Origin of the sequence: Bradyrhizobium sp. CCBAU 21365, assembly GCF_015291305.1 — a bacterium.
Classification (GTDB): domain Bacteria; phylum Pseudomonadota; class Alphaproteobacteria; order Rhizobiales; family Xanthobacteraceae; genus Bradyrhizobium; species Bradyrhizobium elkanii.
Genome location: NZ_CP030036.1, coordinates 8,900,306 through 9,014,538, shown reverse-complemented (window position 1 = coordinate 9,014,538; position 114,233 = coordinate 8,900,306). Strand labels below are relative to the sequence as shown.

The window sequence follows — 114,233 nt, the reverse complement described above, 5'->3', positions numbered from 1 at the left end:
AATTCGAAACCGGCGCCGAAAACTACCGCTGGCTGATGCAGCACATCTTCGTCGGCTCCGCCGCCCGCTACGCCGACCGCGTCGTGATCGACGTGCATCAGGTGCTGTAGGGGCTCCCATTCTCCCCTGGAGGGGGAGGATCGGTTCGCATGAAGCGGAGCGCAATGCGAACCGAGGTGGGGTGACAGTCTTTCCATTCAAGCGCTGCCCGTGTTGAGAGATCACCCCACCCCGTCTCACATTCCGCTACGCTTCATGTGAGCCGACCCTCCCCCTCCAGGGCAGGGTCAAGCCGTCACGCGTGTATTGACTCCTGCGATGATAGTTATAAAACATAACTATTCTGAACAGGAAGCAATAACGCCATGGGAAACGCTGCCGGCGGGGGAGACGCCTCGCTGCTCAGGATCGAGACGCGGGGGGCGGTGCTGACGGTCGGGCTGAACCGTCCCGCCAAGCGCAATGCGCTGAACGACGGCATCATCCTGGCGCTGCGGGATTGCTTCTCCGCGATACCGGATGCGGTCGGCGCCGTCGTCATCCATGGTATCGGCGATCACTTCTCGTCCGGCCTCGACCTCTCCGAACTGACCGAGCGCGACGCCACCGAGGGCCTGGTGCATTCCCAGATGTGGCACCGCGTGTTCGACCGCATCCAGTATTGCCGCGTGCCGGTCATCGCCGCGCTGAAGGGCGCGGTGATCGGCGGCGGGCTGGAGCTGGCCTGCGCCGCGCATATCCGGGTTGCCGAGCCGTCGGCCTATTTCGCGCTGCCCGAGGGCCAGCGCGGCATCTTCGTCGGCGGCGGCGGATCGGTGCGGCTGCCGCGCCTGATCGGCGTGCCCAGGATGGCGGACATGATGCTGACCGGCCGGGTCTATTCGGCGACCGAGGGCGCCGCCTACGGCTTCTCGCAATACCTCACCGAGGCAGACGGCGCGCTGTCGAAAGCGCTGGAGCTTGCCGAGCGCGTCGCCGCCAACGCGCCGCTGACCAACTTCGCCGTGTTGCAGGCGTTGCCGATGATCGCCGAGGCCAATCCGCAGACCGGCCTCTTGATGGAATCGCTGATGGCGACCGTGGCGCAGAGCGACAAGGAAGCCAAGAAACGCATCCGTGCGTTTCTTGATCGCAAGACCGCCAAGGTGAAGCCGACATGAGCGCCGCGCCGTCTGCAACCGCCAGCACCGCGCATCCGCTGCGCCCGATCTCGTTCGGCAATCCCGACGTCAGCGTCGAGCGCCGCGCCGACGGCACGATCTATCTCCGTCCGAAGCTCAGCCTCGCGGATTTTCCGGTTCGCCTCACCGATCGCCTGCACCACTGGGCGAAGGCCGAGCCGAACCGCGTGTTCATGGCCGAACGTACAGCCGGTGGCTGGCGGCAGATCACCTACGCGCAATTGCTCGAGACGGCGCGGCGCATCGCCTCCGCGTTGATCGCGCGCGGATTGTCGGCCGAGCGGCCGATCGTGATCCTGTCGGGCAATTCGATCGATCACGCGCTGATGGCGCTCGGCGCGCTCTATGCCGGCGTTCCGTTCTGCCCGGTGTCGCCGGCCTATTCGCTGGTGTCGCGCGACTACGGCAAGCTCAGCTTCGTCATCAAGCTTCTGACGCCAGGCCTCATCTTCGTCGACGATGCCGACAAATTCGCCGACGCGCTGCGTGCCAATGTCGGACCCGATGTCGAGATCGCCGCGAGCCGCGGCACCGTGCCCGGCCGTGACGTGACGCGCCTCGCCGGCCTCATGGCGACGCCGGAAGACCCGCGCCTCGATGCGACCCATGCGGCAATCGGTCCGGACACGATCGCGAAATTCCTGCTGACGTCGGGGTCGACCGGCAATCCCAAGGCCGTCATCAACACCCAGCGCATGATCTGCGCCAACCAGGTGATGCTGCGCGAGACGCTGGCGTTCCTCAAGGACGAGCCGCCGGTCATCGTCGACTGGTTGCCGTGGAATCACACCTTCGGCGGCAATCACAATGTCGGGCTGACGCTCTATAACGGCGGCTCGATGTATCTCGACGAGGGCAAGCCGATGCCCGGCGGCATCGAGGAGACCGTGAGAAACCTGCGTGAGATTTCGCCGACGGTCTATTTCAACGTGCCCAAGGGCTATGAATCGCTGCTGCCCTATCTGCGCGACGATGCCGGTCTGCGGGCAAAATTCTTCGACCGGCTGCATGCGATGTTCTTCTCGGGCGCCGCGCTGTCGCCGTTCATCTGGAATAGCCTCGATGCGCTCGCCGTGCAGGAGAAGGGCTATCGTGTGCCTGTCCTGACCGGCCTCGGCGCCACCGAGACCTCGCCGTTCTTCATGTCGGTGCGCCCCGATACCAGCCGCTCCGGCCATGTCGGGCTTCCGGTGTCCGGCAATGATGCGAAGCTCGTTCCGAACAACGGCAAGCTCGAGGTCCGCGCCAGGGGCCCGAACGTGACGCCGGGCTACTGGCGGCAGCCCGAGCTGACCGCCAAGGCGTTCGACGAGGAAGGGTTTTACAAGTTCGGCGACGCGCTGAAGCCCGCCGACGCTGGCGATCTCGATGCCGGTTTCGATTTCGACGGTCGCATCGCCGAGGATTTCAAGCTGGCGAGCGGCACCTGGGTCAGCGTCGGCCCGTTGCGGGCGCGCTTCGTCGGCACCTGCGCGCCGCTGGTGCGCGACGTCGTGATCGCGGGGCTCAACCGCGACGAGCTTGCAGCAATCGTGATCCTCGATCTCGATGGCTGCCGCCTGATCAATCCGGCGCTCGCCGGCAATGATATTGCGGCCGCGGCCAATGATCCGCTGGTGCGAGCGGCTTTCCGCGAGCGCTTCGCGCGTGTCTTGGCCGGCGCCACCGGCTCGTCGAACCGGATCGCGCGCGCGCTCCTGCTCGACACGCCACTGTCGATCGATCGCGGCGAGGTCACCGACAAGGGTTCGATCAACCAGCGCGCCGTGCTGGAGCATCGCACGGACATCATCGAAGCGCTCTATGCGCCGGTGCCGCCGGCATCGGTGATTACACTCGTCTAGTTCTCGAACAGGAGAAAGCCATGCAGTTGAAGGACCAGGCCGCCATCGTCACCGGAGGCGCATCGGGATTGGGCGCTGCGACCGCGCGCCGTCTCGCCGCGCAGGGCGCCAGGGTCGCGGTCTGCGACCTCAACGCCAAGCTCGCCGAAAGCGTCGCGGTCGAGATCGGCGGCATTCCGGTGGTCTGCGACGTCGCCGATGCGGCGGCCGCCGAGGCCGCGGTGGCGGCCGCCGCCAAGGCGCACGGCCCGGCGCGCGTGCTGGTCAACTGTGCCGGCATCGGGGTGGCAAAACGCGTGATCGGCCGCGAGGGGCCGATGGCGCTCGCCGACTTCGACAAGGTGATCAAGGTCAATCTGATCGGCTCGTTCAACATGCTGCGGCTTGCGACCGCTGACATGGCCAAGCTCGAGCCGCTCGCAACCGGCGAGCGCGGCGTCGTGATCTCGACGGCGTCGGTTGCGGCCTATGACGGCCAGATCGGGCAGGCGGCCTATTCGGCATCGAAGGGCGGCATCGTCGCGATGACGCTGCCGATCGCGCGGGAGCTCGCGCAATTCGGCATCCGCGTGCTGACCATCGCGCCCGGCCTGTTCATGACGCCCTTGCTGGCCGGCCTGCCGCAGGAAGCGCAGGATTCGCTCGCTGCCGCGATCCCGTTCCCGCGCCGGCTCGGCCAGGCCGACGAGTTCGCCTCGCTGGCGCTGCACATGATCGACAATCCCTATCTGAACGGCGAAGTGGTGCGGCTCGATGCCGCGCTCCGGATGGCGCCGCGCTGAAGCATGATCCGGAAGAGCATGAACGCCCTTCTGGATCGCTCATGCTCGATCGAGGGTAAACCATGTTCGTCAATCGGCGCGACGTGCAGATCCAGTGGGGCGATTGCGACCCCGCCAACATCGTCTACTACCCACGCTACTTCGCGATGTTCGACGACTCGACCTCGATCATGTTCGAAGCCGCCGGCTATTCGAAGCAGGACCTCGTCCACAAATACGGCCTGGTCGGCATTCCCATGGTCGACACGCGGGCGAAATTCCACATCCCGTCGACCCATGGCGACTGGATTGGCATCGAGAGCCGGGTCGAGAGCATCAAGCGCTCGAGCTTCGAGGTGGTGCATCGCGTCTTCAAGGGCGAGGCGTTGGCGATCGAGGCGTTCGAGACCAGGGTGCTGGTCGGCCGCCACCCGGACGATCCCGCCAGGCTGAAATCGGCGCCGTTTCCGCAGGAGATCATTGACCGCTTCATGAAGGGCTGACTCGCACCCCTCATGACACGACTTTCGGAGCATGATCCTCTCGGAAAACCGGTTTCCACTTTTCCGGATCATGCTCTAAAGAAGGGGCTGAATTGGCCCGCAAGACCGTTTTAAACCCAAAAAACTTAACTGCAGGGAGGAATGAATGAGGAAGGCCACTCTCGCCGCCGCGGCGCTCGCAGCAGCCATCGCGCTGCCGGGCGCGCCCGCACAGGCGCAGACCAATGAAATCACCATCGGCATCACGATCTCGACCACGGGGCCCGCCGCGGCGCTCGGCATTCCCGAGCGCAACGCGCTCGATTTCGTGCCGAAGGAGATCGGCGGGGTGCCGCTGAAGCTGATCGTGCTCGACGACGGCGGCGACCCGACGGCTGCGACCACCAATACCCGGCGCTTCGTCACGGAGTCCAAGGCCGACATCATCATGGGCTCCTGCATCACGCCGACGACGATCGCGGTGTCGACGGTCGCCAACGAGGCCGGCATCCCGCATCTCGGCCTCGCGCCGTTCCCGATCAACGACGCCCGCGCAAAGTGGTCGGTCGACCTGCCGCAGTCGATTCCGATCATGGGCAAGGTGCTCTACGAGCACATGAAGGCGCACAACATCAAGACCGTCGGCTATATCGGCTATTCGGATTCCTACGGCGACCTCTGGGTCAATGACTTCAAGGCGCAGGCCGTGCCGATGGGCTTGACCATGACCGATGAGGAGCGCTTCGCGCGTCCGGATACGTCGGTCGCGGGACAGGTGCTGAAGCTCGTCGCCGCCAATCCGGACGCCATCCTGGTCGGCGCATCCGGCACCGCCGCGGCGCTGCCGCAGACGTCGCTGCGCGAGCGCGGCTACAAGGGCCTGATCTACCAGACCCACGGTGCCGCCACCATGGACTTCATCCGCATTGCGGGCGCGTCGGCGGAAGGCGTCATCATGTCGGCCGGTCCGATCATGTCGCCGGAAACCCAGCCCGACAGCGCGCTGACCAAGAAGCCCGGTCTTGCGCTGAACGCGGCCTATGAAGCCAAATACGGCGCCAACAGCCGCAGCCAGTTCGCCGGCCATTCCTACGACGCCTTCGAGGTGCTGAAGCGCATCATCCCGACCGCGCTGAAGACCGCCAAGCCCGGCACGCCGGAATTCCGCGAGGCTATCCGCCAGGCGTTCGTCTCCGAGAAGGAGATCGTCGCGAGCCAGGGCGTCTACAACTGGACGGAGAAGGATCGCTACGGCCTCGACGACCGCTCGCGCATCCTGCTGACGGTCAAGGGCGGCAAATACGTCCCGGCGATGTGAGCCGGTCTGAATCAATGAGGTGAGAAAGCCGGCCTCGATAACGGGCCGGCTTTTTTCTTACCCTCCCCTGGAGGGGGAGGGTCGCTTCGCATCGCGTCAGCGATGCGAAGCGGGGTGGGGTGACGCTCTATCGTCGTCGGTGGTGCTTCAGTGGCACGGCTACCGCTTCGCGCGCACCGTAGATCTCGACATAGATCCGCTCCAGCACGGCGTTGAGGTCAGCCGTGATCTCCGAATTCCAGAACCGGATGACGCGGTAGCCTTCTTTCTCGAGCCAATGCTGCCGTTCGCGATCGTGTTTCGCGGTCTCGTCTTCGTTGTGGTGTCCGCCGTCGAGCTCGACGACGAGTCGTTTGGCCGGGCAGAAGAAATCGACGACGTAAGGGCCAATCGGTGCCTGTCTTCGAAAATGCGTTCCGTCCGTTGGCAGCTCTCTCAGCGCGCGCCACAGTATTCGTTCATGCGGTGTGGTATTCGCTCGCAGCTTCTTCGCAGTTGCTCTTCGGATCGATGTTGAGACCATTTGTTTGGCTTCACCCCACCCCGATTGCACCCACGATGCTGCGCATCGCGCGCGCAATCGACCCTCCCCCTCCAGGGGAGGGTAAAGTGGAACGCAATCTTCGCGCGAATGCAAGTCGATGGACGGCTCTTACCCTCCCCTGGAGGGGGAGGGTCGCTTTGCATCGCAAATAGCGATGCGAAGCGGGGTGGGGTGACGGTCTATCCGCGTCGATAGTACCTCAATCACCACTGGCAACCGACGCACAACAAGGGCAAATCTAGATCGCGCTCTCGCCTTCGTGCTGGAAGCCGAGATAGCTCGCGGCGACGCCCTTGTTGGCGGCGATCTCCGTCGCGGGGCCAGCGAGCACGAACTCGCCGAGCTCCATGACATAGGCGCGGTCGGCGATCTGCAATGCGGCCTGGGCGTTCTGCTCGACCAGCAGCACCGAGACGCCGGCGGCGCGGAGCTCGCCGACAATGCGGAAGATGTCGGCGACGATGATCGGGGCAAGGCCGAGGCTCGGCTCGTCCAGCATCAGGAGCTTCGGCGCGCCCATCAGCGCGCGGCCCATCGCCAGCATCTGCTGCTCGCCGCCGGACAGAGTGCCGGCAAGTTGCTTGCGCCGCTCCTTGAGCCGCGGGAACAGCGTGTAGACCCGCTCCAGCGAGGCCGCCGCGACGGCCTTCGCGATCCGGAAGGCGCCGAGCTCGAGATTGTCCTCGACATCCATGGTGCTGAACAATTCGCGATGCTCGGGCACCAGGCTGAGGCCGGTCGCGACGCGATCCTCGATATCGAGCGGCGCCATGTCGACGCCCGCGAACGTCGTGCGGCCCTTCAGCGGCAGCACGCCCATGATGGCGTTGAGCAGTGTGGTCTTGCCGGCGCCGTTGGCACCGATGATGGTGACGATCTCGTTCGGGGCGACGTCGAGCGAAACGCTGCGCACCGCCTCGACCTTGCCGTAGGAGATGTGGACGTCGGTCACCGATAGCAGCGCAGTCATGCGGCGGCTCCGAGATAGGCCTTGATCACGTCGGGGTTGCGCTTGATCGCGGCCGGCGTGCCCTCGGCGATCTTGGTTCCGAAATCCAGCACCACGATGCGGTCGGCGAGATCCATCACGAACCCCATGTCGTGCTCGACCAGGAGCACCGACATGCCGCCGTCGCGCAATTGCCGGAGCAGCGCGGCCAGCCGCTGCTTCTCCATGTGGCGCAGGCCGGCGGCCGGCTCGTCGAGCAGCAGCAGCATCGGATCGACGCACAGCGCGCGGGCGATCTCGACGATGCGTTGCTGCCCGAGCGACAGCGAGCCCGCGAGCTGGTCGATCTGGTCGGACAGGCCGACGCGCGCGATCTGCCGCGCGGCCTCCGCCAGCAGCTTCGCCTCATCAGTGCGGTCGAGCCGCAGCATGCTGGAGATCGCGCCGGAATTGCCGCGCAGATGCGCCCCGATCGCGACATTTTCCAGCACGGTCATGTCGGGCACCAGCTTGACGTGCTGGAAAGTCCTGGAAACGCCGAGCTTGACGACCTCCTGCGGCGGGGCGTTCTCGACTTCCTTGCCGAGCACGGAGATCTTGCCGCTGGTTGCGGTCAGAACGCCGGTGATCAAATTGAAGGTGGTGCTCTTGCCGGCGCCGTTCGGGCCGATCAGCGCGACGATCTCGCGGGCGTTGACGTCGAACGAGACGTCGTTGACTGCGAGCACGCCGCCGAACTGCTTGCGCGCCTTGTCGATGTGCAGAAGGATCGGAGAGGTTCCTGGCGCCCGTTCGCGGTGCTCCAGCTTCACGGCCGTGTCCGGGGTCTTGCGGGCGGGCTTGAACGGCAGCCGCGACATCAGCCAGGGCCAGACGCCCTGCGGCGCGAGCTGCAGCAGCAGCACCAGCATGATGCCGAACACGATGGTCTCGAGCTGGCTCTGGCCGCCGAAGATGTAGGGCAGGTAGCTCTGCAGCACCTCCTTGAGGATCACGACGATGCCGGCGCCGAGCACGCCGCCCCAGACGTAGCCCGCGCCGCCGACCACGGCGATGAACAGATACTCGATGCCGGCCTGCGCGCCGAACGGCGTCGGGTTGGCGGCGCGCTGGAAATGCGCATAGAGCCAGCCGGACAGGCCGGCCAGCACCGCGGCATAGATGAACACCAACAGCTTGGCGCGGGGCGTCTGCACGCCGAACGCCTCGGCCGCGACATGACCGCGCCGCAAGGCGCGGATCGCGCGCCCGGTGCGGGAGTCCAGGAGGTTCATGGTCAGCAGAGCGGACAGCAGCACCGCGACCCAGATCGCGTAGTAGATCGCATCCGGGCTCAGCATCTTGAACGAGCCGATCGACAGCGGCGGAATGCCGGAGATGCCGTCGTTGCGGCCGAGGAATTCGAGCTTGCTGAACAGATAGAACAGCCCGATGCCCCAGGCGATGGTGCCGAGCGGCAGATAATGGCCGGATAGCCGCACCGTGACGATGCCGAGCAGCACGGCGGCGATGCCGCTGACCAGCAGCGAAGCCGGCAGCGTCAGCCAGGGCGAGACGCCATAGGCGGTGGTCAGCACCGCCGTGGTGTAGGCGCCGAAGCCGCAGAACGCGGCCTGGCCGAACGAGGTCAGGCCGCCGACGCCGGTGAGCAGCACGAGGCCCATCGCGACCAGCGCTGCGAGGCCGATATTGTCGAGCAGCACGATCCAGAACGGGGGGATGCCCGGGACAAGCGGAATCACCGCCATCACGAGCGCGAAGATGATGAGGGGAAGGCGCTGCGTCATCGCGCTCAATCCTTCTCTTCTTCGACCTCGGGCGCCGCGAGCGAGCGCAACACGAGCACGGGGAGGATCAGCGTGAACACGATGACTTCCTTGAAATTGCTGGCGTAGAACGATGAGAAGGCCTCGACGATGCCGACCACGATGGCGGCGACCGCGGTCAGGGGATAGCTGACCAGGCCGCCGATGATGGCGGCGATGAAGCCCTTCAGGCCGATCAGGAAGCCGGTGTCGTAATAGAGCGTGGTGATCGGCACGATCAGGATGCCGGAGATCGCGCCGATGACGGAGGCGAGCAGGAACGCGATCTGGCCGGACAGCGTGGTGCGGATGCCGACCAGGCGGGCGCCGAGGCGGTTGACCGCGGTGGCGCGCAGCGCCTTGCCGGTCTTGGTGTAGCCGAAGAACAGCCACAGGGCGACGATGAAGCCGATCGTCAGGCCGTAGACCGCAAGGCTCTGCCCGGTGAAGCGCAGCGGGCCTGCGGTCACCGCGGCATTCGACAGCGCAGGCGCGCGCAGGCCTTCGGCGCCGAAGAACACCAGGCCGAGGCCCTGCAGCGCCAGATGGCAGCCGACCGAGGCGATCAGCAACACCAGCACGGAGGTGTGCGCGATCGGCTGGAACGCGATGCGGTAGAGGAATAACCCGATCGCCGCCACGATCAGGAGCGCGAGCGCGATGTTGACGGCGACCGGCGTGCCGGGGCCGACCAGCGCGTAAACCAGACCGAGCAGCGCGACGGGAAAGGCGATGTTGAGCGCGACCGATCGGATCACCAGCCGCGCATGCAGCGCGTTGCGGGCGAAGAACAGGTCGAGGGCGAAGGCGACGAGGCCCATCGCGACGGCAAGCCGCGCCGTGCCGGGCACCTGGCCGGTCGCCAGCATGGCGTAGCTCAGCGCGCCGTAGGTGACGAATTCGCCCTGCGGGATCAGGATCACCCGCGTGACCGCGAACACCAGCACCAGGGCCAGCCCGAGCAGTGCGTAGATCGCGCCATTGGTGATGCCGTCCTGCAGCAGGAACAGCATGATCGTTGTGTTCAAGGCCGAGCGCTCCCCCTCAAGCGTCGGACCGTCGCAACCGGCTGTGCCGGTCAGGTCGGCCGATATCGGCTGTTGAAAGCTGCCGATATTTGATATAGTCCATAACAATTATCGGATATAATCTCAAGGTCCCCGCGCGTCGTGCGGGGATTCTTGTACCGGGATTGCGAGCCTGGAGCGATGACTGTTTCCAAGACCGCCACCGATGCCCTCCGTTCGTCGCGCGCCCTGCGCAGGGAACCGGCCGATCCTGCCGGGGACGATGGCATGCTGCAACTGGGCGAACTGTCCGGATTGCTCGGCTATTCGTTGAAGCGCGCGCAGCTCAGGGTATTCGAGGATTTCCTGCGTTGCGTCGCGCCGCTGCAGCTGACGCCGGCGCAGTTCTCGGTGCTGCTGCTGCTCGACAAGAATCCGGGCCGCAACCAGACCGAGATCGCCAACACGCTCGGCATCCTCAGGCCGAATTTCGTCGCGATGCTCGACGCGCTGGAGAGCCGCGACCTTTGCGCGCGGATGCGCTCCACCAACGACCGCCGGTCCCACATCCTGGTCCTGACCGACAAGGGCCGCGCCGTGCTGGCGCGCGCCAAGAAGCTGGTCGCCAACAAGCACGAGGCGCGGCTGATCGAGGTGCTCGGTCCGGCCAACCACGCCGCGCTGCTGGAGATGCTGGCGAAGCTCGCGCAGGAGTTTTGAGGGGGCGTGACGGCCCGTCCGCTCGCAATGACGCGTTGGGTTGATAGATATCCGGCATGCGGGCGCCGCCAGGCGGCGAACCATCGCGGTCTAAAGCTTGTAGCCGATGTTCCGCAGCAGATCCTTCCGCCACGTAATGTCGGCGTCGGTTTCGACACCCAGCGGCGAGGCGCCATCCACCACGCCGAGCACGCCGCGCCCGAGTTCCGTCTGCGCGACGATCACCTGTGTTGGATTGGCCGTCGAGCAATAGATGCGGCAGACCTCCGGCACTGCGCGCACCGCCGGCAGCACGTTGACGGGAAAGAACCCGTCGCCGAGGAAAATCAGGAAGGTGTGACCGGCGCCGATCGCCAATGCGTTGTCGCGTGCCAGGGCGAGCGAGGCGTCGTCGTTACCGGAGCAGCGCACCAACCGCTTGCCGGAGGCCTCGCAGAAAGCCACCCCGAAGCGGATGCGCGGAACCGCGCCCACCAGCGCTTCGTGAAGGTCTTCCACGGTCTTGATGAAATGCGACTGGCCGAAGATGAAGTTGGTCTCATCCGGCTTGACGATGGGCACCACGGTGAGTTCCATGGCTCCGCTCCTGCACGTGAACTCCTCCATGGTAGGCCGTCGGAGGGCGTTTGCAAGCGGCCACAGGCGCTCAAATGTGCCGGCTGTCTGCTTCGGCCCACGCCGACCAGACCCAGCGTCCGTACTCACGACGGCTCTCAAGGGGGACCGGAAATCGCCGGGAGGTTGCGCGCCGAAGGGCGGCAATTGTGGTATCCTTCGTCAAGCGCGATGGCCCGTATGTTGCGGCCCCTCGCAAAAGGCCGCGAAGCGTACCGAGCGTCGCTAAGGATCTGAAGGGAGCGCTTTCGGGGCTCGAGGAGGATCAACGCCGTGAAGCGGGACTTCGACCTCATCGTCTATGGCGCGACGGGTTACACCGGGGGTCTCATCGCCGAATATCTGGCGACATCCTATCGCGGCGACGATGCTCCGTCCTGGGCAATTGCGGGACGCTCGACCGACAAACTCCAGAAAGTGCGTGCCGACGTCGGCGCACCGGACGATTTGCCGTTGGTGAAGGCGGATGCCGCCGAGCCGGCCAGCCTGCGTTCGATGTGCGAGCGCGCGGCCGTGGTCGTCACCACGGTCGGGCCCTATCAGCTTCACGGTTCCGAGCTAGTGGCGGCATGCGCGGCCACCGGCACGGCCTATGTTGATCTTTGCGGCGAACCGGGCTGGATGCGGGGTATGATCGACGCCCATCACGAAGAGGCAAAACGGACCGGCGCGCGCATCGTCTTCTCCTGTGGCTTCGATTCCATCCCGTTCGATCTCGGTGTGCTCACGTTGCAGGAGAAGGCGCGCGAGAAATTCGGACGCCCGGCGCGGCGGGTGAAGGCCCGTCTACGCAAGGTGAGGGGTGGCATGTCTGGCGGCACCGCGGCGAGCGCTCAGGCGACGCTGGCCGCCGCGGCGCGCGACCCGGCCCTGATCCGGCTGCTGACCGATCCCTTCGCGTTGACGCCGGGCTTCACTGGGCCGTCTCAGCCGTCGGGCCTCGTCCCCGAATATGACACGAGCATGCACGCGTGGCTCGTGCCGTTCCCGATGGCGCCGATCAACACCAAGAACGTGCACCGCACGAACTTCCTGTTGGGCCATCCCTACGGCAGGGACTTCGTTTATGACGAGATGATGGTGGCGCCGGGACTTGGCGACATCGCGAGCGTGACGACGGAGACCTTCGCCACGGTGGTGTCCTTGTTCGGGACCGGCGGTCTCAAACGCGGCGCAGGCCCGACCCGGGAAGCGCGCGAGAGGGGCTTCTACGACATCTTCTTTCTGGGCGAGGTGCCGGATGGCGGACGGGTCGAAGCCGTTGTCACCGGCGACCGCGATCCGGGCTATGGCTCGACCAGCAAGATGATCACCGAAAGCGCTCTCTGCGTCGTGCGCGACGTGCAGGGCGAGGGCGGCATCTGGACGCCGGGCGCGCTGATGGGGCCGGCCTTGCGCAACCGTCTAAAGGAGCGCGCCGGCCTCACCTTCAGTGCGCGTTGAGGTCGCGCAGTCGGCAGGTATAGCAGCCCGTTCGGTTAAAAAAGCGACTAGAGGGCGATCATACGATCTTCCGCTACGATACTTGAGCTTGGCTCCGACTCATCTGCTTGCAAGGAAGGCAGCCCTAATCCAGGGCCAAGCAATTGACGGCAGCGAAGCAGCGCCGCAGATCCGAACAGTGCGTCGAGACCGGTCCGAAGCAACATCGGTAACTCGCTCGGCTGTTTCATTGTCGCACGGGCCAGCGCGGCGAGATCAATTGTCCCGTTTGCACGCACTGCGGCCAGGGCGGCGGCAGGAAGCTGCCGACCGGCCGGATCCATGATCACGCGGACGGCAGTCATCGGGAGGCCGCGCGCTGCAGCGACACTCGCCGCCACATGGGATTCGTTATCGACCGCCAGCGCGCCTGTACTCATATGCAGCGAGCGCTTCGCTTCTGGATGCATGGCGACGGTGGCCACACCAGCAATAGGGCCATAAATCGAACCGGGGATGAGTCGAAGCAAGGCTTGCGACCAGTCCCGATCAGTGAAGAGCTGAATCGTTTCCGAAACGATCGCCGATGCTACGACGCATGCGCCTGCCGGGAGGTCGGGCGAAAGGCCGCCCGCGACGCCAAAGCTGATGAGACCGTAGCAATCCTCAGCAATTGCCGACGCGAGAGACTCCGCGAGCGTGCTGCCATCGCCACTGCAGATCGCCTGCGTATGCAGGTCTGCAGCGATCCGCGCCTCAAATGCAAGTCCCGTGACTCCAATCACCGATGCCATGAGTCCGCTCCAGGGATGCCGCGCTGGACGGTGGGTGTCCGCACATGCGGGTCGTATCAGGAGTGTCCTGCTCCAACGCCAAATCGCAAATGACTAACGAGTTAGTTTCTGACGGATATGTTAGCTGCTTTGTTTTGGCGCCGTGATAAATGCTGCCCTAGGGCCGGGATCCGTGGCGAGCGTGAGATCGTGCCGGAAGCTGCAACAGCGCACTTGACGAGCCAACTCGGCGACCTCACGGGACGCGAGCCGATGCAATGTCCGCCACATCTCCAGGTCATTGTGCGGAGCGATTTGGAGCATTGTCCGCGCTGGCAGTTCGCCTTCGCGAGCGAGCGCAAGGATCATCGATACTATGAGTTGGTCGAGGATACCCTTCATCCCGAGTTCGATTACCGGTATTTCCTCATCAAGGATGCGGTTGACCAGGTTTGTGCTGTACAGCCATTCTTCCTAATGGACCTGGATTTGCTGGCCGGTGCGAGCCCGCGGTTTGGCGTACTCATCGACGCCATTCGCCGGATGTGGCCAGGTTTGATGCGCGCCCGTGCGCTCATGGTGGGGTGCGTTGCCGGGGAAGGTCATCTTGACGGGAACGAGGCCTGCCATCGGGGCTGCGCGGAACTGCTGGCCTCTACGATTGCAATACATGCTCGCAGGCTCGGGGCGCGGCTGATCGTGCTCAAGGAGTTTCCGGCGCGATACCGACCAATCCTCGACTGCCTGATCGCTCACGGCTTCACCCGCATCCCCAGCCTGCCCATGACCAGGCTTTGCATCGATTACGCCAATTTCGATGACTATATGAATCATGCGCTCAACAGCGCAACCCGTAAGAAACTTCGCAAGAAGTTTGAGGCGACAGCGCGGGCCTCTCCATCCGTCGAGATGAACGTCGTCAACGACGCGACGCCGGTGATCGCGCAGATCTATCCATTGTATTTCCAAGTCTATCAGCGTTCGAAACTGCACTTCGAGAAGCTGACGGAACAATACTTCTGCGACTTGGGGCGGCGGATGGGGGACAAGGTCCGCTTCTTCCTCTGGCGTCAGAACGAGCGGATCGTCGCGTTTGCCGCATGCATGGTACACGGTGACGCGATTTATGCGGAGTACATAGGTCTCGACTACGATGTCGCCTTAGACCTGCACCTCTATCATTATGTGTTTCGCGACATGGTGAGCTGGGCAATCGCCAACGGGTACAAATGGTTTCGCAGCAGCGGGCTGAACTATGATCCAAAGCTGCACCTGAGGCACTTGCTTGACCCGATCGACTTATACGTCCGGCACACCTCCGCGCCGATCAACTCAGTGTTGAAGCGCATTTTGCCGGTGCTCGAGCCGACGCGATATGACGAGACGCTTGCGAAGTTTCGTAACTATCAGGAGCTTTGGGCGCAGCCCGAGACTGGCCTTGGGTCCGTCGAGGACACAGCCTAATCCACCAAAATCACCCGCACGTCATTGACGTTGGTCAGCGTCGGCCCGGTCAGGAGCAAATCCCCGGTCTGCGCGAAGAACCCCGTCGCATCGTTGTTCTCGAGATAGGCCTTCGGATCGAGGCCGATCGATTTCATCTTCGCGAATGTCGCCTGGTCGATCACGGCGCCGGCCGGATCGGTCGCGCTGCCGGCGCCGCCGTCGGCGCCGTCGGTATCGGCGGCCAGCGCCGCGACGTCGGGCGTATCCTTCAGCAGGCCGGCCAGCGCCAGCGCGTATTCCTGGTTGGGGCCGCCGCGGCCGCTGCCGCGCACCGTCACCGTGAGCTCGCCGCCGGAGATGATCGCAACCCGCTTACCTTCGCTGCGCGCCTTCAGCGCAAGCCGCGCATGCTCGGCCGCGACGTCGCGGGCCTCGCCTTCGAGATCGGCGCCGAGCGCGATGGTCTCGTAGCCGGCGTCCTGCGCGACCTTCACGGCGGCGTCGATCGAGGCCTTCGGCTTTGCCAGCAGTTCGAATGTCGCCCGCGCGAAGGCGGCATCGCCGGGCTTGCAGCTTTCGTTCGCGGGGTCGTCGAGCGCGCGACGGACCGCGTCGTCGATCGAGAGATTGTATCTGGCGACCAGCGCGCGGGCATCCGCCAGCGTGGTCGGATCCGGCACCGTCGGCCCCGAGGCGATCGCGGATGGATCGTCATGCGGCACGTCCGATATCGCCAGCGTCACGATCTCGGCGGCGTGCTGGCCGGCGCGCGCCAGCCGTCCGCCCTTGATGCGCGACAGATGCTTGCGCACGGTATTCATTTCGCCGATCGGCGCGCCGGAGCGCAGCAGCGCGCGGTTGACCTGCTGCTTCTGGGTAAAGCTCACGCCCTCGACGGGCGCGATCCAGTTCGCCGAACCGCCGCCGGTCAGCAGCACCAGCAGGAGATCGTCCGGGGTCGCTGTCGCGGCGAGCTGCAGCGTGTCGTCCGCCGCCCTGAGCCCGGCCTCGTCGGGCACGGGATGACCGGCCTCGACGACCTTGATGCGGCGGGTCGGCACGCCATGGCCATGACGGGTGGTGGCGATGCCGACCAGCCGCGACGGATCGAGCTCGAGCGCGTCGAGATAATGCCGCTCGGCCGCCGCTGCCATCGCCGCGGCGCCCTTGCCTGCGCAGAGGCAGATCACGCGGCCCTTCGGCGCCGGCCGCAGCCGCGACGCCAGCACGACATCGGGATGCGCAGCCGCCACCGCGGCATCGAAGATCGAACGCAGGAAGGCACGACGGTCGGTCATGGCTGAGCTTTCGTGAGAGGGGAGGCGCCACGATGGGATTGCATTTCCCTCTCCCGCTTGCGGGGGAGGGTTAGGGTGGGGGTGTCGCCGCGAATCGTATTGTGGGAAGAGCCCCCACCCGGATCGCATCTTTGATGCGATCCGACCTCCCCCGCAAGCGGGAGAGGTGAAATAAGAGCGCAGGGCGCGGATCGAATCAAAAAGCTGCTGCCTCTAGTTTCCGCCGACTTCGCCGCTGATGACGTCGCCGAACAATTGCCAGCGCTCGCCCTTGAACTGCATCAGCTGCAGTTGCTCGATCGGCTGGAAGTCGGCAGGCCCGGTCGACAGCGTCACGCCGGGCAGCAGGCCGCCCTGCGCGAATTGCTTCAGGCTCGCCGCCTGCTTCATCACATTGGCGCGGGTGAGGTCGTCGCCGCAGCGGCGCAGCACCTCGACCATCGTGGTCGCCATGTTGTAGCCGGTCATCGCCGAGGCATCGACGCGGTTGGTATCGGGCATGTATTTGGCGAGCAGTTCGTCGAACGCCTTCATGCCGGCATCGTCCTTCCATTGCGGATCGCTGGCGTCCTTGGCGTAGGCGGCCGAGATCACGCCCTGCGCATTGTCGAGCCCGGCCGGACGCATCACGGTCGCGGTGGAGGCCGAGACGTTGGAGACGATGGTCACCGGCTTCCAGTTCATCTCGCCGAGCTTCTTGATCGCCTGGGCGCCGAATTTCGGTGTGGTGAAGAAGACGATGACGTCGGGATTGGAGGATTTCAGCCGCACCACATGGGAATCGATCGTCGGCTCGGCGACTTCATAGCTCTCCTTGGCGACGACGCGCGCGGGGTCGCTGGCGAAGCCGTCTTCCAGGCCCTTGAGGTAGTCCTTGCCCATGTCGTCGTTCTGGTAGAGCACCGCGACCTTGGCGGCGGGCTTTTCCTTGAGCAGATATTTCGCGTAGATCCGCGACTCGCTCTGGTAGCTGGGCAGCCAGCCCATGGTCCACGGGAAGGCCTTCGGATCGTTCCACTTGGTCGCACCGGTGGCGACGAACAGCTGCGGCACCTTCTTGGCGTTGAGATATTTCTGGATCGCGGTGTTGGAGGCGGTGCCGAGGGTGCCGAACAGGAACAGCACCTCGTCGCTCTCGACCAGCTTGCGGGCCTGCTCGACGGCCTTCGGCGGCGAGTAGGCGTCGTCATAGGAGACGAAAGTGATCTTGCGCCCGTTGATGCCGCCGTCGTCGTTGACCTTCCTGAACACCGCGGCCATCGCCTTGCCGACCACGCCATAGGCCGACGCCGGGCCGCTATAGGGCACGATGTTGCCGATCTTGATCTCGGTGTCGCTCGCACCGGTGTCGTATTTCTTCTGCGCCCATGCGGCATTGCCGGTCGCGGCGGCGACGGCGAGGCCGAGCAGGGCGGTTGCGACACGGTGTCGGATCGGCATCGGCATTTCCCGAAATCTCCTTGTTGTTGCCGCCGCGCAAGGGCGCCGGTTTCTTGTCGGGGGTCTTGCCGGTTTACCTAGCGTATTGCCGGGCAAAGTGTAAGCGGGCATTGCCGGGCCGGCCTGCGAGCAGGGCCGTGGCTCTAAATTCTGGTTTCTGACGCGTTTTCTTCGCACGAACCGGTCCCCGCTTCGCCCGAGAACGCGCCAACAAAAAGCCCCCCGCGACGGTATCGCAGGGGGCCATTCCCGGTCGAGGGGCGGCAGGAAATCAGCCGCCGACGTCGGCGCTGATGACGTCGCCGAACAGTTCCCATTTTTCGCCCTTGAACTTCATCAGCTGCAGCTGGCTGATCGGCGCGAAATCGTTTGCCGCGGTGTTGATCTTGACGCCAGGCAGCAGCACCTCGGAGCGGAAGTCCTTCAGGCTTGCGGCCTGCTTCATGATGTTCTCGCGGGTCAGGTTGTCGCCGCACTGCTTCAGCACCTGGACCAGCGTCTGCGCCACGCCGAAGCCGACCACGGTGCCGCCGTCGAGCTTGTCGCCTTCGGGGAAGTCCTTGGCCATGAAGGCGTAGAACTCCTTCATGCCGGGGTCATTGTCCCATTGCTTGTCGGAAGCGTCCTTCAGGTAGGCGGCGGAGATGATGTCCTGCGCGTTCTCGAAGCCGGCCGGCTTGATCACGCTGCCGACCGAGGCCGACACGTTGTTGAGGAAGTGGGTCGGCTTCCAGCCGATCTCGGCGACCTTCTTGATCGCCTGGGCCGCGAATTTCGGCGTCGCGATGTCGATGAAGACGTCGGCGTTGCTCGCCTTCAGCTTGACGATGTTGCTGTCGATGGTCGGCTGCGAAGTCTCGAAGCTCTCTTCGGCGACGATCATGCTGGCGGCTTTCTGGCCGAGCCCGTCCTTCAGGCCCTTCAGATAGTCCTTGCCGTAATCGTCATTCTGGTAGAGCACGGCGATCTTGGCGTTCGGCATGTTCTTCAGGATGTATTTTGCGTAGATCTGGGTCTCGCTCTGGTAGTTGGGCTGCCAGCCCATGGTCCAGGGAAAGTCCTTCGGGTCGTTCCACTTGGTGGCGCCGGTGGCGACGAACAGCTGCGGCACCTTCTTGGAGTTCATGTATTTTTGGATCGCCGAGTTCGACGGTGTGCCGAGCGAGTTGAAGATCAGCAGCACCTCGTCGCTCTCGACCAGCTTGCGGGCCTGTTCGACGGCCTTCGGCGGCGAGTAGGCGTCATCGTAGGAGATGAAGTTGATCTTGCGGCCATTGATGCCGCCGGCGTCGTTGATCTTCTTGAAATAGGCGGCCTCGGTGCGGCCGATGATGCCATAGGCGGACGCGGGGCCGCTGTAGGGCATGATGTTGCCGATCTTGATCTCGGTGTCGCTGGCGCCGCTGTCGTATTTCTTCTGGGCAAGCGCAGCGCTGCCGGATGTCGCGACGAGCGCGAGCGCGGCCCCGAGGACCGCAAGTCTTTTGGTGGCGGACATCTATGTCTCTCTCCCTGTTTGTCAGACGCATGTGTCTCGGCCCCCTTGCCTGAGAGCTCTTTATTTGGCTGCAGTGATTATCATTTTGGGCGGTTCGCCTCAATGAGAAGCCCCTGCGACAATGCCGCAGGGGCGGTATCTTTGGTCGACCTTTCCGGCCTAGCCGCCGACGTCGGCGCTCAAGACCTCGCCGAAGCGCTCCCAGGTCTCGCCCTTGAAGCGGATCAATTGCAGTTGCGAGAGCGGCGCGAAATCGGTCGCCGAGGTGTTGACCTTGACGCCGGGCAGCAGGCCGCCGGGCTCGTAATCGCGAATGCTGGCCGCCTGCTTCATGATGTTCTCGCGGGTCAGATTGTCGCCGCAGGCCTTGAGCACATGGACCAGTCCCTGCGAGACGATATAGGCGTACATCACCGAGGCATCGGCCCGGTTCGCTTCCGGATAGTACTTATCGAGGAATTCGTTCCAGGCGATCATCGCCTTGTCGGTCTTCCACTGCGCGTCGGTCGGATCCTTGAAATATTGCGACGAGATGATGTCCTGGGCGTTCTCGAAGCCTGCCGGCTTGATCACGCTGCCGATCGATCCGGAGACGTTGTTGAGGAAATGCAGCGGCTTCCAGCCGACCTCGGCGTTCTTCTTGATCGCCTGCGCCGCGAATTTCGGCGTCGTGATGTTGAAGAACACGTCGGCGCCGGAGGCCTTCAGCCTCACGATGTGGGAATCGATGGTTGGCTCCGTCACCTCGTAGCTGTCCTCGGCGACGATCATTGACGCTGCCTTGGCGCCGAGCCCGTCCTTGAATCCCTTCAGATAGTCCTTGCCGTAGTCGTCGTTCTGGTAGAGCACCGCGATCTTGGCGTCCGGCTTGTTCTTCAGGATGTACTTTGCATAGATGATGGACTCGCTCTGGTAGTTGGGCTGCCAGCCCATCGTCCAGGGGAACTCCTTCGGGTCGTTCCACTTGGTGGCGCCGGTGGCGACGAACAGCTGCGGCACCTTCTTCTGGTTCATGTATTTCTGGATCGCCGAGTTCGGCGGCGTGCCGAGCGAATTGAAGATCAGCAGCACTTCGTCGCTCTCGACGAGTTTGCGCGCCTGCTCGACGGTCTTCGGCGGCGTGTACGCATCGTCGTAGCTGATGAAGTTGATCTTGCGGCCGTTGATGCCGCCCTCGGCGTTGATCTTCCGGAAATAGGCCTCCTCGGTCTTGCCGATCACGCCATAGGCGGAGGCCGCCCCGCTGTAAGGCATGATGTTGCCGATCTTGATCTCGGTATCGCTGGCGCCGGTGTCGTATTTCTTCTGGGCAAGCGCAGCGCTGCCGGATGCGGCGACGAGCGCAAGCGCAGCGGCAAATGCCGTCAATTGTCGTATTCCAGACATGCCGTTTCTCTCCCTGATTGCAGATGATGTGTCGTGGCCCCCTGTTTCGAGAGCTCATTGTTGGTCGTAAAAACTATCATCTTACCTGGGGTGTCTCAATGAAAAGCCCCTGCGGCATTGCCGCAGGGGCTGCGTCTTTAGTCGATCACCCTCAAGCGGGCCGCTGCTCAAAAATCCGCCAACGCGCGGGCTTGTGCGCCGCGCCAACCGCAGAGATTGCGGTCGGGTAAAGCGGCGCCGTTGAGTTGAGCGCGGATCGAACAGACCGGCGTGCCGATCAGTTGCTCAGATTGCTCGAAATGATGTCCCCGAACAGCTCCCACTTTTCGCCCTTGAACCGCATCAAGCGCAGTTGCTTGATCGGCGCGAAATCGGTGGCCGACGTGTTGATGCTGATACCCGGCAGCAGCGTATCGGGGACATAATCCTTCAGGCTTGCGGCCTGCTTCATGACATTGGCGCGGGTGAGGTCGTCACCGCACATCTCCAGCACCTTCACCATGGTCTGCGCGGCGGCGTAACCGAAGGCGGTGGCGCCGTCGAGCTTATTGGCGTCCGGATAATTCTTCTTGAGGAAGGCGAGGAATTTCTCCATGCCGGGATCCTTGTCCCACTGCGGATCGGCGCCGTCCTTGAGATAGGACGCCGACAGGATACCCTGCGCATTCTCGAAGCCCGCCGGCTGCATCACGCCGCCGACGGAGGCCGAGACATTGGCGACGATCTGCAATGGCGTCCACGCGATCTCGGCGGCCTTCTTGATCGCCTGTGCCGCGAATTTCGGTGTCGTGATGCTGACGAAGGTGTCGGCACCGGCGGCCTTCAGCTTGACGATGTGACTGTCGATCGTGGGCTCGGATGTCTCGTAGGCTTCCTCGGCGACGATCATCGATGCCTTGTCGCCGAAGGCGTCCTTCAGGCCCTTGAGGTAGTCCTTGCCGAAATCGTCGTTCTGGTAGAGCACGGCGACCTTAGCGTCGGGCTTGTGCTTCATGATGTATTTTGCGTAGACCCGCGCCTCGTCCTGGTAGGACGGTTGCCAGCCCATGGTCCACGGATAATCTTTCGGGTCGTTCCACTTCGAGGCGCCGGAAGCGATGAACAGCTGCGGCACCTGCTTCTCGTTCATGTATTTCCGGATCGCCGCGTTGCTCGCGGTGCCGACCGAGCCGAACAGCAGCAGCACCTCGTCGTTCTCGACCAGCTTGCGCGCCTGCTCCACCGTCTTGGGCGGCGAGTAGCCATCATCGTAGGAGATGAACTTGATCTTGCGGCCGTGGATGCCGCCGGCATCGTTGATCATCCTGAAGTAGGCCGCCTCGGTCTTGCCGATCACCCCGTAGGCCGACGCGGGACCGCTGTAGGGCATGGTGTTGCCGATCTTGATCTCGGTGTCGCTGGCCCCGGTGTCGTATCTCTTCTGCGCCTGCGCGACACTGCAGCTCGTCAGGATCAGAGCGAATGCGGACAGCAGCGCCGCCAGGGACGGGCGTACGGCAGTCATGGTTTCCCCCACCTCGGGCTCTTGGTTTCGGTTATTCAATACCATCGGCGCAGGGCGTCAACAAAAAGCCCCCGCGACGGATATCGCGGAGGCTGTGTTTTATTCCCGCAGTGCAACGTCACTCGGAGGGGACGTCGCCGGAAATGATGTCACCGAACAGTTCCCATTTCTGGCCCTTGAAACGCTGCATCTGCAGCTGGGCGATCGGGGCGAAGTCGGTGGCCGAGGTGTTGATCTTGACGCCGGGCAGCAGAGTGTCGGGCGTAAAGTCCTTCAGGCTCGCCGCCTGCTTCATGACGTTGGCGCGGGTGAGATCGTCGCCGCACATTTCGAGCACCTTGGCGAGCGTCTGTGCGGCGCCATAGCCGTACACATAGCCGCCGTCGGTCTTGTCGGCGCCCGGCATGTACTTGTCGAGAAACTCGGCCCACTTCTTCATGCCGGGGTCGTTGGCCCACTGTGTGTCGGCGCCGTCCTTGGCATAGGCCGCCGACAACACGCCCTGCGCGTTGTCGAAGCCGGCCGGCTGCATCACGCTGCCGACCGAGGCCGACACGTTGGTGATGATCTGCAGCGGCTTCCAGCCGAGCTCGGCGGTCTTCTTGATGGTCTGCGCGCCGAACTTCGGCGTGGTGTAGATCAGCAGCACGTCGGGATTGGCGGCCTTGATCTTGACGATGTGGCCGTCGATCGACGGCTCCGAAATCTCATAGCTCTCCTCCATGATGATGCTGGAGGCCGCCTTGGCGCCAAAGCCGTCCTTGGTGCCCTTGAGGTAGTCTTTGCCGAAATCGTCGTTCTGATAGAGGATCGCGATCTTGGCGTCGGGCTTCTCCTTCATCAGCCACTTGGCGTAGATCTGCGCTTCGCTCTGGTAGCTCGGCTGCCAGCCCATGGTCCACGGGAAGTTCTTCGGGTCGTTCCACTTGGTGGCGCCGGTCGCGACGAACAGCTGCGGGATCTTCTTGGAATTCAGGTATTTCTGGATCGCGGTGTTGGACGGGGTGCCGAGCGGGTTGAAGACGAGCAACACCTCGTCGCTCTCGACCAGCTTGCGCACCTGCTCGACCGCTTTCGGCGGCGAATAGGCGTCGTCATAGCTGACGAAATTGACCTTGCGGCCGTTGATGCCGCCGCGATCGTTGATCATCTTGAAGTAGGCTTCTTCGGTCTTGCCGATCACGCCGTAGGCGGAGGCCGGTCCCGAATAGGGGATGATGTTGCCGACCTTGATCTCGGTATCGCTTGCGCCGGTGTCGTATTTCTTTTGGGCGAATGCGGCAGTGGACGTCGCGGCAACAGCGACGATCGCCGCGGAAATCGCGGCGATCCGAACGGTAGAAAGCATAATATCTCCTGGTTTGCTTCTATAGGCTGTCAGTTTTTCTTGAACTTTGCGGCCAGTTGGTGGGCAACGATCGCAACCTGCCTGGCGCCGTGCGGCACGAGGAAGATGACGAGGAACAGCAGCACGCCGAACACCGCGCCCGAAAGGCCCTTCGAAATACCCTCGGCGATGTTGGGCACGAAGATGATGAAGGCGGAGCCCACGATCGAGCCGGGCAGCCAGCCGACGCCGCCGACCACCATGCCGAGGAACAGCGAGATCGCGAGCTGGATGGTGTAGCCGTCGGGCGCCACGAACTGCACCGCGATGGCGCCGAGACCGCCGGCAACGCCGGTGATGCCGGCCGAGACGCCGAATGCCAGCGTCTTGTACAGCGCGACGTCGACACCCATCGCGGAGGCCGCGATCTCGTTGTCGCGGATCGCCATGAAGGCGCGGCCGGAGCGCGAGCGCAGCAGGTTCACCGAGGCGACGTAGATCGCGATGGTGACGACCAGCGTGAAGTAATACAGCCACATGTCCTGCGACAGCGGCAGGCCGAAGGGGGCGTCCGGCTTGGTGACCACGAGGCCCTGCACGCCGCCGGTCCAGTGCTCGAAATAGCCGAGCTTGAGCAGCTGCGGCATCGCGGTGGCGAGGGCGAAGGTCGCGAGCGCCAGGTAGACGCCGGAAAGCCGCAGCGCCGGCTGGCCGAACAGGAAGCCGAAGCCGAAGCAGATGACGCCGGCGATCGGCAGCGTGAGGGCATAGTTCATGCCCGCATGCTCCATCAGGATCGCCGAGGTATAGGCGCCGACGGCATAGAACGCGCTCTGGCCGAGCGAGAACTGGCCGCTTCCGCCGGTCAGGATGTTGAGCGCCAGCACCGCAAGGCCGTAGATCAGAAGCATCGTCATCTGGAAGATGATGAAGTTCTTCACGAACAGCGGGATCAGGACCAGCGCGGCAAGCACCACAAGCGACGTGCCATAGCCGAGCGTCATGGCACGCTTCGGAACCGCCTCTACGGCCTGGCCTTCGGTGGGGACTTCGACTTCTTCAGCGGCGCTCATGATCAAACTCGCTTCACGATGGCGCGGCCGAACAGGCCTGCCGGTTTCACGACCAGGACGACGATGATCAGCGCAAGCGCGATCGGAAGTTTCAGCTCATTGCCGACGCCGGGGATGTAGGTGCCGACGAGGTTCTCGAAGACGCCGACCAGGAAGCCGCCCATGACGGCGCCGAACGGGCTCGACAGGCCGCCGAGCACGGCCGCGGCAAACCCGTAGATCAGTACGCCGAGCATCATGTTCGGCTCGAGGAACACCACCGGCGCGATCATCATGCCGGCGATCGAGCCGATCGCGGACGCCATGCCCCAGCCCAGCGCGATCATCCACGAGGTGTTGATGCCGACGAGGCGCGCCGATTCCGGCAGCGAGGCGGCGGCGCGCATCGCCAAACCCACCCGGGTGAAGCGGAAGAAGAAGAACAGCAGGAGCAGCATCAACAGCGTGATGCCGATCATGCCGGCCTGGTGGGTCGAGATCAGCTGGCTGCCGAGGAACGGCGAGGAGCCGAACGGCGTCGGATACTGCTTGATGGTGAAGTCCCAGATCAGGCCGGCGACCGAGTTGATGATCGCGTAGAGTGCGATGAAGCCGGCGACGTTGGTCAGGATCGGCGCCTTCGCCAGCGGCTTGAACAGCAGCCGCTCGATGACGATGCCGGCGAGGAACGAGAACGCGACGGTGAGCACGAAGGCGCCCCAGTACGGCACGCCCCATTGCATCAGCTGCCAGGACACGAAGGTCGAGAACATCGCCATTTCGCCCTGGGCGAAATTCAGATGGTCGATGGCCTGGTAGATCATGACCACCGCGAGCGCCATGCAGGCATAGATCGCGCCGGTGGCGATGCCGGCCAGGACCTGGTTGGCAAAAAGCTCCATTGTGCCAGCTCCCTCAGTAGCCGAGATAGGATTTGCGGACGTCTTCGTTGTTCGCGATGTCCTTGGCATTGCCCGACATCACGATCCGTCCGGTTTCGATCACATAGGCCTGGTCGGCGAGCTCGAGCGCGAGCTGCGCATTCTGCTCGACCACCAGGATGGTCACCTTTTCCTCGCGATTGATCTTGCCGAGGATGCGGAACAGGTCGCGCACGATCAGCGGCGCGAGGCCGAACGACGGCTCGTCGAGCAGCATCAGGCGCGGCCGCAGCATCAGCGCGCGCGCCACCGCGAGCATCTGCTGCTCGCCGCCGGACAGCGTGCCGGCCTGCTGGGTGTAGCGCTGCTTCAGCACCGGGAAATGCTCGTACATCCGCTCGATGTCGGCGCCGATCGCCTTCTTGTCGGCGCGGCTGATGGCGCCGAGCTGCAGGTTCTCCTCCACCGTCATGTTGGTGAAGGTGCCGCGGCCCTGCGGCACGTGGGCGATGCCGAGGCGGACCACGTTCTCGGTCGAGCGCGTGCCGATCGGCTTGCCCTCGAACTCGATCGCGCCGGTCGAGCGCACCATGTTGCAGATCGCCCGCAGCGTCGTGGTCTTGCCGGCGCCGTTGGCGCCGAGCAGGGTGGTCAGCGAGCCCTCGTTGAGCGAGAAGTTGAGGCCGTGCAGGGCCTGGACCTGGCCGTAATAGGCGCGCAGGTCCTTGACGTTGAGCATCGTGGTCATTGGTCCTTGCTCCCCAGATAGGCCTTGATGACGTCGGGGTCGGCCTGGACCTGGGCCGGCGTGCCTTCGGCAAGCTTGCGGCCGAAATTGAGCGCGACGACGTGGTCGGCGATCGACATCACGAGACCCATGTGATGCTCGACCAGCAGCACGGTGATCTTGCGGTCGTCGCGGATTTTGCGGATCAGGTCGCCGAGCACGTAGACTTCCTCGTGATTGAGGCCGCCGGCCGGCTCGTCGAGCAGCAGGATCTTCGGATCCGCGGCCAGGGCACGCGCCAGTTCGACGCGCTTCTGGGTGCCGAACGGAAGTCCCGAGACCACGGTGTGGGCGACGTCCTCGAGATCGAGATAGCCGAGGATGTCGTGCACCTTCTTGTTCATGTCGGTCTCGCCGCGGCGGACCCAGGCGAGGCGCAGCGAGTCGCTGACGATGTCGCTCGAGGTGCGCGCATGCGCGCCGACGCGCACATTGTCGATCACGGACAGGTTGGGAAACAGCGCGACGTTCTGGAAGGTGCGGCCGATGCCGATCTCGGCGATCCGGTGCGGCGGGCGCGACAGGATGCTCTTGCCTTCCATCAGGATGTCGCCGGACGACGGCTGATAGAGCCGCGACAGGCAATTGAACAGCGTCGTCTTGCCGGCGCCGTTCGGCCCGATCAGCCCGAGGATCTGCCCATGGCGCATGTCGAACGACACGCCGTTCAGTGCGATGATGCCGCCGAACACGACGCTGACGTCGCGAACCGCGAGCAGAGGATCATTCCCCTGCGCGAGCTGTGCCTGCGTCATCTCGTCTCGCCCGCCGTCGTCGAGCGGTGCGAGCGGCCCTGCGATGTGTTTCGCTGGACGTGATGGAGGCTATCTGATCCCCTCGGCCAAACGTGCAACTTTCCCTCCTACTCTGGTCTTTTTGCGTTCTTCTTTTTTGGATTGCGGCGCCATTCCACCGAGCGCCTGCTCGATGTTCCTTACCATCGCCACAAGACGAGGTCCAATGTCGTTGAGCAATCTGTCTTCCGTGAAGCGGAATGCCGGCGCGCCGCAATTGAAGGCATACGGACCGGTTCCGTCGTTCAATCTCAATGCAACGCCGACTGCGGCGACGTCGTTCTGCCAGTCGCCTGCGGACATCGTGAAGCCGTGCTTCGCGACCGTCTCGCCGGAGCGCTCGATGCCGTCGCGCATCTTGGCCCAGCGGCTGCCGTAGTGATCGCGCAGCTCGCGCAGTAAAGCCGCGCGTTCGTCGGGCGGCAATGCCCAAATATAGGCACGTCCCATCGCCGTGGTTGCGATCGGCACCCGCGAGCCGACGTCGAGTTGCACGCCGAGCGCCAGGCCGTTCCGGCTCTGGCCGAAATAGATCATGCTGTGGCGGTCGCGGCCGCCGACGGCGACCGCGCCACCGGTCGCGCGCATCACTTCTTCTCGATAGGGCTCGGACAAATGCCGAACGCCGAGATTGGCGAGCGCGGCGTAGCCGAGTGCCATCGCCGACGGCGCGAGCTGGTACTTCTCGAACTTCGGTACAGGTGTAAGGTATCCCAGCTTGGTGAGCGTGTAGGTCAGTCGGGAAATGGTTGGCTTCGGTAACTTGGTGCGGGCTGCAATCTCCTGATTGCCGAGCAGCCCGTCATTGGGCTGGAATGCGCGCAGGACGTCCAGTCCGCGGGAAAGCGCGACGACGAAATTGCGATCGGTCGCTGCTTTCTTGCTAGCGCGCTTCATTCCCTGCCCTTGTCATGCTCGTTGACAAGGCACGTGCTTCAAAATAACCCTCCATGTCAAGATGTGGAATTAAATTTCGCAGTGCGAAATTGGTCTAAACGTAGCGGCTCAACGCAAGTCGTGCAGCTACTCAACGCAAGTCCAAGAACAAGCATCCAGGGAGAGTCCCGGTGAGTGAAGTCGTCAAGCTCGAACGTCATGACAATATTGCCGTCGTCACGGTTAACAGTCCGCCTGTGAATGCGCTGAGCGCCGCGGTGCGCGGCGGCATCTTCGAATGCATCAAGAGCGCGATCGATGACGCGCAGGTTCAGGGCATCGTGCTGACCTGCGCCGGCCGCACCTTCATCGCCGGCGCCGACATCACCGAATTCGGCAAGCCGCCGAAGCCGCCCGGGCTCGCCGAAGTGCTGAGCCTGATGGAGAGTTCGCCGAAGCCGATCGTTGCCGCGATCCACGGCACCGCGCTCGGCGGTGGCCTCGAGGTCGCGCTGGCCTGTCATTATCGTGTCGCCACCAAGGACGCCAAGCTCGGTCTGCCCGAGGTGAAGCTCGGCCTGCTGCCGGGCGCCGGCGGCACCCAGCGCCTGCCGCGCGCGGTCGGCCCCGAGCTTGCGGTCAAGATGATCGTCGGCGGCGATCCGATCGGCGCGGACGCGGCGCTGAAGGCCGGGCTGATCGAAGAGATCGTCGAGGGACCGGCCTCGGGCGGTGAGGCATTTGCGCGCAAGGTGGTCGCCGAGAAGCGTCCGCTGCGCAAGCTGCGCGACGACGACAGCAAGCTCGCCGCGGCCAAGGCCGATCGTTCGATCTTCACCAATGCCGTCGCTGCGCTGACCAAGAAGTCGCGCGGCCTCGAGGCGCCGTTCGCCGCAGCCGACGCCGTCGGCGCCGCGATCGACCTGCCGTTCGATGAGGGCCTGAAGAAGGAGCGCGAAGGCTTCCTCAAGCTGATGAACGGCGACCAGTCCAAGGCGCAGCGCTACGCCTTCTTCGCCGAGCGCGAAGCCGCCAAGATCTCCGGTGTCCCCGAGGGCACCAAGGGCCGCAACGTGGCGCGCGTCGCCATTCTCGGTGCCGGCACCATGGGCGGCGGCATCGCGATGTCGTTCGCCAATGCCGGCATCCCGGTCACCCTGATCGAGACCGGCGAGGAGCAGCTCAAGCGCGGCATGGGCATCATGCAGAAGAACTACGAGGCGACCGCCGCGCGCGGTGGCATCCCGGCGGACGCGCCCGCCAAGCGCATGGCACTGATCAACGGCGTCGTCGGCATCGAGAACGTCGGCGACGCCGATCTCGTGATCGAGGCGGTGTTCGAGACCATGGCGGTCAAGAAGGAAGTGTTCGGCAAGCTCGACCAGTATGCCAAGCCAGGCGCGGTGCTGGCCTCCAACACCTCCTATCTCAACATCGACGAGATCGCGAAGTCGACCAAGCGTCCGCAGGACGTGCTCGGCATGCACTTCTTCTCGCCGGCCAACGTCATGAAGCTCTGCGAGATCGTGCGCGCCGACAAGACCGCGCCGGACGCGCTGGTCACCGCCGTCTCGATCGCCCGCAAGATCGCCAAGGTGCCGGCCGTGGTCGGCGTCTGCGACGGCTTCGTCGGCAACCGCATGCTGGCGCAGCGCGGCAAGCAGTCCGAGAAGCTGCTGTTCGAGGGCGCCCTGCCGCAGCAGGTGGACGCCGTGGTGACGAAGTTCGGCATGCCGATGGGCCCGTTCGCGATGGGCGATCTCGCCGGTCTCGATATCGGCTGGCGCTCGCGCAAGGACCGCGGCATCAAGTCGGAGATCGCCGACGCGCTCTGCGAAGCCGGCCGCTTCGGCCAGAAGACCGGCAAGGGCTACTACAAGTACGAGGCGGGCTCGCGCGCGGCGCTGCCCGATCCCGAGGTCGAGAAGCTGATCGACGAGACGCTGGCGCGCCTCGGCCGCAAGAAGCGCGTCGTCAGCGACGACGAGATCCTCGAGCGCATGATGTACCCGATGATCAACGAAGGCGCGAAGATCCTCGCCGAGGGCATCGCGGTGCGTCCGTCGGATATCGACGTGGTCTGGCTCTATGGCTATGGCTGGCCGATCTATCGCGGCGGTCCGATGTTCTGGGCCGACACCGTCGGCCTCAAGCACATCGCCGATCGCCTGGCCTTCTACGCCAAGGAGACCAACGATCCCTCGCTCGAGCCGGCGCCGCTGCTCAAGAAGCTCGCCGACGAGGGCAAGACCTTCGCCTCGCTCGCCGCGCCGTCGAAGGCGGCGTGATCTTTCTTGGGGCCGCTGGCTCGGTGTTCGGGTTCCCTCTCCCTTTGTGGGAGAGGGTTAGGGAGAGGGTGGCCGCATCGGGACTTCCCGTGTGAACCCCCTTCCCCAACCCCTCCCCACAAGGGGGAGGGGAGCCCACACGCCGGTGCTCACCTAACAGGTGTTGAACGTTTCCATGACCTATCCCGGCGAACAATATTATCCCAACGGCGTGCGGTGGAGCGACGAGATCACGCGCGGCACGCTGCCGGATCTGCTCTCGAGCGCCGCCGCCGAGTTCGGCGCGCGCCCGGTGCTCGAATTCCGCGACCGGCCGATCAGCTACGCCGAGCTGGAGGCCCTGGTCGAGACCGCTGCTGCGGCCTTCATGCGGGCCGGCTACGGCAAGGGCACGTCGGTCGCGCTGTTCCTCGGCAATTCGCCTGACCATCCGATCAATTTCTTCGGCGCGCTGAAAGCCGGCGCCCGCGTCGTGCATCTGTCGCCGCTCGACGGCGAGATCGCGCTGTCGCACAAACTCTCCGACTCCGGCGCGCGGGTGCTGGTCACCAGCAATCTCTCGGCGCTGTTGCCGACCGCGCTGAAATTCCTTGCCAAGGGCCTGCTCGACCGTCTGATCGTCTGCGAGGACGACAATTGGGGCAAGGTCGGCACGCCGCAAGCCGCGCTGCCCGACGATCCTGCCATCATCACGCACCGCCAGTTCATCGACGGCGCGACCAGGCCGTCGCAATGGCCGGCGGTCGACGTCGAGGACGTCGCGCTGCTGCAATATACCGGCGGCACCACGGGCCTGCCCAAGGGCGCCATGCTCAGCCACGGCAATCTCACCGCGGCGGTGTCGATCTACGACGTCTGGGGCAAGCCCGGGCGGCTCGAACGCAATGCGATCGAGCGCGTGATCTGCGTGCTGCCGCTGTTTCACATCTACGCGCTGACCGTGGTGCTGCTGTCGGCGATCCGGCGCGGCCATCTGATCTCGCTGCACCAGCGCTTCGACGTCGAGGCCGTGATGCGCGACATCGAGGTCAAGCGCGCGACGGTGTTTCCCGGCGTGCCGACGATGTGGATCGCGATCGCCTCGCTGCCCGATCTCGACAAGCGCGATCTCTCTTCGCTGGTGGTCGCCGGCTCCGGCGGCGCGCCGCTGCCGGTCGAGGTCGCGAAGATCTTCGAGCGCCGCGTCGGCATGAAGCTGAAGAGCGGCTGGGGCATGACGGAGACCTGCTCGCCGGGCACCGGCCATCCCAAGGAGGGGCCGGAGAAGCCGGGCTCGATCGGCTTGATGCTGCCCGGCATCGAGATGGACGTGGTGTCGCTGGAGGATTCCACCAGGGTGATGCCGGTCGGCGAGGTCGGTGAAATCCGCATCCGCGGCCCGAACGTCACCAAGGGCTACTGGAACAGGCCGGCGGAGACCGCGGAGGCCTTCGTCGGCGACCGCTTCCTCACCGGCGACATCGGCTACATGGATGCCGACGGCTATTTCTATCTGGTCGACCGCAAGAAGGACATGATCATCTCCGGCGGCTTCAACGTCTATCCGCAGATGATCGAGCAGGCGATCTACACCCATCCCGCCGTGCAGGAGGTGATCGTGATCGGCATCCCCGACGATTACCGCGGCGAGGCGGCAAAGGCCTTCATCAAGCTGCGCGACGGGCAGCCGGCGTTCTCGATCGACGAGTTGCGCGCGTTCCTCACCGGCAAGGTCGGCAAGCACGAACTGCCGGCGGCGGTCGAGTTCGTCGATGAGCTGCCGCGCACCCCGGTCGGGAAGCTGTCGCGTCACGAATTGCGCCAGCAACAGCCCAAAACATCTCAATCCAAACCACAGCAGACTGCATCAGGATCCCGCTCATGACCGACGCCGTTATCGTTTCCACCGCCCGCACGCCGATCGGCAAGGCCTATCGCGGCGCGCTCAACGTCACCGAGGGCGCGACCTTGCTCGGGCACGCGATCGGCGAAGCGGTGGCGCGCGCCAAGGTCGATCCGAAGGAGATCGAGGACGTGGTGATGGGCGCGGCGATGCAGCAGGGCGCGACCGGCGGCAACATCGCGCGCAAGGCGCTGCTCCGCGCCGGGCTGCCGGTGAGCGTGGCCGGCACCACGATCGACCGTCAGTGCGCCTCCGGCCTGCAGGCGATCGCGCTTGCCGCGCGCTCGGTGATCTTCGACGGCGTCGAGATCGCGGTCGGCGGCGGCGGCGAGTCGATCTCGCTGGTGCAGAACGACAAGATGAACTCGTTCCACGCCCAGGATCCGGCGCTGCTCAAGATCAAGGGCGAGGTCTACATGCCGATGATCGACACCGCCGAGATCGTCGCCAAGCGCTACAACATCTCGCGCGAGAAGCAGGACGAGTATGGGCTCGAAAGCCAGCGCCGCACCGCGGCTGCGCAGCAGGGCGGCAAGTTCAAGGAAGAGCTCGCGCCGATCACCACCATGATGGCGGTCACCGACAAGGCGACCGGTGCCGTCACGATGAAGGAGGTGACGCTGTCGCAGGACGAAGGTCCGCGGCCGGAGACCACGGCCGAAGGGCTTGCCAGCCTCAAGCCGGTGCGCGGCGAGGGCTTCACCATTACCGCCGGCAATGCCAGCCAGCTCTCGGACGGCGCCAGCGCCTCCGTGATCATGAGCGACAAGGAAGCCGCCAAGCGCGGGCTGAAGCCGCTCGGCATCTTCCGCGGCTTCGTCTCCGCCGGCTGCGAGCCGGACGAGATGGGCATCGGCCCGGTGTTCGCGGTGCCGCGGCTGCTGAAGCGCCATGGCCTCAAGGTCGACGACATCGATCTCTGGGAGCTCAACGAGGCGTTCGCGGTGCAGGTGCTCTACTGCCGCGACAAGCTCGGCATCGATCCGGAGAAGATCAACGTCAATGGCGGCGCGATTTCGGTCGGCCATCCCTACGGCATGTCGGGTGCGCGGCTCACCGGCCACGCGCTGATCGAGGGCCGCCGCCGCAAGGCCAAATACGCCGTCGTCACCATGTGCGTCGGTGGCGGCATGGGCGCGGCCGGCCTGTTCGAGGTGCTGCAGTAGGATTGTCGTCCCGGCGAAAGCCGGGACCCATACGCCGCGGCTTTTCTTTGGGCACATGCGGCAGCCGGCTCTGTCAAACGCGAAAGCCGGTGGTTGGGTCCCGGCTTTCGCCGGGACGACCAGGAAAGAAGCAGTTGAACTTTAAAAGGAGGATCCGATGGATCTCGCTTTCACCAAGGAAGAGATAGCGTTTCGCGAGGAGGTGCGGGAGTTCTTCAAGAACAACGTGCCGCCGGAGACCCGGCGCAAGCTGCAGGAAGGCCGCCATCTGTCGAAGGACGAGATGGTCACCTGGTGGCGCATCCTCAACAAGAAGGGCTGGGGCGTCACCCACTGGCCGAAGGAATATGGCGGCACCGGCTGGAGCACCGTGCAGCACTACATCTTCAACGAGGAGCTGCAGTCCTATCCCGCGCCGCAGCCGCTCGCCTTCGGCGTCAGCATGGTCGGCCCGGTCATCTACACCTTCGGCAACGAGAAGCAGAAGAAGGAATATCTGCCGCGGATCGCCAATGTCGACGACTGGTGGTGCCAGGGCTTCTCGGAGCCGGGCTCGGGTTCGGACCTCGCGTCGCTGAAGACCAAGGCCGAGCGCCGTGGCGACAAGTGGATCATCAACGGCCAGAAGACCTGGACCACACTCGCCCAGCACGCCGACATGATCTTCTGCCTCTGCCGCACCGATCCGGCCGCGAAGAAGCAGATGGGCATCTCCTTCATCGTGTTCAGCATGAAGTCGAAGGGCGTCACCGTGCGCCCGATCCAGACCATCGACGGCGGCCACGAGGTCAACGAGGTGTTCTTCGACGACGTCGAGGTGCCCTACGAGAACCTGATCGGCGAGGAGAACAAGGGCTGGGATTACGCCAAGTTCCTGCTCGGCAATGAGCGCACCGGCATCGCCCGGGTCGGCGTGTCGAAGGAGCGGCTGCGCCGCATCCGCGCGCTGGCCTCCAAGGTCGAGGCCGGCGGCCGTCCGGTGATCGAGGATCCGGCGTTCCGCGAGAAGCTCACGGCCTGCGAGATCGAGCTGAAGGCGCTCGAGCTGACCCAGCTCCGCGTCGTCGCCGACGAGGGCAAGCACGGCAAGGGCAAGCCCAATCCGGCCTCCTCGGTGCTCAAGATCAAGGGCTCGGAGATCCAGCAGACCACGACCGAGCTGCTGATGGAGATCATCGGTCCGTTCGCCGCGCCCTATGACGAGCACGGCGACGCCGGCTCCAACGAGAGCATGGATTGGACCGCGCAGATCGCGCCGAGCTACTTCAACAACCGCAAGGTTTCGATCTACGGCGGCTCCAACGAGATCCAGCGCAACATCATCAGCAAGGCCGTGCTGGGGCTGTAAGCCACAAGTTCGATGTCGTCCCCCGCGCATGCCCCGCCTTCGCGGGGATGACGAGTGGAGATCAGGGCAAGCGCCCGCGTGATTTTGGAGAGATGGTAAAATGGATTTTGATCTGTCCGAGGAGCAGCGCCTTCTCAAGGAAAGCGTCGACGGGTTGCTGGCGGATGCCTACGACTTCGATGCGCGCAAGAAGTACATGAAGGAGAAGGGCGGCTGGAGCAAAGCGCTCTGGGGCAAGCTCGCCGAGCAGGGCCTGCTTGGTCTGCCCTTCGCGGAGACCGACGGCGGCTTCGGCGCCGGCGCGGTCGAGACCATGATCGTGATGGAAGCGCTCGGCAAGGCGCTGGTGGTCGAGCCCTATCTCGCGACTGTCGTGGTCGCCGGCGGTTTCCTGCGCCATGGCGGCTCGGCCGAGCAGAAGGCCAAGTACATTCCCGGCATCATCGACGGCAGCAAGACCTTCGGCTTCGCCCAGCTCGAGAAGAACTCGCGCTACGATCTCTTCGACGTCGTGACCACGGCCAAGAAGAAGGGCGCCGGCTGGGTGATCGACGGCGAGAAGTTTGTCGTGCTCAACGGCGAGAACGCCGACACGCTGATCGTGACCGCGCGCACCAAGGGCGGCCAGCGCGACAAGACCGGCATCGGCGTGTTCCTGGTTCCGGCGGATGCCAAGGGCGTTGCCAGGAAGGGCTATCCCACCCAGGACGGCCTGCACGCGGCCGACATCACCTTCACCAATGTCGAGGTCGGCGCTGACGCTGCGATCGGCGATCCCGAGAACGGCCTGCCCCTGATCGAGCGCGTCGCCGACGAAGCCCGCATTGCGCTGTGCGCGGAAGCCGTCGGCGCGATGGACGAGTCGCTGAAGGAGACCGTCGAGTACATCAAGACCCGCAAGCAGTTCGGCGTTGCGATCGGCTCGTTCCAGAGCCTGCAGCACCGTGCCGCCGACATGTTCGTCGCGCTGGAGCAGGCCCGCAGCATGTCGATGTTCGCCACCATGGCGTCGGACTTCGACGATGCCAAGGAGCGTTCGTCAGCGGTTGCCGCCGCCAAGGTACAGGTCGGCAAGTCCTTGAAGTTCGTCGGCCAGCAGTCGATCCAGCTTCATGGCGGCATCGGCATGACCATGGAGGCCAAGATCGGCCACTACTTCAAGCGACTGACCATGATCGAGAACACGCTCGGCGACACCGACTACCACCTCCGTCGCGTCAGCGAGGGCGGCGGACTGCTGGCTTAAGCCGCGCGAGGTTGCATCCGCGCCAAGATCGTCATGCCCGGCCTCGTGCCGGGCATCCACGTCTTGGCGGCAAAGCAAGACGTGGATGGCCGGGACGAGCCCGGCCATGACGGACAAAAAGAGCAAGCCAAGAAAGAAGAGGGAGCGCTCGCAATGAAGAACACCCCGTTCGATCTCACCGGCCAGGTCGCGGTCATCACCGGCTCGAGCCGCGGCATCGGCCGCGCCTCGGCGGAGCTTCTGGCAAAACTCGGCGCCAAGGTCGTGATCTCCTCGCGCAAGGCGGATGCCTGCCAGGAAGTCGCCGACGGCATCAAGCAGGCGGGCGGCGATGCGCTCGTCATCCCCTGCAACATCGCGCGCCGCAACGAGGTCGAGGCGCTGGTCTCGGGCACGATCAAGCACTACGGCAAGATCGACATCCTGGTCTGCAATGCCGCGGTGAACCCGTATTACGGCCCGCTGCTCGACATCACGGACGAGGCCTTCGACAAGATCATGGGCTCGAACGTCAAGAGCAACATCTGGTTGTCCGCGCTGGCGATCCCGCAGATGGCCGAGCGCGGCAAGGGCTCGGTCGTGATCATCTCCTCGATCGGCGGCCTGCGCGGCTCGACCGTGATCGGCGCCTACGGCATCTCCAAGGCCGCCGACTTCGCGCTGTGCCGCAGCCTCGCCGGCGAGTGGGGCCCGAAGGGTGTGCGCGTCAACTGCGTGGCGCCCGGCCTGGTGAAAACCGACTTCGCCCGCGCGCTGTGGGAGGACCCGGATAATCTGAAGCGCCGCACCGCATCGACGCCGCTCCGCCGCATCGGCGAGCCCGACGAGATCGCCGGCGCCGTGGCCTATCTCGCCTCCGACGCCTCGACCTTCATGACCGGCCAGACCATCGTGGTCGACGGCGGCGTCACCACGGCGGCGACGTAAGGGCCGTTCCTTCGCCTCCCCCGCGCGCGAGGGCTATCGCATTTCGTGGCGGTGCCCTCGTGGCCATCCTTCGAGACGCCCGCCTTCGGCGGGCTCCTCAGGATGAGGTCTTGTTTTGCGGCACAATAGTAGACCCTCATGGTGAGGAGCGCCGCTTGCGGCGCGTCTCGAACCACGAGGCCAAGCACTTGCGCGGTCGCCAAGGGGCATATGCGATAGCCCTGCCCGCAAGCGGGAGAGGGCGCCGAGCTCTCCAAGCCTATCTGTTCGCCCTAAACCCGCTCCAGCGCCCGCTCAAAATCCTCGATCAAATCGTCGGGATGCTCGAGCCCGGCCGAGAAGCGAATGAAGCCTTCGCTGATGCCGAGCTCGGCGCGGGCCTCCGGCGCCAGGCGCTGATGCGTCGTGGTCGCGGGATGCGTCACCAGGCTCTTGGCGTCGCCGAGATTGTTGGAGATGCGCGAGATCTTCAGCGCGTTGAGGCAGCGGAAGGCGCCGGCCTTGCCGTCCTTCACCTCGAAGCCGACCAGCGTCGAGCCGGCGCCCATCTGCTTCTTCACCGTCTCGGCCTGCGGATGATCGGGGCGGCCCGGATAGACCAGCCGCGTGATCTTCGGATGCCTGGCCAGCGCCTCGGCGATCTTCGCCGCGTTCTCGGTCTGGGCGCGAACGCGGACGCCGAGCGTCTCCAGTCCCTTCAGCAGCACCCAGGCGTTGAACGGCGACAGCGACGGACCGGTCTGGCGCATGAAATTATGGATGTGCTCGGCGATGAAGGCTTCCGACGACAGGATGACGCCGCCGAGGCAGCGGCCCTGGCCGTCGATATGCTTGGTCGCGGAATAGACCACGACGTCGGCGCCGAGCGACAGCGGGCTCTGCCAGATCGGCGTCGCGAACACATTGTCGACGATCAGCCGGGCGCCGCCGCTATGCGCTATCCTGGCGATCGCGCCGATGTCGAGCACGTCGAGCGTCGGATTGGTCGGGCTCTCCAGGAAGAAGGTCTTGGTGTTCGGCCGCAATGCGCGCTGCCACTGGTCGAGATCGAGGCCGTCGACCAGGGTCGTCTCGATGCCGTAGCGCGGCAGCAGGTCCTGCACCACGTAGAGGCAGGAGCCGAACAGGGCCTTCGAGGCCACCACGTGATCGCCGGCCTTCAGCGGCGCGAGGATCGCGGTGGTCACCGCGGCCATGCCGGTCGCGGTCGAGCGCGCGGCTTCCGCGCCCTCGAGCTCGATCATGCGGCGCTCGAACATCGCAATCGTCGGATTGGAATAGCGCGAATAGATGAAGCCGGGGTCCTGGCCCTTGAAGCGCGCCTCGCATTGCTCGGCGGTGTCGTAGACGTAGCCCTGGGTGAGAAACAGCCCTTCCGACGTCTCCCCGAATTGCGAGCGGAGCGTGCCGCCATGGACGAGGCGGGTTTCGGGACGAAAGCGGGCGGTACCTTCAGATTCAGACATGTGACCTCCGAAGTGGCCATTTCTCCTGGAGAATGGCCACAAAAAAACCGGCCTGGAGCAACCTCCACAAGCCGGGATCACACTGTCCCCGGCCTGTTTAGCGACTTATTTAACGTGGCTGCAAGCCGGCCGGCTCAAATCACCACGGGATAAGTGCAGCTGATATTCCCTCGCGCCCTTTCCGTCAAGACGGTCATCGGATAACCCGTAAAAGCCCATATTTTGGGGCTTGATGGCCGCCTGGAGTATGATTTTTGGGCCATCTCGAGGGATCGCCGAGGGACCGCGCCGTGTCGTTCACGCTGGAAGAAGAATCCAACGGAATTCTGCCCGACCGCATGATCGCGGAGATGGCGGAGGCCGGCCTCATTCTGCCCGCCTACGACTTCGTCGAGAGCCAGATCCAGCCGGCCAGCCTCGATCTGCGCCTTGGCGACATCGCCTACCGGGTCCGCGCCAGCTTCCTGCCGGGACCCGATGCCACCGTCGCCGAGCGGATCGACCAGCTGAAGCTGCACGAGATCGATCTGTCCGACGGCGCGGTGCTGGAGACCAACTGCGTCTACATCGTGCCGCTGCTGGAGAGCCTGGCGCTGCCGCCGGAGATCGTCGCCGCGGCCAACCCGAAGAGCTCGACCGGACGGCTCGACGTCTTCACCCGCGTGATCGCCGACGGCACCCGCCGCTTCGACATGATCGGCGCCGGCTATCACGGCCCGCTCTACGCCGAGATCAGCCCGAAGACGTTTCCCGTGCTGCTGCGCGAGGGTTCGCGGCTCAGCCAGGTCCGCTTCCGGATCGGCGAGGCGACGCTCTCCGCCGACGAGCTCGATGCGCTGCATGCCGCCGAGCGGCTGGTCGATATCGACGATGCCGATCTCACCCATGGCGTCGCGCTTTCCGTCGATCTCTCTGGCGAGAGCTCGGGCGGCTTCGTCGGCTATCGCGCCAAGCGCCACACCGGCGTGGTCGATGTCGATCGCCGCGGCGGTTATGCGGTCGACGATTTCTGGGAGCCGATCAAGGCCCGGCCCGACGGCAGCCTCATTCTCGATCCCGGCGAGTTCTACATCCTGGCTTCGAAAGAGGCGGTGCAGGTGCCGCCGGACTACGCCGCGGAGATGGTGCCGTTCGATCCGCTGGTCGGCGAATTCCGCGTCCACTATGCCGGCTTCTTCGATCCCGGTTTCGGCTATGCCGGCGCCGGCGGCAAGGGCGCGCGCGCCGTGCTCGAAGTGCGCTCGCGCGAGGTGCCGTTCATTCTCGAGCATGGCCAGATCGTCGGCCGCCTCGTCTATGAACGGATGCTCGAGCGCCCCGACGCGCTGTACGGTCAGCGCATCGGCTCGAACTATCAGGCGCAGGGCCTGAAGCTCTCCAAGCATTTTCGCGTGTAATTCCGCGAGTCGGACTTTGCGTCATTCTCCGCTGTCATTCCCCGCGAAAGCGGGGAATCCAGTACGCCGCGGCCCCTCCATCGACAACGACTGTCTCTGGAATACTGGATCGCCCGATCAAGTCGGGCGATGACACTGCGCTTGGGTTTGGTTGCGTCGTCATGCTGACGATGACACACTCCACCAAAATAAGAGATCGGGAGTAAACATGAGCGCCGCAACAGATTCAGCGCAGCAAGAAGCGCAGTGGCGGAAATGGCGCAGCGTCGCCGATCTCTATCACGCCTTCTTCACCGGGCTGATCCTCACCGTCGTCACGCGGCGCGGCACGGCTGATGCAGCGGAGTTCGTCTTTCGCGTGTTTCGCCGCCAGCAGCAGGAACGCTTTCTCCCCGGCTTGAAGAAGCTCGGTCTCGACGGCCTGCCGCCGGCGGTCGCGGCCGCGCAGTATCATTATCTCTCCAACTGGATCGGCGGCGTGCATGTCGAATACATGCACGAGACCGACCGCAAGGCCTGGATCCGCTATCCGCCGCCGCGCTGGATCTGGAAGGGCACGGCGATCTGCGGCGTGCCTGGCGAGGTCTCGCGCGCGATGCTGCGCGGCTGGCACGCCAACAACGGCGTCGCGCTCGGGGATTTGCGGCTCGGCTTCGTCTGCACCAAGCAGAGTGTCGACGGCCAGGACGGCCTCGAGGGCTATTACTGCGAATACGATCATCCGCTCGAGCTCGATCAGCGCCTCGTGTTCGCGCGCCATCTCGAGGCGCCGCTATTCGATCCCAACACCGCGCCCGCGCTGCCGGTCGACAGCTGGCCGAAGCCGCGGCTGGAAAAGGCCTATCGCAACTACGCGATGGAATATGTGAAGACGGCCGCGCCGGTCATCGTGCAGGTGTTCGGCCCGGAGGATGCGAGCTATCTGTTGCATCTCACCGGCAGACTGATCGGCATGCAGTATTATGACGAGGTCGCGCAGGCGCTCGGCGGCAGCCGTGGCCGCGCCACGGAATTTGCCGCATTCCTGCGCACTCTCTTCGAGTCGCAGGACGATGTCGCTGACATCACCGAGTCCGAGGGCCAGTTCGAGATCCGCCAGCAGGGCTGGAAGCTGATGGCCGATGTCGCCGACTATCACCCGGCCTGCGCCAGCGTGCTGACCGGCCTGTTCGAAGGGCTGGCCGCCGGCTGCGGGCGGCATATTCCGGTGTATCTGAAGCCGAACAGCACCGCCGGCGCGCCGTTCGTCTGGTCGATCGGCTAGATCAGAGGTTCGTCCGGGTTCACCTGCAATCGCGCAGGCCCCCCTTGCGTCCCGCGCACGTGGATTCCGCCATTGCCATGGTAGGGAAACACCATGGCGCGGCTCCCCAGATCGCGCAGAGCGCGATCAGTAAAAGTGGGTACCGGTTTTGCGTCTGATCGCGCTCTGAATCATAAATTTTGGCGCATGACCTTTTCGCCAAACCGCTCACACTTTGGCGGGTCATGCGCCAGGGAGTAGAAATGTCCGATCTCGGCCTCGCCGAAATTCCTGTCGACGAACAAGAGCGGCCGCTGCCGCCGCCGGTGACCAAGCCGGCGCGCAATGCGCTGCTCGACGGGCCGATCCTGCGCACGCTGCTGTGGCTTGCGTGGCCGAACGTGATCGCGCTCTCCGCCGGCACCTGCGTCGTCATCGCGGAGACTTCGTATATCGGCCGGCTCGGCGTCGAGTCGCTTGCGGCGATGGCGCTGGTGTTTCCCTGCGTGATCCTCACTATGACGATGTCCGGCGGCGCGATGGGCGGCGGCGTCGCATCCGCGATCGCGCGTGCGCTCGGCGCCGGCGAGATCGAGCGCGCCTCGACGCTGGCGATGCATGCGCTGCTGATCGGCCTGACCTTTGGTCTGACGTTCATGCTGGGCATGCTGATCTTCGGTCCGCGCCTGCTCGAACTGCTCGGCGGCCGCGGCAATGTGCTGGCGCAGGCGATCGCCTATTCGCAGGTGTTCTTCGGCGGCGCGATCCTGCCCTGGCTGATGAACACCATGGCCGGCATCCTGCGCGGCACCGGCAACATGAAGCTGCCGTCGACCATGATCCTGTCGTCGGCGGTGTGGCAGATCATTCTCGGCGGCACGCTCGGGCTCGGCCTCGGTCCGGTGCCGCAATTCGGCATGCGCGGCGTCGCCGCGGGTTCGCTGATCGCCTATTCGATCAGCATCAGCGTGATGGGCTGGTATCTGTTCTCGGGCCGTGCCCGCGTGAAGCCGAAACTCAAGGGGCTGCGCGTGCAATGGGCGATGTTCATCGACATCCTCAAGGTCGGTGCCATCTCCTGCTTCTCGCCGCTGCAATCGGTGCTGACGATCTCGATCTTCACCCACATGCTGGCGCAGTTCGGCACCGCGGTGCTCGCCGGCTACGGCATCGGCGCACGGCTCGAATTCATGCTGACCTCGGTCGCCTTCGCGGTCGGCATCGCCTCGGTGCCGATGATCGGCATGGCGGTCGGCGCCGAGCGCGTCGCGCGGGCCCGGCGCATCGCCTGGACCGCAGGCACGGTGTCGTTCCTTGCGGTCGGCGTGGTCGGCAGCTTCATCGCCGTCTTCCCCGACCTCTGGGTCAATCTGTTCACCAGTGATCCGCACGTGCGGGCGACCAGCCATCAATATCTCTCGACCGCCGCGCCGATGTACGCGTTCATCGGCCTTGCGATGTCGATGTATTTCTCCTCGCAGGGCGCCGCGAAGGTGCTGGGTCCGGTGCTGGCGCAGACCGCGCGGCTGATCTTCATCGGCGCCGGCGGCTGGTGGCTGTCGACGCATGAGGCGAGCGCGCAGAACTTCTTCGCACTCGCCGCCGCCTCGATGGGCGTGCTCGGCGTGCTGTCCTGCCTCAGCGTGATCCTGACGCGCTGGGGCAAATCAGCGCCGGTCGCCGAGGCGCAGCCGGCGCTGTCGTAGCATTTCTCAATCCGTCATCCTGAGGAGCGGCCTCTTGGCCGCGTCTCGAAGGATTGACGGCCCCGATGCTTCGGCGTCCGCTTCTGGAAACAGCCGGGCTGTCGCCCTTCGAGACGGCCGCTTCGCGGCCTCCTCAGGGTGACGGTCACGGTTTAAATGCGCGGCCGGTCGCGCAACGTTGCGGATCACGCCGCGCTCTTCTCCCTGGCCGACTTGGCCATCGCCGCCTGCATCGCCGCCGCGCCGAGGTCCATCTGCGCGTCCATGTAGGGCGCGACCTCGTGCGGCAGCACGTCGGCGATCCACACCACGCGGCAGCGCGCGTCGCCCTCGGCGAACACCTGCACCGAGGCGGAATGCTGCTTCAACCGCTCGCTGCTGATCGCATAGACCAGCCGCTTTCGGTTGTCGTCGCAATCGACCAGCGTCTCGCGCGCCACGGTGCCGTTGGCGAAAGTGACGGTGCGGACGTCGCCGTCCAGTTGCGTGTGGGTCACGAAGCCCGGCACCAGCCGCGTATGCAGCGCGCCGAAATCGCGCAGCGCGTCCCAGACATGATCTGCCGGCGCGTCGATCGGGATATCCTTGTGAATGGAAGCCATGATTGTAACCTTTCGGGTGGTTGTCATTCCCGCGCAAAGGCTTCGCCTTTGTCGCTGGAGGGCGAGCGATGCGATGCTCCGGCATCGCGTTCCTGAGCGCGTCTCGAAGGATGACCGGATCTCGCTCGGGGCCATCCTTCGAGACGCCGCGCGTTGCGCGGCTTCTCAGGATGACGTTGGAATGCGCGGCTCTTTGTCAGGTCGACACCGCCTCGACATTGTTGCCGTCGGGGTCGAGCAGGAACGCCGCGTAATAGGTCGGGCTGTAATCCTTGCGATGGCCCGCCGCGCCATTGTCCTTGCCGCCGGCTTTCAGGCCTTCGGTATGGAATGTCTTGATCGCGTCATGGCTCGGCGCGCGGAACGCAACGTGCGCGCCGCCTTGGGCCTTGCCCTTGTGCGAATGCAGCCAGAGCGCGGGCTCGCCCTTCGGGCCGAAGCCGGCGCCGCTGTCGTCGCGCGAGCAGAGCACGAAGCCGAGTGGTGCCAGCACCGCGGTGTAGAAGCGCACGCTGGCGTCGAGGTCGGCTACGCGCAATCCGATATGGTCGTACATGAGGAGATCTCCAGTCGCTGTGCGCATCGAAAGACGCGCGGACTGGAGCAGCCTAGCTATTGCAGCGCGAGACGTTCTTGGAAAATCTTGCGGTCGCCGCGCGAGGCCTGGCGGAACTTCAGCGGCGAGGCGCCGGCGGCGCGATGGAAGCTGCGCACGAAATTGGACAGGTCGCCGAAACCGACGTCATAGGCGATGTCGGTGATCGGGCTGTCGTCATCCGCGAGCCGCCGCGCCGCATGGCGCAGCCGCGAGCGCACGAGATATTGATGCGGGGTGACGCCGAGCACCGCGGAAAACAGCCGCAGGAAATGGAAGGTGCTCAAGCCGGCCTGCTCCGCGGCATCGTCGAGGTCGATCTGATGATGTGAATTGGCGTCGATCCACAGCGCGGCCTCGACGGCGCGGCGGCGATCGCGCAAGCCCGCGGTGAGAGGCTTTGCCTTGCGGTCGGACACCAGCTCGACAAGGCGGCTGGTGAGGAGGTGGCCGATCTCGTCGAGGCCGACGTCGCTGTTGCCACCTGCCGCCGTTTGCGCGAGCTCGCCGATCACCATCAGTTCCGGCAGCGGCGGCACCGAGCCGATCTGCCAGACCGCCGCGCGGTCGCCGATGGTCTCGACCAGCTCCGGGTCCAGGAAGAACGACAGGCATTCGTCGCCGACCACATGATCGTGCGTGCAGGTGTATTCGTCGCCGGGATGGCCGACCAGGATCGAGCCTGCCACCAGCTCATGGAAGCGGCCGCGGCAATGGCAGCCGAAGCTGCCGCTGCGCACATAGGACACCGAGTGGCAGGCGAACTGCTCGGCGAACGGCTTGTCGCCGGGTTCCGCCGTGCAGCGAAACTCGTTCACCGTGATGCGATCGCGCTGCAGCAGCGTAGTTCGGACCATACCCGGGATTTAAGCTTGCGGCCGGAGTCGTGCAACGGGCAGCAGCACATCAAAAAGGGTCTTGCTGGTGGTCGGCTGGGCGCCCTCGATCGAGAGCAGCCGCCGCTTCGAGATGCTGCCGCCGTTCGGCGAGATCCGGTCGGCATAATTGCCCGCCTCGAGCACGCGGTGGCAGGGCACCATGATCATGAAGGGATTGCGGCCGAGCGCCTGTGCCACCGAATAGACCGCACCGGACGCCCGCAAGGCGCTCGCCACCTCGTCATAGGTCCGGGTTTCGCCGCGGGGAATGGTGCGGACAAACTGGTAGACGCGCGCGTTGAACGCCGGGATGCCGCTCATGTCGAGCGCAACACCGGCAAGGTCCTCAATGCCGCCGCGCAAGGTCGCGGCGATACCCTCGATCGCGACAGCGATCTCCTCGGGAGGCCGCATCTCGCGTGCATCCGGATAAAGCTTGAATAGCCGCTTGCGGGTCTCGATCTCGCGCAGCTCGGGAAGCTGCACGCCGGCCACGCCGAGCTCACCCCACGCGATACCGCATCGGCCGATCGCCGTGTCGAAAATGGTATACCCACGCCCCGCCATGACGCCACCAGCCCCCAAGCGCGCGATCTTAACATCGTCGCCGGCGTGCGCATCTTGAATCTTGACGTTTAGCTAACCATGTCGCGGCCCCCTCTGTGTGACCTCGCCAATTTATCAGTCACGCATCTTAAAGGCTTTGCCCGCTATCTGGTCGTCAGCATGCTGCTCCACGGTACGATCGGAACGATGACCAGCACCGGCGCGGATATCGCGCGCGGCGGCACCGCCGCGGCCGGGACATCGGCCGGGCGTCGTCATCCGCTGTTCGCATTGCTGTTGCTGGCCTTGGTCCTGCGCCTTGCGGCCGCGCTCTGGCCCAACGTGATGTATCCCGACGAGATCTTTCAATATCTCGAGCCGGCGTGGCGGATGCTCGGCCATGACGGCATTTTGACGTGGGAGTGGCGCGAAGGCATTCGCGGCTGGTTCCTGCCGACATTGCTGGCCGGGCCGGTCGCGGTGGGCGGCTTGATTGCGCCGGGCGGCGAGGGCGCTTTCCTGGTGCCGCGCCTGGTCGCCGCAACGGCGTCGCTGTCGATCGTGGTCAGCGCCTGGTACTTCGGTGCACGCATCTCGCGAACCCATGCCATCGTCGCGGCGTTCGCGGCTGCGGTCTGGTTCGAGTTGATCCTGCTCGCGCCGCACACATTGGGCGAGCCGCTGGCGACGGCGCTCATCGTACCGGCGGCGCTGCTGGTGACCGGTCGTCCGTCGCCGCGGCATCTCGCGATCGGCGGCGCGTTGCTCGCTTTCGCCTTTGTCTGTCGCTTTCAGTACGCGCCGGCCATCGCCATGCTTGCCCTCGGCGCCTGCTGGATGCGTTGGCGAAGCCTGATTCCGCTGATCGCGGGCGGTCTCGCCGCGCTGGTGCTCACCGCCGCGATCGACCTTGCGCATGGCGCCGTGCCGTTCGCCTGGCTGATCGGCAACATCAAGGAAAACCTGCTGCACGACCGCGCGACCGAGTTCGGCGTGACGCCGGCTTCGGCCTATCTCGTCAACTTCCTGATCGTGTGGTCGGCGGCGATCGTGTTGCCGCTCGCTGCGATCTGGCGCGGCGCGCGCCATGCGCCGCTGCTGCTGGCCGTGGCGCTGGTCAACCTCGTCTTCCACAGCCTGATCGAGCACAAGGAATACCGCTTCGTCTTCCTGTCGGTTGTGCTGTTCATCATCGTCGCGGCGCTGGGATCGGCCGATTGGGTGCAATGGCTGCGCGCAAAACCCGGTTGGCGCCGCTGGGCATTGCCGATCGTCACCGGCGGCTGGGCCTTGCTCTCGGTGACGCTCGCCGGCGCCAGCGAAGGGATGCGCGACTACTGGACGCGCGGTGTCGGCGCGGCGCGGCTTGCCGCCGAACTGCGCAGCGATCCGCAGATGTGCGGCCTCGCACTTTACAATGTCCGTTTCCAGCTGTTGCCGGGGCGGGAACGATTGGTCGGCCCGGTGCCGCTCTATGCGCTCGAGCCCGCCGATCCGCTCGCCGAGCTGATCCTGCCGCCGCTGTTGCAGGCGACCAGGCCGGCCTTCAACCGCATCCTCGCGCGGCCCGCGGCGGCCGGTGATCTGCCGGCGGATTATTCAAGGCAAAGCTGTGCCCGCGTCGGCATCGCCGAGGCCTGCATCTATGCACGAAGCGGCAGCTGCGACGCATCCGCCGCCGCGGCTTTTGTCATCAATGACGTGCTCGTGAGGATGGGCCACTAGCGGGGGTGGTGCGGCGATCGGCTCCAATGCGCGCTTGATCCGCTGCCTCCGCCCGGGCTATGGTCCGGCCGGTCGCACCGGGTGGGGCGACCTCAAGCTATTGAGATCGCGGGCGTAGTTCAATGGTAGAACGGCAGCTTCCCAAGCTGCATACGAGGGTTCGATTCCCTTCGCCCGCTCCAGCCTTCAGGCAAATGTCGCGGGACAGTTTGTCGGCAAGGCAATGTATTTGACGACAGCAGGAGACGTGACGTGAGGTTGCTTGGAGCGCTGCTGCTTGCGCTGGGCGTGCTTTGGCTGACGAGGCCGGCATCCGCGCAAATGTATGATCCGCGCTATCCCGTCTGCATGCATGTTTACGGTGAGTTGGTCGGCGAACGCATGGACTGCATCTTCACGTCGCTGGATCAGTGCCAGGCCGGCGCTGTGGGGCTGCCGGCGACCTGTCTGGTGAACCCCTATTATGCGCCGAGGTCGGCGCGTCCTTACCGGCCTGAACGATGACCTTTCCGCTCGTATCGGCGAGCGTCATTTGAGATCAGTGCATGGCATGGTGGTACTTCGCGCTCTTTGCGATCGTTCTGGTCGGATGTTGTGCATTGGTGGTCCGCGCCCGTCGCGGCAGCAATACGCGAGAAGACGAGGAGCTGAACCGGCGGATTGACGAGCGCGTCGATCGGCTCGATCTCCCCCGGCGCAATCGCGACAGGGATTCCTGACCCGGGCGATCCGCAGACGGCCTTCGCCATTATCCCGGGATATTACGGCGATCTGTTCACGCAACGTGCGCGCCTAACGAACCGTACTCGACCTGTTCTTCTCACAACGTGCAGTTATGTTTCCGTAGTTCTCCGCGTTTGAGAACGAAGTTCCACCGGAACGATGTCGCGGGTTCCGGCATTGGTCGAACAGAGCCGACCGACCTCCGGCGAGAACGGTCGGTTCAAGCCCGCGCCGGGCCGTTCCCTCTCAACAGCCCCCCTAGAAGACGGTCGGCGCGGGTCCTTATCCCGGTTCTGCCCGATGTGACGAGCCTGCGCGCCGGTCGCGTATCGCTGACGTTGCGCGATGGATTCAGCGCCAGCCCAAAGCGGGCGCGATCTGGGTCAGGATCGTCTCGATCACATGCGCGTTGTAGGCGACGCCGAGCTGATTGGGGACGGTCAGGAGCAAGGTATCGGCCTCCGCGATCGCCTCATCGGTCTTGAGCTGCTCGATCAGCCTGTCCGGCTCGGCGGCGTAGCCGCGGCCGAAGATCGCGCGCGTCCTCTCGTCGATGAAGCCGATCTGGTCTTCCTCCTGCCCGTTGCCGAAATAGGCGCGGTCGCGATCGTCGACCAGCGCGAAGATGCTGCGGCTCACCGAGACCCGCGGCTCGCGCGTGTGCCCGGCCTCCTTCCAGGCGGCGCGATAGGCCCGGATCTGGGCCGCCTGCTGGATGTGGAAAGCCTCTCCGGTCTCGTCGCTCTTCAGTGTCGAGCTCTGCAGGTTCATCCCGAGCTTCGCCGCCCACACCGCGGTGGCGTTCGAGCCGGCGCCCCACCAGATGCGCTCGCGCAGGCCTTCCGAGAGCGGTTCGAGCCGCAGCAGGCCGGGAGGATTGGGAAACATCGGCCGTGGATTGGGCTGCGCAAATCCCTGGCCGCGCAGCATGTCGAGGAAGATCTCGGCATGACGCCGGCCCATGTCGGCGTCGGTCTCGCCCTCGCCGGGCTGATAGCCGAAATAGCGCCAGCCATCGATCACCTGCTCGGGCGAGCCACGGCTGATGCCGAGTTGCAGGCGTCCCCTCGCGATCAGGTCGGCCGCGCCGGCGTCCTCGATCATGTAGAGCGGATTTTCGTAGCGCATGTCGATCACGGCGGTGCCGATTTCGATCCGGCTGGTCCTGGCGCCGACCGCCGCCAGCAGCGGGAACGGCGAGGCCAGTTGGCGGGCGAAGTGATGGACGCGAAAATACGCGCCGTCCGCGCCGAGTTCTTCGGCGGCGACCGCGAGGTCGATGGATTGCAGCAGCACATCCGCGGCTGAGCGGGCCTGCGACTGCGGCGAGGGCGTCCAGTGCCCGAACGAAAGGAATCCGATCTTCTTCATGCCGGCAATGTAGGGATGTCCGCGACGAATTGCGATCCGCGATGTGACCCAAAGGATGACCGAAAGTGTTTACCAGCCGGGAGATTTTTCTGCGGCAGATGTTGCGGGTTTTGCAGATCGCGCCGTTGCGCGAGTGCTGCATGCGTGCAGGTCTTGCCGCCTGCGCCGCGGCATGACTTGCGATCTCGGGGCGCGCCGCCTAGCTTTCCGCCACGATTTCTCCCGCCAACACCTTCCCGCAGGTCCCGATGTCGCAGCCGCTTCTGTTTCAGCCGATCACGCTTCGCGGCGTGACCTCCCGAAACCGCATCCTGATCTCACCGATGTGCCAGTATTCGGCGACCGACGGTCTCGCCAATGACTGGCATCTCGTGCATCTCGGCAAGTTCGCCCAGGGCGGCGCCGGGCTCGTGATGGTCGAGGCCGCAGCGGTTGTCGCCGAGGGCCGCATCACCCATGGCGATGTCGGCATCTGGAACGACGAGCAGATCGCACCGCTCGAACGGATCGCCGCCTTCCTCAAGGACAATGGCGCGGTGCCCTCGATCCAGCTCGCGCATGCCGGTCGCAAGGCCAGCATGCAGCGTCCCTGGTACGGCAATGCCGCTCTCGATGAGGCCGACCGCGCCCGCGGCGATCTGCCGTGGCGGACGGTGGCGCCGAGCGCGATCCCGATGGAAGACGGCTGGCTGATGCCGCACGCGCTCGAGGTGGCCGAACTCGCCGCGCTTCGCGAGCAATGGCGGCGCGCCACCTTGCGCGCGGTGGAGGCCGGCTTCGAATTCGTCGAGGTGCATTGCGCGCATGGCTATCTGCTGCACGAATTCCTCTCGCCATTGTCGAACCGCCGCAGCGATGCCTATGGCGGCGATCGCGCCGGGCGGATGCGCTATCCGCTCGAGATCATCGAGACCGTGCGCGCCGCCTGGCCGGCGGAGCGGCCGCTGTCGGTGCGGATCTCCTCGGTCGACGGTATCGACGGCGGCCTGACGCTCGAGGACCAGGTCGCGTTCGCCCGCGAAGCCAGGGCGCGCGGCGTCGATCTGATCGATTGCTCGTCGGGCGGCCTGCTCGGCTCGGCGACCGCGGCGCGGATTCCGCGCGGCTACGGCTTTCAGGTGCCCTATGCCGACGAGATCCGCCGCGCCGCGGACATTGCGACCATCGCGGTCGGCCTCATCCTGCATCCGGAGCAGGCCGAAGACGTTCTCGCCAAAGGCCAGGCCGATCTGGTCGCGATCGGCCGCGAGGCGCTGTTCGATCCGAACTGGCCGCTGCACGCCGAGCTTGCGCTTGGCGGTGGAGGCGGCGAGGTGTTCGCGTCCTGGCCGAAGCAGTACGGTTGGTGGCTGGAGCGGCGCGAGCCCGGCCTGCGCCGGCTCGATGGCCCGCCGCTGCCGTTCCGCCAGAGCTGACAAGAAAATCCGACAACAACCTGGGAGGTCGTTATCATGACGTCAGTCGCAAAGCGCCCCTATCGCGGCGTCTTCCCCGTGGCGCCGACCATCTTCGACGCCAATGGCAATCTCGACCTCGAAGGACAACGGCGCTGCGTCGACTTCATGATCGACGCCGGTTCCCACGGCATCTGCATCCTCGCCAATTTCTCCGAGCAGTTCGTGCTGACCGACGCCGAGCGCGAGACCGTGATGCATGCGGTGCTCGAGCATGTCGCCGGCCGCATTCCCGTCATCGTCACCACGACGCATTTCTCCTCGGCGGTCTGTGCGGCGCGCAGCCGCGAGGCGGAAGCCGCCGGAGCTGCGATGGTGATGATCATGCCGCCCTATCACGGCGCCACCTTCCGCGTCGGCGAGCCGGGCATCTACGAGTTTTATCGGGTCGTGTCGGATGCCATCAACATCCCGATCATGATCCAGGACGCGCCGGTGGCGGGCACGCCACTCTCGGTGGATTTCCTGGCACGGATGGCAAAGGAGCTCGCCAATGTCAGGTACTTCAAGATCGAGGTGCCGATGGCCGCAAACAAGCTGCGCGGCCTGATCGAGAAGGGCGGCGCCGAGATCGAGGGGCCGTGGGACGGCGAGGAGGCGATCACGCTGATGGCCGATCTCGATGCCGGCGCCACCGGTGCGATGACCGGCGGCGGCTATCCCGACGGCATCCGCCAGATCATGGATCCGTTCTTCGCCGGCCGGCGGGACGAGGCGGTGCAGGCCTATGCGCGCTGGCTGCCGCTGATCAACTACGAGAACCGGCAATGCGGGCTGCAGGCCTGCAAGGTGCTGATGCGCGAAGGCGGCGTCATCAAGTCCGATGCGGTGCGCCACCCGCTGCAACCGCTGCATCCCGCGACCCGCGCCGGGCTGATCGAGATCGCGCGCACGCTCGATCCGGTGGTGCTGCGCTGGGGACGCTAACGGCGATTAGGCGTCCCACGTCACCGGCAGATCCAGCAGCCCGCGGAATGCCCAGCCGCCGATCCGCGCCGGCTTGTCCGCGATCAGGCGCAGATTCGTCAGCCGGTTGAAGATCGCGGGCAGCGCGACGTCGGCGACCATGGCGCGCGAGGCCCAGGCGCCGGCGCAGAAATGCGGGCCGGCACCGAACGCGATGCTCTTGCCGGCGTCGCGGCGCACGTCGAACGCGTCGGGCTTGTCGAAGTGTTTTTCGTCACGGTTCGCCGAGCCGAACATCAGGAACACGCGCTCATTGGTCTCGAATGCGACGTCCCTGATCGTCCACGGTTTTGCGATGCGCCGCGGCGACATCCCGATCGGCGAGATCCAGCGCGCATATTCCTCGAACACCTGCAGCCACGGGACCGTGCCGCTCGTCGCCAGCGCCAGCTGGTCGGGATGGGTCAGCAGCGCCCATACCGTGCCGGCGATCGCGTCGCGCGGCTCGTTCTGGCCGCCCGAGATCGCAAGCTTGATATTGGCGCGCACGCTCTCCATCGGCATGTCGGTCTGCAGCATCACGCCGAGCAGGCTGAGGTCGGGCGTCTTGCGCAGCCTGGGGACCATGTCGTCGATCGCGGCATCGATCCCGGAGGTTGCCGCATGGCAGCGCGCCTCGATCGCGGGATTGCCGACATAATTGGCGATGCCGTCGATCATGCCCTGCGACCACGCATTCATGTCCTGGAAGCGCATATTGGTGAGGCCGGTGATCGACTTCAGGCATTCGGCCGAGAATGGCAGCGCGAAGGCCTGCACGAAATCGACGACGCCGTCCGGCTTCAGCTCGTCGAGGATGCGCGTCGCGTGTGCTGCGAACTGCGCGGTCCAGTGCGATCTGACGGTTTTGGGCGAGATCGCCGGAAAGATCGCCTTGCGCTCGTTCATGTGCGCATCGCCGTCCTTGCGCATCATGTTGTGGCCCATCAGTTTGTTCATCAACCCCTCGGGCTGGTGCGACGAGAACACGTCGATCTGCTTTTCCGAGATGAAGATGTCGTCGCGGCTGCACAGCAGCGTGCTGCCGAGCTGCGGCACGAAGGCGATCGGCGCCTCCTTGCGCATGCGCGCCAGCGCCGGATAGGGATCCTGCCAGAAGGCGGGGACGTCGATGTCGAAATGGGGCGCGGTGCTCACGACGGGATCTCGGTTTGGCCTCGGGTTTTCGAACCGAGCATAGGCCGGCGGGCGCGGCCCGTCTGTCCCCAGCGCTGGGGACAGAGTGAAGCCACACCGCCTGGAGCGCTCAGTTCAGCTGGCGCGTCGAGGCCATCAGGCGCAGCGCGATCGCGAACAGCTCGTTCTGCGAGGAGATGCCGAGCTTGTCATAGGCACGCTTGCGATAGGTGAGGGCGGAGTGCAGCCCGATGCCGAGCTCGGCGGCGATCGCTTCCGAGCTGAGACCGGAGAGGATGCGCAGGCAGACCTCCTTTTCACGCCCGGTCAGCCTGACGAGCGGCTCGGCGGTTGCAAACAGGATCTTCAACCGCTCGATCGGATCAACATCCGCTGCCGGGTCGCGCTGGAAATGCCGCGCCACGGCCGCCGTCAACGCCGGCGCGACCGCGGCCAGGTGCGCGATCTGCTCGCGGCTGAAGCGGCCTTGCGCGGTGATCTGGTAGAAGTTGACGTAGAAGCAGGTGTCGCCGGTCCAGATCGCGGAAGCGAACTTGTCGACAATGTCGGAGTCGTCGAAGAATATCTTGCGGTAGCCGTCGCTGTACATGCGGCGGGCAAAGTTCGGCAGCACGATCGGCGCGGCCTGCATCCGCCCCTCGAACACCGCATCGCGGTTCGGGTCGGCCTGATGGAAATGTTCGGAATAGGCGATCCCGAGGTCGCGCCCGGTCGGGATGTTGCCGACATCGAGCAGGCATGCGGCGGTCCGCGGGCCGGTGAACGAGAACACCATGCAATGACCGACACCGGCGACGCGGCGGAGCGCGCCGATCAGGGCCTGCGGAAAGTTGTCGCGGCCGATCGCCAGCAGCGCCGGCGTGATGTCGCTGACGACAGAAGTCTTGAAGGCGTAATCTGCCTTCATGGCGTCCTCCCTGTGTTTCGGGAAGACTAGAGCCTTTTCCGTTCCGATGGAATCGGAACGGGGCTCTGGATTGTTTGTTTTGACGCGTTTTCTTGACGCGAACCGGTACCCACTTCGCTCGAAAACGCTCTGGCAGCGACATCGCTGGCGTGCAAGCGGCGCCTCAGGCGCCCGGCACCTGGTCGAGGAAGCCGGTGATGCTCCTGATCCGGCCGTCCTTCAGCGTGGCGAAGTCGGTGCCCTTGATCGGGCTGTCGACGCCATCGGGGCCGAGGCCCCAGGAGAACCGGACATGGTCGCCGAAACCGTTCGGCTCCCCGATCAGCTTGAAGCGGAAGTCCGGAAACTTCTGCTGCACGCCGGCGATCAGCGCGTCGACGCCCTCATGGCCGTCGCCGCTCATCAGCGGATCGATATAGCGCGCGTCGGCGGTCCAGTTCTCGCTCAGCATCTCGCGACGCCGGCTCGGCGTCCGCTCGTTCCAGAGATCGATATAGCGGCGGGCGATGGTGGCATGGTCGGTCATGGTGCTCTCCTTCGATAGTGCCGGACTGTGCGGCGGTCCGGACTATCGAAGGTTCGCGCGCGCCGATCGATTACCTCGGAGGTCATCGCGCAGGCTATGGTGCGATCGTCAGCACCGCCTTCATGTTGGGATGGTAGCGGCAGTAATAGTCGACCGTGCCGGCCTTGGTCAGAACCGACTTGACCGTCTTCTTCGGCGCTATCGTCACGTCGAAGTCGCCGTTCTTCGCGGTGGCGGTGTGGGCCAACACGTCCTTGTTGACCCATTCGATGGTGTCGCCGGCCTTGGCCGACACCTCGGCCGGCGAGATCACCATATTTTCCATCACGATCTGGATGGTGGCCGCATGCGCCGGGACGGCCATCGCGCCGAGCGCGAGCAAGGCCAGCGTTGCGAGACAGCGTCCTGACAACATCACGCGCCTCCTCACTTCAGTCCGGCCGCGACGTGTTCGGCATGCTGCTGGTGGCCCTGGAAGATCTTCAGGCCGGTCTGCAGCAGGCTCTTCAGCTCGGGATTGCTGGCCGAGGGGATCAGCTGCGTCTCCAGCGCGGTGTTGACGGCCTTGTGGTAGGCGACCTCGTTGTCGATATAGGCCTTGTCGTAGGCGGCGCCCTTCAGCTTGCCGAGCTCGGCGAGCTTGTCGGCCGCCTGCTTCGACAGCGCCTTGCTGGTGTCGTTGTCTTCCGGCGTCACTTTCAGCTTCTTGACGAGGTCGAGCGCCTGCTTGTTCACCGCCTCGTGGTCGCGCGCCATGTCCTTGGCGAACGCCTTGATCTCCTTGTTGGAAGCCTTCTCTTCCGCCTGCTTGGCGGCGTTGATGTCGATCACACCTGCCGTATAGGCGATATGTGCGATCTGCGGATCGGTCGGCTTTGCGCCCTGCGCCAGCGCAGCGCAGTTGAGAAGGCTGAGCGCGGCGACCGCGATACCCAATCGAACGAACATGGTTTGAAACTCCTGTTGAGCCGGGCGTAGCGCGCGGCGCGTCGTTGCTTGCACAGGAGTTGGATGGCGCGGACCAGCAGAGGTTCCCGAAAAATTCAGGCCGTGACGCGGAGCCGTTTCAGAACCGCCTCGGTCAATCGCTCGCAGCGCTTGCCCGCGAAGGGAAACGCCTCCATGACGACGGGACCGATCTTCCGCTCGACATTGTCGCGCAGCATGGTGCGGGCGCGGTGCAGGCGGGTCTTCACGGTTTCCGGCTTGAGGCCGAGGATCTCAGCGGTCTCCTCGACATTCATGCCCTCGATCACGCGGGTGATGAAGACGAGGCGGAACGCCTCGGGCAGCTCGTCGATCGCGTGCTCGACGACGTGCTGGATCTCACGCTGGGCCATGGATTTTTCCGGATCGTCCGTTGACGACAGGGGGAACTGGATGATCTGGGCTTCAGGAGCACCTTTCGGCAGATCGGACCATTCGACGCTGCTGTGCCTGCGGCGCAGGCGGCCGAGTGCCTCGTTCATTGCGATCCGCGACAGCCATGTCGAAAGACTGGAGTCGCCGCGGAACTGGTCGAGATGGGTAAAGGCGCGCACATAGGCGTCCTGAACCACATCCTCGGCCTCGTGGTCGTTGCGCAGGATGCCGCGTGCCAGCCGGAACAGCCGGCGATTATTCGCCTGCATGATGGCGCGGATTGCGGCTTCGTCGCGGGCGCATGCGCGTTGCACGAGCTCGGCATCGCCCGAGCTGGTCGGCGGCAGGGACGTTACATGGGCTTGGCGCATGGCGGGATCGCCCTCACTGTTGGCGGAATAATACCATTGGATGCCAACCGGCCGTACAGGTTCCCGGGAAAATGGTGATCGGCCAAAAAGACCGCTACGGCCTGATATAGGCCTCCGGATCGCCGCGCGCATGCGCCTCCATCGCGTCGAGGAAGCAGCGCACCTTCGCCGGGACAAATTGCCGCGCCGGCAACAGCGCGTGCACGTTGAGCGGTTCGCAGGCATGATCGGGCAGCAGCCGCCGCAACTGCCCGGCCGCGACGGCGGCGCGGGTGTAGCTGGCGGTGACCCGAAGCACGCCATGGCCGGCGAGCGCTGCCTGCAGGCGGACATGGGCATTCGAACTGGTCAGGCGCGCGCGGTCGACCGCGAGATGCTCGACCGCGCCGCCGGGGGCGGTGATCGCCCATGGCGGGTCGCTGGGACCGGTCAACAGCGGCAGCTTTCGCAGATCATCCAGCGTGCGTGGTTCGCCGAATTTCTCCAGCAGCGCGGGTGCTGCGAACAGGCCGCGCTCGAGCGTGAAGACGCGGCGGATCACGATGCCGGCCGACGGCAGCGGCGCCTCCAGCATCGCGAACACGATGTCGTAGTTCTCGGCGATCGGGTTGACGATGTCATGCTCGACATCGATCCTGATCGCGAGTTCGGGATAGCGGCCCATCACCGCGCAGGCGACCGGCCCCGCATGATGCGCGCCGAATTCGTAAGGCGCCTTGATCCGCAGCGTGCCCGCGACCGCGCTCGACATCGCCAGCGCCTCGCTGTGGGTGTCGTGCAGCGCGGCGAACAGCGGGCGCACCTTGCGATAGATGGTCTCGCCGGAATCGGTCAGCCGCAGGTGGCGGGTGGTGCGCTCGATCAGCCGCAGCCCGAGATTGGCTTCGAGTCGCTGCACCGCAGCACTGAGGCTCGATTTGGGATGGCCAAGCACGCGCGCGGCCGCGGTGAAGCCGCCATGCTCGACAACCTCGCAAAACAGCTCCCAGTCGCGCCACTCCATGGCCGATTGTCCATCCACCGGTACAGTGTGTCCAGCCAAATCGGATTATCCCGATGACCGCAATCACCTAACCTCCTCGCAACCAAATTGCATCGGGAGGGTGAGATGGCTGACGACGGAATTTTCCTGCGCAACACCTGGTACGTGGCGGCGTGGAATCACGAATTGATCGACGGCAAGATGGTCGCACGCACCATCCTGGAGCGGCCGATCGTGCTCTATCGCGGCTCGAGCGGGAAAGTCGTCGCGCTGGACGACCGCTGCTGCCATCGCGCCGCACCGCTTTCGATGGGGCGCATCGAGGGCGACGACATCAGGTGCATGTACCACGGCATGAAGTTCGCGGCCGACGGCAAATGCATCCAGATTCCCGGTCAGGACACGATCCCCGCCAAGCTCGGCGTGCGCAGCTATCCCGTGGTCGAGCGCTACAATTTGATCTTCATCTGGACCGGCGACCCGGAGAAGGCCGATCCGAAACTGATCCTCGACTATCCGCCGCTCGAGGATCCCAGATGGCGCGGCTTGCCGGGTTACATGCACTACAAGGCCAACTGGCTCCTGATCGTCGACAATCTCAGCGACTTCGCCCATCTCGCCTTCGTGCACACCAACACGCTCGGCGGTTCGGAGGAGTACGCCTACAAGACCAAGCCGGTCGCGATCGAGAAGCTGGACGACGGCTTCCGCGTCGAGCGCTGGCACATGGCCGCCGAGCCGCCGCCCTACCACAAGAAGGTGATCCCGAACAAAACCGACAAGATCGATCGCCGCAATATCGGCCGCATGATCGTGCCCGGCATCTTCACGCTCGACACCACGTTTGCGCCGGCGGGGCAGGGTGTCGAGAAGGGCGTCCAGGTTCCGGGCACGCGATCGTATCGCAACGCGCAGTTCATGACGCCGGAGACGCGCTCGACCACGCACTTCTTCTGGAACTACCTGCACGATTTCGACATCGACAACCCGAACATCGCACTTTCGCTGCGGCACAGCCTCGAGGAAGGGTTCAACGAGGACAAGGACATCATCGAGGCGCAGCAGCGCGTGTTCGACGCCGATCCGGACTATCAGCTGCTCGCGATCGGCGCCGATGCCCCGCTGACCTATTTCCGCTGGCTGTTCGCGCGCAAGCTCGAGGCGGAGAAGAGCACGGCGCGCGCCGCCTAGTCCGCTGAAACGATGGCTGTCACCACTTGGCGCCGGGATCGCGATATCGTGACGTCCCGGCGTGGCTGCCGTTCCAATAAGGTTGGCGTAAGGTGGTCAACCTGAATTCGTCGATTCTTGATCAGGGTCAAGGTGGCGACCCGCGCCGGCCTGACTATCTCGCTGGCGATCGAATGGTGAATGAGCTTGCCCGAAAAGACGGATCCATCGGATCGAAGTGCGAGCGCTAGTTGGGCGCAGGACGCTTGGCTATGGCCGTTTGAAGCCGCGCGATTGGCGCTGGACGTCTACTCGCAATGGTACCCCAATCGTGCGCCCGAGTCCACAGATTCGCCTGGTGAAGTGGCGTCGCTGCCCTGGACGACAGCCCATTCGGTCGCGCTTCAGCTGCCGTCGATGTGCTTGCTGGATTTCTCAAGAGCGGCCGAAGGCCGGCCGTTGCTGGTCTGCGCGCCCTATGCGCTGCATCGCGCGCAGATTGCGGATCTCGCCCCCGGCTACAGCTTGATGGAGGCGTTGCAGAAGGCTGGCGTTGCGCGTCTCTATCTCACGGATTGGCGGTCGGCGGCATCGGAGATGCGATATTTCTCGATCGACACCTTTCTGTCCGATCTAAACGTGGCCGTCGACACGATCGGGCCGCCGGTCGACCTTGCAGGTCTCTGTCAGGGCGGCTGGCTGTCCTTGCTCTATGCGGCGCGCTTTCCCGGCAAGGTGCGGCGGCTTGTGCTTGCCGGCAGCCCGGTCGACGTTTCGGTGCCGTCAGAGCTTTCCAGGATGGTTGCCTCGCTGCCGCAGCAAGGCTTCGAGGCGCTGGTGCGTCAGGGGGATGGGATTGTCAGTGGCAAGCAGATGCTGAAGGTCTGGAGTATCCCGTTCAGTCTGCTTGACGTGGAAGCGGCGCTGCAGCGACGGCTCGACGGTACGTCGGAGGATGCACGGGCGCTGCTCGACCGTTTCACGCACTGGGACAGCGATCCCCTCGATCTGCCGGGTACCTACTACCTTGAAGTAACCGACTGGATCTTTCGCCAGAACCGGATTGCGGCCGGACACTTCGTCGCGCTTGGCCGCAAAATCGATCTTGCTGCGGTGAAGCTGCCGGTCTTCCTGCTCGCAGCGGAGAACGACATCGTCGTTCCGCCCGACCAGGCGTTTGCGACGATGCGGCTGTTGGGCACGCGGCCGGCGTGGCTGCAACGAGAGACCGAGCCGTGTAGTCACCTCGGCCTGTTCATGGGCCGCAGGGCTCTGGCCGGTTCGTGGCGTCGGATTGCACGCTGGCTTCAGTCTGATCTCGGCGAGACCGCGAGTGAGCGATCGCGTATCAGCGTGTGAGGTGTGATGTGAAATGCCCCGAACTGCGATTTTGCAATCCGGGGCATCCGACATCTATCGCGACAGCGTGCGGCGCGCTTGCTCGTCGTGCTTACTTGGCCGCGACAACCATGATCTCGACATTGTACTGCGGCGCCGCCAGCTTGGCCTCGACGGTGGCGCGGGCCGGGGTGTTACCCTCCGAGACCCAGCCGTCCCACACCGCGTTCATCTCCGCGAAGGTCTTCATGTCGGTGATGTAGATCGTCGCGCTGAGCAGCTTCGACTTGTCGGTGCCGGCCTTGGCGAGGTGGCCGTCGATGATCGCCAGGATGTCCTTGGTCTGGTCGGTGACGCTGCCGCCCGCGGCCTTGCCGGCGACGACGCCGGCGAGATAGACGGTGTTGCCGTGCACGACGGCCTGGCTCATGCGCGGGCCGGTTTCGAAACGCTGAATGCTCATTTGGGTCTCCACTGAATGGCGGGCATGTCTATAGCGTTTTCAAGCGAAGTGGCTACCGCTTCGCGTGAAGAAAACGCGTCAAAACAAGAGATAGACAGGTTTGGTTCTGATTTGATCAGAACCAAACCTCTAACCTGCCAGAGCGAGCGCCGCCACTGCACAATTTGCAGCGCCGTTCACCGAAATCGCCCGAAATTGCTCCGAGATCGGCTCGGCGCAATCAGGTCGGCGGAGTCTGCCCGTTCGCCCAGCGGGCGAACAGCGCCACTCGCTCGGCCGGCCAGGCGCCGTCGCAGGGCATGGTCCCGGCCTCGAGCCGTGCCAGAATCTGCCGGCAGTGCCTGGCGACATCCTCCTCCTTCCAGAGATCGAAGGCGAACAGCATCGAACTGCGATCCATCGGCCGGAACAGCGGCCGGATGTGCTGCTCGAATTGCACGGTCTCGTCTGAACCGGGCGGTGCCTCGATGTCATCGTTCGTGGCCTGCGCATCGCCTGCGATTGCGGACGGCCGTGCGGCCGGCGTTGCGTTGCAGACCCACCACCATCGCGGCACCGGCATGTTCGGCGGCGGTGTTGCGCCGGCGCCGGAGTTCTCGACCGCGATCCGCGAGCCCCACTCGATATAGGCGACGAAGGCGGCGCGGAATTCCGGATCGCTCGGCAAGCCGGCATCGTCGGCGCTCTGCACCATGTAGGTGGCCCACAATGCGCGCTGCTCCGGCCGGATCTCCTTGCCGATGTGCTGCGACACCATCCGCCGATAGCCGCCATAGCGCTCGGTGTAGAAGCGCGGGCCGCCGAACACTTCGCTCAGCCACGCCGCCACCCGTTCGGGATGGTCCGGCGACATCTCGGCGAAGAGCGGCCCGAGCAGCGGATCCTCAGGCACGTAACGGCTGTAGAAGATGCGCGTCATGTCGAGCAGCGCGGGATAGCCGCCGGCCCATTCGAACAATGTCGGCTCGCGCATCGGATCGGGAATGGGATCGCGAAACGCAACGCTCCAGTGCATGCCGCTGCAAAACGGCTTGTTCAGCGACGCGCCGCAGCGGCACAGGCTGACATGCTCCTGCGACGCGCCCGCGTTCTGCACGATCGATGCGCCGTCCTCATCGACCAGCTCGACATGGCCGGTGACGCGATAGGGCCCGTCCTTCGACACCTCGATCTGCGGCGGCCGGTTGACATCCGACAGGCTGGCGTCCCGCTCGGGATCCATGCCGATGCCGAGTGCCCCTGAGGGGCACCTGCGCACCGCGTTGATGAGATCGTCCAAGCGCGCGCCGCTCGGCGCAATGAACGGCTCTTCGTCGAGACGAAACACGGAGGCGAGCCGGTCGGTGCAGAAGCCGGAATGCGCGCAGGTGCCGCGATTGTCGAACACGAACGCCTGCTGCCCGGCATAGACGTCGAGCTTGTCGGGCACGCGCCGCGGATCCCTGGCGTCGGTGAAACCGCGCGCGATGTGGCTGCCGTCGCAGAACGGCTTGGTCAGCGATTGTCCGCAGCGGCAGAGCCGCACTGGCGCCGCGGCTGCGATCGGTACGCCGAGATGATCGACGATCGGAATGTCGGGCTCCGGTTCGTAAGGTCCGTTGCGTCTGACGACGATGCGCTTGCGCGGCTGTTGCTTGCCGCTTGGACCCTGGGCGGAATTGTCGTCTGTCATGCCTTGCAATGATCCCTGAACTCGCCCAACCCGTGCCAAGCGTGCTTAGATGGATCAATGGCGGCTCTCAACGAACCAGATGGAAAGTGCCGCGGGAGAGTTGCGATGATCCGCAAGACCAAGCGCAAATATGGTTGCCCGGTCGAGTTCTCGATCGATCAGCTCAGCGGCAAATGGAAGACGGTGATCCTGAGCCGGCTCAAGGTCCGGCCGATGCGCTACGGCGAATTACGCCACGACATCCCCCAGCTCAGCGACAAGGTGTTGACCGAGCGCCTGCGCGATCTCTGCAATTCAGGCTTCGTCAGGCAGGAGCGCGGCGGCGGCTCCGCGCGCTACTGCCTGACCAAACGCGGCGAGATGCTGAAGCCGATGCTGCAGGCACTCTATGACTGGGGCGAGGCCAACGCCGACACCTTCGGCGTCCGCTTCCTCGGCGCGGAGGCGGACCAGAGCAAGATGCGCAATTTCTGAATATTAGAAAAATACGTCTGAGTTGCCCGACGTGTCAAGTTGCTTGGTCGAACGCCGGCCACCGCCGGCTCCTTTGCATGGGGTTGTTTTCGATATTTTGGCGCCGCCCCCGGCGATGGTCGCATAAGCACTGGTCCAGAGAGCGGATTTCCGGCGGAACCTTAGGCAAGGAAAGCCCGTTGTCGCGGGACGTTGGGGGTAATCAACACAAGGAATAGTCATGCGCATCCGCATCTCTACGGCGTCCGTCATCGTTGCGGCGCTCTCGCTCGGAACACCTGCTTGGGCGCAGGTGCAGGGAACGCAACCGAAGGCGATGCCGCAGGCTCAATCTGATCAGCCCACCGCCATCCGGAGCATCCAGGTCGTGGACATCAAGGAACTCAAGCCCGACGCCCGGTCGAAGGTCGAGGCTGTCGTCGCAAAGGCAAGCGAAGAGGACCTGCAGAACCTTCGCGGTTCCATCGACGCCTCTGAAGAAGCCGTATCCGCGCTGAAGGCGAAGGGCCTCAGCTCGGCACAAGTTGTCGCGGTCAATCTCACCAACGGCATCCTGACGCTCTTCACCAAGACGGCCTGATCGCAACATGGCTCGGGGAACTTCCGCTCAACAAGAAAAGCCCGCCGGTTCAAGCCGGCGGGCCAACGACTGCATCTTGGAGTAGCACGCCTCAGTTCACCGCCTTCGCTGCCGCACGTCCCGCGTTGCGGCCCGAGAACAGGCAGCCGCCGAGGAACGTGCCTTCCAGCGAGCGATAGCCATGCACGCCGCCGCCGCCGAAGCCGGCGGCTTCGCCGGCCGCGTAGAGCCCGCGAATGATCTGGTGGTCGTTGCCGAACACCCGCGAATCGAGGTCGGTCTCGAACCCGCCGAGCGTCTTGCGGGTGAGAATGTTGAGCTTCACCGCGATCAGCGGGCCGTGCTCGGGATCGAGGATGCGGTGTGGCTTCGCGGTGCGGATCAGCCTGTCGCCGATATAGCGCCGCGCATTGTGCAGGTTCATCACCTGCGCATCCTTGACGTAGGGGTTGGTGATCTCGCGGTCGCGCGCCTCGATCTGCGCCTTGATGGCGTCGAGCTGCAACAGGTCGTTGCCGGCGAGCTTGTTCATGGCACTGATGAGATCGGCGAGATTGTCACGCACGATGAAGTCGGCGCCGTGCTGCTTGAACGCCTCCACCGGCGCCGGCGCGCCCTTGTTGGTGGCGCGCTTGATCGTCATGCGCCAGCTCTTGCCGGTGAGGTCGGGGTTCTGCTCGGAGCCGGACAGCGCGAACTCCTTCTTGATGATGCTCTGGGTCAGGATGAACCACGAATAATCGTAGCCGGTGCCCATGATGTAGTGCAGTTGCCCGAGCGTGTCGGAGCCCGGGAACAGCGGCGCCGGCAGCCGCTTGCCTGACGCGTCGAACCACAGCGACGACGGTCCCGGCAGGATCCGGATGCCGTGACGCGGCCAGATCGGGTTCCAGTTCCGGATGCCCTCGACATAGTGCCACATGCGATCGCGGTTGATCAGCCGCCCGCCCGCCGCCTCGGTGATCCCGATCATGCGGCCGTCGACATGCTCGGGCACGCCGGAGATCATGAATTTGGGCGGCTCGCCGAGCCGCTTCGGCCAGTTCTGCCGCACCAGGTCATGATTGCCGCCGATGCCGCCGGACGCGACGATCACGGCCTGCGCGCGGAAGGAAAAATCGCCGACGACGTTGCGCGAGGAACTCTTGCCGCGCTCGACCGAGCTCGGTTCCAGGATCACGCCGCTGACGCCGTCGACCACACCGTTGGTGACGCTGAGCGCATCGACGCGGTGGCGGAACTTGAACACCAGCCGTCCGTTCTTCGCGGCCTCGTGCGCACGGCGCTCGAACGGCTCGACGATGCCGGGTCCGGTGCCCCAGGTGACGTGGAAGCGCGGCACCGAATTGCCATGGCCCATCGCGTCGTATCCGCCGCGCTCGGCCCAGCCGACCACCGGGAAGATGCGATGGCCCATGGCGCGCAGCCAGTCGCGTTTCTCTCCGGCCGCGAATGCGACATAGGCTTCAGCCCATTTGCGCGGCCAGTAATCCTCTTCGCGATCGAAACCGGCGGCGCCCATCCAGTCCTGCAGAGCGAGGTCTGCGGAATCCTTGATGCCGAGCCGGCGCTGCTCCGGCGAATCGACCAGGAACAGGCCGCCAAACGACCAGAAGGCCTGGCCGCCGATGCTCTGTTCCCCTTCCTGATCGAGCACGATGACGCGCTTGCCTGCGTCGGCAATCTCGGTTGCGGCGACGAGACCGGCAAGCCCCGCGCCAACCACGATCACATCTGCATCCTCAGCCATGTTTGAGTCCCCCGGTCCCACCGGGATTCAAGACCGCCTCATTGCGTGCGGTCAACGCCAAATGGACCTTGCCTGTGGCGGCGGAGCACCAAGCACGTGCGCCACGCTGTTCCAGTTTGGGACCTTTCCCCAGTCCTACTGCAGCGTGCGCGCAACACCCAATTTGAATTTGTTTTGACCGGCTTCGCTCGTCTGGACAAAAATACGCGCGCGCAACACGCTCACGATTGTCTTGCATCACAGACCAAACAGATTCGGTTTCGACTGGGGCTGGCCAAAATGAAGTTGATGACGGGGTTGCTCGCTGCGGTTCTCCTGCTGGCGGGAATGGGGGTGTCTCAAGCTGTAGTCAGGATCGCCGACGATCGCGGCGGCAAGATCGGCGTCTATGTCGACAGGTATCAGGACCTGCGGACATCGGGCGAAACGGTCATCATCGACGGGCTGTGCGCCTCGGCCTGCACCATCGTGCTCGGCAAGGTTCCTCACGACCGGATTTGTGTGACCTCGCACGCCAGTCTCGGCTTCCATGCAGCCTGGGACTACGGCGACAACGGCCGCCCGGTCCCCAATCCCGAAGCCACCCATATGCTGTACCTGATGTATCCGCCGGCGGTACGCAGATGGATTTCGGAGCGTGGTGGTCTGACCCGGCGCATGATCTTCCTGCGCGGCAAGCAACTGCAGGCGCTGTACAAGCCGTGCTACCTCAACGCCCAGGCCTCGGCGCCGAAGCCCGCGCACTAAGCTCCGGCCGCTTCTCTGTTTGACCCTCGTCGGCCATTGGCCTGGCATACGTCGGGGTATGGACCAGCAGGCCCCGGAATCGCTCGCCATCATTTGACGGCCTGCGACCGCCATTGCGCTTGCTGCCTGCCGGAACCGGGCTTATCTCAGCCCCATGGTTCAGCCGATCTCCACCCGATCCGAGCTCGTAACGGCTCCGCAGGGCCGGGTAGCGTCTGCGATCCTGTGGGGTGCGGCCGGTATCGGCGGATTGGCCCTGCTTGCCGCCGCCGCGCTCTGGTTCCACTACGGGACCGCGGTGTTTTTCGAAACGATCACGGCCGGCATCTCTGCCTGCTTCTGACAAGGACGTCCTCGCATCATGCCCCGGACCACGCGCCCATTGGTGATCTTCGCTGCCTTTGCAGGCAGTCTGGCGGTCGGCCTGTTCCTCATGCTGTGGGCGATCGGCGGCTTGCGCACCGTTGCCGCGCCGGCCGCGATCGGCGGGCCGTTCCAGCTCACCGACCAGTCCGGCCAGACCATTACCGACAAGAATCTCCAGGGCAAGCCGACCCTGATTTTCTTCGGCTTCACCCATTGCCCGGACATCTGTCCGACCTCGCTGTTCGAGATCTCGGAGGTCCTGAAGGCGATGGGCAAGGACGCCGATCGGGTGAATGCCTATTTCGTCTCGGTCGATCCGGAACGCGACACCGCCACCGCGATGAAGGATTACCTGTCGAGCTTCGATCCGCACCTCAAGGGCCTGACCGGCGATCCTGCTGCGATCGCCAAGGTGCTGTCGAGCTATCGTGTCTACGCCAAGAAAGTGCCGCTGAAGGATGGCGACTACACGATGGACCACACCGCGCTGATCTATCTGATGGACCGCGACGGTCATTTCGTCGCGCCGTTCAATCTGAGACGGACGCCGGAAGAGGCGGCGGCCGATCTCAAACGGTATCTCTGATCACCAATTCCGGTTCAGAATTAACCCAATCGGCGCTCGCTTCAGGCGCCGATTGGGCTATAAGCCGTTCAATTTCCTGAAATTGCCGGTTATGCCAAATCCCTCTGTCCAGCCCTTTGCCGTCCGTTCGCGCCAGCGTCGCCTGGCCGCGGGCATGATCGCGGCTGCCTTGCTGGCCCTGGCGGGTCCTGCGATCGGGCAGACGCCTGCAGCGCAACCACCGGCGGCGAAGACGGCCCCCGCACAAGCGGCGCCCGCGACACCTTCGGCGCCTGCTGCCCCGTCGGCCCCGGCCCTGCCACCCAAGGCCGCCGCCGAGGCCGCGCCGCAGGCGGTGCCGGGCTTCTGGGACCCGCGGCGCCGGCCGGACCGCCCGGACCTGTCGCGCCTCACCGTGATCCGCTTCCTGACCGAGACCGACTATCCGCCGTTCAATTTCACCGGTCCCGACGGCAATCCGGCCGGGTTCAACGTCGACCTGGCGCGTTCGCTCTGCGACGAGATCAAGGTCACCTGCACCATCCAGATGCGCCGCTTCGAGACCCTGATCGATGCCTTGGCGACCAACCGTGGCGATGCCATCATCGCCTCGATGGCCGTGACGCCGCAGCTGCGCGCCAAGGTCGATTTCACCGATCCCTATTACCGCGCGCCGGCACGCTTCGTGTCGCGCCGCGACAACGTGATGCCGGAAATCCGCCCGGAATATCTCGAGGGCAAGAAGGTCGGCGTCATCGGCGGGACCTCGCACGAGGCCTACCTCAAGGCGATGTTCACCGACGCCGAGATCCATTCCTATCCGGATAACGACGCGCTGCGCGCGGCGCTGCGCCGCGGCGAGGTCGACTTCATCTTCGGCGATGCGATCTCGCTCGCGTTCTGGATCAACGGCACCGATTCCGCCGAATGCTGCGCCTTCTCCGGCGGCCCCTTTGTCGAGAGCCGCTATTTCGGCGAGGGCGTCGGCATCGCCGTCCGCAAGGGCAACGATCTGCTCCGGCAGTCGCTGAACTGGGCGCTGTTCCGGATCTGGGAAAAAGGCCGCTTCACCGATCTGTGGCTGCGCTATTTCTCGGTCAGCCCGTTCTGACGCTGTGGTCTTCACCTCTCCCCGCATCCGCCTTCGCCCGAAGGCGGGCTTCGGCGGACAAGAGAGCGGGGCGAGGGAGCGTCGTTTTGCATTTTGCCGCGAAAGCGTTAGTTTTCGCGGCCTTTTTGGAGAGAGCCTGAGGAATGTCCGTGATTGATCTTGCCGCCAGCCCGAGCGACCTGCGGGCGCTCGCCGAACAATCCAACGCCTGGCCGTTCGAGCAGGCGAAAGCGATTGTGGCGCGGCTGAAGAAAAATCCCAAGGACGAGGTGCTGTTCGAGACCGGCTATGGGCCGTCGGGCCTGCCGCATATCGGCACTTTCGGCGAGGTCGCGCGCACCACGATGGTGCGCCACGCCTTCCGCGTGCTCACCGAGGACAAGATCAAGACGCGCCTGCTCGCCTTCTCCGACGACATGGATGGCCTGCGCAAGGTGCCGGACAACGTGCCGAACAAGGAACTGCTGGAGCAGCATCTCGGCAAGCCGCTGACCAAGGTGCCCGATCCGTTCGGCACCCATCCGAGCTTCGGCCAGCACAACAACGCGCGGTTGCGCGCCTTCCTCGACCAGTTCGGCTTCGATTACGAGTTCGCGAGCTCGACCGAGTACTACACCTCCGGCCGCTTCGATGCCGCGCTGCTGCGCATGCTGGAGCGGATCGAGAAAGTGATGGCGATCATGCTGCCGTCGCTGCGCGAGGAGCGCGCGGCGAGCTACTCGCCGTTCCTGCCGATCTGCCCGCGCACCGGCCTCGTGCTCTACGTGCCGGTGACGGCGCACGACGCCAAGGCCGGCACGATCTCGTATGAAGATCCCGAGACCAAGGAGAGCGCCACGGTTCCCGTCACCGGCGGCCGCTGCAAGCTGCAATGGAAGCCGGACTGGGCGATGCGCTGGTACGCCCTCGGCGTCGACTATGAAATGGCCGGCAAGGATTTGATCGACTCGGTGAAGCTGTCGGGCAAGATCTGCGCGGCGCTCGGCGGCACGCCGCCGGAAGGCTTCAACTACGAACTGTTCCTAGACGAGAAGGGCCAGAAGATCTCGAAGTCGAAGGGCAACGGCCTGACCATCGACGAGTGGCTGCGCTATGCCTCGCCGGAGTCGCTGTCGCTGTTCATGTATCGCGAGCCCAAGGCGGCGAAGCGGCTCTATTTCGACGTCATCCCGCGCAATGTCGACGACTACCAGCAATTCCTCGACGGCTTCAGGCGGCAGGAAGCGCGGCAGCAGCTGCAAAATCCGGTCTGGCACATCCATTCCGGCAAGCCGCCGCAGGCCGACATGCCGGTCACCTTCCAGCTCTTGCTGACGCTGGTGTCGTCGTCGAACGCGGAGAATGCCGAGACGCTGTGGGGCTTCATCGGCCGTTACCGGCCGGGCGTGACGCCGCAGACCCATCCGAAGTTAGATGCGATGGTCGGCTACGCCATCAACTACTATCGCGACTTCGTGGCGCCGACCAAGCAGTTCCGCGAGCCGACCGACGGAGAGCGCGCCGCGCTGCAGGATCTGCGCGATGCACTCGCCAACATGCCGGCGAACGCGACCGCGGAAGACATCCAGAACGTGGTCTATGAGATCGGCCGCCGCGAGCCGTTCCTCGACATGGTCAAGAAGGGCAAGGACGGCCGTCCCGGCGTCTCGCTCGACTGGTTCAACATGCTCTACCAGGTGCTGCTCGGCCAGGAGAAGGGCCCGCGCTTCGGCTCCTTCGTCGCGGTCTACGGCGTGCAGAACGCGGTCAACATGATCGACGGCGCGCTGGCGCGGTCGTCGTAGATGGGTGCACTCTGACTGTTGTCGTCCCTGCGAAAGCAGGGACCCATAATCACAGGCCTTAGTCGCTGAAGCGAGCTGTGGCTCCAGCGTCGCGACATACGACCGTTGGTGGTTATGGGTCCCTGTGTCTTGGAAGTGTGTCAGGATGAGGGTGGGCGGGAAGCCGTTGGGTCCTTGGCGCTTGACGCCGTGAGCCGGCTCGGTCTCCCGCCCGTTCCATCTATCAACCTGAACAGTTGCACGAGGCTGCACCAACAGACCTCGCATCACAGGGACAGGCACCGTGATCATAGCTCTTCGTTACGTCGGAATCGACATCTCCAAGAAACACCTCGATATCTTTGATGAGGCTGACGGCGTGCCGAGGCGCATTGCCAACGCGACACAGGCCATCACACAGCAGGTGGCGCGTTGGCAATGCGATGCGCTGGTGGTCTTCGAGGCGACGGGTATCTATGACCTCGCGCTTCGCGAGGCGCTGCGTCAGGCCGGGATCCAGTTCGCACGGATCAACCCGGCCCGTGCCCGCGACTTTGCACGGGCCAGCGGCCTACTCGCCAAGACCGATCCGATCGATGCGCGGATGCTGGCGGCCTTTGCGCGGGCCATGCAGCCCGCCCCCGAGCAGGTCGCCGATCCTGCACGGGGCGCCTTGGCGAGGCTTGCAAAACGGCGGGATCAGCTGGTCCTCATGCGCGCCCAGGAGAAGAACCGGCGCAGCGAGGCCGACGATCGCGCCATGGCCGAACGCATCGGCCGCCTCATCGAGGTCCTCGACAGCGAGATCGCCGAGATCGAGGCCGACATCAGCGCATTGATTAAAGCCGAAGCGCAGATCGCGGACGATGCGAAGTTAATGCGTTCGCTGCCCGGCGTGGGTCCCGTGGCCTGCATGCAGCTCATCGCGCAGATGCCGGAACTCGGGCGGGTCGGACCGAAACAACTCGCAGCGCTCGCTGGCCTTGCTCCCTTCAACGTCGACAGCGGCACCTTCCGCGGCAAGCGCAAGATTGCGGGCGGCCGAAAGCGCATTCGTGACGCCCTTTATATGGCGGCCCTCAACGCAGTTCGCAGAGCTGATCCGTTCAAGGCCTTCTATGCACGACTGCGACAGGCCGGAAAACCAGCCAAGCTCGCCCTCATCGCCGTCGCCAGGAAGCTGCTCACGGTCCTCAATGCCATGATGCGAGACCGAAAGCCGTACCTGCAGACCAAACCAACATAACAGTTGCCGGCTCAAGGCCGGGACGACAGCGGAAGTTGCGGCGCCTACAGCGGCTCGCCCTTCTTGGTCGTGAACTTGTACACGCCGTCCGTGCCGAGGACGGCGTGCATGTCGACGTCGGGATAGCTGATCTCGTCGCCGGCGCTGCGGTCACCGATCACCAGCAGCTTGACGTCCCTCTCGGTGCGGTTGATGAAACGGTGCGCGTCCCCGGTGCCCGCGGGGAAGCCGGCACACATTCCTGCCGTCAGGACCTGTGCGCCGCCGTTGGTCTCCAGCACCACTTCGCCATCCAGCACATAGACGAACTCGTCCTGGCGCGAATGGGCGTGGCGAAAGGACGATTGGCCGCCCGGAACGATCCGCGTCAAAATGACACCGAAGTTCGTCAAGCCGGCATGATCGCCGAGCCGGCGGTTGTAACGCATCTGGTTGGTGGCACGGTGCCGCGGCGGGATGCTGGTGGCGTTGGTCTCGGCTACCGTCTCCGGATCAAAAGCCGGCAGTTTTGGCCTGGCGTCGTCGGTCATTGCAGTCGGTCCGCTGTCGTTGGCTTTGCGATGCATCATCACATAATGACGCCAAGCCCGCAAAATTCGGATAGCAGGCCATCGGCAATTTCACCGGAGCCTGGCGCCGGATTGCGCTACAGTCGCATTCATAAAATCAGCACGGCCTCCGCCGAGAGGCCGGCACAGATGGGAGCATGCGCATGCAGTTCAGGGTTTCGCCGACATCGCTGCAGGACAGTTCGAGCGCCGAGGAATGGCAGGCGCGGGTCGATCTCGCGGCGGCGCATCGGCTCGCCTACATCCACGGCTTTTCGGAAGGCATCTTCAACCATCTCACCTTGGTGGTGCCCGGCCGCACCGACCGCTACTACCAGATCCCGTTCGGCATGCATTGGTCGGAGGTGACAGCATCGTCCTTCATGGAGGTCGGCATTGACGATGCCGAGGTGAAGCGCGGCGAGGGCGAGGTCGAGCGCTCCTGCTATTGCATCCATGCGCCGATCCACAAGGCGCTGCCGCAGGCCAAGGCCGTGTTCCACACCCACATGCCGTATGCGAGCGCGCTGACGCGGCTCGAGGATCCGCGCATCAAGGAGATCGGGCAGACCGAGGTCGGTCTGTCGGAAGCGATTGCCTATGACGATCTCTATACCGGCCCCGCGCTCGATCCCGAGGAAGGCGCACGGCTCGCCAGGGTGATCGGCAACAAGACCATCCTGTTCATGGCCAATCATGGCATCTCGACCGTCGGCGAGACGGTCGCCGATGCTTATGACCGGCTCTATTACATCGAACGCGCCGCGCAGGTGCAGATCTACGCAATGTGGACGCAGCAGCCGCTCAAGCAATTGCCGCAGCATGTGGTGGAGAAGACCAAGCGCGATTTCCGCGACGACCATCTCTACAACGGCCCGTCCCCGGCGCAGCGGCATTTTGATGCGCTGAAGCGGATGCTGGATCGCAAGGAGCCGGACTACGCGACGTAGGGCCGGCAGCGCCGCAAATTTCACCGTCGTCCCGGCGAAAGCCGGGACCCATTACCACAGGGTCGAGTTGTGGAAGCGCGCTGCGGCCCCAGCGTGGTGTAGCAATAATCTTCGGTGGCTATGGGTCCCGGCTTTCGCCGGGACGACACTGGTTATGTGGTGATCGACGTGCCCGGCTACTGGCTCGCCCACACCACGCGCGCGATCCACGCGACTTCTTCGGCATCGAGCATGCGGTCGGGGTGCTCCGGATTGAGCGACGCGAGTTCCAGCATCTTGGCGGTACGGCGTCTCAATTCCTTCACCATCACCTCGCCGCCGGTCGTGCGCACCACCACGCGGTCGCCGCGGCGGATCGCGGTCGCCGGTGACACCACGATGATGTCACCTTCGCGATAGGCCGGCTTCATCGAGTCGCCCTCGATCTCCAGCGCATAGGCGTGTTCGTCTGATGTCGCCGGCAGCGCGACTTCGTCCCAGCCCTTGCCGGCGGGAAAGCCGCTGTCGTCGAAATAGCCGCCGGCACCGGCCTGCGCGAAGCCGATCAGCGGCACCGACTGTCCGCCGCGTGCGCCATCGCCGAGCAACTGCACGAAGGTCTCCATGCTGGCATTGCTCGCCGCCAGCGCCTTGGAGAGCGATTCGGTCGAGGGCCAGCGCTCGCGCCCGTCGCCCGTCACGCGCTTCGACTTGTTGAAGGTGGTGGGGTCGAGTCCGGACTGCTTGGCAAGGCCGGACGGCGACAGCCCGGCACGTTCGGCGAGCCGGTCGAGCGCGGCCCAGACCTGCGCGTGGGTCAGCGGTCGGGTGGCTTTGGGCTGTTTGGCCATCGAGGGTATCCCGGATGGTAGGAATTATTGCCTGAAACTTGGCGTTTTCGCAAATCTGTCGGCCGATGTGTCCCGGCACCGCTTGAGTTGCGCCGCCGCCGCCGATACGGTCCCTCGCTCGCCAGATGGCGTCTGGGGCATTTCCCCTCAAATCCGGATAAAACCCCAAGAGACTCAAGGACAAAAGGGAAGGCCGGCCCGTGCCGATGATCTACAAAATCACCCCCGCTTCGGCCTGGCGCGAGGCCGAGCGGCAGGGCGTGTACCGGGGCAGTGCCGACGACCAACGCGACGGCTTCATCCATTTTTCCACCGCCTCCCAGGTGGCCGAGACCGCGCGCAAGCACTACCACGGGCAGACCGGCCTGTTCCTGGTCGCGGTCGATGCCGATGCGCTGGGCGATGCCCTGCGCTGGGAGCGGTCGCGCAATGACGAACTGTTCCCGCATCTCTATGGCGAACTCGACCTCGGCGCGGTCACCGAGATCCTCGACCTGCGCGCGCGCTCCGACGGTGGCCACGACGTTCCGGAGCTCAAGCCGTGATCCGTGCCTTCGACGCCTTCTCGCTGCCGCTGCTGCGCTGGTTCGATCCCGAGGATGCCCATCGCATGGCGATCCAGGGCCTGAAGCTGCTGCCGCCGATCCGGCAGCGGCCGGATGACCCCAAGCTCGCGGTGCGCGCCTTCGGACTCAACTTTCCAAACCCGATCGGCATGGCGGCGGGGTTCGACAAGAGCGCCGAGGTGCCCGACGCGCTGCTCCGGCTCGGCTTCGGCTTTGTCGAGATCGGCTCGGTCACGCCGAAGCCGCAAGGCGGCAACCCGCGGCCGCGGCTGTTTCGCCTCGAGCGCGACGAGGCCGTCATCAACCGCATGGGCTTCAACAATGACGGCGCGGAGGCCGTGCTGCGGCGGCTCGCCGCGCGTGCCAGCGCCGGCGGCATTGTCGGGGTCAATGTCGGGGCCAACAAGGATTCGCCCGACCGCGCCGCCGACTATGTGAAGCTGATCGAGACCTTTGCGCCGGTCGCGAGCTATTTCACCGTCAACGTCTCTTCGCCGAACACGCCCGGCTTGCGCAATTTGCAGCAATCGGCCGCGCTCGACGATTTGCTGGCGCGGGTCATCGACACCCGCGAGCGCGTGCGCAAGAACGCCGGCGATTCGCCGGTGCTGCTCAAGATCGCGCCGGACCTCAGCCTTGCCGAGCTCGACGACGTCGTGCACATCGCCCGCTCGCGGCGCGTCGACGGCATGATCGTCGCCAACACCACGCTGGCGCGGCCCTCGACCTTGCGCGAGGAGAATCGCGCCAAGGAGCAGGGCGGCCTGTCGGGCCGTCCGCTGTTCCGGCTGTCGACGCGGATGGTGGCCGAGACCTATGTCCGCGTCGAAGGCGCGTTTCCGCTGATCGGCGTCGGCGGCATCGATAGCGGCGGCGCCGCGCTGACCAAGATCCGCGCCGGGGCCAGCCTGATCCAGCTCTATTCCTCGCTGGTCTACAAGGGCCTTGGCCTCGTCGACGACATCAAGCGCGATCTGTCCTCGACCCTGCTGCGCACCGGCCGCGACTCGCTGTCGGAAATCGTCGGCGCCGATGCGGCGACGATTACCGCCGAGGACTGGCCGGTGAGGTAGGTGCGTGTAGCCCGGATGAAGCGAAATCCGGCTGCGCTCTAACCTCCCCTTGAAAAGGGGAGGTCGCTTTGCTCGCCAGAGCAAAGCGGGTGGGGATCAGCTCTCTCCATGAGCTGCGTCGCCTGCGGCTGACCCCCCATCCCGACCTTCCCCCTTTCAGGGGGAAGGGGAAGAGAACTTCGTAGCCCGGATGAAGCGAAGCGCAATCCGGGACAGTCTCGCTGCGGATACAGACCCCCGGATTTCGCTTCGCTGCATCCGGGCTACGGACTTACGCCGTCTTGAATGTCTTCCTGAGCAGCGCCGGATAGCGCAGGCCTTGCAGGCCGCCGCGTGCGACGTAGAAGCCGAGCAGCGCGATCCACAGTCCGGTGTTACCGAACGAGCTGAGCGCCCACCAGGTGGCGAGGAAGATCGCGAGCGAGGCCAGCATCAGATTGCGCATCTCGCGTGCCCAGGTGGCGCCGACATAGATGCCGTCGAAGCCGAACGCGAACACGCCGGGCAGAGGTGCCAGGATCACGAAGGGCAGGAACGCGCGCGCATAGCGGCGCACGTCGTCGCTGGTCGTCATCAGATTGATCAGCGCCGGTCCGAACAGCGCGAACAGCACCGATACGACCAGCGCAAAGCCGATGCCCCACAGTAGCACCAGCCGGGTCGAATCGGAAAAGCCGCGGGCGTCGCGCGCGCCGAAGGCGCGGCCGCACAGCTGCTGGGCGGCGTTGGCGAGACCGTCGAGGAAGAAGGCGCTGACCAGCAGGAAATTGTTCAGCACCGAATTCGCCGCCAGCGTCACGTCGCCTTCGCGCGCGCCCTTGGCGGTGAAAAACAGGAACACGACGATCAGCGCCGCGGTGCGGACCATGATGTCGCGATTGACCGCCAGCATGCGCATCAGCTTGGCGCGGTCGAACAGCGTGGCCGCGGGAACGGCAAAGCCGCCCTGCGAGATCCGCCACGCCACCACGATGCCGACGGCGAAACCGGCGGTCTCGGCGAGCACGGCGGCGATCGCGGCACCGGCAATGCCGGCGCCGTAGACCTGCACCAGCAGCACGGTCGCGGCCATGTTGATCAGGTTGATCACGATCTGCAGCGCCAGCGCCAGATTGGCGCGGGCCTGGCCGACCAGCCAGCCCAGGATGACGTAATTGGCGAGCGCCAGCGGCGCCGACCAGATCCGGATCATGAAATAGCTCTTGGCGGCGCGCGTGACGCCCTCGCTGCCGCCCATCAGCTGGAAGGTGACCGCGGCGAGCGGCACCTGCAGCGCGATCAGCGCCGCGCCGATCAGGCCGGCGACGATGAAGCCGCGCACCAGGATCGCGGCATATTCCTTGATCTCGCCGGCGCCCTGCGCCTGCGCGGTGAAGGCCAGGGTGCTCATGCGCAGGAAGGCGAACAGCCAGAACAGGCAGTCGAAGATCACCGAGGCCATCGCCACCCCGCCGAGCAGCGCGGCGTCGTCGAGCCGGCCGATCGCAGTGGTCGAGACGATGCCGATCAGCGGCGTGGTCAGGTTGGCGACCATCGCGGGGCCGGCGATGGCGAACACCTGACGCGTCGTGATCTTCGGGTGGATGGGTGCGTGCATGGCTACAATTGCAAGGAATATACGTTTCTATCGCGACATCCGTCGCGCGACCATGCCGGAATTGTTCTCAGAACAATGCAGTGGCGGAGGGGCAGCGGGCAACGCATTGCACGGTCAGAGCACCACGACCATGCCGTCGCTCGCCGCCGCGTAGGGCAGGGCGTCGATGCGGCCGAGCATGTCGTCGCTCATATGGGTCAGCACCACGCGCTTGGCGTTGATGGCCGGCAAATGCGCTTCCAGTGTCTTCAGGCTGAGATGGTTCTTGACCATTTTGTCGTACATGTAGGCTTCAGCGATGAAGAGGTCGGCGTCCTGCGCCGCCGGGATCAGCGCGTCGGTCCATTCGGTGTCGGCGCTGTAGCTGATGATGCGGCCTTCCGCCCCGACGCGGTAGGCGAGATGCGGCCCGCCGGATTCGCCATGCACGACGGGGAAGGGCGTCACGGTCACCTCGCCGAAGCTGCGCGTTTCGCGCGGTGCGAGCGTGACGACGGACAGGTCGAAGCGTTGTTTGGTTTTGGAGGAATGCTCGAACATCACCTCCATCACCGCCGGCAGTTTCGTTTCGATGCCTTGCGGCCCCGCGATCACCAGCGGCCGGGTGCGGCGGGAGAACTGCGCGTCGAGCAGGAAGAACGGCAGGCCGGCAAAATGATCGCCATGGAAATGCGTGATCAGGATCAGGTCGATTGCGTCGCGGTCGATCTCGAGCCGCTTCATCGCCGGCAGCGACGAGGCGCCGCAATCGATCAGGAAATTGCTGCGCGCACCGCTGACGTGGAAACAGGTGTTGAAGCGGCCGCCGGAGCCGAATGCATCGCCGCAGCCGACAAATCGCAATTGCATCGGCTGCGCACTCTCCTTGGGATCAGCGGCCGCGCGGCGCGCCGAACAGCCGCGACAACAGCCAGATCGGAATCACGATGACGGCACCGAGCAGGAAGTAGCGCCAGGCCCAGTTGATCGCGTCGAAGCCGAAATCCCAGATGCTCTGGAACAGCCTGCGGATGCTGGTGAGGATGTTCCATGGATCGAGGCCGATCGCGGCGAGCACGACACCGACCAGAATCGACAGCAAAATCAACCGGAACGCCACGGAGAGCGGCGATCCGCCGAGAAAGCGGTACAGGCCGTCGCTGTGGCCGGCCGGCAAGTCCCGGATGTCGTTTGGCATTGCTGTCTCCAATAGCGTTTTCGCGCGAAGTGGGCACCGGTTCGCGTGAAGAAAACGCGTCAAAACAAAACCTAGTCTAGACCTCGGTTCCGATCCCATCAGAACCGAGGTCTAACGGAATCGCCCGCATTATAGGTCACGGCGGTGCACATGGGAAACCCGCGCACCGCGATCAATGGCTGCCATGCGCGCTTCGGATTTAACTTCCTGTCATGGAGATTAACATCCGTTCAAGCGTCTCCAGCCGGTCGGCTTCGCGCGGCGGCTTGTCCCAGCGCAGGCGGCTGATCCGGGGGAAGCGCATTGCGACGCCGGACTTGTGACGCGGCGAGCGCTGCAAGCCCTCGAAGGCGACCTCCAGCACCAGCCCCTGATCCGGCTCGTGCACGACATGGCGGACAGGGCCGAACTTCTCGGTGGTGTTGCGGCGGACGAAGCGGTCGATCTGCAACAGCTCCTCGTCGGTGAAGCCGAAATAGGCCTTGCCGACCGGCACCAGCTCGTCGCCGGCATCGCCACGGGTCCAGACGCCGAACGTATAGTCGGAGTAGTAGGACGAGCGCTTGCCGTGGCCGCGCTGGGCATACATCAGCACGGCGTCGATGATGTGCGGATCGCGCTTCCACTTCCACCACGGACCTTTCGGCCGCCCGGGCAGATAGGACGCGTCGCGCCGCTTCAGCATCACGCCTTCGACCGCGTCGGCATCGTTGCCGGCACCGGCGCTCTTGGGATCGGCACGCGCCGCGGCCAGCTGTTCCCAGCTCGCGAACGGGACGGTCGGCGACAGATCGATGCGCGGATCGTTCAGCTTGGCGACGAAGGCTTCGAGATGCGCGCGGCGTTCGGTGAAGGGCAGCTCGCGCAAATCGTTCTCGTCGTCGCCGAGCAGGTCGTAGGCGCGCAGGTGGATCGGAAACTCCTTGATCAGCTTCGGCGAAACGACCTTGCGGTTCAGCCGCTGCTGCAACACGTTGAATGTCTGCACGCGGCCGTCGCGCAGCACCAGCAATTCCCCGTCGATCGCGCCGGGCAGATGCAGCGACGGCACGAGATCCGGAAAGCTGCCGGTGATGTCCTCGCCGGTGCGCGAATAGAGCCGCGCCTGGACGTGGCCGCGCGCATCGCGGCCGGACACCGCCTGCACCCGGATGCCGTCCCATTTCCATTCCGCGCTGAAATCGGCGGCGGCGAGATTGGCGAAATCGCTATCCTCGATCGCATGCGCCAGCATCACCGGGCGGAACGGCGCCGGGTCGCGGTTGACCGGTTTGTCGCCGCGGCCCTCGAGCCAGGCGAACAGGTCGAGATAGGGCGGCGACAGGCCCGGCCACAGCAGCTCGATCTCGTGCGGGTCCTTGTCGCCGAGCGCCGCCGCCGCGGTCTTCGCCAGCCGCGCCGAGATCCCGATCCGCATCGCGCCGGTGACGAGCTTCAAGAGCGCCCAGCGCCCGGTTTCGTCGAGCTCGTCCAGCCAGCGCGCCAGCTGCGCCGGCAGCTCGGCCTTGCCGAGCGTGCGCAACGTGGTGACGACGTCAGTGAGGGTGGGAGGAGGCGGGTTGTTGTGGCTGCGGAGAATCTCACTGCTATCTCGCCCGCGGTACCCCTCTCCCCAACCCTCCCCCGCAAGGGGGGAGGGAGCCGGCCCACCGATGCGTCCCTCACTGACGTCAATTCCTTCAACATCGCCGTGAGGTGAGCAGGACGGTTGGGCTCCCTCCCCCCTTGCGGGGGAGGGCTGGGGAGAGGGGTGGCCCAGCAACGACTCGGCGTAATTTGCTCCAGCCTTCGGCCACATCAGCGCAACCGTCTCCGAGAGGTCGCCAACGTAATCATAGGAATAGCCGAACAGCACCGGGTCGGCGCGTTCGGTGATCAGGTCGCGGATCAGCCCAGGCTTGGCGTGCTTGAACGACAGCGCGCCGGTCAGCGCCGCCAGCGCGTAGCCGCGGTCGGGGTCCTCGGTCTCGCGGAAATAGGCGACCAGCAGCTTGATCTTGTTGTTGCGGCCGGGCTCGTAGGCGAGGCGGTCGAGCAGCTCGGCAAAGCGGTTCATGGCTTCCTGGTCTCGCCGACGGGCTGGGCCTCGCCGGCGGGCTCCGCCTCGCCGGTCAGTGCGGCCGTCTCGCCTTCGTCCTCGTCGCCATAGCCGACCAGATCGAGCGGCCGCGCGGCAAGGCCCTTGGTCCTGCACCAATGCACCAGCGCATCTTCCTGGCCGTGGGTGACCCAGATCTCGCCTGCACCAGTGGCGGCGATCGTCGCCGTCAGCCCGTCCCAGTCGGCATGATCCGATATCACCAGCGGCAGCTCGACGCCGCCTTGCCGGGCTCGGGCGCGCACGCGCATCCAGCCCGAGGCGAATGCGGTGACCGGATCGGGGAAGCGGCGCGTCCAGACATCGGATGTCGCGCTTGGCGGCGCCAGCGTGATGGTGCCGGCAAGCTCGGCTTTCTTCATGCCGCGCGCCGGCCGGAGCTCGCCGAGCGGAATGCCGCGCTCCTGATAGTAATAGGTGATCTTCTCCATCGCGCCATGCAGGTAGATCGGCGCGTCGTAGCCGGCCTCGCGCAGCAGCGCGATCACGCGCTGCGCCTTGCCGAGCGAGTAGGCGCCGACCAGATGCGCGCGCTCCGGAAACAGTTTGACCGACGCCAGCAGCCTGTTCACTTCGCCGGCGGCATCGCCATGGCGGAACACCGGCAATCCAAACGTCGCCTCTGATATGAAGACGTCGCACGGCACCAGCTCGAACGGCGCGCAGGTCGGGTCGCGCGCATCCTTGTAGTCGCCGGAGGCGACGATGCGGGTGTCCTTGCAGGTGACCGATATCTGGGCGGAGCCCAATACGTGACCGGCGGGATGAAACGTCACCGTGGCGTCGCCGAGCCTGATCTCCTCGCCATAGGCGATCGCCTGCACAGAGCCGGCGAAATTCTCGCCATAGCGCAGCCGCATCATGTCGAGCGTCTCCTGGGTCGCGAGCACAGCGCCATGGCCCGCCCGCGCATGGTCGGAATGGCCATGGGTGATCAGCGCCCGCTCGACCGGCCTGACAGGATCGATGTGGAAGCCGCCGGGCTTGCAGCAAAGCCCGGCCGGGACGGGCATCAGGATGTCTTGCGGGCGCATCGTCCCTATATAGGCGCTCGATCGGCGATGTTTAGCCGGATCCGCGGGCTTGACCCGTGCATCCATCTCCGGAAAAAGTCCGTGCTTTGATGGATGGCCGGACCCGGCCGAGATTGGTTCCTTAAAGCGAATGGCCCCCCGCCTGTTTCTGTCCTCCGGCGACCTCGTCGCCGACCGCCGCTACGAGTTCGCGCGCGACCTGCAATTGAAGGGCGATCTGCCGGCTGCCGCCGAGCTGCTCGAACAGGCGATCGAGCTGGTGCCGAAATTCCCGTCGGCCTGGTACACGCTGGGCAAGATCCGCCTGGAGCTCGGCCAGCGCGAGGCCGCGATCGCAGCGTTCCGCGACGCGCGCGACGCCGATCCCGAAGACCGTCATGGCGCCGGCCTGCACCTGATGCAGCTCGGCGTCGAGGCCGTCAGCGCGATGCCGCCGGGCTATGTCCAGACGCTGTTCGATCAATATGCGCCGCGCTTCGAGGCCGCGCTGGTCGGCGATCTCGGCTATCGCGGCCCGGCGCTGCTGTTCAAGGCGGTGCTGTCGGTGCGCGCGGGCGCAAAGCAGCCGGCCTTCTTCAAGCGTGCGATCGATCTCGGCTGCGGCACCGGGCTGGCGGCCGGCGCGTTCGCCCGGCATGTCGATCGCTTCATCGGCATCGACCTGTCGCCGCGCATGATCGACAAGGCGCGCGCCACCGGGCTCTATGCCGAGCTCGAGGTCGACGATATGTTGAAGGCCATCTCGGCCAGGCGCGAGGCCAGCGCCGAACTGATCCTGGCCGCGGATGCAATGGTCTATGTCGCCGATCTCGCGCCGGTGCTCGCCGAGGCCAACCGTGTGCTGGTGGCGGGCGGCGTGCTCGCCTTCACGACCGAGACCCATGACGGCGAAGACGTCATCATCGGCGAGGGACTGCGCTACGCGCACAGCGCAGCTTACGTACGTGCCTCCGTTGCTGCCGCGGGGCTGACGCTGGCCCTGCTCGACGATCTCTCGGCGCGTAATGAAGACAATATCCCGGCACCCGGACTCGTCGCCGTCGCGGTCAAGGCGTGACGCTCTTACCCTCCCCTGGAGGGGGAGGGTCGGTTCGCATGAAGCGTAGCGAAATGCGAAGCGGGGTGGGGTGATCTCTCAACACGGGCGGTGTTGTTCGCGGAAAGACCGTCACCCCACCCCGCCTCACATCTCGCTACGCTCAATGTGAGTCGACCCTCCCCCTCCAGGGGAGGGTGAAACCGCGATCCTTCGCATCGCTCCCAGACTTGAGTCTACACGCTACGCATTTGCCGTGACGCGGCATTGCGCCGCGAAGTCATGACTTCGCGCTTGCCCGGCGCGAGGCGGAATGCGAGAGCTTTTCGCCTCAGGGAGAGAAATAATGAAAAAACATACACGGCGCGAGTTTGGCGCCACTGCATTGTCCGTGATCGCCGCGTCCGTGCTGCCTGCGCCCTTCGTCCGGGCCGCCGACAAAAAGTACGATCCGGGTGCGAGCGATACCGAGATCAAGCTTGGCCAGACCGTGCCGCATTCCGGCCCCGGCTCGCTTTATGGTGTGCTGGGGCGCGTCGGCGAAGCCTATTTCCAGATGCTGAACGACAAGGGCGGCATCAACGGCCGCAAGGTGAAATTCCTCACCATGGACGATGCCTACAGCGCGCCGAAATGCGTCGAGGCGACGCGCCGCCTGGTCGAGCAGGAGGAGGTGCTGGCGCTCTATGGTTCGCTCGGCACTGCGCCGCAGACCTCCGTGCACAAATACCTCAATTCCAAGGGCGTTCCCCAATTGCTGTTGAACACCGGCGCCTCGAAGTGGAACGACCCGAAGAATTTCAAATGGACCATGGCGGGCCTGCCGCTTTATCCGACCGAGGCGCGCATCCTCGCCAAGCACGTCGTCAGCGTGAAGCCGAACGCCAAGGTCGGCATCCTCTACCAGAACGATGATTTCGGCCGCGACTTCCTGGGGCCGTTCAAGAAGGTGCTGGCCGATGCCGGCGGCAAGGCACAGGTGATCATGGAGCAGACCTATGATCTCACCGATCCGACGGTCGATTCGCAGCTCATCAATCTCTCGAAGTCGGGCGCCGACGTCTTCTACAACATCACCACCGGCAAGGCGACGTCGCAGTCGATCCGCAAGGTCACCGAGCTCGGCTGGAAGCCGCTGCAATTGCTGTCGGCGGGCTCGACCGGTCGCTCGATCCTGAGTGCCGCGGGCCTCGAGAACGCCAAGGACATCGTCGCGATCCGCTACAACAAGGAAGTCGGCGTGCCGCGCTACGAGAAGGATCCGGATGTGGTCGCGTTCGAGGAGCTGCGCAAGAAGTACCTGCCGAACATCGACCCCGACAACACCATCGCCTTCGCCGGCTACGGGCAGGCGGCGACGATGGGCGAAATCCTGCGCCGCTGCGGCGACGACCTGACCCGCGCCAACGTGCTGAAGCACGCCACCACGCTCGCCGGTTTCCACTCGCCCTATTTCCTTGAAGGCATCAACTACAGCTACACGCCCGACGACTACACGCCGATGAAGACGCTCTATGTCTCGATCTTCAACGGCAGGGATTGGGACCTTTCCGGCGAGCCGATGACGGAGTAGGGGTGGGGCGCGCTGTTGCTTAACCTCGCCCCGCTTGCGGCAGGGCCATCGCATATGAGCTCGATCGCTCCACAAACTCGTCATGCCCGGGCTTGTCCCGGGCATCCACGTCTTTGTTTCCAGGCGAAGAAAGACGTGGATGGCCGGGACAAGCCCGGCCATGACGGTGCGGACAAGTCCATCTCCTCCCATATGCGATAGCCCTGTTGCTTGCGGGGAGAGGCATAGGCCGCCTACGGCGGCCGTCCTTAAGAACGCCGAAGCAGAGCTTCGGCTATGTCGCATCGTCGGATGCGATCCGGGTGAGGGGGTACAGGTCTCACGGCACTCGCCGCTCGCGGAAGCAGCCCCTCACCCCAACCCTCTCCCCGTGAAGAACGGGGAGAGGGAGTCGAAGCGTCCTGGCGCCGGCCCCGTGCCATCTGCCGCCATTTCCGTCCGCCCTCGACGAAACCGCCTGAACCACCTACCTCTTGGGCGTGTCGACGCTCGATCTCTTCTCCGTCACGCCGTCGGAAACGGCCGATCTCCTGCCGCGCCGGTTTCGCGACTGGTTTGCCTCACGCGGCTGGTCGCCGCGCGAGCATCAGCTCGCGCTGCTGGCGAAAGCGCGCGAGCAACGCTCGGCGCTGCTGATCGCGCCCACGGGAGCGGGCAAGACGCTGGCGGGGTTCTTGCCGACACTGGTGGAGTTGAGTGGAGAGGGGCAGGACAGAGCCGGAAAGCTTGTGCCGCACCCTCGATCGCCACCTCCCCCCTTGCGGGGGAGGTCGACGTCCTCTGACGCGCAATCGCGCGTCGGGGGACGGCGGGAGAGGGGTACGCCGCTTGCTCCGAACGATACGGCTTACCCCTCTCCCCAACCTCGAGAGCGAGCTTTGCTCGCCTCGGACCCCGCAAGGGGGGAGGGAGCCATGGCAGCGAGCGCTACGGAGCCAAGAAAGAACCTCATTTCCACCGGCCGCTCGGTTCGGCGCTCCAGTGGGCTGCACACGCTCTACATCTCGCCGCTGAAAGCTCTCGCGGTCGACATCGCGCGCAATCTGGAGACGCCGGTCGCCGAGATGGGGCTGCCGATCAGGATCGAGACCCGCACCGGCGACACCCCGGTGTCGCGGCGGCAGCGGCAGCGGCGCTATCCGCCGGACATCCTGCTCACCACGCCGGAGCAGTTGGCGCTGCTGCTGGCGTCCGACGACGCGCCTTATCTGTTTTCCTCGCTGAAGCGCATCGTGCTCGACGAGCTGCATGCGCTCGTCACCTCCAAGCGCGGCGATCTGCTGTCGCTCGGTCTTGCGCGGCTCTGGACCATCGCGCCGCGGATACGTGCCATTGGCCTCTCGGCGACGGTCGCCGAGCCCGAACAACTCGCGCGTTTCCTGGTGCCGCAGCCGGGCGGCGAAAACGCGTCCGCCGACGTCGTCACCGCCGGCGGCGCCGCGCCGCCGGTGGTCGAGATGCTCGACACGCGCGAACGGCTGCCGTGGTCCGGCCACAGCGCGCGCCATGCGCTGCCCGAGGTCTACGAACTGATCAAGCGCAACAAGACCACGCTGGTGTTCGTCAACACGCGCAGCCAGGCCGAGATGCTGTTTCAGGATCTCTGGCGCATGAATGACGACGGGCTGGCGATCGCGCTGCATCACGGCTCGCTCGACGTCGCGCAGCGCCGCAAGGTCGAGGACGCGATGGCCGCCGGCCGGCTGCGCGGCGTGGTCTGCACCTCCTCGCTCGATCTCGGTGTCGACTGGGGCGATGTCGACCTCGTCATCAATATCGGCGCGCCGAAAGGCTCCTCGCGGCTGATGCAGCGGATCGGTCGCGCCAACCACCGCTTCGATGAGGCCTCGCGCGCCGTGCTGGTGCCGGCCAACCGCTTCGAGGTGCTGGAATGCCGTGTCGCGATCGACGCCATCGCGGAGAATGCGCAGGACACGCCGCCGCTGCGCTCGGGCGCGCTCGATGTGCTGGCGCAGCACGTGCTCGGCTGCGCCTGCGGCAAGCCGTTCCTGTCCGATGAACTCTATGATGAGGTCAGGACCGCAGCGCCCTATGCATCGCTCGCACGCACCGACTTCGACGATGTCGTCGATTTCGTCGCCACCGGCGGCTACGCGCTGAAGACCTATGAGCGTTTCGCGCGCATCAAGCAGGACAAGCAGGGCCGCTGGCGCGTCACCAATCCGAAGGTGCGGCAGAGCTATCGCCTCAACGTCGGCACCATCGTCGAGGAGACCATGCTGAAGGTGCGGCTGGTGCGCTCGCGCGCCGGCGGTAGCGGATCGACCGGCGCGATCGCGCGTGGCGGCCGGATGCTCGGCGAGATCGAGGAGGTCTTCATCGAAGGCCTCGTGTCCGGCGACACTTTCGTCTTTGGCGGTGAGGTGGTGCGCTACGAGGCCTTGGTTGAAGACCAGGTCTATGTCTCCCGCGCCAATGATAAAGATGCAAAAGTGCCGTCCTACATGGGCGGCAAGTTTCCGCTGTCGACCTATCTCGCCGAACGCGTCCGCAAATTGCTCGACAACAGCCGTGCCTGGAACGCGCTGCCGGACCAGGTGCACGACTGGCTGTCGTTGCAGCGAAAATTCTCGCGTGTGCCTGCGGCGCGCGAGCTCTTGGTCGAGACCTTTCCGCGCGGCGGCAGCCATTATCTGGTCTGCTATCCCTTCGAGGGTCGGCTCGCGCATCAGACGCTCGGCATGCTGCTGACGCGCCGGCTGGAGCGCGCCCGCGCCCGTCCGCTTGGCTTCGTCGCCAACGAGTATGCGCTTGCGGTCTGGGGCGTCGGCGATCTCTCCTTCATGATCCGGCACGGCAGGCTCGACCTCAACGCGCTGTTCGATCCCGACATGCTCGGCGACGATCTCGAGGCATGGCTCGCGGAATCCGCGCTGATGAAACGCACCTTCCGCAACTGCGCCATCATCTCCGGGCTGATTGCGCGCCGCTTCACCGACGAGGAGAAGTCGCGTCGCCAGGTGCTGTTCTCGACCGACCTGATCTATGACGTTTTGCGAAAACATCAGGCCGATCACGTGCTGCTGCGCGCCGCGCGCGGCGATGCCGCCACGGGATTGCTCGATCTTCGCCGCCTCAGCGACATGCTTTCGCGCATCCACGGCCGAATCACCCACAAGGATCTCGACCACGTCTCTCCGCTTGCCGTCCCCGCGCTGCTGGAAATCGGCCGCGAGTCAGTTTATGGCGAAGCATCCGACGAGCTCCTGGCCGAGGCGGCCGAGGAACTCGTGCGGGAGGCGACGACGTAATACTGGCACTGTGGGGAACAGGACGTGACGGCAAACGCGCTAGCTTTGCGAGACGGTGACGATATGCGCGTTTCGAGGGTCACGGTGGCGGATGTCGGCTTCGTGGCCGATTTCTCCGGCGCGCTGTTTTGGGAAGCGCAGAGCCTGCTGGTGGTATCCGACCTGCATCTGGAAAAGGGCTCGAGCTTCGCCAGCCGCGGCGTGCTGCTGCCGCCCTACGACACGGTCGCGACACTGAGCCGGCTCGCCGCTGTGATCGCGCGGCACGATCCACGGCAGGTGATCGCGCTCGGCGACAGCTTTCACGATCGCGATGCGCATGCGCGGCTGTCGGAGCCGGATCGCGAGGCGCTCGCGGCGCTGCAGCTGCGGCGCAACTGGATCTGGATCTCGGGTAACCACGATCCGGCGCTGCCGTCCGATCTCGGCGGCGTGGTCGCAACCGAGGTCGCGATCGGGCCGATCGCGTTCCGCCATGAGCCGACCGGCGCGGCCGGCGAGATCGCCGGCCATCTGCACCCGAAGGCCCGCGTGCCGACCCGCGGCCGCTCGATCGAGCGCCGTTGTTTCGCTTCCGATGGCGAGCGTGCGGTGATGCCGGCCTTCGGCGCCTACACCGGCGGCTTGAGCATCCGCGACGCCGCATTCACACGGATTTTCGGATCGCCCGGCTTCATGGCCCATGTGCTCGGCGACAACCGCGTCCACGCGTTCGTGGCGTCGCGGTGTTATTGAGGATCGCGTACCACACATTCGGCGTCGTCCCGGGCAAGCGCAGCGCGACCCGGGACCCATAACTACCACTGTTTGAGATTGCGCAAAGCTGTGGCCCCAGCGCGGCATCACAACTGCATGCGATGGTTATAAGTCCCTGCTTTCGCAGGGACGACAGCGGAGTAGCGGCGCGACCTCGCCCTAAGCCGCCTTCGCCTGCACGCTCTCGCAGTACTCCGCCAGCCTGTCCGCCAGCCGCAGTGTTGCCGGGCTGGCTTCGGGGGCGGCGACGAGGGCGACCTCGGTGCGATCGATCGGCGCAAAGCCGTCCTTTGCGGTCAGCACGCGATGCTCCGCCTGGATCGACATTTCCGACAGGATGCTGAGCCCGAGGCCCGCGGCGACCGCGGCCTGGATGCCGGCGAGGCTGGAGGAGGTGTAGGCCATGTGCCAGTTGCGGCCGGCGCTTTCCAGCGCATGGATGGCGCGGGCGCGGTAGAGACAGCCCGAGGCGAAGCCGATCAGCGGAACCGAGCCGGCCGTCGTATCGCGCGGGTGGCTCTTGCTGGTGACCCAATGCACGCGTTCAGGCCACACCGCGATGCCGCCCTTCTCATTGGCGGCGCGCTTGATCAGCGCGAGATCGAGTTCGCCGCGTTCAAGATCGCGGTACAGGAACAGGCTCTGGCCGGAGCGCACGTCGAGCCGCAAGTTCGGATGGCTGCGCGCGAAAGTGGCGAGCAGCTTTGTCAGCCGATAGGCGGCAAAATCCTCGGTGATGCCGATCCGGATCGCGCCTTCGCTGCCGGGCCGCGAGAGCACGTCGCGGGCCTCTTCGGCGAGTGACAACAGCCGCCGCGCGTAGGTCAACAACCGCTCGCCGGCTTCCGTCGGGCTGACATCCTTGCCGCTGCGGATCAAGAGCGGCTGGCCGACATCCTCCTCCAGGCGCTTGATCTGCTGGCTCACCGTCGACTGCGTGCGGTGGACACGCTCTCCGGCGCGGGTGAAGCCGCCGGCATCGACCACCGAGACGAAACTGCGCAACAGCTCCAGGTCGAGCATCGCAGCCTCCATTTATAAACCCACTGCATGTCAGTCTATCATTTAATTTCCAAATATCAAGGCGCGGGCCTAGATCATGGCGGAAGGAGAATTCGCCCATGTCCGCCGCAACCTCGATGGCCGCGCCCCGCGCCCGCTTCAACACCCTGCCGCTGCTGATCGCCCTGTTCTGCCTGCTCTGGAGCTACGCGTTCGTCGCCGGCAAGATCGGCGTCACCGATTGCCCGCCGCTGATCCTGCTCGCCGCGCGGTTTTCGCTCGCCGGGGTTCTGATCCTCGCCATCTCCTGGCTGCGCCGCGACCAATGGGATCTCAGCTGGCGCGATGCGGCGGTGTTTGCCGTGCTCGGCGTCGCCAACAACGCGCTCTATCTCGGCCTCGGCTATACCGGCCTGAAGACCGTCTCGGCCGGGCTCGGCGCACTGATCGTCTCGGCCAATCCGGTGTTCACCGCCATGCTGGCGGCGTTGTTCCTCGGCGAGAGCATGACCTTGCGCAAGGTGATCGGTCTCGTGCTCGGCATCGTCGGCGTCGCCTTGATCGTCTGGCATCGCATGTCGGTCGGATCGGACAGCCCGCATGGCATCCTGTTCACGCTGGCCTCGCTCGCCTCGATCGTGGCCGGCACCGTGCTGTTCAAGCTGCTGGCGCCGAAGGGCAGCCTGTGGATCGGCAACGGCATCCAGAACATCGCCGGCGGCCTTGCCGTGATGCCGTTCGCCTTCACGCTCTCCAGCGTCAGCGACATCGTGCCCAGCATCCGTCTTGCCGGCGCCTTCACCTTCCTCGTGCTCGGCGGCTCGATCCTCGCCTATCTGCTCTGGTTTCATCTCCTGAAAGTGTGTGGCGCGACCGCCGCCAGCGCCTATCACTTCCTGATGCCGCCGCTCGGCATGCTGTTCGCCTATCTCGTGCTCGGCGAGCATGTCGAATTTCGCGACCTGCTCGGGATCGTTCCGGTCGCGCTCGGCATTTACCTGGTGACCCGCCCGGCGGCCCCACCAGCAGGAGTATGACGTGAGCATCACCATCACACTGATCGGAGGCCCAACCGCCCTGATCGAGATCGACGGGTTCCGCCTGCTCACCGATCCGACCTTCGATGCACCCGGCGAGTATCAACTGCCGCATGTGAAACTGGAGAAACTGACGGGTCCGGCGCTCGGCACGCGCGATGTCGGCGCGATCGATGCGGTGCTGCTGAGCCACGACCAGCATTCCGACAATCTCGACCATTCGGGCCGGGATTTCCTTAAAAGCGCGAAGCGCGTGCTGACGACGGAGGCCGGCGCGAGGCGGCTCGGCGGCAACGCCGAGGGCTTTGCGCCCTGGGCCTCGACCGAGTTGCAGAAGGGCGGCCGGACGCTCACCATCACCGCGACGCCGGCGCGGCACGGGCCGGCCGGGATCGAGCCGTTGTCCGGCGACGTCATCGGTTTCGTGGTCGAGCCGGCTAAGCCCGGCCGTCCGGTCTACGTCAGCGGCGACACCACCTGGTTCGACGGCGTCGCGGAGGTCGCGCGGCGCTTCGACTGCGGCGTGGTGCTGCCGTTCGCCGGCGCGGCGCAAACCCGCGGCCCCTTCCATCTCACCATGGACACCAACGACGCGATCGAAACCGCGCGCGCCTTTGCGGACGCGGTGATCGTGCCGGTTCATACCGACGGCTGGGCGCATTTCCGGCAGAGTGCGAGCGACCTGCGCGCGAGCTTCGATACGCTCGGCTTCGGCCGTCGTCTGCGCATCCTCGAACCCGGCGTCGCCGCGGTCATCGAGCCGTAGGTTTCGTCCCAGGAACCTTGCCGGTATCCGGCTCGTTGTCAGACGGCTGGAACCGGACATGACGCGGCAAGGAACAATCTCGCCACACGATAATCAAGACGATGCGCCGGCGGCCCAGCCCCGGCGCCAGCCGTTCGGTTTCAGCCGCGTCCTGAAGACGCTCGGACCCGGGCTGATCACCGGCGCGTCCGACGACGACCCTTCGGGGATCGGCACCTACAGCCAGGCCGGCGCGCAGCTCGGCTACGGCATTGGCTGGACCATGCTGCTGACATTTCCGCTGATGAGCGCGATCCAGGAGATCTCGGCGCGGGTCGGCCGCGTCACCGGGCATGGCATCGCGGGCAATGTATGCCGGCATTATCCAGGCTGGCTGCTCGCCGTCGTGGTGACGCTGCTGTCCATTGCCAATACCATCAACATCGCGGCCGACCTCTCGGCCATGGCCGACGCAGCAAAGCTCCTGATCGGCGGCCCGGCCATTCTCTATGTGGTGCTGTTCGGCGTGACCTCGGTGGCCGCGCAGATCTTCATGAACTACCGGCGCTACGTCGCGATCCTGAAATGGCTGACGCTCAGCCTGTTCGCCTATGTCGCGGCGCTCGCCTTTGCCAAGGTGTCGTGGACGGAAGCCCTGGCCGGCGTGCTGCTGCCGCGCATCAGCTGGAGCGCCGACTATTTCACGACCATCGTTGCGATCCTCGGCACCACGATCTCGCCTTATCTGTTCTTCTGGCAGGCCTCGCAGGAGGCGGAGGAGCAGCGGGTCGATGTCACCAAGCATCCGCTGATCGAGCGGCATTACGGCGCCCGGCGCGAATTCTCGCGCATCCGTGCCGACACCATCACCGGCATGGCATTCTCGAACGTGATCGCATTGTCGATCATCGTCACCGCCGCCGCATCGCTGCATGCCGCCGGCAAGACCGATATCCAGACCTCGGCGCAGGCTGCCGAGGCGCTGCGCCCGATCGCCGGGCCGTTTGCCGAGGTGATCTTCGCGCTCGGCATCGTCGGCACCGGCCTTCTGGCGATCCCGGTGCTCGCGGGCGCGACGGCCTATGCGGTCGGCGAGGGCCGGCGATGGCGGGTTGGGCTGACGCGCAGGCCGAAGGAGGCGATCGCGTTCTATTCGGTGCTGGCGCTGTCGGGCGGCATCGGCATCGCGCTCAACTTCACGCCGATCGATCCGATCGCGGCGTTGTACTGGAGCGCGGTCGTCAACGGCGTGCTCGCGGTGCCCGTGATGGTGCTGCTGATGTTCATGGCCCGCCGCCGGGACGTGATGGACCGCTTTGTGGTCGGCGGCTGGCTGTACTGGCTCGGCTGGCTCTCGACCGGCGCGATGGCGCTCAGCGTGATCGCGATGGGGGTCGGCTTCCTGCTGTAGCTCGTTCGAACTCCTCAACCCTCGCCGAACAGCGAGCTATCGATCTTGGTGGTCGATTTGACCTTTCGCAGGATGATCGTCGTGCGGTAGCTCGCGATGTCGGTGTCCGGATGCATGAGGCGGTCGAGGATGAAGGATTGATAGCGCGCCAGGTCGGTGGACACGATCCGTAGCGAGTAATCCCAATCGCCGGCAATCATGCAACATTCGACGACCTCCGGAAGGTCGATCACCTTCCTCTCGAAGCGCGCGAAGGATTCCCTGTTCTGTTGCTTGAGACGGACCTCGACGATCACGTCGAACCCGAGTCCAACCCGCGTTGGGTCCACCAGCGCCACATAGCGATTGATGACGCCGGCCTCTTCGAGGGTGCGAACGCGTCGCATGCAGGGGGCAGACGAGAGGCCGATCCGTTCGGCCAGCTCGAGATTCGTGATGCGCCCCTCGACCTGCAGCACGTCGAGGATTTTTCGGTCGATCTCGTCGATCACGATCGCGGTTCCCATTTCTTTCGTATTTTCCATCTTTTGCGCAATTGATTGCAGAAAAGGGGATGAAATGCATCTCAAATCGCAATGTCATTGCCCTCGCACGCGCATAAGATGTGGTGCGAGGTTCTTTGATCGCTGCGACTGAGCAGCAAGGAGGGGGGCATGGCCGGAAATGACGACAAATCCTTTTGGGATCGCGCGCGGCGGCACCTCATTCGCTATGGCGGGACGTTCGCTCCCGTCATCATCGAGCGCGCCTCCGGATCCTTCGTCTATGACGCCAATGGTCGAGCCATCCTGGATTTCACGTCAGGGCAGATGAGCGCCGTGCTCGGTCACGGTCACCCGGAGATCGTCCAGACCATCAGCGAGCATGCCGAACGGCTCGACCATCTCTTCAGCGGCATGCTGACGCGCCCGGTCGTCTCGCTGGCCGAACAGCTCGCGGGCCTGCTGCCGCCGGGGCTTGATCGCGTCATGCTGCTCAGCACCGGCGGCGAGTCGAATGAAGCTGCGATCAAGATGGCCAAGCTCGCCACCAGCGGCTTCGAGACCGTCGCGTTCGCGCAGTCCTGGCACGGCATGACGTCTGGCGCGGCGGGAACGACCTATTCGGCCGGCCGCAGGGGCTATGGTCCCGCGCCGGTCGGCTCGCTCGCGATCCCGACGCCGAACCCCTATCGCCCGCGCTTCGGCAACGCGGCCGATTGGCGGGCCGAGCTGGCCTACGCCTTCGATCTGATCGATCGCCAATCGACCGGCTCGCTCGCCTGCATGATCGCCGAGCCGATCCTCAGCTCCGGCGGGCTGATCGACCTGCCTGAAGGCTACCTTGCTGAGCTGAAAGAACTGTGCCGGGCACGCGGCATGCTGCTGATCGTCGACGAAGCACAGACCGGCCTCGGCCGAACCGGCGCCATGTTCGCTTTCGAGCGCGACGGGGCCGTGCCTGACATCCTGACCTTGTCGAAGACGCTCGGCGCCGGGCTGCCTCTGGCTGCGGTCATTACATCAGCCGAAATCGAAGAGCGCTGTCACGAACGCGGTTTCCTGTTCTACACGACGCATGTGTCGGACCCGATGCCGGCCGCGGTCGGGCTGAAGGTCATCGAGATCATCCTGCGCGACAGATTGGTCGAGCGCGCCAGGATAGCGGGCGCGCGGCTGAGGGATGGGCTGCTCGCACTTCAGAACCGGTTCGAATGCATCGGTGATGTGCGCGGCAGGGGGCTGATGCAGGGCATCGAGATCGTGCGCGACCGTTACAGCAAGGAGCCTGACGAAGCGCTCGGAACGCGTGTCTCTCAGCGCTGCATGCAGCTTGGACTGAGCACCAACATCGTTCAGTTGCCCGGCATGGGCAGCGTGTTCCGCATCGCCCCGCCGCTGACGATCAGCGACGACGAGACCGACCTTGGCCTCGCGATCCTCGGCGACGCGTTCGAAGGCGCGTTGCAAAGCAGGGCTGGCTAAATCAATCCTTGCGGAACACGATCGAGGCCATCCAGCCGGTCATCAGCGCCATGAACGCGGTGATCAACCCGTAGACAAAGCCGTTCTGCCGCGCGGTGGTGGCGACGAATTGCTCGAAGCCGACCTTGACGATCTCGAACGCGGTCTCGGCCTTGGTCACCAGCGCGCCGTCGGAAAACAGCTTGATCTCGACATTATACGTGCCGATCGGCACCTCCGCGGGCAGCGGAATGCCGGTGCGGAACAGGGTCGGCGTCAGGAAGGTCACCGCCGAGGTCGCCTCACGGTACAGCCCGTGCTCGGAGCGCAGCCGCACGAAGGCGCTGCGGAACGGGTCGTTCGGCACCACGTCGGCATAGTCGGGCCCGACCCGCTGCATCAGCAGCACGTTGTTGAGCCCGAGCTGTTGCCGCCGCTGCACCTCGGACGAGGCGATCTGGTCGAACGGGCGATTGGAGAACAGTGCGAGATAGCCCGGCACCTGCAGGAACTGGCGCGAGTCGGTGTTGATCCAGATGCCGAACTTGCGCTCCTTGCGCCGCGTGACCATGTCGGCGCGCGGGCCGGACACCGTGACGACGAGGTCGTAGTTCGTGCGGTTTGACGGCGTCTTGTCGTCTTTCTCGACCGAGCCGAACAGCACCAACTCGCCGCCGGAATAGTTCGGCGTCACCGTGACGCGGTGATTGGAGACCGAAACAATCAGGCGCTCGGCATGAGCGGGCGCGGCCGCCAGGCTGGCGACGGCAAGGCCGATGATCGCGAGCGCCGTGCGCAGCCTCATGGCGGCGCTCCGCCGGTTTCGCGGATGCTGAACAGGTCCTGCGGCCGGATCACCAGCTCCACCGCAAAGCGGATGCCGACCGCGAGCACGAGCAGGCCGAGCAGCAGGCGCAGATGCTCGCCGCGGATCTTCTGGCCGGCGCGGGCGCCGAACTGCGCGCCGGTGACGCCACCGACCATCAGGATCAGCGCCAGCACGGCGTCGACCAGATGGTTGGTCGCCGCGTGCAGCATGGTCGCGAACACCATGGTGACGAGGGTGAGCACCATCGAGGTGCCGATCACGGTCGAGGTCGGCACCCGCAGCACATAGATCATCAGCGGCACCAGGATGAAGCCGCCGCCGATTCCCATCACCGCGCCGATGAAGCCGATCGCGAGCCCGACCACGACGACCGGGATGACGGAGAGGTAGATCTTGGAGCGCTTGAAGCGCAGCTTCAGCGGCAGGCCGTGGATCCAGCCATGGCTGCCGGGCTTGCGCAGGGTGACGGGGCGGCCGCCGCGGGCGCGCAGCATCGCGCGCAGGCCTTCCCAGAACATCAGCCCGCCGACCGTCGTCAGCAGGATGACGTAGGACAGCGCGATCATCAGGTCGAGCTGGCCGAGCGAGCGCAGGAAGGTGAAGGTCCACACCCCGAGCGTGGTGCCGAGCGTGCCTCCGACCAGAAGCACCGCCGCCAGCAGCGGGTCGATCGCGCGTCTGCGCCAATAGGAAATGGCACCGGAGAACGAGGAGGCCGCGATGTGGCTGGCGACGGAGGCGACCGCGACCGCGGGCGCGATGCCGACGAAGATCAGCAGCGGCGTCATCAGGAAGCCGCCGCCGATCCCGAACATGCCGGAGACGAATCCAACCGCCGCGCCCATCGCCAGGATGAGGAAGACATTGACCGGAATGTCGGCGATCGGGAGGTAGAGCTGCACGCGCGTCGCTTCTTGTCGGTTCGCCGCGAGTTCGGCGCAAGGCCGCATCACGGCGTGATGTCGTTCTGGTCGGGCATTCTCCGGCTGAACGAATCCGGTCGGCGCGCAAGACGCAGGCGAACGCGGGTCGATTGCCTGCGCCTTGCATAACCGAATTCGGCGGGGGGAGGGACTAAAGAATCCGCTCCCGGGGGCATTTTTCGCCGCACCTGGCCGCCGTCTGCGGACGTGGTTGATAATTCAGATTAATGGCGCCGGTGTCGGCTTGTCTGAGCATGATCTCCGCGCAAACGCGTTCCGCGTTTGTCGCGAGGGAAAACCGTTCCGCACTTTTCCGGATCATGCTTCAGGGCCGATCGGCAGGCCTGGTGATCAGGTTCAGCGCGAGCGCCTCCTTCGGGTTCAGCCAGCGGATATCTGAGGTTTGCGACATCGCCTCGACGATCCCGGAGGAGACGCCCATCTTGGTCATGTAGCCCAGCACCATGCCCTGGATGCGTTGTGCCTCGGCGAGGGGATCGCTGACGGGCGTGCTCGTCGTGAAGCGATGCACGCCGAGCCGCGAGCCCGCGATGCCATAGCGCGTCTGGCCGCCAGCATAGACCAGCACGCAAGCGCTGGCGCAGGACGCGGGGCGGAGCTTGCCCGAGGCATCGGCGGTGGCGACCGCGGTGACCAGCCCGCGGGTGCGGATGACCTCGCCCATGATGGCGGCCTGGTTCAGCGCGCCGCCCGGCGACGACAGCAGCACGACGTCGCCTGGCGCGAGACGCGCCTCGCTGAGCCGGTCGCGGAACCAGCTCGCGCTGGCTGAGCCGATCTTGCCGCTGATCGCAAGCGCCCGCCGGCCGCGGCCCGATCCGTCGATGTCGACGTCGGGAATCACCGCCGACGTCATGCTGGCCGCGATATAGGTCTCGCGCCAGAAGTCCCAGGCACCCGGCGTCGACAGGTCCCGGTAAGCCTGGATGGCAACGCTCGACAACAGCAGCACGAAGATGATGATGGACCAGAGCGAGAACCGGAACGCGCGGGGCGGCGATGCCGCGTTCCCTTGCGGCGTCGGCGGAGGCGGGGCCGAGGGGCGCGGGGCAAATGGAGACGGCGCCTGCCGCGGCGGCGCAACGCGGGGACCGGTCGGCGACGAACGGTGGCCCGTTCCATCATCCTGGCGATCATCGACAGACAAGCCTGACCCTCCGGAACGCGTACGCCGACGGCGCGGAACTGCGCGCCTGTCTACACGGCGGAAGGCCGGAGGTATAGGACAGCGGCGCCGTCAAGGCGCCGCAGCCGTCTCGAACCTAGTGAGCCGGAGCGGCGAGCGCCGCGGTCCGCTTCGAGGGTTGCTTGACCGGCTTCGCCGCCGCGGGCTGCGCCGGCGCGCCGTCCCAGCCGCCGGCAGGGGCCGGCACGTTGACCGCATCGCTTGGCTGCGGCTCGGCGGTGAAGGTCTGGATCGCCAGCTTCGCGGCGGCCAGCGACTGCGGGTCGAGCCGCTTGGCAATATCGTCGCGCTTGTGGCCGGCGTCGGCGTCGCCCTGCGCGGCCGCGAGGCTGAACCACTTGAAGGACTCGGCGAGGTTCTGTTCGACACCGATGCCGCGGGCATAGAGGATGCCGAGATTGACCTGGCTGTCGGCAACGCCGCGATCGGCCGCCTTGCGGAACCACTGCGCGGCGCTCTTGTAGTCGGCGCCCTTGCCGCCGCCATCGGCGTCGAGCACGGCGAGATTGTGCATCGCCTTGGCGTTGCCGCGCTCGGCGGCCTGCACATAGTAGCGTCGCGCCACATCGAAGTCGCGCTTCACGCTGAGGCCCTTCTCGTAGAAGGTGCCGAGCCGGAACATCGCGGGCACCACGCCGGCCTGCGCCGCGCGGGCATACCATTTGGCGGCTTCGTCGACATTGGCGGTCACGCCCTTGCCCTCTGCAAAGCGGACGCCGACTTCATAAGCCGCGGCCGCATCGCCCTTGATCGCGGCGCTGCGCAGCGCCGGACCGCCGATTGCATCGGGCAGCTTCTCGCCCGCCGGGATCTGGATCATGGCGAGCTTGCCGCCGAGCGGCGGTGCGGTCGGAATCGTGCCGGTGACGTCATTGGCAGCGGCTGTTGGCGCCGCGGCCGGCTCAGGCGCGGCGGCGGGTGCGGGCACGGTTGCCGGTGGGATCGTCACCTGCGCGCTGTCGAGCGTGTTCGGCGCCGGAGTGTTGTTGGACTGGCGGCCGAGCGGGGTCGGCGAGGTCATCGACGGTCCGGGCACTGACGACCCGGGCACTGACGGCCCGGGCACGCCGGACGGTGCAGCCGGTGCGGGAGCTGCGGAATTCTCTGCGGGCGGCTGCATGGGCGGCGTGGCCGGCTCGCTGTGCTCGATCGCCGGCATCTGCGGCGCGGAGCTGGTGTCGAGCAGGTTCATCGCCATCTTGGCGGTCGAGAGCAGGATCACGACCACGCTCGCGCCGACCAGCAGCGAACGAATCTTGGAGGTGATGGTCGAAGGTTGCGCTTCGGGCGCGCCGGCCGCGGCCGTGCCGGCCTTGGCGGCAGCCGCCTTCGCGGCCTTGTCGGCCTTCTCCTTGGCCTTGGCTGCAGCCTTGCTCGCGGCGCGCGCCGCTTTCTCGTTGACGGGTTGCGCGGCAGCGGCCTGCGCGGCGCGGCGCGCGGCGGCGATGAAGCTCGATGTCGAGACCGGCTCCTTCTTGCCGGCGGGAAGATCGCTGATCGCGCGCTCGGAATCCGCGATCCGCTCCGACGGCGAAGCGACGCGGCCGGAGGGGCGTGTGCCCGGTTCGAGCGGATGATCCGGTGGCAGCTCCGGCGCGATCGCGGCGCGTGCGGACGCCGCATGCGGCTCGAGGATCTCGCTGATCGCGCGCGGCGGCAGCGGCGGCGGCGCACTCTCGACCGGCTGCGCGGCATGGAATTCGCGCGGCGCGGACATGAAGTGCTCCTGCGCCAGCGCAGGATTGGGCAATTCGGGCCTGTACGATTCAGGCTTGTACGCTTCAGCTTTGGGCTGCGCGATCGGCAGCGACATCGCCGCGCGCGGCATCTCCATCCGCGGAGCTTCCATCCGCGGTTCGGCCGGCGCGGGAGCAGGCGGCGGCGCGGTGCGCACCGTACGCAGATCGTTCTCGATCATCGCAAGACGATCGACGACATGGCCGAGCGTGTTGTGAACGGTCTCCAGCGAATCCTGGGTGCGGCGGTCGGTCTCCGACTGGCTGAAGCGGATGTCGGACAGCTCGCGCTTCACCATGTCGACGATGCCGCTGTCCATCATCGGCTGCGGCGAGGAGGTGCTGACGTTGCGGGCGGCGTCGGCCAGCGAGGCGATGTGGGCGTGCTGCGCCTCGAGGTGCCGCATGATGTCATGCAGACCTTCCTCGACCCGGCCGAGATTGCCGGAGCGCTGGTCGGCGGACTCCAGGCGCTCGAGCAGATAGGAGATGCGCTGCTCGAGATGGGTGAATGCCGACGAACTGTCGTTGCCGACCTGCAGGCGGTCGATCCGCTCCGACAGCGAGCGCAGCGCGCCTTCGATGGCGTCGGTGTTGTCGTAGCCGGCCGGCCGCTCGCGGGTCTCCAGCGTCGAGGCCAATGCGGCAATGCGCTGCTCGATCCCGGCGAAGGCATCGCCATGGCTCTCGGCGCGCGACATCTGCGACAGCTGGTCGACCTTCGCGGCCAGCGCATGCACGTCCCCGGAGAGCTGCAGCAGCGCGTCGTTGGAGGCGACGTTGGAGACGATGGCGCGCAGCGCGGCGATCGCGCTCTCGAGCTGATGCACCGTCGACGGATCGTCGTTGGCGCGCAGGATCATGTCGAGCTTGGCGCCGAGATTGCGGATCGCCTCGTCGTAGCCGGTGAGCTGCTCGGCGGGCGTCAGCGTGCGCAGCGCCTCGCGGATTTCCGACAGCGCGCGTTCGATGCCGGCGATCGCCTGACCCTGGCCGTTGCGGCCCTCCTGGCGGAGCTCGTCGATCCGGTGATGCAGCGAGCGGATCTCGTTCTCGATCGACTCGATCGCCCGGCGCGGCATCGCCTCGGTGATCGCCTGGCGGATCTCCGCAAGCTCGCCGCGGAAGGCCGCGATCGACTGTTCGATATGGTCGGGCCGCTGCAGCGCCTCGATCTGGCTCGTGATCTTGAGCAGGTGACGCTCGAGCGAGGAGAAGTCGGGCCCGGCCGGCGCAGCCGGCGGTGGCGGCGCATAGGCGGCCATCGGCGGCGCGCTGCGCGGCGGCATCTGGCGGTGTGCTGATACATCGAGCTCGTTCTGGCGCGCGGCGATCTCCGCGATCGCGGAATCGAACGAGGCCGGGCTCAGCGGCGGCGAGGGGCGATAGACCTGGGCCGCGGCGCGCTCGACCGCCTCTGCCTGGCGCAGCCTCTCCTCCAGTTGCCGGTCATGCATCTGCGACTCACGCTGCATCTGCGATTCACGCATCGGCTGCGGCTGCGGCTCGCGCGCCGGCTGCGGCCGCGAAATTTGCGACAGCCGGGCATCGAGGCGCGAAATCGCGTCGTTCAGCTGTCGTGCGACGGCGGGCTGGCCGCGCGGCACTTCGGCGCGCACCGCTTCGGCGCGCGTCAACGGCTTTGCAATCTGTTCGATCTGGCGGGTGATGGCGTCGAGCCGCTGGTGGATATCGGCGACCTCGCGGCTTTCCCGGCTCGGCATCGGCTGCCGCTGCTCCATGCGCCAATCCGGCGGGCTCGGTTCGCCGACGGTGGAGTTGAGCCAGTCGTTGAGCGACATGCCGGCGCGGCGCGCAGCCGCCTCGGCCCTTTCGCGGACGGAGGGATCGATGCCGTCAACACTCCACGATACGCGCGAATTCATGATTCCGTCCGGTCCCGACTCCGGCGCTACACCCTGCGCCCGCAGCCTCCCCGCGCATTCCCGTTAAGAGACAATCGAATTCTGCGCCGGGCGTCTGCCTCAGCTGCTGACTTTTTCCCGTCACGGTAAATAACGGGTTAAGGAATGCGGCCGACGGGCTCTAAAGTTAGGGAATCCGGGAACCTGTTGCGCCGGATCAGGACAGGGCTATCGTTTTCAGGCAGTGCGATTTCCGCTTTGTGTGACGGCACGCACAACCGCAGGCTTGCGATTGTTTCTAGCCGTTGCTTTCGCGCTTGCCGTCGTCGAGCGGCAGCACATTGCCGCGGCCGGACATCGCCGACAGCGCGTCGAGCGCCTCCTCGCACCATTCCACCACCATGCGCTCATGGCGCATCCCGAGGCGCAGGCTGAGCATCTTGCCGACGTCGGCCGGCGGCGCGGTGCCGTCGGGAAAACGCTTGTTGAGCAGGCGCTCATAGCGCTCATAGCGGTCGCGGTGATGCTCCAGCCGCGCCATCAGGTCGGTGCGCAGCGGCTCGATGTCGACGCAATCGAGCGCATAGAGCCGGACCAAAAGGTCGTCCTTGATAGAGGGCGGAACGCTCGGTCGCGCCGCCCAGTGCTTCAGCGCCGCGCGGCCCTCGGCCGTCAGCGTGTAGACCAGCTTGTTGGGCTTGCCCGACTGCACCACCTCGCGGCCCTGGACATGGCCCTTGTCGCGCAGCCGCGAGAGCTCGCGGTAGATCTGCTGGTGGTCGGCCTTCCAGAAGAAGCCGATCGAGGCGTCGAACGTCTTGGCGAGCTCATAACCCGTCATCGGACGTTCCGTGAGGCAGGCGAGGATTGCGTCACCGAGTGCCAACGCCCACCTCCATCTCAGTTCCCAAAGAGGCCATTCTGAAGTTCGCTTGACTTTATGCGTTACTGTGCATATGCGTCAATATGCATATGGTGATCGGCGTGCCGCCCTGTCGCGCGCGCCGGTGGTTCAGGCTTTTCTTAAACCCCGCCGCAGGAGACGTCCGAATGAGCAAGCCGGGCCTCGACAAGTGGTACGCCTACATGAAGTCCCACGACACCGCCGCTCTGTGGGATCTGCTGCATCCCGACGCGGTGTTCGAAAGCCCGGTCGTGCACACGCCGCAGCGCGGCCGTGACATCACCTTCAAATATCTCACCAGCGCCGCCAAGGTGCTCGGCGGCCCGACCTTCAAGTATCTCGGCGAGTGGCAGAGTGACGCCGGCGCGGTGCTCGAATTCGAGAACGAGATCGACGGCATCAAGCTCAACGGCGTCGACATCATCACGTTCGATGGTGACGGCCGGATCACGCATTTCAAGGTGATGGTGCGTCCGCTCAAGGCGATCAACCTGCTGCATCGGATGATGGGCGAGGAGTTGATGAAGCAAAGCGGCGCAACGTCGCAATCACAGTCGCGATAGCATCTGCCGCGGACCTCCGGAACCGGATAAGGTCCGCTCCAACAAACCCAAGGACACGCTGCGCAGCGTCCGTCGCACATGCGGCCACGTGCCAGCCGGGAGACCAGCATGCCAACCTACAAAGCCCCCGTCGAAGACGTCAGCTTCCTGCTCAACGACGTTTTCCAGATCGACCGCTACGGCAATCTTCCCGGCTTCACCGATGCGTCGGCCGATGTGCGCGAGGCGATCCTCGGCGAGGCCGCCAAGCTCAGCGAAGAGGTGCTGCAACCGCTCAATCGCACAGGCGATCTCGAAGGCTGCAAGCGCAACGACGACGGCAGCGTCTCCACGCCGAAGGGCTTCAAGGACGCCTTCAAGCAGGTCGCTGAAGGCGGCTGGCTCGGCCTGTCGGCGCCGACGGAGTTTGGCGGCCAGGGCCTGCCGGTGACGCTCTCGCAGGCGGTCAACGAATTCCAGATCTCCGCCAACATGGCGTTTTCGATGTATGGCGGCCTGACCATGGGCGCGACCGCCGCGCTGCTGGTGCACGGCACCCCCGAGCAGAAGCAGACCTATGTGCCGAAGATGGTCGCGGGCGAGTGGACCGGCACCATGAACCTGACCGAGCCGCATTGCGGCACCGATCTCGGCCTGCTCCGCACCAAGGCGGTGCGCCAGGCCGACGGCAGCTTCAAGATCACCGGCACCAAGATCTTCATCTCCGCCGGCGAGCACGACCTCACTGAGAACATCATCCATCTCGTGCTGGCGCGCATCGAAGGCGCGCCGGCCGGCATCAAGGGCGTCTCGCTGTTCGTGGTGCCGAAGGTGCTGGTCAATGCCGACGGCTCGCTCGGGGCGCGCAACGGCGTCAGTTGCGGCTCGATCGAGCACAAGATGGGCATCCACGGCAATTCCACCTGTGTGATGAACTACGACAACGCCACCGGCTGGCTGATCGGCGAAGAGAACAAGGGCATGCAGGGCATGTTCGTGATGATGAACGAGGCTCGCCTCGGCGTCGCCGTGCAGGGCCTCGCGCAGTCTGAGGTCGCCTATCAGAACGCGGTCGCCTATGCCCGCGAGCGCCTGCAGGGCCGCTCGCTGACCGGTGTCAAGGAGCCCGAGAAGCCGGCCGATCCGATCATCGTGCATCCCGACGTTCGCCGCACCCTGCTCACCATCCGCGCCTTCAACGAGGCGGCGCGCGCCATGGTGGTGTGGACCGCGCTGAAGAGCGACGTCGCGCACCGCTCCAACGACGCTGGGGATCGCCAGGCCGCCGACGATCACATGGGCCTGATGACACCGGTGCTGAAGGGCGTCCTGACCGACACCGGGTTCGCCAACACGGTCTCGGCGCAACAGATGTTCGGTGGCCACGGCTACATCGCCGAGCACGGCATGGAGCAGTTCGTGCGCGATGCGCGCATCGCGATGATCTATGAGGGCGCCAACGGCATCCAGGCGCTCGACCTGGTCGGCCGCAAGCTGCCACGCGACGGCGGCCGCGCCGCGATGGCGTTCTTCGGCGAGGTCGGCGCCTTCGCCAAGGAGCACGGCGCCGACGAAGCGATGAAGCCGTTCATCACCCCGCTTTCCACCGCGCTCGGCCATCTGCAGCAGGCCACCGGCTGGCTGATGCAGAACGCGCTGACCAAGCCCGACAATGCCGGCGCCGCGGCGACCGACTACATGAAATTGTTCGGCCTGGTCGCGCTCGGCTACATGTGGGCGAAGATGGCCAAGGTGGCGCAGGACAAGGCCGCCGCCGGCGCCACGCCCTACCTCAACACCAAGCTCGTGACCGGCCGCTTCTTCATGGAGAAGCTGCTGCCGGAGACCGCCGTGCATCTGGCCCGGATCCAGAGCGGCAGCGCCACCACGATGGAATTGGCCGCGGAAGCGTTCTGAAGCGTTTTCCAGCGAAGTGGAGACCGGTTCGCGTGAAGAAAATGCGTCAAACAAGAAAGCCTTGAAAATTGCCGCCGCAGCGCTGCGGCGGCGGGTCTTTCCATATATATTATGATCCTCATATCAAGGAGGGCGTCATGCCTGAGGCATACATCTACGATCACGTTCGTACCCCGCGCGGCCGCGGCAAGGCCGACGGCGCGCTGCACGAGGTCACCGCGCTGGCGCTCGCCACGGTGCCGCTGAAGTCGCTCAAGGAGCGCAACAATCTTCCCGCGGATTCCGTCGACGACGTCGTGCTTGGCGTGGTCGACCCGGTCGGCGAGGCCGGATCCGACATCGCCCGCTTCGCGGCGCTGAACGCCGGCCTCGGCGAGAAGGTGCCAGGCGTGCAGATCAGCCGCTTCTGCGCCTCCGGCCTCGATGCCGTGAACTTCGCCGCAGCCCAGATCATGAGCGGCCAGCATGAGCTCGTGATCGGCGGCGGCGCGGAATCGATGAGCCGCGTCGGCATCGGCGCCTCCGGCGGCGCCTGGCCGATGGATCCCTCGATGGCGGTGCCGGCCTATTTCATGCCGCAGGGCATCTCGGCCGACCTGATCGCGACCAAATACGGTTTCTCGCGCGACGACGTCGACGCCTACGCAGTGCAGAGCCAGCAGCGCGCGGCCAAGGCCTGGGACGAGGGCCGCTTCGGCAAGTCGGTGGTGCCGGTCAAGGACGTCAACGGCCTGACCATTCTCGCCAAGGACGAGCACATGCGCCCGACCACGACGATGCAGTCGCTGGCGCAGCTGCAGCCGTCATTTGCGGCGATGGCGGCGATGGCCGGGTTCGACGCGGTGGCGATCCAGTCGCATCCCGAGGTCGAGAAGGTCAATTACGTGCATCACGCCGGCAATTCCTCCGGCATCGTCGACGGCGCCGGCGCCGTACTGCTCGGCAGCAAGGAGGCGGGCGCCAAGTATGGCCTGAAGCCGCGGGCGAAAATCCGCGCCTTCGCCAATATCGGCTCGGAGCCCGCGATGATGCTGACCGGCCCGGTCGACGTCACCGAAAAGCTGTTCGAACGCTCCGGCATGAAGAAGTCGGACATCGACCTGTTCGAGCTCAACGAGGCCTTCGCCTCGGTGGTGCTGCGCTACATCCAGGCGTTCGACATCGACAACGCCAAGATCAACGTCAATGGCGGCGCGATCGCGCTCGGCCATCCGTTAGGGGCGACCGGCGCGATGATCCTCGGCACCGTGCTCGACGAGCTCGAGCGCACCAACAAGGAAACCGCGCTGGTGACGCTGTGCATCGGCGGCGGCATGGGCACCGCCACCATCATCGAGCGCGTCTGAGGCGAGGGAGCGAGCAACATGGCTTACAAGAATTTCAAGTTCGAAGTCGACGCCGACGGCATTGCGCTCGTCACCTGGGACATCCCTGATCGTTCGATGAACGTGTTCGACGAGCTCTCGACCCAGGAGATCGACGAGATCATCAAGCAGACGACCGGCGATGCCGCGATCAAGGGCGTCGTGATTACCTCGGCCAAGGAGGCGTTCTGCGCCGGCGCCGACCTTTCGATGCTCGAGGGCATGAACCGCTCTTACGCACAGCTCTTCAAGGAGAAGGGCGAGGAAGCCGCGAACCAGATGCTGTTCGAGCAGAGCCGCCGGATGTCGCAGTCGTTCCGCGCGATCGAGACCTCGGGCAAGCCGTGGGTCGCCGCGATCAACGGCCTTGCGCTCGGCGGCGGCTTCGAGATCACGCTGGCCTGCCACTACCGCGTCGCGGCCGAGAACCCGAAGACCCGGCTCGGCCTGCCCGAGATCAAGGTCGGCCTGTTCCCCGGCGCCGGCGGCACCCAGCGCGTGCCGCGTCTCGTGCAGCCGGCGGACGCGATGCAATTGCTGCTCAAGGGCGAGGCGGTCAATCTCACCCGCGCCAAGGCGCTCAGCCTGATTCACGCCGTGGTGCCCGCGGCCGATCTGATCAAGGCCGCCAAGGACTGGATCAAGGGCGGCGGCAAGGCGGTCGCGCCGTGGGACGAGAAGGGCTTCAAACTGCCCGGCGGCCCGGTCTTCTCCAAGATGGGCATGCAGATGTTCCCGGCCGGCAACGCGATCTACCGCCGCGAGACCTACGACAACTATCCGGCCGCTCGCGCCATCATGAGCTGCGTCTATGAGGGCCTGCAGCTGCCGATCGACGCTGCATTGCGCGTCGAGTCGCGCTACTTCACCAAGGTGCTGCGCTCGAAGGAAGCGGCGGCGATGATCCGCTCGCTGTTCCTGTCGATGCAGGAATTGAACAAGGGCGCCCGCCGCCCGGCCAATGTGCCGCCGACCAAGGTGAAGAAGCTCGCCGTGATCGGCGCCGGCTTCATGGGCGCCAGCGTCGGCTATGTCTCGGCGCAGGCCGGCATCGACGTCGTGCTGGTCGATCGCGACCAGGAGAGCGCCGACAAGGGCAAGGGCCACGCCAAGACCGTGGTCGACGGCCTGATCGCCAAGGGGCGGATGAAGCAGGACGCGGCCGACGCCATCCTGGCGCGGATCTCGGCAACGGCCGACTACAACGTGATCGCAGACTGCGACCTCGTCATCGAGGCCGTGTTCGAAGATCGCAAGGTCAAGGCTGACACCTATGCCAAGGCGCAGCCGCTGCTCAAGGAGGGCGCGATCTTCGCCTCCAACACCTCGACCTTGCCGATCAATTCGCTGGCCGAGGAGTTCAAGGACCAGGGCAAGTTCATCGGCATCCACTTCTTCTCGCCGGTCGAGAAGATGATGCTGGTCGAGATCATCCTCGGCAAGAACACCGGCGACGTCGCGCTGGCGACCGCACTCGACTATGTGCGCGCCATCGGCAAGACGCCCATCGTGGTGAACGACTCCCGTGGCTTCTTCGCCAACCGTTGCGTGATGCGCTACATCTCCGAGGGCAACGAGATGCTGCTCGAAGGCGTGCCGCCGGCGATGATCGAGAACACCGCCAAAATGGCCGGCATGCCGGTCGGGCCGCTGTCGCTGCAGGACGAGGTTGCGCTTGATCTCGGCCTGAAGATCACCAAGGCGACCGAGGCCGATCTCGGCCCCAACGCGATCGACCAGGCGCAGAAGAAGCTGATGGTCGAGATGGTCGAGAAGCAGGGCCGCTTCGGCCGCAAGAACGGCAAGGGCTTCTACGACTATCCCGAGAAGGGCAAGGGCCAGAAGAACCTGTGGCCGGGGCTCGCCAATCTGCAGCCGAAGCAGCTCGATCCCGACACGCTCAGCGTCGAGGAATTGAAGCAGCGCTTCCTGGTGGTGCAGGCGGTGGAGGCCGCGCGCACCGTCGAGGATCACGTCATCACCGACGTGCGCGAGGCCGATGTCGGCTCGATCCTCGGCTTCGGCTTCGCGCCGTTCACCGGCGGTGCGCTGTCCTACATCGACTTCATGGGCACCAAGAACTTCGTCGCGCTCTGCCACAGCTTCGAGAAGAAGTACGGCTCGCGCTTCACGCCGCCGAAGCTGCTCGAGGAGATGGCCGCCAAGGGCGAAACCTTCTACGGCCGCTTCCCGCCGAAGAAACAGGCGGCGTAAACTTCCGGGGCAAACTCGCGCAGGATCAAGCCGGTCATCGATCCGACTTGATCCTGTTGTGCGACGGTCATGCCGGTCAAAGTCCCGCCACGCTTGTTCCCCACTGGCACCACGCTGCTGGCATCACTCTTGCTGGTCGATCGCCGGGGCGACGATCAGCGTGAGGGTGTCGTGCGATGAGTTCTGCGCTCAGGGAAAATGCCGCGGAGGTCGTGGCGAAGGATCCGTTGCCTTCGTTGCCGCCGTCGCGGTGGCGGAAGCCGCTGCGTTTGCGGGGCAAGGGCCCGTCATGGACCGGCCTCGCGCTACTCGTTCTGGCCGCGGATATTGTGCTCGCCGCGGCGGTCTGGCAGGCCGTCAATTTCTTCAGCCATTGAGCCGTCGGTCCCCGGCGAGAGCAAGGCGCCGGCGAGATAGGCGAACTGGTTGAAGGCGAGGCAGGCGACGACGATCGGAGCGCCGGTGGCAAAGGAAAAGCCGTCGGATTGGAGCACGATCGCCGCGAGCACCGCGACCAGCGGCGACTCCAGCATCAATGTCCAAACCCGAAAGTACAAACTGGTTGCCAGCCCAACCAGGATGCTGGTCAATAAAAGGGTAAAGGCGATCGTCACATTTTTAGACCAGTTGGAGCGGAGGGCGCGCCGCAGGTCATAGTCGGTCAGTTGGATCGCTCGAACAAGGACGGCCACGCCCTCAACCAAAACTACACCGACTTAGTATTAATCGGTATAATGCAGGTTAAATTGGGACGTTCTGCCGCCGGTGTCGAGAAAAGGGATCGGCGAATCCACAACAAAGAAGAGTCGGATCGGCCGACCCGGCTCTTTCGCGGTCGTGGTGAGCGAGCTCAGGCCGCCTTGAGCAGGCCTTCCTTCTTCAGCGCCTCCTGCACCTTCGGGCGCGCCGCGACGCGGGCCTTGTAGGCGGTCACGTGCGGCAGGCCGGAGAGATCGAAGCCGAGCCGGTCCTGCGCCCACATGATCATGGTGAAGAGGTAGCCGTCGGCGACCGTGAACTGGTTGCCCATCAGATAGTCGCGTCCGGCGAGCTGGCTCTCGACATATTTGAACTTGCCCATGGCGCGGTCCTTGAAGAAGGCCTTGGCGTCGTCGGCGAGCACGGGCGAGAACATCGGGCCGAGATTCTTGTGCAGCTCGGTCGTGGTGTAGTTCAGCCATTCGAGCAGCTTGTAGCGCTCGTTGGAGTCCCTCGCCGGCGCCAGCTTCTTGTCGGCGGCCTTGTCGGCGATCATCTGGATGATGATCGGCCCTTCGGTGACCATCTCGCCGGTATCCAGCGCCAGCGCCGGCACCTGGCCCTTAGGGTTCACCTGGAGGAAATCGTCGCCGTTTTCGAGCTTCTTGGCGCGCAGATCGACCTTGACCAGGTCGTACGGGAGCCCGGCCTCGAGCAGGGCGATATGAGGGGAGAGGGAGCAGGCACCGGGGGTGTAATAAAGCTTCATGGGGGTATTCCTTCCCTTGTTCTTGGCGTCCGGAGAGGGATTGCCTACATGCGCCTGCATGAAATAGTCAAGATTGATGCAGATGCATTCAGTGCGGTACAGTCGGGTGCCGGGACCCCTATGAGCTAGACCATGAAACGCAAGCTATCGAGCGAAGCGACGGCCGCCTGGATCCGCCTGATGCGGGTGCCGAGCCGGGTGCTGGACTGCGTCGAGCAGGATTTGAAGAAGGCCGGTTTTCCGCCGCTCGCCTGGTATGACGCCTTGCTCGAGCTGTCGCGCGCGCCGTCGGGCGAACTGCGCCCGGTCGAGCTCGAGCGCCAGATGCTGATCCCGCAATATTCGACCTCGCGGCTGATCGACAAGCTGGTCGACGAGGGGCTCGCCGCCCGGCGCGAATGCAAGATCGACAAGCGCGGCCAGTTCGTCGAGATCACCGAGGCCGGACGCGAGCTGCAGAAGCGGATGTGGAACGCCTATTCGGCCGCGATCGACAAGCATGTCGGCTCCAAATTGTCCGACGCCGACGCGACCAGGCTGTGCGGTCTGCTCGACCGGCTCGGCTGCGCCTGCGGCGACGCCAAAGGCGACGTCAAGAACGAGACCAAGGCTGATAGCAAGGCTGCGCCTGCGCGAGACGGCGTGCCTGCCCGATGATATTGCTGATTCCATCATCCGCAGCCGTTGTGGCTCGCGGATGTCCCTGCCACCGCGCGCCTTCGATCGAAGCGCCCTTGAGTTGGATTATCTATGGCGCGTGACCAGATCGACATGACGCCGCTGCAGTCGCGCGACGAACTCGTGGCGTGGCTTGAAGCCGGCGTGAAGCCTGAGTCCGAATTCCGGATCGGCACCGAGCACGAGAAGACTCCGTTCACGCTCGAGGGCCATCAGCCCGTGCCCTATGAAGGCGCCAAGGGCATCGGCGCGCTGCTCGAGGGCATGAAGCTCTTGCTCGGCTGGGAGCCGATCATGGAGCGCGGCAACATCATCGGCCTCTATGACGTCACCGGCGGCGGCGCGATTTCGCTCGAGCCGGGCGGGCAGTTCGAACTGTCGGGCGCGCCGGTCGAAACCGTGCATCAGACGCAGTCGGAATTGATGGCGCATCTGGCGCAGGTGCGGGAGATCGCAACCCCGCTCGGCATCGGCTTCCTCGGCCTCGGCATGACGCCGTCCTGGTCGCGTGCGCAGATCCCCGTGATGCCCAAGGGGCGTTACAAGATCATGCGAAACTACATGCCGAAGGTCGGCAAATACGGCCTCGACATGATGTTCCGGACCTGCACGGTGCAGACCAATCTCGACTTCTCCTCCGAAGCCGACATGGTGAAGAAGCTGCGCGTGTCGCTGGCGTTGCAGCCGATCGCGACCGCCTTGTTCGCCAACTCGCCGTTCACCGAAGGCAAGCCCAACGGCTTCCTGTCGTTCCGCTCCGAGATCTGGCGCGACACCGACAATGCGCGCAGCGGCATGGTGCCGTTCGCGTTCGAGGACGGCATGGGATTCGAGCGCTATGTCGATTACGCGCTCGACGTTCCGATGTATTTCGTCAAGCGCGGCGAGGAATATATCGACGTCTCCGGCTCCTCGTTCCGGGATTTCTTCGCCGGCAAGAATGCCGTCCTCCCGGGCGAGCGTCCGACCTTGTCGGACTGGGCCAATCACCTCTCGACGATCTTCCCCGAGGTGCGGCTGAAGCGCTACCTCGAAATGCGCGGCGCCGACGGCGTGCCGTGGGGCCGGCTGCCGGCGCTGCCGGCGTTCTGGGTCGGGCTGCTCTACGACAATGACAGCCTCGATGCCGCCTGGGACATCGTCCGCTACTGGACCGCGCCGGAGCGGCAGGCGCTGCGTGACGACGTGCCGCGTTTCGGCTTCAAGTCGCGGATCAAGGACCGCTATTTGTTCGAGATCGCCAAGGAGTGCCTGATCCTGTCGCATGCCGGATTGCGGCGGCGCGGACGGATCGATCATCTCGGACGCGACGAGAGCCGTTTCCTCGAGCCGCTCGAGCGCATCATCGAGACCGGCCGCTCGCCGGCGGAGGAGATGCTGGAGAAGTTCAACGGCCCCTGGAACGGCTCGGTGGAACCGGCCTATCAGGAGTACGCGTTCTAATCCCCGCTTGGTCCCAATCCGAGCCCGAAACGCGCGTGAACGGCGGTGGTGTCGCACCCGCCGTTCATCCGCCGTACAGGTTCATGGCGTTCAAATGACGCCCCGCTAAACGCGCGGGGACTGCACGAATTTGAAAGCAATCTCATGGGGATAGGCCGCCACTTCAGGGCGTGTGTGGTGATGTTTGCGGTCGTTGCGGCCGCTGTCGTCGCGCGCCCGGCATTGGCGCAGACCAATTTCGACCGTCCCGGCGGCGACTATCTGAACGCGCCGGTGACGACGGGCGATCCGGCCGATTGCGCGCTGACCTGCGAGCGCGACCGCCGCTGCCGCGCCTGGAGCTTCAACTATCCGACCGACGCCAACAACGGCGCGGTGTGCTGGCTCAAGAGCACCGTGCCGCCACGGGTGCAGAACGTCTGCTGCGTCTCCGGGGTGCGCGGCGCAGGCGTGGTCGAACCGCGCAACGGCGCCATCGAAACCTCGATCGACCGCCTAGGCGGCGACTACAAGAATTTCGAATTGAAGGGCAGCGACGGCGGCGACGAGGCCTGCCAGGCCGCCTGCACCGCCGACAACAAGTGCCGCGCCTGGACCTACGCGCGCCCCGGCTATGCCGGTCGTGACGCGCATTGCTTCCTGAAGAAAGAGATCAAGCCGCCGCGCCGCAAGGCGGGGTTCACGTCGGGCGTGGTGCGGTGACTCCGTAGCCCGGATGGAGTGAAGCGCAATCCGGGGCCGCGCTCACCGCGGATGGACCAGTCCCGGATTTCGCTGCGCTTCATCCGGGCTACGAAGCGACGACAGGCTACTCCGCCGCCAGCACCGTGAGCTCCGGCCACAGCGCCTTCCACCGCTCAGCCTTCGTCGCATAGTTCGCCGGCGAAAAATTGGGGGTCCGGTTCGGCCGCACGATCATGCCGGCGACATCGTCGAAGCCGTTCGGCGCATAGACGTCGTAGCCGCGCGTGGTGCGGCGGATGCCGATCTGCGTGTTTTCGGTGAGGAAGCGGTCGATGCCGTCGGTCGAACGCGACAGCGCCGGGTAGGGCAGGCCGTGCTTTTCGGGATACCAGAGATGGACGCGGGCCTGGTTGCGTACCTCGATCGCGACACCCAGATGTCCAAGCCGTGCCTTGAGCTCGCGGATCACCGCGTCCTCGGCCTCCCATGAGGTATCTGGATCGAAATAGAAGATGTCGTGGTCGCTGATGCCGTAATCGAGCGGCCGGCGGGTCAGCACGTTCCACACGGTCTGCACCAGGCAGCCGGCGACCAGCCATGCATCGGGCAGCGCAAAGCGGTACAGCTCGTCAGCGACGGCTTGATTGGCCGGGTTGCGCAGCGCGGCCGTGAGGAATTCGTCCTGCGTCACGACGAGGCGGTCGCGTCGGTGTCCCGGACCGCCTTCCTCGATGCCAGCGTGCGCCAGCGCCGGCGCAGCAAGGGCTCGACGGCGGCGCGCTTGGCCTTCGACAGGCGGATCAGGACCGTCGGGTAGTCGCGGTAGTGATCGGTGAAGTAGAACACCTTGGGCTGATGCTCGACCAGCATGTCGCGCTCATCCGGCGGTACGCCCGGCATCACCAGACTGTCGCCGTCCTCCTTGAGCCGCACCAGCATCTTGTTGCGCACCTTCAGCGCCGGCGTGCCGTAGGAAGAACCGTCCTCGACCTCCGGCCACGTCAGCGCGATGTGTCTGATGTCGTCGAAGGTCACGACTGACCTCTCGCGGGGAATGTAGCCCGGATGAGCGCAGCGATATCCGGGACGGCCTCGACACATGCCCCGGATGTCGCTGCGCTCATCCGGGCTACGCGCTATGCGTCTACTGGACCGAGGTGAAGAAGCGCGCGAGGCGGAAGCCTGAGAGCCAGGTCCAGACCGGCTGGCTGCGGATGCCGAGGTCCCAGGAGCCGACCACGGCGTCGGCGCGGCCGATCAGATTGTCGATCGGCAACAGGCCGACGCCGCCGTCGCGCACCGGCACGCGGCTGTCGGCGGAATTGTCCCGGTTGTCGCCGAGCACGAACAGTTTGCCGGGCGGCACCGTCACCTCCTGGGTGTTGTCGAGCCGGCCGTTGTCGCGGATCTTGAAGATCGCGTGGTTGACGCCGTTCGGCAGCGTCTCGATATAGCGATACGCCTCCTCGCCGCCGCCGCGATCGTCTTCGGCGAAGCCGGTGCCGTCGGGCTTCAGCGTCGCCGCATGATCGTTGATGAAGAGCTGACCCTGCCGCATCTGGATGCGGTCGCCGGGCAGCCCGACCACGCGCTTGACCCAGGCCTGCGAGCGGTCGCCCGGCCAGCGGAACACCACGACGTCGCCGCGCTTCGGCGTCTCGCCGAACACGCGGCCGGTTTCCGGCAGCGTGATCTGGATCGGCAGCGAAGCCGCGCCGTAGCCATACGGATATTTCGAGGCGACCAGCGCGTCGCCGATCAGCAGCGTCGGCTCCATCGATCCCGACGGCACGTAGAACGGCTCGGCGATCGCGCCCTTGGCGAGGAACACGACGGCCACGATCGCGGCCAGTTGCACGGCCTGTCCGCGCCAGCTGGTCGGCTTGGCCGTCACGACTTCGTTTCCGCTGCTCACTGGCCCGTTCCTCCGACCGTAATCCGTTCCATCCTGAGCGTCGGCTGGCCGACGCCGACCGGCACGCCCTGGCCGTTCTTGCCGCAGGTGCCGATTCCCGTATCCAGCGCAAGATCGTTGCCGATCATGGTGATCCTGTGGAGATCGGTCGGTCCGTTGCCGATCAGCATCGCGCCCTTCACCGGCGCGCCGAGCTTGCCGTTCTCGATCTTGTAGGCCTCGGTGCACTGGAACACGTATTTGCCCGAAGTGATGTCGACCTGGCCGCCGCCGAAATTGGCGGCGTACATGCCGTTCTTCACCGAGGCGATGATCTCGGCCGGGTCGCGATCGCCCGACAGCATGTAGGTGTTGGTCATGCGCGGCATCGGCACATGGGCATAGCTCTGCCGACGGCCGTTGCCGGTCGGCTTCATGCCCATCAGCCGGGCGTTCTGGCGGTCCTGCATGTAGCCGACCAGAATGCCGTCCTCGATCAGCACGGTGCGGTTGGTCGGCGTGCCCTCGTCGTCGATCGAGAGCGAGCCACGGCGCGAGGCCATGGTGCCGTCGTCGACCACGGTGACGCCCTTGGCCGCGACCTGCTGGCCCATCAGGCCGGCAAAGGCGGAGGTCTGCTTGCGGTTGAAATCGCCCTCGAGCCCATGGCCGACGGCCTCATGCAGCATCACGCCGGGCCAGCCGGCGCCGAGCACCACGTCCATCTCGCCGGCGGGCGCCGGCACCGATTCGAGATTGACCAGCGCCTCGCGCAGCGCGCCGTCGGCGGCGTCGCGCCAGGCCTTGGTCTCGATGAAGCGCGCATAGCCCTCGCGGCCGCCATAGCCCTTGCTGCCGCTTTCCTGCCGGTCGCCCTGGCCGGCGACCACGGAGATGTTGACGCGCACCAGCGGGCGGATGTCGCGATAGCTCTCGCCGTCGGGCCGCAGGATCTCGACCACCTGCCAGGTCGCGGTGAGGCTGGCGGAAACCTGCCGCACGCGCGGGTCCTTGTCCCTGACATAGGCGTCGATCTCGCCGAGCAGCTTGACCTTGGCCTCGAATGCCGGCCCGTCCAGCGGGTTCTCGTCGCCATAGAGCTTGATGTTGGTATGGGCGGGCGCCGCGGCGAACGTGCCGGCATAGCCGCCGCGCACGGCCGCCACCGCATCCGCGGCGCGGATCAGCGCCGGGATCGAGACGTCGGAGGAATGCGCATAGCCGACCGCGTCGTCCTTGACCGCGCGCAGGCCAAAGCCCTGCGAGGTGTCATAGGTCGCCTGCTTCAGCCGGCCATTGTCAAACACCAGCGCCTCGGTCTGCCCGAACTCCAGGAACAGTTCGCCGTCGTCGGCGCCTTCAAGTCCGCGCGCCACCTCGCGGCGGACGGCATCGCGGTCCAGATTGGCGCGGTCGAGCAGGGAGGTCGTGGCGGGATTGGTCATGGTCACTCCGACGCAATGCGATTGCTTGGCGATTCCTCGTCATCCTTGCCTGAAGCGCAACTGATTGCCAGTAGGGAACCCGCAGCAGGGATTTCGGGGGATTGAAGCAGAGACGAGCGGAAAACTCATCTTACAACCCGGAAACCTGTACCGTTCCCGGTTCAGGCCCGGACGGCGATCATCAAAGATAGTGGTTGGGGTGGCAAACCGGGAGTGCCTGCGACCATGCGGTCGATCACAGTGCCCCGTCGGTGTCCTCACCTTGTCGTCATCACCTTGAGCGCCGATCCGCCTTCCGCGGCCGGCCTTCGCGCTCGGCTATATCGCCCGATTGCGGCTTCGGCTGCGCGGTGCCCTGCGCCGAGGTCGGAAAGCCATGCTCCTGCGCCCAGCGGTACAGCTCGTCGAACACCGGCTTGAGCGCCTTGGCCGACGGCGTCATCTCGTACTCAACCCGTGGCGGCACCTCGGGATAGACCGTGCGCTTGACGAGGCCGTTGGCCTCGAGATCGCGCAGCTGCGTGGTCAGCATGTGCTGGGTCACGCCGGGGATCGACTGGCGCAGCTCGCCGAACCGCCGCTTGCGCTCGACCAGTTGCCAGAGAATGTCGCCCTTCCATTTCCCGGCCAGCACCGACAGCGCGCGATGAAATTGCGCCGACAGGTCGCCGTTGCACGGCTCGGACACCGCCGGAGGCTCGGC

Annotated in this window: 104 protein-coding genes, 1 tRNA gene and 1 riboswitch (2 of these 106 running past the window's edge); of the genes, 51 read left to right on the top strand and 54 right to left on the bottom strand. The window is 65.3% G+C overall.

All coding sequences use genetic code 11. The annotated features are described in order from the left end of the window. The 6 genes from XI02_RS42685 to XI02_RS42660 all read left to right on the top strand — a co-directional run. Positions 1–110 carry the 3' end of a DUF3237 domain-containing protein gene (locus XI02_RS42685; RefSeq protein WP_069280366.1) on the top strand. The gene continues 352 nt to the left of window position 1, outside the view, so the window shows 110 of its 462 coding nt (coding positions 353–462); its start codon lies off the left edge, out of view; it ends in the stop codon at positions 108–110. Between the two features lie 255 nt (positions 111–365). Then, positions 366–1,160 carry a crotonase/enoyl-CoA hydratase family protein gene (locus XI02_RS42680; RefSeq protein ID WP_026191952.1) on the top strand — a complete coding sequence of 265 codons (795 nt, stop codon included), beginning with the start codon at positions 366–368 and terminating at the stop codon, positions 1,158–1,160. Continuing rightward, positions 1,157–3,025: a feruloyl-CoA synthase gene (locus XI02_RS42675; protein WP_172646506.1), complete on the top strand. Its 1,869-nt coding sequence runs from the start codon at positions 1,157–1,159 to the stop codon at positions 3,023–3,025. Before XI02_RS42680 ends, XI02_RS42675 begins: the two co-directional genes overlap by 4 nt. Positions 3,026–3,045: 20 nt before the next feature. Next, positions 3,046–3,807: an SDR family NAD(P)-dependent oxidoreductase gene (locus XI02_RS42670; protein ID WP_172646507.1), complete on the top strand. Its 762-nt coding sequence runs from the start codon at positions 3,046–3,048 to the stop codon at positions 3,805–3,807. Positions 3,808–3,869: 62 nt separating this feature from the next. Beyond that, positions 3,870–4,289, top strand: a complete 420-nt coding sequence (locus XI02_RS42665; protein WP_172646508.1) for a thioesterase family protein — start codon at positions 3,870–3,872, stop codon at positions 4,287–4,289. A gap of 145 nt (positions 4,290–4,434) precedes the next feature. Then, positions 4,435–5,586 carry an ABC transporter substrate-binding protein gene (locus XI02_RS42660; protein WP_172646509.1) on the top strand — a complete coding sequence of 384 codons (1,152 nt, stop codon included), beginning with the start codon at positions 4,435–4,437 and terminating at the stop codon, positions 5,584–5,586. A 127-nt stretch (positions 5,587–5,713) separates the two neighbouring features. Here XI02_RS42660 and XI02_RS42655 read toward each other — a convergent pair whose 3' ends face one another. From XI02_RS42655 to XI02_RS42640, 4 genes are all read right to left on the bottom strand, one after another. Beyond that, the gene (locus XI02_RS42655; protein WP_069280363.1) at positions 5,714–6,109 is read right to left on the bottom strand and encodes an endonuclease domain-containing protein; all 396 of its coding nucleotides are present in this window, start codon (positions 6,107–6,109) and stop codon (positions 5,714–5,716) included. 259 nt (positions 6,110–6,368) lie between these two features. After that, entirely contained in the window at positions 6,369–7,100 is a 732-nt protein-coding gene (locus XI02_RS42650) for an ABC transporter ATP-binding protein (RefSeq protein ID WP_172646510.1), read from the bottom strand. Continuing rightward, positions 7,097–8,866 carry an ATP-binding cassette domain-containing protein gene (locus XI02_RS42645; RefSeq protein WP_172646511.1) on the bottom strand — a complete coding sequence of 590 codons (1,770 nt, stop codon included), beginning with the start codon at positions 8,864–8,866 and terminating at the stop codon, positions 7,097–7,099. The genes XI02_RS42650 and XI02_RS42645 overlap by 4 nt, the downstream gene beginning before the upstream one ends. Positions 8,867–8,871: 5 nt before the next feature. Further along, positions 8,872–9,912 (bottom strand): branched-chain amino acid ABC transporter permease, encoded by a 1,041-nt coding sequence (locus XI02_RS42640; protein ID WP_016840939.1) that lies wholly within the window; start codon positions 9,910–9,912, stop codon positions 8,872–8,874. A 180-nt stretch (positions 9,913–10,092) separates the two neighbouring features. On the opposite strand from XI02_RS42640, the gene XI02_RS42635 reads away from it, so the two are divergent. Then, entirely contained in the window at positions 10,093–10,611 is a 519-nt protein-coding gene (locus XI02_RS42635; protein ID WP_016840940.1) for a MarR family winged helix-turn-helix transcriptional regulator, read from the top strand. A 90-nt stretch (positions 10,612–10,701) separates the two neighbouring features. Here the strand turns inward: XI02_RS42635 and XI02_RS42630 are convergent, their stop codons facing one another. Continuing rightward, positions 10,702–11,187, bottom strand: a complete 486-nt coding sequence (locus XI02_RS42630; protein WP_016840941.1) for an adenosine-specific kinase — start codon at positions 11,185–11,187, stop codon at positions 10,702–10,704. Between the two features lie 312 nt (positions 11,188–11,499). On the opposite strand from XI02_RS42630, the gene XI02_RS42625 reads away from it, so the two are divergent. Further along, positions 11,500–12,669: a trans-acting enoyl reductase family protein gene (locus XI02_RS42625; RefSeq protein WP_172646512.1), complete on the top strand. Its 1,170-nt coding sequence runs from the start codon at positions 11,500–11,502 to the stop codon at positions 12,667–12,669. 47 nt (positions 12,670–12,716) lie between these two features. Here XI02_RS42625 and XI02_RS42620 read toward each other — a convergent pair whose 3' ends face one another. Further along, on the bottom strand, positions 12,717–13,442 hold the full coding sequence (locus XI02_RS42620) for an adenosylhopane nucleosidase (RefSeq protein WP_172646513.1): 726 nt from the start codon (positions 13,440–13,442) through the stop codon (positions 12,717–12,719). Between the two features lie 213 nt (positions 13,443–13,655). Between XI02_RS42620 and XI02_RS42615 the strand changes: the two genes are divergently transcribed. Further along, a complete protein-coding gene (locus tag XI02_RS42615; RefSeq protein ID WP_172649012.1) occupies positions 13,656–14,885 on the top strand; it encodes a GNAT family N-acetyltransferase in 1,230 nt (409 codons plus the stop codon). On the opposite strand, the gene XI02_RS42610 is transcribed toward XI02_RS42615, so the two are convergent. The 11 genes from XI02_RS42610 to XI02_RS42560 all read right to left on the bottom strand — a co-directional run bounded on the left by XI02_RS42610 (position 14,882) and on the right by XI02_RS42560 (position 27,731). Further along, on the bottom strand, positions 14,882–16,165 hold the full coding sequence (locus XI02_RS42610) for a glycerate kinase (protein WP_172646514.1): 1,284 nt from the start codon (positions 16,163–16,165) through the stop codon (positions 14,882–14,884). The two genes, XI02_RS42615 and XI02_RS42610, sit on opposite strands and share 4 nt — an antisense overlap. 213 nt (positions 16,166–16,378) lie before the next feature. Continuing rightward, positions 16,379–17,611 carry an ABC transporter substrate-binding protein gene (locus XI02_RS42605; protein ID WP_172646515.1) on the bottom strand — a complete coding sequence of 411 codons (1,233 nt, stop codon included), beginning with the start codon at positions 17,609–17,611 and terminating at the stop codon, positions 16,379–16,381. Between the two features lie 265 nt (positions 17,612–17,876). Beyond that, positions 17,877–19,103 carry an ABC transporter substrate-binding protein gene (locus XI02_RS42600; RefSeq protein WP_194483337.1) on the bottom strand — a complete coding sequence of 409 codons (1,227 nt, stop codon included), beginning with the start codon at positions 19,101–19,103 and terminating at the stop codon, positions 17,877–17,879. 159 nt (positions 19,104–19,262) lie between these two features. Further along, positions 19,263–20,489: an ABC transporter substrate-binding protein gene (locus tag XI02_RS42595; protein WP_069280351.1), complete on the bottom strand. Its 1,227-nt coding sequence runs from the start codon at positions 20,487–20,489 to the stop codon at positions 19,263–19,265. 277 nt (positions 20,490–20,766) lie between these two features. Continuing rightward, positions 20,767–21,993, bottom strand: coding sequence for an ABC transporter substrate-binding protein (locus tag XI02_RS42590; RefSeq protein ID WP_172646516.1), 1,227 nt, complete (start codon positions 21,991–21,993; stop codon positions 20,767–20,769). Positions 21,994–22,111: 118 nt separating this feature from the next. Continuing rightward, complete coding sequence (locus XI02_RS42585) at positions 22,112–23,341, bottom strand: ABC transporter substrate-binding protein (protein WP_172646517.1); 1,230 nt, start codon at positions 23,339–23,341, stop codon at positions 22,112–22,114. A gap of 29 nt (positions 23,342–23,370) precedes the next feature. Next, positions 23,371–24,393: a branched-chain amino acid ABC transporter permease gene (locus XI02_RS42580; protein ID WP_038376647.1), complete on the bottom strand. Its 1,023-nt coding sequence runs from the start codon at positions 24,391–24,393 to the stop codon at positions 23,371–23,373. 2 nt (positions 24,394–24,395) lie between these two features. Further along, complete coding sequence (locus XI02_RS42575; protein WP_016847577.1) at positions 24,396–25,274, bottom strand: branched-chain amino acid ABC transporter permease; 879 nt, start codon at positions 25,272–25,274, stop codon at positions 24,396–24,398. 13 nt (positions 25,275–25,287) lie between these two features. Further along, positions 25,288–26,001, bottom strand: a complete 714-nt coding sequence (locus XI02_RS42570; protein WP_018269094.1) for an ABC transporter ATP-binding protein — start codon at positions 25,999–26,001, stop codon at positions 25,288–25,290. Beyond that, positions 25,998–26,795 carry an ABC transporter ATP-binding protein gene (locus XI02_RS42565; protein WP_016847575.1) on the bottom strand — a complete coding sequence of 266 codons (798 nt, stop codon included), beginning with the start codon at positions 26,793–26,795 and terminating at the stop codon, positions 25,998–26,000. Before XI02_RS42565 ends, XI02_RS42570 begins: the two co-directional genes overlap by 4 nt. Before the next feature lie 69 nt (positions 26,796–26,864). After that, positions 26,865–27,731 (bottom strand): IclR family transcriptional regulator, encoded by an 867-nt coding sequence (locus XI02_RS42560; RefSeq protein ID WP_018269093.1) that lies wholly within the window; start codon positions 27,729–27,731, stop codon positions 26,865–26,867. A 170-nt stretch (positions 27,732–27,901) separates the two neighbouring features. Between XI02_RS42560 and XI02_RS42555 the strand changes: the two genes are divergently transcribed. The 6 genes from XI02_RS42555 (at position 27,902) to XI02_RS42530 (ending at position 36,567) form a co-directional block, all read left to right on the top strand. Beyond that, positions 27,902–29,998, top strand: coding sequence for a 3-hydroxyacyl-CoA dehydrogenase NAD-binding domain-containing protein (locus XI02_RS42555; RefSeq protein ID WP_172646518.1), 2,097 nt, complete (start codon positions 27,902–27,904; stop codon positions 29,996–29,998). A gap of 175 nt (positions 29,999–30,173) precedes the next feature. Beyond that, positions 30,174–31,862: a dicarboxylate--CoA ligase PimA gene (gene pimA, locus XI02_RS42550; protein WP_172646519.1), complete on the top strand. Its 1,689-nt coding sequence runs from the start codon at positions 30,174–30,176 to the stop codon at positions 31,860–31,862. Then, the gene (locus tag XI02_RS42545) at positions 31,859–33,046 is read left to right on the top strand and encodes an acetyl-CoA C-acyltransferase (protein ID WP_016847570.1); all 1,188 of its coding nucleotides are present in this window, start codon (positions 31,859–31,861) and stop codon (positions 33,044–33,046) included. Before pimA ends, XI02_RS42545 begins: the two co-directional genes overlap by 4 nt. 157 nt (positions 33,047–33,203) lie before the next feature. Further along, positions 33,204–34,394 carry a pimeloyl-CoA dehydrogenase large subunit gene (pimC, locus tag XI02_RS42540; RefSeq protein ID WP_057016017.1) on the top strand — a complete coding sequence of 397 codons (1,191 nt, stop codon included), beginning with the start codon at positions 33,204–33,206 and terminating at the stop codon, positions 34,392–34,394. Positions 34,395–34,494: 100 nt separating this feature from the next. Beyond that, positions 34,495–35,640 (top strand): pimeloyl-CoA dehydrogenase small subunit, encoded by a 1,146-nt coding sequence (pimD, locus tag XI02_RS42535; protein WP_172646520.1) that lies wholly within the window; start codon positions 34,495–34,497, stop codon positions 35,638–35,640. 153 nt (positions 35,641–35,793) lie between these two features. Then, positions 35,794–36,567, top strand: a complete 774-nt coding sequence (locus XI02_RS42530) for an SDR family NAD(P)-dependent oxidoreductase (protein ID WP_038376643.1) — start codon at positions 35,794–35,796, stop codon at positions 36,565–36,567. A gap of 272 nt (positions 36,568–36,839) precedes the next feature. Here XI02_RS42530 and XI02_RS42525 read toward each other — a convergent pair whose 3' ends face one another. Beyond that, positions 36,840–38,033, bottom strand: a complete 1,194-nt coding sequence (locus tag XI02_RS42525) for an O-succinylhomoserine sulfhydrylase (protein ID WP_018269089.1) — start codon at positions 38,031–38,033, stop codon at positions 36,840–36,842. A gap of 76 nt (positions 38,034–38,109) precedes the next feature. Further along, a riboswitch (SAM riboswitch) is annotated at positions 38,110–38,189 on the bottom strand. 182 nt (positions 38,190–38,371) lie between these two features. Here XI02_RS42525 and XI02_RS42520 point away from each other — a divergent pair. The 3 genes from XI02_RS42520 to XI02_RS42510 all read left to right on the top strand — a co-directional run bounded on the left by XI02_RS42520 (position 38,372) and on the right by XI02_RS42510 (position 42,379). Continuing rightward, positions 38,372–39,430: a 2'-deoxycytidine 5'-triphosphate deaminase gene (locus XI02_RS42520; RefSeq protein ID WP_245164169.1), complete on the top strand. Its 1,059-nt coding sequence runs from the start codon at positions 38,372–38,374 to the stop codon at positions 39,428–39,430. A gap of 208 nt (positions 39,431–39,638) precedes the next feature. Then, complete coding sequence (locus XI02_RS42515) at positions 39,639–40,694, top strand: hypothetical protein (protein WP_172646521.1); 1,056 nt, start codon at positions 39,639–39,641, stop codon at positions 40,692–40,694. 242 nt (positions 40,695–40,936) lie between these two features. Beyond that, positions 40,937–42,379 carry an MATE family efflux transporter gene (locus XI02_RS42510; protein ID WP_172646522.1) on the top strand — a complete coding sequence of 481 codons (1,443 nt, stop codon included), beginning with the start codon at positions 40,937–40,939 and terminating at the stop codon, positions 42,377–42,379. Positions 42,380–42,564: 185 nt separating this feature from the next. Here XI02_RS42510 and XI02_RS42505 read toward each other — a convergent pair whose 3' ends face one another. The 4 genes from XI02_RS42505 to XI02_RS42490 form a co-directional block, all read right to left on the bottom strand. Beyond that, positions 42,565–42,981: an SRPBCC family protein gene (locus tag XI02_RS42505; protein WP_172646523.1), complete on the bottom strand. Its 417-nt coding sequence runs from the start codon at positions 42,979–42,981 to the stop codon at positions 42,565–42,567. 196 nt (positions 42,982–43,177) lie between these two features. Further along, positions 43,178–43,537 (bottom strand): VOC family protein, encoded by a 360-nt coding sequence (locus tag XI02_RS42500; protein WP_069280342.1) that lies wholly within the window; start codon positions 43,535–43,537, stop codon positions 43,178–43,180. Between the two features lie 56 nt (positions 43,538–43,593). Next, positions 43,594–44,433, bottom strand: a complete 840-nt coding sequence (locus XI02_RS42495) for an AraC family transcriptional regulator (RefSeq protein WP_172646524.1) — start codon at positions 44,431–44,433, stop codon at positions 43,594–43,596. 9 nt (positions 44,434–44,442) lie between these two features. Continuing rightward, positions 44,443–45,021: a methylated-DNA--[protein]-cysteine S-methyltransferase gene (locus tag XI02_RS42490; RefSeq protein ID WP_069280340.1), complete on the bottom strand. Its 579-nt coding sequence runs from the start codon at positions 45,019–45,021 to the stop codon at positions 44,443–44,445. A 186-nt stretch (positions 45,022–45,207) separates the two neighbouring features. Between XI02_RS42490 and XI02_RS42485 the strand changes: the two genes are divergently transcribed. The 3 genes from XI02_RS42485 to XI02_RS42475 all read left to right on the top strand — a co-directional run bounded on the left by XI02_RS42485 (position 45,208) and on the right by XI02_RS42475 (position 47,229). Further along, positions 45,208–46,725: a 4-amino-4-deoxy-L-arabinose transferase gene (locus XI02_RS42485; protein ID WP_244980905.1), complete on the top strand. Its 1,518-nt coding sequence runs from the start codon at positions 45,208–45,210 to the stop codon at positions 46,723–46,725. Positions 46,726–46,833: 108 nt separating this feature from the next. Next, positions 46,834–46,907: transfer RNA gene (locus XI02_RS42480), tRNA-Gly, on the top strand. A 70-nt stretch (positions 46,908–46,977) separates the two neighbouring features. Next, complete coding sequence (locus XI02_RS42475; protein ID WP_172646526.1) at positions 46,978–47,229, top strand: DUF3551 domain-containing protein; 252 nt, start codon at positions 46,978–46,980, stop codon at positions 47,227–47,229. A 570-nt stretch (positions 47,230–47,799) separates the two neighbouring features. Here the strand turns inward: XI02_RS42475 and XI02_RS42470 are convergent. After that, entirely contained in the window at positions 47,800–48,819 is a 1,020-nt protein-coding gene (locus XI02_RS42470; protein WP_018269082.1) for an LLM class flavin-dependent oxidoreductase, read from the bottom strand. A gap of 248 nt (positions 48,820–49,067) precedes the next feature. Here XI02_RS42470 and XI02_RS42465 point away from each other — a divergent pair, with 248 nt between their 5' ends. Together XI02_RS42465 and XI02_RS42460 are read left to right on the top strand one after the other, a co-directional pair. After that, positions 49,068–50,234: an NADH:flavin oxidoreductase/NADH oxidase gene (locus XI02_RS42465; protein WP_172646527.1), complete on the top strand. Its 1,167-nt coding sequence runs from the start codon at positions 49,068–49,070 to the stop codon at positions 50,232–50,234. A gap of 36 nt (positions 50,235–50,270) precedes the next feature. After that, entirely contained in the window at positions 50,271–51,200 is a 930-nt protein-coding gene (locus XI02_RS42460; RefSeq protein WP_172646528.1) for a dihydrodipicolinate synthase family protein, read from the top strand. 6 nt (positions 51,201–51,206) lie between these two features. Here XI02_RS42460 and XI02_RS42455 read toward each other — a convergent pair whose 3' ends face one another. The 7 genes from XI02_RS42455 to XI02_RS42425 form a co-directional block, all read right to left on the bottom strand. Then, on the bottom strand, positions 51,207–52,376 hold the full coding sequence (locus XI02_RS42455; RefSeq protein ID WP_172646529.1) for a cytochrome P450: 1,170 nt from the start codon (positions 52,374–52,376) through the stop codon (positions 51,207–51,209). 109 nt (positions 52,377–52,485) lie between these two features. Next, a complete protein-coding gene (locus XI02_RS42450) occupies positions 52,486–53,283 on the bottom strand; it encodes a helix-turn-helix transcriptional regulator (protein ID WP_172646530.1) in 798 nt (265 codons plus the stop codon). A 163-nt stretch (positions 53,284–53,446) separates the two neighbouring features. Continuing rightward, complete coding sequence (locus XI02_RS42445) at positions 53,447–53,809, bottom strand: nuclear transport factor 2 family protein (RefSeq protein WP_172646531.1); 363 nt, start codon at positions 53,807–53,809, stop codon at positions 53,447–53,449. Between the two features lie 94 nt (positions 53,810–53,903). After that, complete coding sequence (locus XI02_RS42440; RefSeq protein WP_172646532.1) at positions 53,904–54,224, bottom strand: cupredoxin domain-containing protein; 321 nt, start codon at positions 54,222–54,224, stop codon at positions 53,904–53,906. An 11-nt stretch (positions 54,225–54,235) separates the two neighbouring features. After that, positions 54,236–54,757 (bottom strand): DUF4142 domain-containing protein, encoded by a 522-nt coding sequence (locus XI02_RS42435; RefSeq protein WP_172646533.1) that lies wholly within the window; start codon positions 54,755–54,757, stop codon positions 54,236–54,238. A gap of 95 nt (positions 54,758–54,852) precedes the next feature. Then, positions 54,853–55,542, bottom strand: coding sequence for an RNA polymerase sigma factor (locus XI02_RS42430; RefSeq protein ID WP_172649013.1), 690 nt, complete (start codon positions 55,540–55,542; stop codon positions 54,853–54,855). A gap of 94 nt (positions 55,543–55,636) precedes the next feature. Next, positions 55,637–56,584 (bottom strand): LysR family transcriptional regulator, encoded by a 948-nt coding sequence (locus tag XI02_RS42425; protein ID WP_245163903.1) that lies wholly within the window; start codon positions 56,582–56,584, stop codon positions 55,637–55,639. 66 nt (positions 56,585–56,650) lie between these two features. Here XI02_RS42425 and XI02_RS42420 point away from each other — a divergent pair, with 66 nt between their 5' ends. Together XI02_RS42420 and XI02_RS42415 are read left to right on the top strand one after the other, a co-directional pair. Beyond that, positions 56,651–57,715 (top strand): aromatic ring-hydroxylating dioxygenase subunit alpha, encoded by a 1,065-nt coding sequence (locus XI02_RS42420; protein WP_016843705.1) that lies wholly within the window; start codon positions 56,651–56,653, stop codon positions 57,713–57,715. 342 nt (positions 57,716–58,057) lie between these two features. Beyond that, complete coding sequence (locus tag XI02_RS42415; protein WP_172649014.1) at positions 58,058–59,053, top strand: alpha/beta fold hydrolase; 996 nt, start codon at positions 58,058–58,060, stop codon at positions 59,051–59,053. A 91-nt stretch (positions 59,054–59,144) separates the two neighbouring features. On the opposite strand, the gene XI02_RS42410 is transcribed toward XI02_RS42415, so the two are convergent. Continuing rightward, positions 59,145–59,495, bottom strand: a complete 351-nt coding sequence (locus tag XI02_RS42410) for a RidA family protein (protein ID WP_172646534.1) — start codon at positions 59,493–59,495, stop codon at positions 59,145–59,147. Positions 59,496–59,715: 220 nt separating this feature from the next. Beyond that, a complete protein-coding gene (locus XI02_RS42405) occupies positions 59,716–61,167 on the bottom strand; it encodes a CDGSH iron-sulfur domain-containing protein (protein WP_172646535.1) in 1,452 nt (483 codons plus the stop codon). 105 nt (positions 61,168–61,272) lie between these two features. Here XI02_RS42405 and XI02_RS42400 point away from each other — a divergent pair, with 105 nt between their 5' ends. Both XI02_RS42400 and XI02_RS42395 read left to right on the top strand, forming a co-directional pair. Next, complete coding sequence (locus XI02_RS42400; RefSeq protein WP_172646536.1) at positions 61,273–61,641, top strand: helix-turn-helix domain-containing protein; 369 nt, start codon at positions 61,273–61,275, stop codon at positions 61,639–61,641. Positions 61,642–61,861: 220 nt separating this feature from the next. Beyond that, entirely contained in the window at positions 61,862–62,221 is a 360-nt protein-coding gene (locus XI02_RS42395) for a hypothetical protein (protein ID WP_172646537.1), read from the top strand. A gap of 91 nt (positions 62,222–62,312) precedes the next feature. On the opposite strand, the gene XI02_RS42390 is transcribed toward XI02_RS42395, so the two are convergent. After that, complete coding sequence (locus XI02_RS42390; RefSeq protein ID WP_172646538.1) at positions 62,313–63,971, bottom strand: FAD-binding dehydrogenase; 1,659 nt, start codon at positions 63,969–63,971, stop codon at positions 62,313–62,315. A 279-nt stretch (positions 63,972–64,250) separates the two neighbouring features. On the opposite strand from XI02_RS42390, the gene XI02_RS42385 reads away from it, so the two are divergent. From XI02_RS42385 to XI02_RS42360, 6 genes are all read left to right on the top strand, one after another. After that, positions 64,251–64,718 (top strand): hypothetical protein, encoded by a 468-nt coding sequence (locus tag XI02_RS42385; RefSeq protein ID WP_028334585.1) that lies wholly within the window; start codon positions 64,251–64,253, stop codon positions 64,716–64,718. Positions 64,719–64,872: 154 nt separating this feature from the next. Further along, positions 64,873–65,061, top strand: coding sequence for a hypothetical protein (locus XI02_RS42380; RefSeq protein WP_069280323.1), 189 nt, complete (start codon positions 64,873–64,875; stop codon positions 65,059–65,061). 18 nt (positions 65,062–65,079) lie between these two features. Then, positions 65,080–65,670, top strand: coding sequence for an SCO family protein (locus XI02_RS42375; protein WP_069280322.1), 591 nt, complete (start codon positions 65,080–65,082; stop codon positions 65,668–65,670). A gap of 91 nt (positions 65,671–65,761) precedes the next feature. Then, positions 65,762–66,760 (top strand): transporter substrate-binding domain-containing protein, encoded by a 999-nt coding sequence (locus XI02_RS42370; RefSeq protein WP_172646539.1) that lies wholly within the window; start codon positions 65,762–65,764, stop codon positions 66,758–66,760. A gap of 143 nt (positions 66,761–66,903) precedes the next feature. Beyond that, positions 66,904–68,544: a lysine--tRNA ligase gene (locus XI02_RS42365; protein WP_172646540.1), complete on the top strand. Its 1,641-nt coding sequence runs from the start codon at positions 66,904–66,906 to the stop codon at positions 68,542–68,544. Positions 68,545–68,827: 283 nt separating this feature from the next. Then, positions 68,828–69,769, top strand: a complete 942-nt coding sequence (locus tag XI02_RS42360) for a transposase (RefSeq protein WP_172646541.1) — start codon at positions 68,828–68,830, stop codon at positions 69,767–69,769. Between the two features lie 44 nt (positions 69,770–69,813). Here the strand turns inward: XI02_RS42360 and XI02_RS42355 are convergent, their stop codons facing one another. Next, positions 69,814–70,299, bottom strand: coding sequence for a cupin domain-containing protein (locus XI02_RS42355; RefSeq protein WP_245163905.1), 486 nt, complete (start codon positions 70,297–70,299; stop codon positions 69,814–69,816). 182 nt (positions 70,300–70,481) lie between these two features. On the opposite strand from XI02_RS42355, the gene XI02_RS42350 reads away from it, so the two are divergent. Continuing rightward, complete coding sequence (locus tag XI02_RS42350; protein WP_225642150.1) at positions 70,482–71,267, top strand: class II aldolase/adducin family protein; 786 nt, start codon at positions 70,482–70,484, stop codon at positions 71,265–71,267. A 176-nt stretch (positions 71,268–71,443) separates the two neighbouring features. Here XI02_RS42350 and XI02_RS42345 read toward each other — a convergent pair whose 3' ends face one another. Then, positions 71,444–72,097 carry a helix-turn-helix transcriptional regulator gene (locus XI02_RS42345; protein WP_016844853.1) on the bottom strand — a complete coding sequence of 218 codons (654 nt, stop codon included), beginning with the start codon at positions 72,095–72,097 and terminating at the stop codon, positions 71,444–71,446. Between the two features lie 200 nt (positions 72,098–72,297). Between XI02_RS42345 and XI02_RS42340 the strand changes: the two genes are divergently transcribed. Further along, positions 72,298–72,642 carry a DUF952 domain-containing protein gene (locus tag XI02_RS42340; RefSeq protein WP_026191943.1) on the top strand — a complete coding sequence of 115 codons (345 nt, stop codon included), beginning with the start codon at positions 72,298–72,300 and terminating at the stop codon, positions 72,640–72,642. Further along, positions 72,639–73,736 carry a quinone-dependent dihydroorotate dehydrogenase gene (locus XI02_RS42335; protein WP_016844851.1) on the top strand — a complete coding sequence of 366 codons (1,098 nt, stop codon included), beginning with the start codon at positions 72,639–72,641 and terminating at the stop codon, positions 73,734–73,736. The genes XI02_RS42340 and XI02_RS42335 overlap by 4 nt, the downstream gene beginning before the upstream one ends. 271 nt (positions 73,737–74,007) lie before the next feature. On the opposite strand, the gene XI02_RS42330 is transcribed toward XI02_RS42335, so the two are convergent. From XI02_RS42330 to XI02_RS42310, 5 genes are all read right to left on the bottom strand, one after another. Then, the gene (locus XI02_RS42330) at positions 74,008–75,333 is read right to left on the bottom strand and encodes an MATE family efflux transporter (RefSeq protein WP_016844850.1); all 1,326 of its coding nucleotides are present in this window, start codon (positions 75,331–75,333) and stop codon (positions 74,008–74,010) included. Between the two features lie 114 nt (positions 75,334–75,447). Beyond that, complete coding sequence (locus XI02_RS42325) at positions 75,448–76,182, bottom strand: MBL fold metallo-hydrolase (RefSeq protein WP_172646543.1); 735 nt, start codon at positions 76,180–76,182, stop codon at positions 75,448–75,450. A gap of 22 nt (positions 76,183–76,204) precedes the next feature. Then, positions 76,205–76,510 carry a DUF6460 domain-containing protein gene (locus XI02_RS42320; protein ID WP_069280317.1) on the bottom strand — a complete coding sequence of 102 codons (306 nt, stop codon included), beginning with the start codon at positions 76,508–76,510 and terminating at the stop codon, positions 76,205–76,207. A gap of 199 nt (positions 76,511–76,709) precedes the next feature. Then, positions 76,710–78,566 carry a cisplatin damage response ATP-dependent DNA ligase gene (locus XI02_RS42315; RefSeq protein ID WP_172646544.1) on the bottom strand — a complete coding sequence of 619 codons (1,857 nt, stop codon included), beginning with the start codon at positions 78,564–78,566 and terminating at the stop codon, positions 76,710–76,712. Further along, positions 78,563–79,642: a ligase-associated DNA damage response exonuclease gene (locus XI02_RS42310; RefSeq protein WP_069280315.1), complete on the bottom strand. Its 1,080-nt coding sequence runs from the start codon at positions 79,640–79,642 to the stop codon at positions 78,563–78,565. The genes XI02_RS42315 and XI02_RS42310 overlap by 4 nt, the downstream gene beginning before the upstream one ends. 130 nt (positions 79,643–79,772) lie before the next feature. Between XI02_RS42310 and XI02_RS42305 the strand changes: the two genes are divergently transcribed. The 4 genes from XI02_RS42305 (at position 79,773) to pdeM (ending at position 86,258) form a co-directional block, all read left to right on the top strand. Beyond that, entirely contained in the window at positions 79,773–80,699 is a 927-nt protein-coding gene (locus XI02_RS42305) for a class I SAM-dependent methyltransferase (protein WP_069280314.1), read from the top strand. Between the two features lie 325 nt (positions 80,700–81,024). Further along, positions 81,025–82,251, top strand: a complete 1,227-nt coding sequence (locus XI02_RS42300) for an ABC transporter substrate-binding protein (RefSeq protein WP_069280313.1) — start codon at positions 81,025–81,027, stop codon at positions 82,249–82,251. 479 nt (positions 82,252–82,730) lie between these two features. Then, positions 82,731–85,523 (top strand): ligase-associated DNA damage response DEXH box helicase, encoded by a 2,793-nt coding sequence (locus tag XI02_RS42295; RefSeq protein ID WP_172649015.1) that lies wholly within the window; start codon positions 82,731–82,733, stop codon positions 85,521–85,523. Positions 85,524–85,586: 63 nt separating this feature from the next. Beyond that, a complete protein-coding gene (gene pdeM / locus XI02_RS42290) occupies positions 85,587–86,258 on the top strand; it encodes a ligase-associated DNA damage response endonuclease PdeM (protein ID WP_018269069.1) in 672 nt (223 codons plus the stop codon). 180 nt (positions 86,259–86,438) lie between these two features. On the opposite strand, the gene XI02_RS42285 is transcribed toward pdeM, so the two are convergent. Continuing rightward, the gene (locus XI02_RS42285; protein WP_026191940.1) at positions 86,439–87,302 is read right to left on the bottom strand and encodes a LysR family transcriptional regulator; all 864 of its coding nucleotides are present in this window, start codon (positions 87,300–87,302) and stop codon (positions 86,439–86,441) included. 98 nt (positions 87,303–87,400) lie between these two features. Here XI02_RS42285 and XI02_RS42280 point away from each other — a divergent pair, with 98 nt between their 5' ends. Genes XI02_RS42280 through XI02_RS42270 form a run of 3 tightly spaced genes read left to right on the top strand, consistent with a single transcriptional unit; the run spans position 87,401 to position 90,474 of the window. After that, positions 87,401–88,318, top strand: a complete 918-nt coding sequence (locus XI02_RS42280) for a DMT family transporter (protein ID WP_172646545.1) — start codon at positions 87,401–87,403, stop codon at positions 88,316–88,318. Position 88,319: 1 nt separating this feature from the next. After that, the gene (locus XI02_RS42275) at positions 88,320–89,084 is read left to right on the top strand and encodes an MBL fold metallo-hydrolase (RefSeq protein WP_069280310.1); all 765 of its coding nucleotides are present in this window, start codon (positions 88,320–88,322) and stop codon (positions 89,082–89,084) included. Between the two features lie 58 nt (positions 89,085–89,142). Further along, positions 89,143–90,474 carry an NRAMP family divalent metal transporter gene (locus XI02_RS42270; RefSeq protein WP_172646547.1) on the top strand — a complete coding sequence of 444 codons (1,332 nt, stop codon included), beginning with the start codon at positions 89,143–89,145 and terminating at the stop codon, positions 90,472–90,474. A 14-nt stretch (positions 90,475–90,488) separates the two neighbouring features. Here XI02_RS42270 and XI02_RS42265 read toward each other — a convergent pair whose 3' ends face one another. Further along, a complete protein-coding gene (locus tag XI02_RS42265) occupies positions 90,489–90,998 on the bottom strand; it encodes an Lrp/AsnC family transcriptional regulator (RefSeq protein WP_240536792.1) in 510 nt (169 codons plus the stop codon). A 129-nt stretch (positions 90,999–91,127) separates the two neighbouring features. Between XI02_RS42265 and XI02_RS42260 the strand changes: the two genes are divergently transcribed. Further along, positions 91,128–92,438 carry an aspartate aminotransferase family protein gene (locus tag XI02_RS42260; RefSeq protein WP_172646548.1) on the top strand — a complete coding sequence of 437 codons (1,311 nt, stop codon included), beginning with the start codon at positions 91,128–91,130 and terminating at the stop codon, positions 92,436–92,438. 1 nt (position 92,439) lies between these two features. Here XI02_RS42260 and XI02_RS42255 read toward each other — a convergent pair whose 3' ends face one another. The 5 genes from XI02_RS42255 to XI02_RS42235 form a co-directional block, all read right to left on the bottom strand. Beyond that, positions 92,440–93,222: a TIGR02186 family protein gene (locus XI02_RS42255; RefSeq protein WP_172646549.1), complete on the bottom strand. Its 783-nt coding sequence runs from the start codon at positions 93,220–93,222 to the stop codon at positions 92,440–92,442. After that, complete coding sequence (locus XI02_RS42250; RefSeq protein WP_137482375.1) at positions 93,219–94,148, bottom strand: sulfite exporter TauE/SafE family protein; 930 nt, start codon at positions 94,146–94,148, stop codon at positions 93,219–93,221. Before XI02_RS42250 ends, XI02_RS42255 begins: the two co-directional genes overlap by 4 nt. Before the next feature lie 346 nt (positions 94,149–94,494). After that, positions 94,495–95,337: a hypothetical protein gene (locus XI02_RS42245; protein ID WP_016842722.1), complete on the bottom strand. Its 843-nt coding sequence runs from the start codon at positions 95,335–95,337 to the stop codon at positions 94,495–94,497. Between the two features lie 115 nt (positions 95,338–95,452). Next, positions 95,453–98,998: a tetratricopeptide repeat protein gene (locus tag XI02_RS42240; RefSeq protein WP_172646551.1), complete on the bottom strand. Its 3,546-nt coding sequence runs from the start codon at positions 98,996–98,998 to the stop codon at positions 95,453–95,455. A gap of 277 nt (positions 98,999–99,275) precedes the next feature. After that, entirely contained in the window at positions 99,276–99,863 is a 588-nt protein-coding gene (locus XI02_RS42235; RefSeq protein WP_026191938.1) for a PadR family transcriptional regulator, read from the bottom strand. A 164-nt stretch (positions 99,864–100,027) separates the two neighbouring features. On the opposite strand from XI02_RS42235, the gene XI02_RS42230 reads away from it, so the two are divergent. The 4 genes from XI02_RS42230 (at position 100,028) to XI02_RS42215 (ending at position 105,918) form a co-directional block, all read left to right on the top strand. Beyond that, positions 100,028–100,444 (top strand): nuclear transport factor 2 family protein, encoded by a 417-nt coding sequence (locus tag XI02_RS42230; protein ID WP_016847109.1) that lies wholly within the window; start codon positions 100,028–100,030, stop codon positions 100,442–100,444. A gap of 108 nt (positions 100,445–100,552) precedes the next feature. Beyond that, positions 100,553–102,340, top strand: a complete 1,788-nt coding sequence (locus tag XI02_RS42225; protein ID WP_016847108.1) for an acyl-CoA dehydrogenase C-terminal domain-containing protein — start codon at positions 100,553–100,555, stop codon at positions 102,338–102,340. A gap of 137 nt (positions 102,341–102,477) precedes the next feature. Continuing rightward, positions 102,478–103,686 (top strand): acetyl-CoA C-acetyltransferase, encoded by a 1,209-nt coding sequence (locus tag XI02_RS42220; protein ID WP_018269065.1) that lies wholly within the window; start codon positions 102,478–102,480, stop codon positions 103,684–103,686. Positions 103,687–103,704: 18 nt separating this feature from the next. Beyond that, positions 103,705–105,918, top strand: coding sequence for a 3-hydroxyacyl-CoA dehydrogenase NAD-binding domain-containing protein (locus tag XI02_RS42215; protein WP_172646552.1), 2,214 nt, complete (start codon positions 103,705–103,707; stop codon positions 105,916–105,918). A gap of 305 nt (positions 105,919–106,223) precedes the next feature. Here the strand turns inward: XI02_RS42215 and XI02_RS45900 are convergent, their stop codons facing one another. Together XI02_RS45900 and gstA are read right to left on the bottom strand one after the other, a co-directional pair. Further along, positions 106,224–106,610, bottom strand: coding sequence for a hypothetical protein (locus XI02_RS45900; RefSeq protein ID WP_244980906.1), 387 nt, complete (start codon positions 106,608–106,610; stop codon positions 106,224–106,226). Positions 106,611–106,768: 158 nt separating this feature from the next. Further along, positions 106,769–107,386: a glutathione transferase GstA gene (gene gstA, locus XI02_RS42205; RefSeq protein ID WP_016847104.1), complete on the bottom strand. Its 618-nt coding sequence runs from the start codon at positions 107,384–107,386 to the stop codon at positions 106,769–106,771. Positions 107,387–107,518: 132 nt separating this feature from the next. Between gstA and XI02_RS42200 the strand changes: the two genes are divergently transcribed. From XI02_RS42200 to XI02_RS42190, 3 genes are all read left to right on the top strand, one after another. Continuing rightward, positions 107,519–108,043: a MarR family winged helix-turn-helix transcriptional regulator gene (locus XI02_RS42200; protein WP_016847103.1), complete on the top strand. Its 525-nt coding sequence runs from the start codon at positions 107,519–107,521 to the stop codon at positions 108,041–108,043. Between the two features lie 93 nt (positions 108,044–108,136). Next, positions 108,137–109,507, top strand: coding sequence for a glutamate--cysteine ligase (locus XI02_RS42195; protein WP_172646553.1), 1,371 nt, complete (start codon positions 108,137–108,139; stop codon positions 109,505–109,507). Positions 109,508–109,651: 144 nt separating this feature from the next. Continuing rightward, a complete protein-coding gene (locus XI02_RS42190; RefSeq protein ID WP_370142314.1) occupies positions 109,652–110,209 on the top strand; it encodes a PAN domain-containing protein in 558 nt (185 codons plus the stop codon). Positions 110,210–110,315: 106 nt separating this feature from the next. Here XI02_RS42190 and XI02_RS42185 read toward each other — a convergent pair whose 3' ends face one another. From XI02_RS42185 to XI02_RS42165, 5 genes are all read right to left on the bottom strand, one after another. Then, positions 110,316–110,882 (bottom strand): nucleotidyltransferase family protein, encoded by a 567-nt coding sequence (locus tag XI02_RS42185; RefSeq protein ID WP_172646554.1) that lies wholly within the window; start codon positions 110,880–110,882, stop codon positions 110,316–110,318. Then, the gene (locus tag XI02_RS42180) at positions 110,879–111,226 is read right to left on the bottom strand and encodes an MmcQ/YjbR family DNA-binding protein (RefSeq protein WP_069280302.1); all 348 of its coding nucleotides are present in this window, start codon (positions 111,224–111,226) and stop codon (positions 110,879–110,881) included. The genes XI02_RS42185 and XI02_RS42180 overlap by 4 nt, the downstream gene beginning before the upstream one ends. A 109-nt stretch (positions 111,227–111,335) precedes the next feature. Next, positions 111,336–112,106 carry a signal peptidase I gene (gene lepB / locus XI02_RS42175; protein ID WP_016847099.1) on the bottom strand — a complete coding sequence of 257 codons (771 nt, stop codon included), beginning with the start codon at positions 112,104–112,106 and terminating at the stop codon, positions 111,336–111,338. Beyond that, complete coding sequence (tldD, locus tag XI02_RS42170) at positions 112,103–113,530, bottom strand: metalloprotease TldD (RefSeq protein WP_172646555.1); 1,428 nt, start codon at positions 113,528–113,530, stop codon at positions 112,103–112,105. The genes lepB and tldD overlap by 4 nt, the downstream gene beginning before the upstream one ends. A gap of 271 nt (positions 113,531–113,801) precedes the next feature. Beyond that, positions 113,802–114,233 carry the 3' portion of a helix-turn-helix domain-containing protein gene (locus tag XI02_RS42165; protein WP_172646556.1) on the bottom strand. 24 nt of this gene lie beyond the right edge of the window, so only the last 432 of its 456 coding nucleotides appear in the window; its start codon lies beyond the right edge, outside the window — the gene reads right to left on this strand; the stop codon is at positions 113,802–113,804.

Bases quoted from the DNA above. Each gene is read 5' to 3' on its own strand.
- XI02_RS42570 (WP_018269094.1), bottom strand. From the start codon at position 26,001: ATGACCACGATGCTCAACGTCAAGGACCTGCGCGCCTATTACGGCCAG.
- XI02_RS42590 (WP_172646516.1), bottom strand. From the start codon at position 21,993: ATGACTGCCGTACGCCCGTCCCTGGCGGCGCTGCTGTCCGCATTCGCT.
- XI02_RS42495 (WP_172646524.1), bottom strand. From the start codon at position 44,433: ATGGTCCGAACTACGCTGCTGCAGCGCGATCGCATCACGGTGAACGAG.
- XI02_RS42670 (WP_172646507.1), top strand. From the start codon at position 3,046: ATGCAGTTGAAGGACCAGGCCGCCATCGTCACCGGAGGCGCATCGGGA.
- XI02_RS42490 (WP_069280340.1), bottom strand. From the start codon at position 45,021: ATGGCGGGGCGTGGGTATACCATTTTCGACACGGCGATCGGCCGATGC.
- XI02_RS42605 (WP_172646515.1), bottom strand. From the start codon at position 17,611: ATGCCGATGCCGATCCGACACCGTGTCGCAACCGCCCTGCTCGGCCTC.
- XI02_RS42300 (WP_069280313.1), top strand. From the start codon at position 81,025: ATGAAAAAACATACACGGCGCGAGTTTGGCGCCACTGCATTGTCCGTG.
- XI02_RS42520 (WP_245164169.1), top strand. From the start codon at position 38,372: ATGATCGCGGAGATGGCGGAGGCCGGCCTCATTCTGCCCGCCTACGAC.
- XI02_RS42200 (WP_016847103.1), top strand. From the start codon at position 107,519: ATGAAACGCAAGCTATCGAGCGAAGCGACGGCCGCCTGGATCCGCCTG.
- XI02_RS42225 (WP_016847108.1), top strand. From the start codon at position 100,553: ATGCCAACCTACAAAGCCCCCGTCGAAGACGTCAGCTTCCTGCTCAAC.
- XI02_RS42265 (WP_240536792.1), bottom strand. From the start codon at position 90,998: ATGGAAAATACGAAAGAAATGGGAACCGCGATCGTGATCGACGAGATC.
- XI02_RS42365 (WP_172646540.1), top strand. From the start codon at position 66,904: ATGTCCGTGATTGATCTTGCCGCCAGCCCGAGCGACCTGCGGGCGCTC.
- XI02_RS42195 (WP_172646553.1), top strand. From the start codon at position 108,137: ATGGCGCGTGACCAGATCGACATGACGCCGCTGCAGTCGCGCGACGAA.
- XI02_RS42525 (WP_018269089.1), bottom strand. From the start codon at position 38,033: ATGTCTGAATCTGAAGGTACCGCCCGCTTTCGTCCCGAAACCCGCCTC.
- XI02_RS42440 (WP_172646532.1), bottom strand. From the start codon at position 54,224: ATGTTGTCAGGACGCTGTCTCGCAACGCTGGCCTTGCTCGCGCTCGGC.
- XI02_RS42190 (WP_370142314.1), top strand. From the start codon at position 109,652: ATGGGGATAGGCCGCCACTTCAGGGCGTGTGTGGTGATGTTTGCGGTC.
- XI02_RS42280 (WP_172646545.1), top strand. From the start codon at position 87,401: ATGTCCGCCGCAACCTCGATGGCCGCGCCCCGCGCCCGCTTCAACACC.
- XI02_RS42650 (WP_172646510.1), bottom strand. From the start codon at position 7,100: ATGACTGCGCTGCTATCGGTGACCGACGTCCACATCTCCTACGGCAAG.
- XI02_RS42285 (WP_026191940.1), bottom strand. From the start codon at position 87,302: ATGCTCGACCTGGAGCTGTTGCGCAGTTTCGTCTCGGTGGTCGATGCC.
- XI02_RS42465 (WP_172646527.1), top strand. From the start codon at position 49,068: ATGTCGCAGCCGCTTCTGTTTCAGCCGATCACGCTTCGCGGCGTGACC.
- XI02_RS42630 (WP_016840941.1), bottom strand. From the start codon at position 11,187: ATGGAACTCACCGTGGTGCCCATCGTCAAGCCGGATGAGACCAACTTC.
- XI02_RS42355 (WP_245163905.1), bottom strand. From the start codon at position 70,299: ATGACCGACGACGCCAGGCCAAAACTGCCGGCTTTTGATCCGGAGACG.
- XI02_RS42610 (WP_172646514.1), bottom strand. From the start codon at position 16,165: ATGACCGACCGTCGTGCCTTCCTGCGTTCGATCTTCGATGCCGCGGTG.
- XI02_RS42215 (WP_172646552.1), top strand. From the start codon at position 103,705: ATGGCTTACAAGAATTTCAAGTTCGAAGTCGACGCCGACGGCATTGCG.
- pimC (WP_057016017.1), top strand. From the start codon at position 33,204: ATGGATCTCGCTTTCACCAAGGAAGAGATAGCGTTTCGCGAGGAGGTG.
- XI02_RS42530 (WP_038376643.1), top strand. From the start codon at position 35,794: ATGAAGAACACCCCGTTCGATCTCACCGGCCAGGTCGCGGTCATCACC.
- XI02_RS42310 (WP_069280315.1), bottom strand. From the start codon at position 79,642: ATGCGCCCGCAAGACATCCTGATGCCCGTCCCGGCCGGGCTTTGCTGC.
- XI02_RS42505 (WP_172646523.1), bottom strand. From the start codon at position 42,981: ATGGCTTCCATTCACAAGGATATCCCGATCGACGCGCCGGCAGATCAT.
- pimA (WP_172646519.1), top strand. From the start codon at position 30,174: ATGACCTATCCCGGCGAACAATATTATCCCAACGGCGTGCGGTGGAGC.
- pimD (WP_172646520.1), top strand. From the start codon at position 34,495: ATGGATTTTGATCTGTCCGAGGAGCAGCGCCTTCTCAAGGAAAGCGTC.
- XI02_RS42600 (WP_194483337.1), bottom strand. From the start codon at position 19,103: ATGTCCGCCACCAAAAGACTTGCGGTCCTCGGGGCCGCGCTCGCGCTC.
- XI02_RS42680 (WP_026191952.1), top strand. From the start codon at position 366: ATGGGAAACGCTGCCGGCGGGGGAGACGCCTCGCTGCTCAGGATCGAG.
- XI02_RS42395 (WP_172646537.1), top strand. From the start codon at position 61,862: ATGCGCATCCGCATCTCTACGGCGTCCGTCATCGTTGCGGCGCTCTCG.
- XI02_RS42575 (WP_016847577.1), bottom strand. From the start codon at position 25,274: ATGGAGCTTTTTGCCAACCAGGTCCTGGCCGGCATCGCCACCGGCGCG.
- XI02_RS42655 (WP_069280363.1), bottom strand. From the start codon at position 6,109: ATGGTCTCAACATCGATCCGAAGAGCAACTGCGAAGAAGCTGCGAGCG.
- XI02_RS42255 (WP_172646549.1), bottom strand. From the start codon at position 93,222: ATGAGGCTGCGCACGGCGCTCGCGATCATCGGCCTTGCCGTCGCCAGC.
- XI02_RS42270 (WP_172646547.1), top strand. From the start codon at position 89,143: ATGACGCGGCAAGGAACAATCTCGCCACACGATAATCAAGACGATGCG.
- XI02_RS42580 (WP_038376647.1), bottom strand. From the start codon at position 24,393: ATGAGCGCCGCTGAAGAAGTCGAAGTCCCCACCGAAGGCCAGGCCGTA.
- XI02_RS42500 (WP_069280342.1), bottom strand. From the start codon at position 43,537: ATGTACGACCATATCGGATTGCGCGTAGCCGACCTCGACGCCAGCGTG.
- XI02_RS42470 (WP_018269082.1), bottom strand. From the start codon at position 48,819: ATGAAGAAGATCGGATTCCTTTCGTTCGGGCACTGGACGCCCTCGCCG.
- XI02_RS42330 (WP_016844850.1), bottom strand. From the start codon at position 75,333: ATGCACGCACCCATCCACCCGAAGATCACGACGCGTCAGGTGTTCGCC.
- XI02_RS42220 (WP_018269065.1), top strand. From the start codon at position 102,478: ATGCCTGAGGCATACATCTACGATCACGTTCGTACCCCGCGCGGCCGC.
- XI02_RS42665 (WP_172646508.1), top strand. From the start codon at position 3,870: ATGTTCGTCAATCGGCGCGACGTGCAGATCCAGTGGGGCGATTGCGAC.
- XI02_RS42515 (WP_172646521.1), top strand. From the start codon at position 39,639: ATGAGCGCCGCAACAGATTCAGCGCAGCAAGAAGCGCAGTGGCGGAAA.
- XI02_RS42460 (WP_172646528.1), top strand. From the start codon at position 50,271: ATGACGTCAGTCGCAAAGCGCCCCTATCGCGGCGTCTTCCCCGTGGCG.
- XI02_RS42350 (WP_225642150.1), top strand. From the start codon at position 70,482: ATGCAGTTCAGGGTTTCGCCGACATCGCTGCAGGACAGTTCGAGCGCC.
- XI02_RS42560 (WP_018269093.1), bottom strand. From the start codon at position 27,731: ATGAAGCGCGCTAGCAAGAAAGCAGCGACCGATCGCAATTTCGTCGTC.
- XI02_RS42410 (WP_172646534.1), bottom strand. From the start codon at position 59,495: ATGAGCATTCAGCGTTTCGAAACCGGCCCGCGCATGAGCCAGGCCGTC.
- XI02_RS42390 (WP_172646538.1), bottom strand. From the start codon at position 63,971: ATGGCTGAGGATGCAGATGTGATCGTGGTTGGCGCGGGGCTTGCCGGT.
- XI02_RS42345 (WP_016844853.1), bottom strand. From the start codon at position 72,097: ATGGCCAAACAGCCCAAAGCCACCCGACCGCTGACCCACGCGCAGGTC.
- XI02_RS42635 (WP_016840940.1), top strand. From the start codon at position 10,093: ATGACTGTTTCCAAGACCGCCACCGATGCCCTCCGTTCGTCGCGCGCC.
- XI02_RS42430 (WP_172649013.1), bottom strand. From the start codon at position 55,542: ATGCGCCAAGCCCATGTAACGTCCCTGCCGCCGACCAGCTCGGGCGAT.
- XI02_RS42485 (WP_244980905.1), top strand. From the start codon at position 45,208: ATGACCAGCACCGGCGCGGATATCGCGCGCGGCGGCACCGCCGCGGCC.
- XI02_RS42305 (WP_069280314.1), top strand. From the start codon at position 79,773: ATGGCCCCCCGCCTGTTTCTGTCCTCCGGCGACCTCGTCGCCGACCGC.
- XI02_RS42230 (WP_016847109.1), top strand. From the start codon at position 100,028: ATGAGCAAGCCGGGCCTCGACAAGTGGTACGCCTACATGAAGTCCCAC.
- XI02_RS42315 (WP_172646544.1), bottom strand. From the start codon at position 78,566: ATGAACCGCTTTGCCGAGCTGCTCGACCGCCTCGCCTACGAGCCCGGC.
- XI02_RS42585 (WP_172646517.1), bottom strand. From the start codon at position 23,341: ATGCTTTCTACCGTTCGGATCGCCGCGATTTCCGCGGCGATCGTCGCT.
- XI02_RS42240 (WP_172646551.1), bottom strand. From the start codon at position 98,998: ATGAATTCGCGCGTATCGTGGAGTGTTGACGGCATCGATCCCTCCGTC.
- XI02_RS42400 (WP_172646536.1), top strand. From the start codon at position 61,273: ATGATCCGCAAGACCAAGCGCAAATATGGTTGCCCGGTCGAGTTCTCG.
- XI02_RS42325 (WP_172646543.1), bottom strand. From the start codon at position 76,182: ATGCAATTGCGATTTGTCGGCTGCGGCGATGCATTCGGCTCCGGCGGC.
- XI02_RS42660 (WP_172646509.1), top strand. From the start codon at position 4,435: ATGAGGAAGGCCACTCTCGCCGCCGCGGCGCTCGCAGCAGCCATCGCG.
- XI02_RS42375 (WP_069280322.1), top strand. From the start codon at position 65,080: ATGCCCCGGACCACGCGCCCATTGGTGATCTTCGCTGCCTTTGCAGGC.
- XI02_RS42645 (WP_172646511.1), bottom strand. From the start codon at position 8,866: ATGACGCAGCGCCTTCCCCTCATCATCTTCGCGCTCGTGATGGCGGTG.
- XI02_RS42385 (WP_028334585.1), top strand. From the start codon at position 64,251: ATGAAGTTGATGACGGGGTTGCTCGCTGCGGTTCTCCTGCTGGCGGGA.
- XI02_RS42445 (WP_172646531.1), bottom strand. From the start codon at position 53,809: ATGACCGACCATGCCACCATCGCCCGCCGCTATATCGATCTCTGGAAC.
- XI02_RS42435 (WP_172646533.1), bottom strand. From the start codon at position 54,757: ATGTTCGTTCGATTGGGTATCGCGGTCGCCGCGCTCAGCCTTCTCAAC.
- pdeM (WP_018269069.1), top strand. From the start codon at position 85,587: ATGCGCGTTTCGAGGGTCACGGTGGCGGATGTCGGCTTCGTGGCCGAT.
- XI02_RS42405 (WP_172646535.1), bottom strand. From the start codon at position 61,167: ATGACAGACGACAATTCCGCCCAGGGTCCAAGCGGCAAGCAACAGCCG.
- XI02_RS42595 (WP_069280351.1), bottom strand. From the start codon at position 20,489: ATGTCTGGAATACGACAATTGACGGCATTTGCCGCTGCGCTTGCGCTC.
- XI02_RS42320 (WP_069280317.1), bottom strand. From the start codon at position 76,510: ATGCCAAACGACATCCGGGACTTGCCGGCCGGCCACAGCGACGGCCTG.
- XI02_RS42565 (WP_016847575.1), bottom strand. From the start codon at position 26,795: ATGACGCAGGCACAGCTCGCGCAGGGGAATGATCCTCTGCTCGCGGTT.
- XI02_RS42545 (WP_016847570.1), top strand. From the start codon at position 31,859: ATGACCGACGCCGTTATCGTTTCCACCGCCCGCACGCCGATCGGCAAG.
- XI02_RS42420 (WP_016843705.1), top strand. From the start codon at position 56,651: ATGGCTGACGACGGAATTTTCCTGCGCAACACCTGGTACGTGGCGGCG.
- XI02_RS42450 (WP_172646530.1), bottom strand. From the start codon at position 53,283: ATGAAGGCAGATTACGCCTTCAAGACTTCTGTCGTCAGCGACATCACG.
- XI02_RS42380 (WP_069280323.1), top strand. From the start codon at position 64,873: ATGGTTCAGCCGATCTCCACCCGATCCGAGCTCGTAACGGCTCCGCAG.
- gstA (WP_016847104.1), bottom strand. From the start codon at position 107,386: ATGAAGCTTTATTACACCCCCGGTGCCTGCTCCCTCTCCCCTCATATC.
- XI02_RS42620 (WP_172646513.1), bottom strand. From the start codon at position 13,442: ATGGCATCGGTGATTGGAGTCACGGGACTTGCATTTGAGGCGCGGATC.
- XI02_RS42510 (WP_172646522.1), top strand. From the start codon at position 40,937: ATGTCCGATCTCGGCCTCGCCGAAATTCCTGTCGACGAACAAGAGCGG.
- XI02_RS42260 (WP_172646548.1), top strand. From the start codon at position 91,128: ATGGCCGGAAATGACGACAAATCCTTTTGGGATCGCGCGCGGCGGCAC.
- tldD (WP_172646555.1), bottom strand. From the start codon at position 113,530: ATGACCAATCCCGCCACGACCTCCCTGCTCGACCGCGCCAATCTGGAC.
- XI02_RS42370 (WP_172646539.1), top strand. From the start codon at position 65,762: ATGCCAAATCCCTCTGTCCAGCCCTTTGCCGTCCGTTCGCGCCAGCGT.
- XI02_RS42675 (WP_172646506.1), top strand. From the start codon at position 1,157: ATGAGCGCCGCGCCGTCTGCAACCGCCAGCACCGCGCATCCGCTGCGC.